The organism is Mycobacterium sp. NGS63, from assembly GCF_059812295.1.
In genome coordinates, this window is the sequence record NZ_JCALCJ010000005.1 from 393,616 (window position 1) to 478,420 (window position 84,805).

The 84,805-nt window shown below is 68.6% G+C and carries 94 protein-coding genes (1 of these 94 cut by a window edge); 60 read left to right on the forward strand and 34 right to left on the reverse strand.

Going from position 1 to position 84,805, the window contains the following annotated elements; all coding sequences use genetic code 11:
* Together AC5Y4Z_RS15900 and AC5Y4Z_RS15905 are read right to left on the reverse strand one after the other, a co-directional pair.
* A protein-coding gene (locus AC5Y4Z_RS15900; protein ID WP_499965411.1) for an elongation factor G-like protein EF-G2 crosses the window boundary here: on the reverse strand, nt 1–142 show its beginning. Its footprint begins 2,012 nt before the window's first position; only the first 142 of its 2,154 coding nucleotides appear in the window; it begins with the start codon at nt 140–142; the stop codon falls past the left edge of the window.
* Nucleotides 143–225: 83 nt separating this feature from the next.
* Nucleotides 226–651: a TIGR03668 family PPOX class F420-dependent oxidoreductase gene (locus AC5Y4Z_RS15905; RefSeq protein WP_499965412.1), complete on the reverse strand. Its 426-nt coding sequence runs from the start codon at nt 649–651 to the stop codon at nt 226–228.
* 114 nt (nt 652–765) lie between these two features.
* Between AC5Y4Z_RS15905 and AC5Y4Z_RS15910 the strand changes: the two genes are divergently transcribed.
* From AC5Y4Z_RS15910 to AC5Y4Z_RS15925, 4 genes are all read left to right on the forward strand, one after another.
* Nucleotides 766–1,800 (forward strand): S1C family serine protease, encoded by a 1,035-nt coding sequence (locus AC5Y4Z_RS15910; RefSeq protein WP_499965413.1) that lies wholly within the window; start codon nt 766–768, stop codon nt 1,798–1,800.
* Nucleotides 1,801–1,920: 120 nt separating this feature from the next.
* The gene (treS, locus tag AC5Y4Z_RS15915; protein WP_499965414.1) at nt 1,921–3,696 is read left to right on the forward strand and encodes a maltose alpha-D-glucosyltransferase; all 1,776 of its coding nucleotides are present in this window, start codon (nt 1,921–1,923) and stop codon (nt 3,694–3,696) included.
* 50 nt (nt 3,697–3,746) lie between these two features.
* Entirely contained in the window at nt 3,747–5,096 is a 1,350-nt protein-coding gene (locus tag AC5Y4Z_RS15920; protein WP_499965415.1) for a maltokinase N-terminal cap-like domain-containing protein, read from the forward strand.
* 13 nt (nt 5,097–5,109) lie between these two features.
* On the forward strand, nt 5,110–5,790 hold the full coding sequence (locus tag AC5Y4Z_RS15925) for a YoaK family protein (RefSeq protein ID WP_499965416.1): 681 nt from the start codon (nt 5,110–5,112) through the stop codon (nt 5,788–5,790).
* A 221-nt stretch (nt 5,791–6,011) separates the two neighbouring features.
* Here AC5Y4Z_RS15925 and ag85C read toward each other — a convergent pair whose 3' ends face one another.
* From ag85C to AC5Y4Z_RS15960, 7 genes are all read right to left on the reverse strand, one after another.
* Nucleotides 6,012–7,052 carry a diacylglycerol acyltransferase/mycolyltransferase Ag85C gene (gene ag85C, locus AC5Y4Z_RS15930; RefSeq protein WP_499965417.1) on the reverse strand — a complete coding sequence of 347 codons (1,041 nt, stop codon included), beginning with the start codon at nt 7,050–7,052 and terminating at the stop codon, nt 6,012–6,014.
* Nucleotides 7,053–7,221: 169 nt separating this feature from the next.
* Nucleotides 7,222–8,040 carry an ABC transporter permease gene (locus AC5Y4Z_RS15935; RefSeq protein ID WP_499965418.1) on the reverse strand — a complete coding sequence of 273 codons (819 nt, stop codon included), beginning with the start codon at nt 8,038–8,040 and terminating at the stop codon, nt 7,222–7,224.
* Nucleotides 8,030–8,851 carry an ATP-binding cassette domain-containing protein gene (locus tag AC5Y4Z_RS15940; RefSeq protein WP_499965419.1) on the reverse strand — a complete coding sequence of 274 codons (822 nt, stop codon included), beginning with the start codon at nt 8,849–8,851 and terminating at the stop codon, nt 8,030–8,032. The genes AC5Y4Z_RS15935 and AC5Y4Z_RS15940 overlap by 11 nt, the downstream gene beginning before the upstream one ends.
* Nucleotides 8,848–9,309, reverse strand: coding sequence for a MarR family winged helix-turn-helix transcriptional regulator (locus AC5Y4Z_RS15945; RefSeq protein ID WP_499965420.1), 462 nt, complete (start codon nt 9,307–9,309; stop codon nt 8,848–8,850). Before AC5Y4Z_RS15945 ends, AC5Y4Z_RS15940 begins: the two co-directional genes overlap by 4 nt.
* 57 nt (nt 9,310–9,366) lie before the next feature.
* On the reverse strand, nt 9,367–9,864 hold the full coding sequence (locus tag AC5Y4Z_RS15950) for a metallophosphoesterase family protein (protein ID WP_499965421.1): 498 nt from the start codon (nt 9,862–9,864) through the stop codon (nt 9,367–9,369).
* A gap of 43 nt (nt 9,865–9,907) precedes the next feature.
* Entirely contained in the window at nt 9,908–12,778 is a 2,871-nt protein-coding gene (locus AC5Y4Z_RS15955) for an MMPL/RND family transporter (RefSeq protein WP_499965514.1), read from the reverse strand.
* Between the two features lie 41 nt (nt 12,779–12,819).
* Entirely contained in the window at nt 12,820–13,251 is a 432-nt protein-coding gene (locus AC5Y4Z_RS15960; protein WP_499965422.1) for an MmpS family transport accessory protein, read from the reverse strand.
* 92 nt (nt 13,252–13,343) lie between these two features.
* On the opposite strand from AC5Y4Z_RS15960, the gene AC5Y4Z_RS15965 reads away from it, so the two are divergent.
* The 3 genes from AC5Y4Z_RS15965 to AC5Y4Z_RS15975 are packed head-to-tail and all read left to right on the forward strand — an operon-like array spanning nt 13,344 to nt 14,727.
* Complete coding sequence (locus tag AC5Y4Z_RS15965) at nt 13,344–13,652, forward strand: metal-sensitive transcriptional regulator (RefSeq protein WP_499965423.1); 309 nt, start codon at nt 13,344–13,346, stop codon at nt 13,650–13,652.
* 32 nt (nt 13,653–13,684) lie between these two features.
* Nucleotides 13,685–14,299 carry a mycothiol-dependent nitroreductase Rv2466c family protein gene (locus AC5Y4Z_RS15970; RefSeq protein WP_499965424.1) on the forward strand — a complete coding sequence of 205 codons (615 nt, stop codon included), beginning with the start codon at nt 13,685–13,687 and terminating at the stop codon, nt 14,297–14,299.
* Between the two features lie 26 nt (nt 14,300–14,325).
* Entirely contained in the window at nt 14,326–14,727 is a 402-nt protein-coding gene (locus tag AC5Y4Z_RS15975; protein ID WP_499965425.1) for a DUF302 domain-containing protein, read from the forward strand.
* Nucleotides 14,728–14,743: 16 nt separating this feature from the next.
* Here AC5Y4Z_RS15975 and AC5Y4Z_RS15980 read toward each other — a convergent pair whose 3' ends face one another.
* Both AC5Y4Z_RS15980 and AC5Y4Z_RS15985 read right to left on the reverse strand, forming a co-directional pair.
* Nucleotides 14,744–14,917 (reverse strand): hypothetical protein, encoded by a 174-nt coding sequence (locus AC5Y4Z_RS15980; RefSeq protein ID WP_499965426.1) that lies wholly within the window; start codon nt 14,915–14,917, stop codon nt 14,744–14,746.
* A 72-nt stretch (nt 14,918–14,989) separates the two neighbouring features.
* Nucleotides 14,990–15,826 (reverse strand): alpha/beta fold hydrolase, encoded by an 837-nt coding sequence (locus tag AC5Y4Z_RS15985; protein ID WP_499965427.1) that lies wholly within the window; start codon nt 15,824–15,826, stop codon nt 14,990–14,992.
* An 80-nt stretch (nt 15,827–15,906) separates the two neighbouring features.
* Here AC5Y4Z_RS15985 and AC5Y4Z_RS15990 point away from each other — a divergent pair, with 80 nt between their 5' ends.
* The gene (locus AC5Y4Z_RS15990) at nt 15,907–16,362 is read left to right on the forward strand and encodes a MaoC family dehydratase (protein WP_499965428.1); all 456 of its coding nucleotides are present in this window, start codon (nt 15,907–15,909) and stop codon (nt 16,360–16,362) included.
* 55 nt (nt 16,363–16,417) lie between these two features.
* On the opposite strand, the gene AC5Y4Z_RS15995 is transcribed toward AC5Y4Z_RS15990, so the two are convergent.
* Nucleotides 16,418–17,110, reverse strand: a complete 693-nt coding sequence (locus AC5Y4Z_RS15995) for an ANTAR domain-containing protein (RefSeq protein WP_499965429.1) — start codon at nt 17,108–17,110, stop codon at nt 16,418–16,420.
* A gap of 102 nt (nt 17,111–17,212) precedes the next feature.
* Between AC5Y4Z_RS15995 and AC5Y4Z_RS16000 the strand changes: the two genes are divergently transcribed.
* Nucleotides 17,213–18,106: a manganese catalase family protein gene (locus AC5Y4Z_RS16000; RefSeq protein ID WP_499965430.1), complete on the forward strand. Its 894-nt coding sequence runs from the start codon at nt 17,213–17,215 to the stop codon at nt 18,104–18,106.
* 83 nt (nt 18,107–18,189) lie between these two features.
* On the opposite strand, the gene AC5Y4Z_RS16005 is transcribed toward AC5Y4Z_RS16000, so the two are convergent.
* Together AC5Y4Z_RS16005 and AC5Y4Z_RS16010 are read right to left on the reverse strand one after the other, a co-directional pair.
* A complete protein-coding gene (locus AC5Y4Z_RS16005; protein WP_499965431.1) occupies nt 18,190–18,771 on the reverse strand; it encodes a hemerythrin domain-containing protein in 582 nt (193 codons plus the stop codon).
* An 83-nt stretch (nt 18,772–18,854) separates the two neighbouring features.
* Nucleotides 18,855–19,946 carry a F420-dependent hydroxymycolic acid dehydrogenase gene (locus tag AC5Y4Z_RS16010; protein WP_499965432.1) on the reverse strand — a complete coding sequence of 364 codons (1,092 nt, stop codon included), beginning with the start codon at nt 19,944–19,946 and terminating at the stop codon, nt 18,855–18,857.
* A 51-nt stretch (nt 19,947–19,997) separates the two neighbouring features.
* Here AC5Y4Z_RS16010 and AC5Y4Z_RS16015 point away from each other — a divergent pair, with 51 nt between their 5' ends.
* Both AC5Y4Z_RS16015 and AC5Y4Z_RS16020 read left to right on the forward strand, forming a co-directional pair.
* On the forward strand, nt 19,998–20,603 hold the full coding sequence (locus tag AC5Y4Z_RS16015; RefSeq protein WP_499965433.1) for a GNAT family N-acetyltransferase: 606 nt from the start codon (nt 19,998–20,000) through the stop codon (nt 20,601–20,603).
* A gap of 36 nt (nt 20,604–20,639) precedes the next feature.
* Nucleotides 20,640–20,975 carry a hypothetical protein gene (locus AC5Y4Z_RS16020; RefSeq protein ID WP_499965434.1) on the forward strand — a complete coding sequence of 112 codons (336 nt, stop codon included), beginning with the start codon at nt 20,640–20,642 and terminating at the stop codon, nt 20,973–20,975.
* Nucleotides 20,976–21,016: 41 nt separating this feature from the next.
* Here the strand turns inward: AC5Y4Z_RS16020 and AC5Y4Z_RS16025 are convergent, their stop codons facing one another.
* Nucleotides 21,017–21,691 (reverse strand): TetR family transcriptional regulator, encoded by a 675-nt coding sequence (locus tag AC5Y4Z_RS16025; RefSeq protein WP_499965435.1) that lies wholly within the window; start codon nt 21,689–21,691, stop codon nt 21,017–21,019.
* Between the two features lie 70 nt (nt 21,692–21,761).
* Here AC5Y4Z_RS16025 and AC5Y4Z_RS16030 point away from each other — a divergent pair, with 70 nt between their 5' ends.
* Complete coding sequence (locus tag AC5Y4Z_RS16030) at nt 21,762–22,844, forward strand: ferredoxin reductase (RefSeq protein ID WP_499965436.1); 1,083 nt, start codon at nt 21,762–21,764, stop codon at nt 22,842–22,844.
* Nucleotides 22,845–22,941: 97 nt separating this feature from the next.
* On the forward strand, nt 22,942–24,033 hold the full coding sequence (locus AC5Y4Z_RS16035; RefSeq protein WP_499965437.1) for a fatty acid desaturase family protein: 1,092 nt from the start codon (nt 22,942–22,944) through the stop codon (nt 24,031–24,033).
* Between the two features lie 113 nt (nt 24,034–24,146).
* Here the strand turns inward: AC5Y4Z_RS16035 and AC5Y4Z_RS16040 are convergent, their stop codons facing one another.
* On the reverse strand, nt 24,147–26,162 hold the full coding sequence (locus tag AC5Y4Z_RS16040) for a fatty acid desaturase (RefSeq protein ID WP_499965438.1): 2,016 nt from the start codon (nt 26,160–26,162) through the stop codon (nt 24,147–24,149).
* Nucleotides 26,163–26,269: 107 nt separating this feature from the next.
* Between AC5Y4Z_RS16040 and AC5Y4Z_RS16045 the strand changes: the two genes are divergently transcribed.
* Nucleotides 26,270–27,541 carry a PucR family transcriptional regulator gene (locus AC5Y4Z_RS16045; RefSeq protein WP_499965439.1) on the forward strand — a complete coding sequence of 424 codons (1,272 nt, stop codon included), beginning with the start codon at nt 26,270–26,272 and terminating at the stop codon, nt 27,539–27,541.
* Nucleotides 27,542–27,549: 8 nt separating this feature from the next.
* Here the strand turns inward: AC5Y4Z_RS16045 and AC5Y4Z_RS16050 are convergent, their stop codons facing one another.
* Entirely contained in the window at nt 27,550–28,653 is a 1,104-nt protein-coding gene (locus tag AC5Y4Z_RS16050) for a DUF1214 domain-containing protein (RefSeq protein ID WP_499965440.1), read from the reverse strand.
* Nucleotides 28,650–29,225 (reverse strand): TetR/AcrR family transcriptional regulator, encoded by a 576-nt coding sequence (locus tag AC5Y4Z_RS16055; protein WP_499965441.1) that lies wholly within the window; start codon nt 29,223–29,225, stop codon nt 28,650–28,652. Before AC5Y4Z_RS16055 ends, AC5Y4Z_RS16050 begins: the two co-directional genes overlap by 4 nt.
* A 27-nt stretch (nt 29,226–29,252) precedes the next feature.
* Here AC5Y4Z_RS16055 and AC5Y4Z_RS16060 point away from each other — a divergent pair, with 27 nt between their 5' ends.
* Nucleotides 29,253–30,494 (forward strand): sulfotransferase family protein, encoded by a 1,242-nt coding sequence (locus AC5Y4Z_RS16060; protein ID WP_499965442.1) that lies wholly within the window; start codon nt 29,253–29,255, stop codon nt 30,492–30,494.
* A 27-nt stretch (nt 30,495–30,521) separates the two neighbouring features.
* Entirely contained in the window at nt 30,522–31,412 is an 891-nt protein-coding gene (locus AC5Y4Z_RS16065) for an alpha/beta fold hydrolase (RefSeq protein WP_499965443.1), read from the forward strand.
* A gap of 90 nt (nt 31,413–31,502) precedes the next feature.
* On the opposite strand, the gene AC5Y4Z_RS16070 is transcribed toward AC5Y4Z_RS16065, so the two are convergent.
* Together AC5Y4Z_RS16070 and AC5Y4Z_RS16075 are read right to left on the reverse strand one after the other, a co-directional pair.
* Nucleotides 31,503–31,715 carry a TOBE domain-containing protein gene (locus tag AC5Y4Z_RS16070; RefSeq protein WP_499965444.1) on the reverse strand — a complete coding sequence of 71 codons (213 nt, stop codon included), beginning with the start codon at nt 31,713–31,715 and terminating at the stop codon, nt 31,503–31,505.
* Between the two features lie 40 nt (nt 31,716–31,755).
* Nucleotides 31,756–32,367: a TetR/AcrR family transcriptional regulator gene (locus AC5Y4Z_RS16075; protein ID WP_499965445.1), complete on the reverse strand. Its 612-nt coding sequence runs from the start codon at nt 32,365–32,367 to the stop codon at nt 31,756–31,758.
* Nucleotides 32,368–32,486: 119 nt separating this feature from the next.
* Between AC5Y4Z_RS16075 and AC5Y4Z_RS16080 the strand changes: the two genes are divergently transcribed.
* Complete coding sequence (locus AC5Y4Z_RS16080; RefSeq protein WP_499965446.1) at nt 32,487–33,803, forward strand: cytochrome P450; 1,317 nt, start codon at nt 32,487–32,489, stop codon at nt 33,801–33,803.
* Nucleotides 33,804–33,818: 15 nt separating this feature from the next.
* Here AC5Y4Z_RS16080 and msrA read toward each other — a convergent pair whose 3' ends face one another.
* On the reverse strand, nt 33,819–34,331 hold the full coding sequence (gene msrA, locus AC5Y4Z_RS16085; protein WP_499965447.1) for a peptide-methionine (S)-S-oxide reductase MsrA: 513 nt from the start codon (nt 34,329–34,331) through the stop codon (nt 33,819–33,821).
* Nucleotides 34,332–34,391: 60 nt separating this feature from the next.
* Here msrA and AC5Y4Z_RS16090 point away from each other — a divergent pair, with 60 nt between their 5' ends.
* The 4 genes from AC5Y4Z_RS16090 to AC5Y4Z_RS16105 are packed head-to-tail and all read left to right on the forward strand — an operon-like array spanning nt 34,392 to nt 37,179.
* Complete coding sequence (locus AC5Y4Z_RS16090) at nt 34,392–34,892, forward strand: nuclear transport factor 2 family protein (protein WP_499965448.1); 501 nt, start codon at nt 34,392–34,394, stop codon at nt 34,890–34,892.
* The gene (locus AC5Y4Z_RS16095) at nt 34,889–35,914 is read left to right on the forward strand and encodes an NAD-dependent epimerase/dehydratase family protein (protein WP_499965449.1); all 1,026 of its coding nucleotides are present in this window, start codon (nt 34,889–34,891) and stop codon (nt 35,912–35,914) included. Before AC5Y4Z_RS16090 ends, AC5Y4Z_RS16095 begins: the two co-directional genes overlap by 4 nt.
* Before the next feature lie 20 nt (nt 35,915–35,934).
* Nucleotides 35,935–36,756, forward strand: a complete 822-nt coding sequence (locus AC5Y4Z_RS16100) for a class I SAM-dependent methyltransferase (protein WP_499965515.1) — start codon at nt 35,935–35,937, stop codon at nt 36,754–36,756.
* A gap of 48 nt (nt 36,757–36,804) precedes the next feature.
* The gene (locus AC5Y4Z_RS16105) at nt 36,805–37,179 is read left to right on the forward strand and encodes a DUF427 domain-containing protein (protein ID WP_499965450.1); all 375 of its coding nucleotides are present in this window, start codon (nt 36,805–36,807) and stop codon (nt 37,177–37,179) included.
* Here AC5Y4Z_RS16105 and AC5Y4Z_RS16110 read toward each other — a convergent pair.
* Nucleotides 37,166–37,579, reverse strand: coding sequence for a nuclear transport factor 2 family protein (locus AC5Y4Z_RS16110; RefSeq protein ID WP_499965516.1), 414 nt, complete (start codon nt 37,577–37,579; stop codon nt 37,166–37,168). The genes AC5Y4Z_RS16105 and AC5Y4Z_RS16110 overlap by 14 nt on opposite strands.
* Nucleotides 37,580–37,644: 65 nt before the next feature.
* Here AC5Y4Z_RS16110 and AC5Y4Z_RS16115 point away from each other — a divergent pair, with 65 nt between their 5' ends.
* From AC5Y4Z_RS16115 to AC5Y4Z_RS16155, 9 genes are all read left to right on the forward strand, one after another.
* Nucleotides 37,645–38,559, forward strand: a complete 915-nt coding sequence (locus AC5Y4Z_RS16115) for a DNA-3-methyladenine glycosylase family protein (RefSeq protein WP_499965451.1) — start codon at nt 37,645–37,647, stop codon at nt 38,557–38,559.
* A 101-nt stretch (nt 38,560–38,660) separates the two neighbouring features.
* On the forward strand, nt 38,661–39,206 hold the full coding sequence (locus tag AC5Y4Z_RS16120; protein WP_499965452.1) for a Dps family protein: 546 nt from the start codon (nt 38,661–38,663) through the stop codon (nt 39,204–39,206).
* 43 nt (nt 39,207–39,249) lie between these two features.
* A complete protein-coding gene (locus AC5Y4Z_RS16125; RefSeq protein WP_499965453.1) occupies nt 39,250–40,215 on the forward strand; it encodes a pirin family protein in 966 nt (321 codons plus the stop codon).
* 2 nt (nt 40,216–40,217) lie between these two features.
* On the forward strand, nt 40,218–40,859 hold the full coding sequence (locus tag AC5Y4Z_RS16130) for a TetR/AcrR family transcriptional regulator (RefSeq protein ID WP_499965454.1): 642 nt from the start codon (nt 40,218–40,220) through the stop codon (nt 40,857–40,859).
* A gap of 54 nt (nt 40,860–40,913) precedes the next feature.
* Entirely contained in the window at nt 40,914–41,855 is a 942-nt protein-coding gene (locus AC5Y4Z_RS16135) for a class I SAM-dependent methyltransferase (RefSeq protein WP_499965455.1), read from the forward strand.
* Nucleotides 41,856–41,898: 43 nt separating this feature from the next.
* Complete coding sequence (locus tag AC5Y4Z_RS16140; protein ID WP_499965517.1) at nt 41,899–42,831, forward strand: class I SAM-dependent methyltransferase; 933 nt, start codon at nt 41,899–41,901, stop codon at nt 42,829–42,831.
* Nucleotides 42,832–42,971: 140 nt separating this feature from the next.
* Entirely contained in the window at nt 42,972–44,402 is a 1,431-nt protein-coding gene (locus AC5Y4Z_RS16145; protein ID WP_499965456.1) for an aldehyde dehydrogenase family protein, read from the forward strand.
* A gap of 61 nt (nt 44,403–44,463) precedes the next feature.
* Nucleotides 44,464–45,327: an SDR family NAD(P)-dependent oxidoreductase gene (locus AC5Y4Z_RS16150; RefSeq protein WP_499965457.1), complete on the forward strand. Its 864-nt coding sequence runs from the start codon at nt 44,464–44,466 to the stop codon at nt 45,325–45,327.
* 10 nt (nt 45,328–45,337) lie between these two features.
* Nucleotides 45,338–46,315, forward strand: a complete 978-nt coding sequence (locus AC5Y4Z_RS16155; RefSeq protein WP_499965458.1) for an NADPH:quinone oxidoreductase family protein — start codon at nt 45,338–45,340, stop codon at nt 46,313–46,315.
* 9 nt (nt 46,316–46,324) lie between these two features.
* Here AC5Y4Z_RS16155 and AC5Y4Z_RS16160 read toward each other — a convergent pair whose 3' ends face one another.
* The 4 genes from AC5Y4Z_RS16160 to AC5Y4Z_RS16175 all read right to left on the reverse strand — a co-directional run bounded on the left by AC5Y4Z_RS16160 (nt 46,325) and on the right by AC5Y4Z_RS16175 (nt 51,976).
* A complete protein-coding gene (locus AC5Y4Z_RS16160) occupies nt 46,325–48,067 on the reverse strand; it encodes a PE family protein (RefSeq protein WP_499965459.1) in 1,743 nt (580 codons plus the stop codon).
* Nucleotides 48,068–48,193: 126 nt separating this feature from the next.
* Nucleotides 48,194–49,858: a PE family protein gene (locus AC5Y4Z_RS16165; RefSeq protein ID WP_499965460.1), complete on the reverse strand. Its 1,665-nt coding sequence runs from the start codon at nt 49,856–49,858 to the stop codon at nt 48,194–48,196.
* Nucleotides 49,859–49,938: 80 nt separating this feature from the next.
* The gene (locus AC5Y4Z_RS16170) at nt 49,939–50,763 is read right to left on the reverse strand and encodes a tyrosine-protein phosphatase (protein ID WP_499965461.1); all 825 of its coding nucleotides are present in this window, start codon (nt 50,761–50,763) and stop codon (nt 49,939–49,941) included.
* Nucleotides 50,756–51,976 carry an acyl-CoA dehydrogenase family protein gene (locus tag AC5Y4Z_RS16175; protein ID WP_499965518.1) on the reverse strand — a complete coding sequence of 407 codons (1,221 nt, stop codon included), beginning with the start codon at nt 51,974–51,976 and terminating at the stop codon, nt 50,756–50,758. Before AC5Y4Z_RS16175 ends, AC5Y4Z_RS16170 begins: the two co-directional genes overlap by 8 nt.
* Before the next feature lie 121 nt (nt 51,977–52,097).
* Between AC5Y4Z_RS16175 and AC5Y4Z_RS16180 the strand changes: the two genes are divergently transcribed.
* Genes AC5Y4Z_RS16180 through AC5Y4Z_RS16195 form a run of 4 tightly spaced genes read left to right on the forward strand, consistent with a single transcriptional unit; the run spans nt 52,098 to nt 55,369 of the window.
* A complete protein-coding gene (locus AC5Y4Z_RS16180; protein WP_499965462.1) occupies nt 52,098–52,532 on the forward strand; it encodes a nuclear transport factor 2 family protein in 435 nt (144 codons plus the stop codon).
* A 19-nt stretch (nt 52,533–52,551) separates the two neighbouring features.
* The gene (locus AC5Y4Z_RS16185; protein ID WP_499965463.1) at nt 52,552–53,643 is read left to right on the forward strand and encodes a Re/Si-specific NAD(P)(+) transhydrogenase subunit alpha; all 1,092 of its coding nucleotides are present in this window, start codon (nt 52,552–52,554) and stop codon (nt 53,641–53,643) included.
* A gap of 2 nt (nt 53,644–53,645) precedes the next feature.
* Complete coding sequence (locus tag AC5Y4Z_RS16190; protein ID WP_499965464.1) at nt 53,646–53,948, forward strand: NAD(P) transhydrogenase subunit alpha part 2; 303 nt, start codon at nt 53,646–53,648, stop codon at nt 53,946–53,948.
* On the forward strand, nt 53,945–55,369 hold the full coding sequence (locus tag AC5Y4Z_RS16195) for an NAD(P)(+) transhydrogenase (Re/Si-specific) subunit beta (protein ID WP_499965465.1): 1,425 nt from the start codon (nt 53,945–53,947) through the stop codon (nt 55,367–55,369). The genes AC5Y4Z_RS16190 and AC5Y4Z_RS16195 overlap by 4 nt, the downstream gene beginning before the upstream one ends.
* A gap of 86 nt (nt 55,370–55,455) precedes the next feature.
* Here AC5Y4Z_RS16195 and AC5Y4Z_RS16200 read toward each other — a convergent pair whose 3' ends face one another.
* On the reverse strand, nt 55,456–55,581 hold the full coding sequence (locus tag AC5Y4Z_RS16200) for a hypothetical protein (protein WP_120313732.1): 126 nt from the start codon (nt 55,579–55,581) through the stop codon (nt 55,456–55,458).
* Between the two features lie 127 nt (nt 55,582–55,708).
* On the opposite strand from AC5Y4Z_RS16200, the gene AC5Y4Z_RS16205 reads away from it, so the two are divergent.
* Nucleotides 55,709–56,332: a TetR/AcrR family transcriptional regulator gene (locus tag AC5Y4Z_RS16205; protein WP_499965466.1), complete on the forward strand. Its 624-nt coding sequence runs from the start codon at nt 55,709–55,711 to the stop codon at nt 56,330–56,332.
* A 3-nt stretch (nt 56,333–56,335) separates the two neighbouring features.
* Here AC5Y4Z_RS16205 and AC5Y4Z_RS16210 read toward each other — a convergent pair whose 3' ends face one another.
* Nucleotides 56,336–57,787 (reverse strand): PE family protein, encoded by a 1,452-nt coding sequence (locus AC5Y4Z_RS16210; protein ID WP_499965467.1) that lies wholly within the window; start codon nt 57,785–57,787, stop codon nt 56,336–56,338.
* 196 nt (nt 57,788–57,983) lie between these two features.
* On the opposite strand from AC5Y4Z_RS16210, the gene AC5Y4Z_RS16215 reads away from it, so the two are divergent.
* The 4 genes from AC5Y4Z_RS16215 to AC5Y4Z_RS16230 all read left to right on the forward strand — a co-directional run bounded on the left by AC5Y4Z_RS16215 (nt 57,984) and on the right by AC5Y4Z_RS16230 (nt 61,671).
* Nucleotides 57,984–59,084, forward strand: a complete 1,101-nt coding sequence (locus AC5Y4Z_RS16215; RefSeq protein ID WP_499965468.1) for an NAD(P)H-dependent amine dehydrogenase family protein — start codon at nt 57,984–57,986, stop codon at nt 59,082–59,084.
* A 15-nt stretch (nt 59,085–59,099) separates the two neighbouring features.
* Nucleotides 59,100–59,849: a glucose 1-dehydrogenase gene (locus tag AC5Y4Z_RS16220; protein ID WP_499965469.1), complete on the forward strand. Its 750-nt coding sequence runs from the start codon at nt 59,100–59,102 to the stop codon at nt 59,847–59,849.
* 102 nt (nt 59,850–59,951) lie between these two features.
* Nucleotides 59,952–60,299, forward strand: coding sequence for a WhiB family transcriptional regulator (locus AC5Y4Z_RS16225; RefSeq protein WP_499965470.1), 348 nt, complete (start codon nt 59,952–59,954; stop codon nt 60,297–60,299).
* A gap of 34 nt (nt 60,300–60,333) precedes the next feature.
* Nucleotides 60,334–61,671, forward strand: coding sequence for an FAD-binding oxidoreductase (locus AC5Y4Z_RS16230; protein WP_499965471.1), 1,338 nt, complete (start codon nt 60,334–60,336; stop codon nt 61,669–61,671).
* Between the two features lie 108 nt (nt 61,672–61,779).
* On the opposite strand, the gene AC5Y4Z_RS16235 is transcribed toward AC5Y4Z_RS16230, so the two are convergent.
* The 3 genes from AC5Y4Z_RS16235 to AC5Y4Z_RS16245 are packed head-to-tail and all read right to left on the reverse strand — an operon-like array spanning nt 61,780 to nt 64,027.
* On the reverse strand, nt 61,780–62,319 hold the full coding sequence (locus tag AC5Y4Z_RS16235) for a TetR/AcrR family transcriptional regulator (RefSeq protein WP_499965472.1): 540 nt from the start codon (nt 62,317–62,319) through the stop codon (nt 61,780–61,782).
* Nucleotides 62,320–62,350: 31 nt separating this feature from the next.
* Entirely contained in the window at nt 62,351–63,190 is an 840-nt protein-coding gene (locus tag AC5Y4Z_RS16240; RefSeq protein WP_499965473.1) for a thioesterase family protein, read from the reverse strand.
* Between the two features lie 18 nt (nt 63,191–63,208).
* A complete protein-coding gene (locus tag AC5Y4Z_RS16245; protein ID WP_499965474.1) occupies nt 63,209–64,027 on the reverse strand; it encodes an SMP-30/gluconolactonase/LRE family protein in 819 nt (272 codons plus the stop codon).
* Nucleotides 64,028–64,188: 161 nt separating this feature from the next.
* Here AC5Y4Z_RS16245 and AC5Y4Z_RS16250 point away from each other — a divergent pair, with 161 nt between their 5' ends.
* From AC5Y4Z_RS16250 to AC5Y4Z_RS16260, 3 genes are read left to right on the forward strand one after another with little or no spacing between them, the layout of a single operon-like run.
* On the forward strand, nt 64,189–65,079 hold the full coding sequence (locus AC5Y4Z_RS16250; RefSeq protein ID WP_499965475.1) for an acyl-CoA thioesterase: 891 nt from the start codon (nt 64,189–64,191) through the stop codon (nt 65,077–65,079).
* Nucleotides 65,080–65,084: 5 nt separating this feature from the next.
* Nucleotides 65,085–65,999: an LLM class F420-dependent oxidoreductase gene (locus AC5Y4Z_RS16255; protein ID WP_499965476.1), complete on the forward strand. Its 915-nt coding sequence runs from the start codon at nt 65,085–65,087 to the stop codon at nt 65,997–65,999.
* Nucleotides 65,999–67,168, forward strand: a complete 1,170-nt coding sequence (locus AC5Y4Z_RS16260) for an acyl-CoA dehydrogenase family protein (RefSeq protein WP_499965477.1) — start codon at nt 65,999–66,001, stop codon at nt 67,166–67,168. Before AC5Y4Z_RS16255 ends, AC5Y4Z_RS16260 begins: the two co-directional genes overlap by 1 nt.
* A gap of 67 nt (nt 67,169–67,235) precedes the next feature.
* Here the strand turns inward: AC5Y4Z_RS16260 and AC5Y4Z_RS16265 are convergent, their stop codons facing one another.
* Nucleotides 67,236–67,913 carry a DUF427 domain-containing protein gene (locus tag AC5Y4Z_RS16265; protein WP_499965478.1) on the reverse strand — a complete coding sequence of 226 codons (678 nt, stop codon included), beginning with the start codon at nt 67,911–67,913 and terminating at the stop codon, nt 67,236–67,238.
* Nucleotides 67,914–68,002: 89 nt separating this feature from the next.
* Between AC5Y4Z_RS16265 and AC5Y4Z_RS16270 the strand changes: the two genes are divergently transcribed.
* The 12 genes from AC5Y4Z_RS16270 to AC5Y4Z_RS16325 all read left to right on the forward strand — a co-directional run bounded on the left by AC5Y4Z_RS16270 (nt 68,003) and on the right by AC5Y4Z_RS16325 (nt 77,866).
* Nucleotides 68,003–68,305 carry a type II toxin-antitoxin system TacA family antitoxin gene (locus tag AC5Y4Z_RS16270; RefSeq protein ID WP_499965479.1) on the forward strand — a complete coding sequence of 101 codons (303 nt, stop codon included), beginning with the start codon at nt 68,003–68,005 and terminating at the stop codon, nt 68,303–68,305.
* Nucleotides 68,306–68,313: 8 nt separating this feature from the next.
* Entirely contained in the window at nt 68,314–68,835 is a 522-nt protein-coding gene (locus tag AC5Y4Z_RS16275; RefSeq protein ID WP_499965480.1) for a GNAT family N-acetyltransferase, read from the forward strand.
* A 52-nt stretch (nt 68,836–68,887) separates the two neighbouring features.
* Entirely contained in the window at nt 68,888–70,072 is a 1,185-nt protein-coding gene (locus AC5Y4Z_RS16280) for a CaiB/BaiF CoA transferase family protein (RefSeq protein WP_499965481.1), read from the forward strand.
* A gap of 113 nt (nt 70,073–70,185) precedes the next feature.
* The gene (locus tag AC5Y4Z_RS16285) at nt 70,186–70,734 is read left to right on the forward strand and encodes a hypothetical protein (protein WP_499965482.1); all 549 of its coding nucleotides are present in this window, start codon (nt 70,186–70,188) and stop codon (nt 70,732–70,734) included.
* 3 nt (nt 70,735–70,737) lie between these two features.
* A complete protein-coding gene (locus tag AC5Y4Z_RS16290; protein WP_499965483.1) occupies nt 70,738–71,442 on the forward strand; it encodes an NIPSNAP family protein in 705 nt (234 codons plus the stop codon).
* 8 nt (nt 71,443–71,450) lie between these two features.
* A complete protein-coding gene (locus tag AC5Y4Z_RS16295; RefSeq protein WP_499965484.1) occupies nt 71,451–72,662 on the forward strand; it encodes a cytochrome P450 in 1,212 nt (403 codons plus the stop codon).
* A 1-nt stretch (nt 72,663) separates the two neighbouring features.
* Nucleotides 72,664–73,632: a zinc-binding dehydrogenase gene (locus AC5Y4Z_RS16300; RefSeq protein ID WP_499965485.1), complete on the forward strand. Its 969-nt coding sequence runs from the start codon at nt 72,664–72,666 to the stop codon at nt 73,630–73,632.
* A complete protein-coding gene (locus tag AC5Y4Z_RS16305) occupies nt 73,629–74,384 on the forward strand; it encodes an HpcH/HpaI aldolase family protein (protein ID WP_499965486.1) in 756 nt (251 codons plus the stop codon). Before AC5Y4Z_RS16300 ends, AC5Y4Z_RS16305 begins: the two co-directional genes overlap by 4 nt.
* Nucleotides 74,381–74,776 (forward strand): nuclear transport factor 2 family protein, encoded by a 396-nt coding sequence (locus AC5Y4Z_RS16310; protein ID WP_499965487.1) that lies wholly within the window; start codon nt 74,381–74,383, stop codon nt 74,774–74,776. The genes AC5Y4Z_RS16305 and AC5Y4Z_RS16310 overlap by 4 nt, the downstream gene beginning before the upstream one ends.
* Nucleotides 74,773–75,501: an SDR family NAD(P)-dependent oxidoreductase gene (locus AC5Y4Z_RS16315; protein WP_499965488.1), complete on the forward strand. Its 729-nt coding sequence runs from the start codon at nt 74,773–74,775 to the stop codon at nt 75,499–75,501. Before AC5Y4Z_RS16310 ends, AC5Y4Z_RS16315 begins: the two co-directional genes overlap by 4 nt.
* Entirely contained in the window at nt 75,483–76,952 is a 1,470-nt protein-coding gene (locus AC5Y4Z_RS16320; RefSeq protein WP_499965489.1) for a flavin-containing monooxygenase, read from the forward strand. The genes AC5Y4Z_RS16315 and AC5Y4Z_RS16320 overlap by 19 nt, the downstream gene beginning before the upstream one ends.
* Nucleotides 76,949–77,866: an alpha/beta hydrolase gene (locus AC5Y4Z_RS16325; RefSeq protein WP_499965490.1), complete on the forward strand. Its 918-nt coding sequence runs from the start codon at nt 76,949–76,951 to the stop codon at nt 77,864–77,866. Before AC5Y4Z_RS16320 ends, AC5Y4Z_RS16325 begins: the two co-directional genes overlap by 4 nt.
* A gap of 80 nt (nt 77,867–77,946) precedes the next feature.
* Here AC5Y4Z_RS16325 and AC5Y4Z_RS16330 read toward each other — a convergent pair whose 3' ends face one another.
* Nucleotides 77,947–79,053, reverse strand: a complete 1,107-nt coding sequence (locus AC5Y4Z_RS16330; RefSeq protein ID WP_499965491.1) for an alcohol dehydrogenase catalytic domain-containing protein — start codon at nt 79,051–79,053, stop codon at nt 77,947–77,949.
* A 14-nt stretch (nt 79,054–79,067) separates the two neighbouring features.
* Between AC5Y4Z_RS16330 and AC5Y4Z_RS16335 the strand changes: the two genes are divergently transcribed.
* Both AC5Y4Z_RS16335 and AC5Y4Z_RS16340 read left to right on the forward strand, forming a co-directional pair.
* Complete coding sequence (locus AC5Y4Z_RS16335; protein WP_499965492.1) at nt 79,068–79,529, forward strand: acyl-CoA thioesterase; 462 nt, start codon at nt 79,068–79,070, stop codon at nt 79,527–79,529.
* 38 nt (nt 79,530–79,567) lie between these two features.
* Nucleotides 79,568–80,008, forward strand: coding sequence for an SRPBCC family protein (locus AC5Y4Z_RS16340; protein ID WP_499965493.1), 441 nt, complete (start codon nt 79,568–79,570; stop codon nt 80,006–80,008).
* On the opposite strand, the gene AC5Y4Z_RS16345 is transcribed toward AC5Y4Z_RS16340, so the two are convergent.
* Nucleotides 80,005–80,697 carry a GntR family transcriptional regulator gene (locus AC5Y4Z_RS16345; RefSeq protein WP_499965494.1) on the reverse strand — a complete coding sequence of 231 codons (693 nt, stop codon included), beginning with the start codon at nt 80,695–80,697 and terminating at the stop codon, nt 80,005–80,007. The two genes, AC5Y4Z_RS16340 and AC5Y4Z_RS16345, sit on opposite strands and share 4 nt — an antisense overlap.
* Before the next feature lie 139 nt (nt 80,698–80,836).
* Between AC5Y4Z_RS16345 and fadD5 the strand changes: the two genes are divergently transcribed.
* The 4 genes from fadD5 to AC5Y4Z_RS16365 all read left to right on the forward strand — a co-directional run.
* On the forward strand, nt 80,837–82,495 hold the full coding sequence (gene fadD5 / locus AC5Y4Z_RS16350) for a fatty-acid--CoA ligase FadD5 (protein ID WP_499965495.1): 1,659 nt from the start codon (nt 80,837–80,839) through the stop codon (nt 82,493–82,495).
* A gap of 374 nt (nt 82,496–82,869) precedes the next feature.
* Entirely contained in the window at nt 82,870–83,586 is a 717-nt protein-coding gene (locus AC5Y4Z_RS16355; RefSeq protein WP_499965519.1) for an MlaE family ABC transporter permease, read from the forward strand.
* Between the two features lies 1 nt (nt 83,587).
* On the forward strand, nt 83,588–84,457 hold the full coding sequence (locus AC5Y4Z_RS16360) for an MlaE family ABC transporter permease (protein WP_499965496.1): 870 nt from the start codon (nt 83,588–83,590) through the stop codon (nt 84,455–84,457).
* 5 nt (nt 84,458–84,462) lie between these two features.
* Nucleotides 84,463–84,805, forward strand: a 343-nt coding sequence (locus AC5Y4Z_RS16365; RefSeq protein WP_499965497.1) for an MlaD family protein, incomplete at its 3' end; no start/stop codon positions are given.

Genomic DNA, 84,805 nt, shown 5'->3' on the forward strand with positions numbered 1-84,805 from the left:
GCACCCCGGCGGCGACCAGCAGCGCCTCGACCAGGGTGGTCTTGCCGCCGCTCGAGGGCCCCACCAGGGCCACATTGCGAACATCGCCCGGGCCGTTCGCGGTGGGAGCGGCCCCCTGGGAAGTGTTCGCCTTGTCCGCCATGACTTGCCTCCAACACTGTGTTCCAGACCACAGGATTCTGTAGGCAACTTTTCCCCCAACCGGGGCGCAGCACAAGGGTGCGGTCAGGCGTGCCAGGCCGACCAGCGGCGCACGGTGATCGCGATCACCGGACCGGGCAACGAAACGGTTTGGTACTGGGGATATTTGGCGCGCAGCAACCGCAACCCGGCCGCGGCCGCCGCGCCGTCGGGGTGAATGGCGGCGACGCCGTCGGCCCGGACCCACCACAGCTGCGTCCAGTCGTCGGCGTAGTGGTCGACGAGCAGGCTGACCTGCGGGTTGCTCTCGATGTTGGCCAGGCGCCGCAGCCGCCGCGTCGACTTGGGCTTGGCATCGACGGCGGTGTAGATCACCTCCTGTTCGCCGCCCGGGCCGTCGCCGACGGCGAAGACCACCGGCACCAGGTGCGGCGTGCCGTCGGGCGTGCTGGTGGCCAGCCGGGCTACCGGGGATTGTGAAAACCACGCTTTCGGGTCGAATCCACCCACGCTGCTCAGCTTATGAATAGCTACCTGCATTACGGTTATACAGACGAAGTCGTGTCGCCCAGACCCCGAGGCTGGGCGAATTCTGATTCTGATCGCGATGCAGGAGGTGACGGGATGGGCAAATGGCACCACCGCTCAGTCTGGTGGTCATGGTTGGTCAGCGTGCTGGCCGTGGTCGGACTGGGCCTGGGCCTGGCCGTGGCTCCGGCGTCGGCCAGACCCTCGCTGCCGCTGGACCCGTCCGCGATCGTCGGCCAGGTCGGGCCGCAGGTCGTCAACATCAACACCAAGTTCGGCTACAACAACGCCGTCGGGGCCGGCACCGGCATCGTGATCGACCCCTCCGGCGTCGTGCTGACCAACAACCACGTGATCTCCGGCGCCACCGACATCAGCGCCTTCGACGTCGGCAACGGCCAGACCTACGCCGTCGACGTCGTCGGCTATGACCGCACCGCCGACGTCGCGGTCCTGCAGCTGCGCGGCGCCGCCGGACTGCCGACGGCCAACATCGGCGGCGGGGTGGCGGTCGGCGAGCCCGTCGTCGCGCTCGGCAACGCCGGCGGCCAGGGCGGAACGCCCAGCGCGGTGGCCGGCAAGGTCGTCGCCCTCAACCAGACGGTCTCGGCCACGGACACCCTGACCGGCGCCGAGGAGACGCTGGGCGGGCTGATCCAGGCCGACACCGCGATCCGGCCCGGCGACTCGGGCGGGCCGCTGGTCAACGGCGGCGGGCAGGTGGTCGGCGTGAACACGGCCGCCTCCGACAACTACAAGCTGTCCGGCGGGCAGGGCTTCGCCATCCCGATCGGCAACGCGATGGGGGTGGCCGGGCAGATCAGGTCCGGGGCCGGATCCAACACCGTGCACATCGGCCCGACGGCCTTCCTCGGCCTGGGCGTTTCCGACAACAACGGCAACGGCGCGCGGGTCGAACGCGTGGTCGGCAGCGGCCCGGCGGCCGGGGCCGGCATCTCCGCCGGCGACGTCATCACCGGCGTCGACAACGTCCCGATCAACGGGGCGACCGCGCTGACCGACGTGCTCGTCCCGCATCACCCCGGGGACACCATCACCCTGCACTTTCGCGCCAAGGCGGGCGGCGACCGCTCCGCGACGGTGACGCTGGCGGACGGGCCGCCGGCCTGATCTTCGCCGGATCGTGCCCCGTCCGACTCCGATTCGGTTGCGGCCCAGCGAGGTTCGCGGCCGGGCGGGCCGCGTGATTCCCGGCGAGGCGCCTCGGGTACCCGTGGCATCGTGGAATTGATGAACGACGCACGAGACGCTGTCGAGCACGATCCAGCCGCGGGAAGTCACGTCGAAGACGGGGTGGTCGAACATCCGGACGCCGAGGATTTCGAGAACGCCGCCGCGCTGCCCGCCGATCCCACGTGGTTCAAGCACGCGGTTTTCTACGAGGTGTTGGTGCGGGCCTTCAGCGACGCCAACGCCGACGGGCAGGGTGACCTGCGCGGCCTGCTGGACCGCCTGGACTACCTGCAGTGGCTGGGCATCGACTGCATCTGGCTGCCCCCGTTCTACGACTCGCCGCTGCGCGACGGCGGCTACGACATCCGGGATTTCTACAAGGTGCTGCCCGAGTTCGGGACCGTCGAGGACTTCGTCGCCCTGCTCGACGCGGCCCACGAGCGCGGCATCCGGGTGATCACCGACCTGGTGATGAACCACACCTCGGAGTCGCACCCGTGGTTTCAGGAGTCGCGCCACGACCCCGACGGGCCCTACGGCGACTACTACGTGTGGAGCGACACCAGCGAGCGCTACACCGACGCCCGCATCATCTTCGTCGACACCGAGGAGTCGAACTGGACCTTCGACCCGGTGCGCCGCCAGTTCTACTGGCACCGGTTCTTCTCCCACCAGCCCGACCTGAACTACGACAACCCGGCCGTGCAGGAGGCGATGATCGACGTCATCCGGTTCTGGCTCGGGCTGGGCATCGACGGGTTCCGCCTGGACGCGGTGCCGTATCTGTTCGAGCGGGAGGGCACCAACTGCGAGAACCTGCCCGAGACGCACGCGTTCCTCAAGCGCGTCCGCAAGGTCGTCGACGACGAGTTCCCCGGCCGGGTGCTGCTGGCCGAGGCCAACCAGTGGCCCGGCGACGTGGTCGAGTACTTCGGGGACGCCAGCACCGGCGGCGACGAATGCCACATGGCGTTCCACTTCCCGCTGATGCCGCGCATCTTCATGGCCGTCCGGCGCGAGTCGCGCATCCCCATTTCGGAGATCCTGGCCCAGACGCCCGAGATCCCCGACATGGCCCAGTGGGGGATCTTCCTGCGCAACCACGACGAGCTGACGCTGGAGATGGTCACCGACGAGGAACGCGACTACATGTACTCCGAGTACGCCAAGGACCCGCGGATGAAGGCCAACGTCGGGATCCGCCGCCGCCTGGCGCCGCTGCTGGACAACGACCGCAACCAGATCGAGCTGTTCACCGCGCTGCTGCTGTCGCTGCCCGGCTCGCCGGTCCTGTACTACGGCGACGAGATCGGCATGGGCGACGTGATCTGGCTGGGGGACCGCGACGGCGTGCGCACCCCGATGCAGTGGACGCCGGACCGCAACGCCGGCTTCTCCAAGGCCAACCCCGGCCGGCTGTACCTGCCGCCCAGCCAGGACCCGGTCTACGGCTACCAGGCCGTCAACGTCGAGGCCCAGCGCGACACCTCGACGTCGCTGCTCAACTTCACCCGCACGATGCTGGCGGTGCGCGGGCGCCACGAAGCCTTTGCCGTCGGGTCGTTCGAGGAACTCGGCGGGTCGAACCCCTCGGTGCTGGCGTTCGTGCGCCAAGCCGCCGATGACGGAGACACCGTGCTGTGCGTCAACAACCTGTCGCGCTTCCCTCAGCCGATCGAGCTGAACCTGCAGCACTGGAGCGGCCGCACGCCGGTGGAGCTGACCGGTCACGTGCAGTTTCCCCGCGTCGGTCACCTGCCCTACCTGCTGACACTGCCGGGACACGGGTTCTACTGGTTCCAGCTATCCCCCGCATCTGAGGAGAACCCATGACTCGCGCCGGTGACGATGCAGAGTGGAGCGATGAGGAGGAACGGCACCATATGACACAGTCGGCCAAGCTGCCTTGGGCCGAGTGGCTGCCACAGCAACGCTGGTACGCCGGACGCAACCGGGAGCTGACGGGCGCCGACGCCACCGTGGTCGTCCCGCTCCGCGACGACCTCGACCTGGTGCTGGTCCACGTCGACTACAGCGACGGTTCCGCGGAGTGCTACCAGGTGATCGTCGGGTGGGACACCGCGCCGGTGTCCGAGTACAGCGCCGTGGCCACGATCGGATCCGCCGACGACCGCACCGGCTTCGACGCCCTCTATGACGAGGAGGCCCCACGGTTTCTGCTGTCCCTGCTCGACTCGTCGGCCGCCCGCGACGCGTCCGGGGTCGACGCGACGTTCACCAAGGAGCCGGACGCCGAGCTGCCGCTGGAGGCGATGCCCTACGTCTCCGACGCCGAGCAGAGCAACACCAGCGTGATCTTCGACCGCAAAGCCATCTTCAAGGTGTTCCGCCGCGTCAGCAGCGGCATCAACCCCGACATCGAGCTGAACCGCGTCCTCGCCCGCGCGGGCAACCCGCACGTGGCCCGGCTGCTGGGCACCTACGAGCTGACCCGGCCCGGCGACGACCCGTGGCCCCTGGGCATGGCGACCGAGTTCGCGTCCAACGCCGCCGAGGGCTGGGCCATGGCCACCGCCAGCATCCGCGACCTGTTCGCGGAGGGCGACCTGTACGCCCACGAGGTCGGCGGCGACTTCGCCGCCGAGTCCAACCGGCTGGGCGAGGCCGTGGCCTCCGTGCACGCCACGCTGGCCGAGCGCCTCGGCACGGCCGAGGCCCCGTTCCCGGTGGACACGGTCCTGGCCCGCCTGGCGTCGACCGTCGCGAAGGTCCCGGAGCTCGAGGAGTACGCGGCAACCATCGAGGAGCGATTCCAGAAGCTCGCCGGCGAGACGATCACCGTGCAGCGCGTGCACGGCGACCTGCACCTGGGTCAGGTGCTGCGGACCCCGGAAAGCTGGCTGCTGATCGACTTCGAGGGCGAGCCGGGCCAGCCGCTCGACGAGCGGCGCGCGCCGGATTCGGTGTTGCGCGATGTGGCCGGTGTCCTGCGCTCGTTCGAGTACGCCGCCTACGGCCCGCTGGTCGACCAGGGCTCGAAGAACCCGGACAAGCAGCTGGCGGCGCGCGCCCGGGAGTGGGTCCAGCGCAACTGCACGGCGTTCTGCGAGGGCTACGCCGCCGCGTCGGGGATCGACCCGCGGGATTCGGCGCAGCTGCTGGCCGCCTACGAACTGGACAAGGCGGTCTACGAAGCCGGCTACGAGGCGCGGCACCGGCCGGGCTGGCTGCCGATCCCGCTGCGTTCGATTGCCCGGTTGACCGCCGCCTGACAGCATGTCGGGCGTGCGGAGGGAGATCTTCAACAGCGAGACGCGGTTGTCGTGGCTGCTGGCCGGGCTGGCCGGTGTGCTGGGAGCGACGGCCTTCACCCACTCGGCCGGGTACTTCGTGACGTTCATGACCGGCAACGCGCAGCGCGCCGCGCTGGGTTTCTTCCGTGGCGACGCGCTGCTGTCGGTGACGGCGGGGCTACTGCTGGTGTGCTTCGTCGCCGGCGTGGTGATCGCGTCGGTATGCCGCCGGCACTTCTGGGTCGCGCACCCGCACGGCCCCACCGTGCTGACGACGGTGAGCCTGCTGGCCGCCACCGCGCTGGACGTCGCCGTGGGCGGATGGAGCGAGACCCAACTCGAGTTCGCGCCAATCCTGTTGGTGGCCTTCGGCATTGGGGCATTAAACACCGCGTTCGTCAAGGACGGCGAGGTGTCGATCCCGCTGAGCTATGTGACCGGCACCCTGGTCAAGATGGGGCAGGGCATCGAACGCCACATCGCCGGCGGCGAAGCGTCGGACTGGCTCGGGTACTTCCTGCTGTTCGCGAGCTTCGTCGTGGGCGCGACGCTGGGCGGATGCCTCAGCCTGGTGCTCGCCGGCTACCAGATGCTCGCGGCCGCCTCGGTCGCGTGCGCGTTGACCACCGGCTACACGTACTTTCACCAGGACCGCCGCGCCCTGCTGGACTGAGTCCGGGCCCCGCCTTGCGTCGAGCGGAGCCACTCGGCTTCGAGTATGAGCCCCGGGCGTTGAGTGTGTACCGGTGGCGGGGTTGAGGCCGATTTTTGCGCCAGCATTCACACCCGAAGCCCACGATTCACAGTCAAACCTGATCCGCACCAAAAAGCATCGGCAGCAGCGCTGACCGGTGCGCTGCTGCCGATGCCGGCTTGGGGTGGGCCTCAGCCCGCTCAGGCCCCGTTGGCCGGGGCCGGAGCCGCGGCCGGGGCCGGAGGCGGAGCGCTGACGGCGTTGATCGTCTGGATGATGTCGGGCTTCATCGCCACCAGCTGCTGGTTCCAGTAGGGCCACGAGTGCGTGCCGTTGGCCGGGAAGTTGAACGTCCCGTTGCGCCCGCCGGCGGCCGCGTAGTTGTTCTGGAACGCCTGGTTGGTGCGCAGCGTCAGGCCCTCCAGGAACTTGGCCGGCATGTTGTCGCCGCCGAGGTCGCTGGGGGTGCCGTTGCCGCAGTAGATCCACACCCGGGTGTTGTTGGCGACCAGCCGCGGGATCTGGATCATCGGGTCGTTGCGCTTCCACGCCGGGTCGGTCGACGGGCCCCACATGCTGTTGGCGTTGTACCCGCCGGAGTCGTTCATGGCCAGCCCGATCAGCGTCGGCCACCAGCCCTCAGACGGGTTGAGGAAGCCCGAAAGCGATGCGGCGTAGGGGAATTGCTGCGGGTAGTAGGCCGCGAGGATCAGCGCCGAGCCACCCGACATCGACAGGCCCACCGCGGCGTTGCCGTACGGCGAGAGCTGCTTGTTGGCCTGCAGCCATGCGGGCATCTCCTGGGTCAAAAACGTCTCCCACTTGTAGGTGTAGTTCTGCCCATTGCCCGACGACGGCTGGTACCAGTTGCTGTAGAAGCTGGACTGGCCGCCGACCGGCATGACCACCGACAGCCCGGACTGGTAGTACTCCTCGAAGGCCGGGGTGTTGATGTCCCAACCGTTGTAGTCGTCCTGGGCCCGCAGGCCGTCGAGCAGGTAGACCGAGTGCGGCCCGCCGCCCTGGAACTGGACTTTGATGTTGCGGCCCATCGACGGCGATGGCACCTGCAGGTATTCCACCGGGAGACCCGGCTTCGAGAAGGCCCCCGCCGTAGCCGAGCCGCCAACGCCGGTGATCAGACCGGACAGCAGGGCCGCCCCCGCGGCCGCGATAGCCAGCCGGCGCGGCGCACTCGCTGCTGCACCGCGCAACTTTCGCACCTCTTCGAAGAACGACATAGCTCTCTACCCATCCCATCTGCCGCTGCACGCGGTCGAATTGTTCGCCAGCGCAGTGAAACACAGGGGGAGGGCGTAATTCGTCCGTCGCGGCCGCGCGGATAGATCGCGGTTGGCTAACGATTGAGAGACGGTGCGGAATCGTCACATTCAGGTAACGATCGGCACCCTATGCCACCAGGCGGCGTAACAGCGTTGAGGCCGTGGCGATCCCGACCACCGCGGCGACCACCAGCACGACGACGTCGACGGGGTTGAACGGGGTGCCGATCAGCAGCGCCCGCAGCGCGTCCACCTCGTAGCTGAGCGGGTTGACCTTGCTCAGCGCGCGCAACCAGGCGGGCATCACGTCGACCGGATACAGCGCGTTGGACGCGAAGAACAACGGCATCGTGATGGCCTGGCCGATGCCCATCAGGCGATCGCGCGACAGCACCAGCCCGGCCAGCGTCATCGACAGGCAGGCGAAAAACGCGGCGCCGAGCATGACCGTGGCCATCGCCGCCAGGACCCGCAGCGGGTTGACCGTCAGGCCGATGTTCATCAGATACGCCAGCACCATCACGCCGACCACCTGCGCCACCGATCGCACGCCGGCCGCGAAGGCCTTGCCGGTGATCAGCGCCGACGCCGGCGCCGGCGTCACCATCAGCTTGGCCAGCACGCCGGCGTCGCGATCCCAAATGATCTGTATCCCATAGAAGATCGAGATGAACAGCGCCGACTGGGCGATGATTCCCGGCGCCAGGAAGGCGAGATAGGACACCGGCCCGGTGTGGATCACGTGCAACTTGCTGAACGTCGTGCCGAAGATCAGCAGCCACAGCGCGGGCTGCACCATTCGGGTGACGAACTCGGTCCGGTCGTGTTGCAGCTTCTGCAGTTCGACGATCGCGAACGCACCGACGCGCGCCAGCGTCGCGCCGACGCGTCGCCAGCCGCGCGGAGCGCGGACCAGGGTGGCTCGGGCGGTGGTGTCAACTGGCACGGCTGGCAACCCTTCTGCTGGAACGGATCTCGCGGAAGGATCCGGAAGTTTCGGGTTGGCCGGACAGGTCGGATGCCGCGTAGTGGCGGAACACGTCCTCGAGCGTGGCGTTCGGCGCGACGGTCGCTTTCAGCTTGGTGGGCGTGCCCACGGCCCGCAGTTGGCCGCGGTGCATCAGTGCGACCCGGTCACACAGGGCGTCGGCCTCCTCCATGTAGTGGGTGGTGAGCAGGACCGTCATGCCGAACTGCGCCTGCATGCCGCGCACCTGCTGCCACACCCCGTCCCGGGCGATCGGGTCCAGCCCGACGGTCGGTTCGTCGAGCACCAGCAGCGACGGCCGGTTGACCAGCGCCTGCGCGACCTCGAGGCGGCGCACCATGCCGCCCGAGTAGGCCCCCGCGCGCCGGTCGGCCACGTCGAGCAGCTCCATGGCGTCCAGCGCCTGTTCCACCCGTTCGGCGCGGCAGTCGCGCGGCACGCCGTAGAGCCGGGCGAACCACTGCACGTTCTGCCGGCCGGTCAGCGCGGGCTCGATCGAAAGCTGTTGCGGCACATAGCCGATGTTGCTTCGGATGTCGACGGTCCGGTCGCGCGCGTCCATGCCGAAAATGCGCAGTTCGCCCCGTTGCACCGGGGTCAGGGTGGTGAGCATCCGGACCAGCGTCGTCTTGCCCGCGCCGTTGGGGCCGAGCAACCCCATGGTCTCTCCGGGCCGCACCTGCAATGTCACGTCGTCGACCGCGGTGAACTGGCCGTACCGGTGGGTGAGGTTCCGGCAGTCGATCGCCATCGGCAGTCGTTCGCTCATGATCGCCGCTCCTGCAGTCGTCGGGTCATCGTGTCCAGGACCTCCAATCCCTTTGCCAGGGAATCGATTTGATCGTCGTCGAGCTCGTCGAGCAGCTCGGACAGCAGAGCCCGCCGGGCGGCCCGAGACGCGTCGACCACCTGCTGGGTGGGCTCGGCGAGCCGCAACTGGCAGGCGCGGCGATCCGACGCGTCCACGGTCCGGACGAGCAGGCCGTTCGCCACCAGCTTGGAGACCAGGGTCGAGGCGGTGTTGGGCACCAGCCCGAGCTCCGCGGCCGCCGCGCGCACTGAGATCCCCGGTCGCCGGCCGACGAGCCACAACAACTCGGCCTGTGACTCGGTCAGCTGCGCGGAGTCCAGCCCGCGACCACCCGACCGGCGCAGTTGCCGGCGGAACCGGCCGACGACGCCGAATACCTCGGCGGCCAGATCGGGGCTTGTCTTCACCGCACCCATATTAGCTCTGCTTACGAGCTAAATATGGGTGCGAGCTGTGTAGGGGCTAGGCCGTGGCTATCTTTCGATGGCGTGCAGCACCACGCCGGTCAGTTCGCCCTTTTCGATGCTGGCCGTCATGTAGCTGCAGAACGGTTGCCGGCGCCGGTCCGTCGGCGAGCCCGGATTGAGCAGGCGCAGCCCGGTTTTCGTGGTCGTGTCCCAGGGGATGTGGCTGTGGCCGAACACCAGCACGTCGCTTTCGGGGTACAGACGCGACATGCGTGCCTCGCGGCCGGCCGTCGCGCCGGTCTCGTGGACGACGGTCAGGCGCAGCCCGCCCAGCACCGCGTCGGCCCGCTCGGGCAGCCGCGACCGCAACTCGGGACCGTCGTTGTTGCCCCAGCAGGCGACCAGCCGCGCGGACCTGGCCTCGAGCTCATCGAGCAATTCGACAGCGACCCAGTCTCCGGCGTGCACCACGACGTCGGCCGCGGCCACCTCGTCCCATACCCGCGCGGGCAGGTCGCGGGCGCGCCGCGGGACGTGGGTGTCGGCGATGAGCAGCAGCCTCACAGCCCCATCTTCCGTCAATCGCCTCCGGTGTTCCCCGGGCCGCTCAGGTCATCGCTTCGCGTCGCGTCGTTGGCGCATCCGCATCCTCACCCAGGAGCAGGGAACGAACCAGGCGGCGCGTTCCGAAGGGGCGGAGCATGTGGCTGGCGGGGCGGGTGCGGACGATGCTCGGCCACCAGAACCAGCGCCCGAGCAGCGCCGCGATGGACGGTGTCATCAGGGAGCGCACGATCAGGGTGTCGAAGAGCAGGCCGAGGCCGATCGTGCTTCCGGCTTGCCCGATGGAACGCAGGTCGCTGGCGACCATGGACATCATGGTGAACGCGAAGACCAGGCCCGCCGCGGTGACGACTCCGCCGGTGCTTCCCATGGAGCGGATGATGCCCGTTTTCAAACCGGCGCCGACCTCCTCCTGGAACCGCGACACCAGCAACAGGTTGTAGTCCGACCCGACGGCGAGCAGGATGATCAATCCGAACACCGGGGCGATCCAGTTCAGCTCGAGGCCAAAGATGTGCTGCCAGAACAGCACTGACAGCCCGAACGCGGCGCCCAGGGACAGCAGTACCGTGCCGACGATCGCCAGAGAAGCGACGAGCGCCCGGGTGATGATCAGCATGACGGCAAAGATCAGTGTCAGTGCCGCCAACCCCACGATCAGCAGGTCGTATTGCGATCCGGCCTGGATGTCGCGGTAAATCGCCGCGGTGCCGGCGAGATAGAACTTGGCGCCAGTCAAATTGGTCCCCTTCACCGCCTGCTGCGCGGCGGCTAGCTCCGGCTTCACCGCTGATATGCCCGCCGGGGTCGCCGGGTCCTTGTCGTGGGTGATGATGAAGCGCGCTGCCTTGCCGTCCGGAGACAGGAACAGTTTCAAGCCGCGCTGAAAGTCCGGATTCTGGAACGCCTCCGGCGGCAGGTAGAAGTAGTCGCCGCTGCGGGAAGCGTCGAAGGCCTGGCCCATCGCGCTCGCCGTGTCGGTCATCTGACTCATCTGTGTGACCAGACCCGAGAAGCTGCTGTGCATGGTCAGCAACGTCCCCTGCATCGACTTCGCGACGGCGATGATCGGCGGGAACTCAGCCAGCATCTCGGGCAAAATGGTGTCGACGTTGCTGAGGTCGTTGATCAGCGTGCTCATGTTCCCGCTGAACTTGTCGACCCCGTCGATCGCCTCGAACACCGACCGGGTTGCCCAGCACACCGGGATGTTGAAACAGTGCGGTTCCCAGTACAAGTAGCCACGCAGCGGCCTGGCGAAATCGTCGAAATCCGCTAGATGGTCCCGCATCTCGTTCAGTGTGGCCTGCATGCCGTGCATGTCACCGACCATGTGGTGGGTCGTGTCACTCATCTGGCCCAGCAGGTCACGCATTCGCTCCATCGAGCCGATCATGGCGCCCAGGTCGTCGCTCATCTTGAGCATGTCGGCCGTCCGGTCTCGCATGAATTGCAGGTTCTGTTGGATCGGAATCGATTGCGCGCTGATCTGGAACGGTATCGACGTGTGCTCGATCGGACCGCCCAACGGGCGCGTGATGCTCTGCACCATAGCGATTCCCGGTGATCGGAAGACATCCTTGGCGAGCCGATCGAGGATGATCATGTCGCCGCTGTTCCGCATGTCGTGGTCGCCTTCGATCATGAGGATGTCGGGATTCATAGTGGCGGCGCTGAAATGACGTTCCGCGGCGGCGTATCCGACGTTCGACGGCAGGTCACGCGGTATGTAGAAGCGATCGTTGTAGCTGATCTTCATGCTGGGCATGACGAGGATGCCGACGATGGCGATGGCGAGCGAGGTGGCAAACACCGCCCCGGGCCAGCGGACGGTGGCGGTACCGACGCGTCGCCAGCCGTGGACTTTGGCGGCGCGTTTGGGATCGAGGAGACCGAAGCGACTGGCCACGGCGACGACGGCGGGCGCCGCCGTCATCGCGCCCGCCACGACGACGAGCAATCCCAGCGCGGACGGAATGCCCAACGCCTTGAAGTACGACAGGCGCGCCAGGTGAAGGCAGAACGTCGCCCCGGCTATTGTGAGGCCGGACCCCAAGATGATGTGCGAGGTACCACGAAACATCGTGTAGTACGCGGTTTCACGATCCTGGCCGGCCTGGCGAGCCTCTTGGTATCGACCGATGAGAAAGATCGCATAATCGGTGCCCGCCGCGATCGCCAGCGACGACAACATCGCGACGACAAATGTGCTGAACCCCAGCAATCCGCTGTTCCCGAGCAGCGCGACGAGCCCTCTTGCCGTGCCCATCTCGAAACCCACCATGACGAGAACCAGGAGCACCGTGCTGATGGAACGATAGGCGATGAAAAGCATGATCATGATGACCACGCCCGTCACGCCCATCATCTTGAACATGCTCTTGTCGGCGGCTTCGTTCATATCGGTTGTCAGCGCGGCCGGACCCGTGACATACGTCTGCAGGCCTTTGGGCGGTGCGGACCTGTCGACGATCTCGCGCACGGCCTTGATCGACTCGTTGCCCAGCGTGCTGCCCTGGTCGCCGGCCAGGTTGAGTTGGACGTAGGCGGCTTTGCCGTCTCGGCTCTGGACGCCGGCGGCGGTGAGGGGGTCTCCCCAGACGTCCTGCACATGCTGAACGTGTTCGGGGTCGGCCCGCAGCCTTTTCACCAGGGTGTCGTAGTAGCGGCGTGCATCATCGCCGAGTGGGTGGTCGCTCTCCAGCACGATCATCGCGATGCTGTCAGAGTCCGACTCCTGAAAAGTCTTGCCGATGCGTTTGGCCGCGATCATCGCCGGTGCGTCCTGGGGCGACATGGTGACCGCGTGGTTCCGCGCGACCGATTCAATCGGTGGCACAAGCACATTCAGGGCGATGGTCAACAGCAGCCATGCCACCAGGATCGGTATGGCGAACGTGCGGACGAATCGCATGAATCTCGGCCGCGCGTCGCTCCGCGGCGCGATGTCGACGTTCATGCCGCCTTCGCCAGACAGGAGGCCTGAGCATGGTGCCCGGTCGAAACGTTTTCGTTCTCCACGTGCCCGTTGACCGAGATTCGGCACCCGATGTTGTCGCCATTGCCCTGCGCAACAACGCTGGCGAGTACGGCCGGCACCATCGTTGCGACCGTGAAGGTCCACGGTAGGCCGGCGAAGCTCGCCTGTTGCGGCTGCGCATTCTTGTCCAAATAGCTCACGCTGCCGGCCGTGTCTGGCGGCCCATAGACCTCGTAGGTGACCCGCTTCACGTGCGAGGCTTCAAGGGGTGCGGCGCCGGCCGCGGTGGCGGAAAAGATTTCGTCGGAGCCGAACACACCCCGCAGTCGTATGACCGCTTCGCCTCCGAGCGCGACCGCCACCACGACGACGAGCGGTACCCAAGCCTTCTTGAGAAACGCGAACATGGGACTGGGACTCCTTTCGTGGCCGGCGGTCGAGCCGACGACGGGCTCGCAACCACGAGCATATACCCTACGGGGTATGGTATAAAGGAGTCATGACGATCGAAGGTAACGGCGGCGGACCGCGCAAGGCAGATGTCCTCGGGCACGACCGGGGCGACATCGAGGGTGTCCTCACCCGCTTGCGGCGGGCGCACGGGCAGCTCGGGGGCGTCATCTCGATGATCGAGCAGGGGCGCAGTTGCAAAGACGTCGTCACGCAGTTGGCCGCGGTGTCGAAGGCCCTGGATCGTGCGGGCTTCAAGATCATCGCCTCCGGCCTGCGTGACTGCATCACGCGCACCGACGGGCAGCCCGCCGTGTCCATCGATGAGCTGGAGAAACTGTTTTTGAGCCTGGCCTGACGGGCCGGCTGCCGAGGAAGGGGAGAGGGCAGATGTCCCCCACTGAAACTGATCGGACCGGGCCGACGGTCACGCTGTGGCTGGACCCGGTGTGCCCGTTCTCGTGGAACACCGCAGGTTGGCTGCGCGGGGTCGCCGAGACGACCGACATGGCGCTCGATTGGCAACTCATGAGCCTCGCGGTCCTCAACGAGGGGCGGGAGCTGCCACCCGCGCAGCAAGCCAGGATGCGTGATTCGCAGCAGATCGGCCGGCTGATGGCCGCCGTCGCGCGCGAGTCCGGCGCTGCCGGATGGACAGCCGCGTATTTCGCCTTCGGCGAGCGATACTTCGACCGTTCGGAACCCGTCGGTGCCGACCTCGTCGCGCACGTCTTGGTGACGGCGGGGGTGCGTGGAGCCACGGCTGCGGCGGTTTCGGACGCATCCTTGGACGACATCATCCGGAACCAACATGAGGCGGGGCAGGCGGCGCTCGGTGAAACAGGGGGCAGTCCGATACTGCGGATCGGCCAACACGCCTTTTTCGGGCCGGTGCTCACCGCATTGCCCGGTGCCGACGCCGCGCCCGCTCTGTTCGATGCGGTCGCGACGTTGGCCGCGACTCCGCAGTTCGCACAGCTGCAACGGCCGCGCACCGCGGCCTAGTACAGCGCTGAGAAGAGGAGGAAAGAATGACATCGGCGTTGAGCATCACGCTGCACACCTCGTTCGAGGATGCGGTGGAGCGGACCACAAAAGCGCTGGCGGATCAGGGTTTTGGCGTGCTGACCACGATCGACGTGAAAGCCACGCTGAAGCAGAAGCTCGGGGAGGACATGGAGAACTACCTCATCCTTGGTGCCTGCAACCCGACGCTGGCACACCGCGCGCTGGGCATCCACCGCCAGATCGGCCAGCTATTGCCGTGCAACGTGGTGGTGCGATCCGACCCCGCCGGCGATGCCGATGCGGTTCTGATCGAGGCGATGGATCCCCAACTCATGGTCAAGGTGACCGGCGACCAAGCGGGTCTGCAGGACGTCGCCGATCAGGCCACCGCCAAGCTGCAAGCCGCAATCGACGCACTCGGTTGATCGGCCGCGGGCGACCCTAGCCGCGTTCGCTGCGCGCCTCGGCGCCGGTCTCGCCGGCGTCGAAGGAATCATCGGAACCGGCCGCCCCCACATAGGAGCCGTCCTCGTCGCCTTTGCCGGCGCGCGATCGCGCCTGGTGCGCCTCGGGTTCGACGTCGGGTTCGGTCTGGTGGCCCTTGGGTTCAGGCATGGCTTCCTTCCGTGCTTCGCGCAGCGTTCGGATAGGGGTTCCCTCGACGGCCGCGGCGAAACCAGCTCGCAACTACCGTGCCAGGAAGTCCAGCAGGGCCTCGTTGAACTCGTCGGGGTGGCTGATCTGGCAAGCGTGCGGGCCGTCGGCGATGACGTGCAGTTCGCTGCCGGGGATCGCGTCGTGGGTGCGACGGGCCGAGCCGTCGAAGGGCACCGACTCGTCGCCGTCGCCGTGGATGATCAACGACGGGACGCAGACCTTGGTGAGGTCGCCGCGGAAGTCGGTGCCGGCCCAGGCGGCCATGCAGGCCAGCGTCGCTTTCTTGCTCGCCCGCGTGCACAGCGCCAGCGCCTCGTCGCGCGTCGCGGGACTCACCCTCAATTCGCCGTTGGCAGAGAAGAATTCCGTCATCTGCTGGTCGTAGAACGCGTCCTGGTCCTCGATGAGGTCTGCGGTCGCGCGCGCGGCATCCTGCTTGGTCAGCGGGCCGTGCGGGTTGTCGGCGGTCCGCAACATGTACGGGGTCACCGAGGAGGCGAACACAACACTGTGCACGCGCGCGGGGCCGTAGGTGGCGAGGTAGCGGGCGATTTCGCCGCCGCCCATGGACGAGCCCACCAGGGTGACGCCGTCGACGTCGAGGGCCTCGATCAGCGTGTGCAGGTCTTCGGTGAGGGTGTCGTAGGTGTAGCCGCTCAGTGGCTTGTCGCTGCGGCCGAAGCCGCGCCGGTCGTAGGTGATGGCCCGGTATCCGGCTTCGTGCAGCACCGGCACCTGCGCCGACCACGCCAGCCCGGACAGCGGCCAGGGGTGCAGGAGCAAGACGGGCCGGCCGGCGCCCCCGGTGTCGTCGACGTGCAGGCGGGTGTCCCGAAAGAGCCCATGGTGTGCGATCACAGCGGGCATGAAATGACCTTTCGTGGTTGGGGCTCTGCATCGGCTACTACCCCCGTCGACCCCGGACAAACGGGCGCTATTGTTGCCGAATGCGCACCTTCGAATCAGTAGCCGACCTTGCCGCCGCCGCGGGTGAGACCATCGGGCAGAGCGACTGGGTGACCATCACCCAGGAAGAGGTCAACCTGTTCGCCGACGCGACCGGCGATCACCAATGGATCCACGTCGACCCCGAGCGTGCGGCCGCGGGCCCGTTCGGCACCACCATCGCGCACGGTTTCATGACGCTGGCGCTGCTGCCGCGGCTGCAGCACGACATGTACACCGTCAAGGGCATCAAGCTCGCAATCAACTACGGGCTCAACAAGGTTCGCTTCCCGGCCCCGGTGCCCGTCGGGTCGCGGGTGCGTGCTCAGAGCTCGTTGGTCAGCGTCGACGACCTGGGTGACGGCGCCGTGCAGGCGACCGTGTCGACCACCGTGGAGATCGACGGCTCCGCCAAGCCGGCGTGCGTGGCCGAGAGCATCGTCCGCTACATCTCGTAACAGCGGATTGCCGCCCGGTCGCGAATACCTTTGACACGGGCCGGTATTCGCCGTGTCAGCTGGCCGAGCGGGTGCTGATCACCTGGTGGGCGATGTCGACCAGCTTGCTCTGGCTCTCCTGGGACAGGTGGCGCAGCAACTCGAACGCGCGCACGTCGTCGACGCCGTAGCGCTCCATGATGATGCCTTTGGCCTGGCCGATGCGGTCTCGCGAGGCCAGCGCCGATTGCATCTGTTCGTCGTGGCGCCCGGCCATGATCGCCGCGGCGGCATGCGCGGCGAAAACGGCTCCGACGGTTTCGGCTTCGGTGTCCCACGCGCCGGCGCGGAGGCTGAACAAGTTCAGCGCGCCGGCCGTCCGTTCCGCGGTGTACAGCTTGAACGACAGGCTGCCCAGCACGCCGTGCTGCGCCGCGGCCGGTGCGTATCGGGGCCAGCGCGGTTCGGCGCGCATGTCGTCCGAGCGCACGACAGTGGCCTTCAATGCGGCGTCGTGGCAGGGCCCTTCGCCGAAGTCCTGCTGCAATCTGTCGAGTTTGCCGACCAGGCTGTCGGTGTCGGCGAGGGATTCGAACTCGCCGCCCTTTTTCACCAGCAGCACTCCCGCGAGATCCGCGCCCGGTATCAGCTCCACCGCGGTCGTGGTCACGTCGGCGAGCAGCTGCTCGAGGCCGCGGGGCGCAGCGATGTCGCGGGCGAGCTCGGCCATCCGCACCGCCAGGTCATGTCGGGAGTCTGAAAGTTCCATAGGTTTGGGTTCTTCATGCGGCTGCCGTCGCAGCGTTTGGTCACAAGACCCTCGGGTACCCGCCGACGATCAGGACTAACTCGACCCCCTAGGACGGCCCCAATGTTCGTGCACAACAAAGATCTCCAATTCGAGGTTCGGGTCAGTGAGCCGGACGCCCGATTCGCCACCCTCTTGCAGGAGCAATTCGGCGGCGCCAACGGTGAACTCAAGGCAGCCATGCAGTACTTCACCCAGGCATTCGTGCTGCGCGAGAAGAACCCCAAGATGTACGACCTGTTCATGGACATCGCCACCGAGGAACTCAGCCACCTGGAAATGGTCGGTGCCATGATCACGATGCTGCTCGACGGGCTCAACGACAACCTCAAGATCGCCAACGAGACGTGCGACTGGATGCCCGCGGTCGCCAGCCGCGACGGCCGCGACCAGTTCATCCACAACGTCGCGGTGAACCCGCTGTATCTCGCGCTGAACGGGGGCAGCCCGGACGTGAGCAACTCGCAGGGCGTGCCCTGGATGGGCTCCTACGTCAACGCCAACGGCGACCCCGCGGTGGACCTGCGGAGCAACCTGGCCGCCGAGTCGCGGGCGAAGATCGTCTACGAGTACCTCAAGCAGTTCACCGACGATCCGGGTGTGCAGGACACCCTGACGTTCTTGATGACGCGCGAGGTGGCCCACTACCAGCAGTTCACCGCGGCGCTCAACGAACTTCCGGTCAACTTCCCGCCGGGACAGCTGCCCGGTGACCCGCGCTTCCAGAACGTGGCGTTCAACATGTCCAACGGCGGGGAGTCGGTGCGCGGCCCGTGGAACCAGGGACAGGGGCCGTGGCCCGAGGGCATGGAATGGGAGTACGTGGAGAAGCCCGAACAGCAGTGGCTCAAGGCCGCCACCCGCCAGAACAAGGGCGCGGAGGAGAATCCGGACGGCTCACCGGCCATCGCGGCCGAAAAGCCGTTCACTCACGAACAGCACACTCCCACAGGCTGATTCGGTGGGTCTGCACCGCCGAGTGTGAATCCCACGACACCGTCGCGGCGTGTCGCGTCGCGAGATTCACACTCGGCGGAGGTTCAGGTTTGCGGGTCCGGCGGGTTGTCCTCGCCGCGGCCCGTAACCGCGTCGCGCACATGGTCGAGGACCGCCGCGCCCATCCCCACGGTCTTGAGCACGGTCGGGTTGGGCGGGGTGGCCGGGTGCGGGCGCGTCGGCGCGATCTTCTTGGCCTGCTCGAGTTTCGCGCCGAGCTTCTCCAGCTCCTCGCGTCCGACCACTGCCTCGACCTGCGGCCACACCACGTCCTGCTCGTAGGCGATGTGCTCGCGGCCGGCCGCGACGAACTCCTGGAGCGCCTCGTGATAGTCGGGGTCGCCGGGTTTGCCGTCCTCGAGCCGCTGCAGCAATTTCTTGCCCGCCTGCTCCTGCTCGATTGCCTTGTCGGCCAGCGCATCACCGTCGTCGAGCGCGTCGCGCACCGCCGGCCAGAAGAACTGCTCTTCGATCGCCTCATGCTGAGATTCGGCGATGACGAGGTTGTTCACCATGGTCTCCAGGCCACTGGTGTGGGCACCCGAACCCGACGGCGCCCCGTCGAGCGTCTCCAACATGCCCAGGACACTCTTGTGGTCCTGACGCAGAAATGTGATCGCGTCCATGCTTTGCCTTCCAGTTGGGCTGGTCACTCGAAGTGGCCTGCGAATACCCGGGGGCAAGGCATCGAAACGACGGCCCCGTCCCGTCAGCGCAGTTTGGGCAGGACGTTGGCGCGGTAGAAGTCGATCGCGGCGACGGGGTCGTCCTGGGGAAAGTGCAGAAACGGAACGGCTCCCGCGTCGAGAATCTTTTGCACGGCATCGACGTGCACGGCGGGGTCGGTGCCCACCGTCCAGTTGGCGAGCACCTTGTCGACGGGGTTGGATTCGGCGGCGCGCTGGATTTCGACGGGGTTGGGCTGGTCGACGGCCCCTGCGGTGAAGCGCCACAGCCCGGCCGCGCGCGTGGCCTGGTTGGCGTCGCCGACGACGGCGAACAGCTCGGCGCGCTTGCCCAGGTTGGCGGCGTCGCGTCCGGCGGCCTGCGCGCCCGCGCCGAAGGCGGCCAGCAGCTTCGGGTTCGTGACGTCGCGCGCCTGGGTGATCCAGCCGTCGCCGTACTGGCCGGCCAGTTTGGCGCTCTTGGGGCCGCCGGCGGCCACGAAGATCGGCGGCGGCATGGGCGGGGTGTCGTAGAGCTTCAGCGAATTCGTGTGAAAATAGCGGCCCGCGAAGGAGATTCGCGAACCGCTCCACAGCTGGCGGATCAGTTTGATCGCCTCGATCAGCCGGTCGTGGCGCTCGGTGTAGCTGCCGTAGGTATTGGTGGTGGCCTGCTCGTTGAGGCGCTCACCGGTGCCCACGCCCAGAAACACCCGACCCGGGCTCAACAGCGCCAGCGAGGCGAACGCCTGGGCCACGACGGCGGGGTGGTAACGGTAGATCGGGCAGGTCACCCCGGTGCCGAACGCGATGCTGCTGGTGCGGTTGCCGACCAGCGCCAGCGTCAGCCACGGGAACATCGCGTGGCCCTCGTCGTCCTGCCACGGCTGGATGTGGTCGCTGGCCCACACGTATTGAAACCCGCCCCGCTCGGCCGCCTGGGCCTGCGCGACGAGCTGATCGGTGCGGAACTGCTCGTGCGAGAGCACCACCCCCACGCCCTTGGCCGCCGGCGGCGGCGGACCGGCGGACTCGCCGCGCTCGCGTCGCGGATCCCCGCAGGCCGCGGAGACTCCGACTGCGCCGAGGGCGCCCGCGCCGGCGGCCATCCGCCCGAACGCTCGCCGCGAGATCACCGGATCGGCATACCCGCCGGGCGGCGCGTCACACGCACTAGCCTGACCTACGTGGCCCCGCAGTCGCGCCCGTCGAGCAAAGGCGATGTCCGCGCCCTGTCACGCACCCTGGCCAGGGCGTTCTATGACGATCCGGTGATGACCTGGCTACTCCCCAACGACAGGGCGCGCACCGCGCACCTCTCCCGGTTGTTCGCCACGATGACCCGCCACCACCATTTGGCCCGCGGTGGCGTGGAGGTGGCCAGCGACGGGCCGGGCATCGGCGCGGCGGCGCTGTGGGATCCGCCGGATCAATGGCGGGAAACGCGCCGCGGGCAGCTCGCGATGACGCCGACCTTCCTCCGGGTTTTCGGCCTGCGGTCCATGCGGGGGCGCGTGGTGCAGGAGCTGATGAAGTGCGCGCACCCCGAGGAACCGCACTGGTATCTGGCGGTGATCGGCAGCGACCCGAGCGTGCGGGGCAAAGGCTTCGGGCAGGCCCTGATGCGCTCGCGGCTGGACCGCTGCGACGCCGAATACTGTCCGGCCTACCTCGAATCGTCCAAGCCCGAAAACGTCCCGTACTACGAGCGTTTCGGCTTCGCGGTCACCCGCGAGATCCGCCTGCCCGACGGCGGCCCGACGATGTGGGCGATGTGGCGGGCGCCGCGTTAGCGTTTCAGGCGCCGCGGGGCCGGGCAACCGTGGCCTATGTCTATCGAAAACGGTCCCGGCGACACTTTGAACGCGAGCGAAAGCACCGACTCCGACGAGGTGCGCAACGACGACGGTGACATCGTCGTCGATCCGCCGGAGGGCTGGAGCGAGGCGAACCGCTTCGGGGTGACGGCGCGCGAAGCGCGCGAAGGCGAGTCACTCGACGAGCGGCTGGCCGAGGAGGAGCCGGACGTGTCCACCGACGCCGTCGTCGGGGCGGACGACGACGGCGGTCCGGGTCGCGCCCATCGGGGCCAGATCGACGGGACGCCCGAGGACGGCGACTCCCTGTACGACGTCATCGACGGGCAAGCCGGGCAAGCGGAATAGTCAGTGTTCGGCTGTTCACTACCGGAACGAAATGGGCGCCCCTAGGGTGTGCTTCGCCAGCCGGCGATGCCGATGGCGATCATCCGCAGCTGCTTGACGGCGATGCGCCGGATGTCCTCGATCGCCTCGGCGCTCTGCGCGTCCTCGATCGCCTCGGCGATGACGATCATGGCGTTGACGAACAGCGTCGCCAGCACGTTGAGGTCCTCGGTGCTCCAGGTGCTCAGCCCCGGGAAGCGGGCCAGGTCGGTGGCCAGCTCGGAGGTGATCAGCCGGATCTCGGTGCGGATGGCGTAGCGCAGCACGCTCACCCCGCTGTTGCGTTCGCGGGCGATGAGGCGCCAGTGCTCGCGCCGGTCGGCGACGCTGGCGACCAGGATCTCCACCGACGACTCGATCACCCGGTTCGGGTCCAGCTTGCCGGCGCGGGCCTCGCGCAGGGTGTCGCGCAGGCTGCGGAACGATTCGTCGATCAAAACCAGCCCGAGGGCCTCCATCGACTCGAAGTGCCGGTAGAAGGCCGCGGGCACGATCCCGACCTCCCGGGTCACCTCGCGCAGGCTCAGCCCGCCGAAGCTGCGGTCCTGCAGCAGCTTGAGCGCGGCGGCGATGATCGCCCGCCGCGTCGCCTCCTTGCGCTGCTCGCGCGACAGGCTCTCGCGCGAGCGCTCGCGGCCAGACCGATGCGGCCGTGAGGTAGGAGTACGGCTGTTCACTGTGTGAACCCTACCACAAACCGGCAGTAAACCCTTGACTACCTGCGGCGTGCGCGCGCACGGTGTACATATGTTCACTCAGACTTTGACTCAGACTTTGAGCAAGCGGGTCCTGGGCTCTCACCTGGTCGACCTGCTCACCGGACCCCACGGCGTCGACCGCTACACCGAACTCGTCGCACCCACCTGGACCGCCGGCGACGCCCGCGCGAAGGTCATCGACGTGCGGCGCACCACGCCGCGCAGCGTCACCCTGACGCTTGCCCCCAACGACGCCTTCCGCTCGCGCTACGCGGTCAAGGCCGGCCAGTACGTCAACCTGACCGTCGACATCGACGGCCGACGGCACACCCGCTGCTATTCACCGGCCAACGCCGAAGGCAGCGCCAACCTCGAGCTGACGATCGGCCACCACGATGGCGGGCTGGTGTCGAGCCACCTCTACGAGCGGGCCCGCCGCGGCATGGTGGTCGGGCTGGCCGGCGCCGGCGGCGACTTCGTGCTGCCTGCGACGCGGCCCCCACGCATCCTGCTCGTCTCCGGCGGCAGCGGCATCACGCCGGTGATGGCGATGCTGCGCACCCTGATCGCCGAGCGCCACCGGGGCGAGATCGCGTTCGTGCACTACGCCCGCACACCCGAGGAGGCGTGCTACCGCGACGAGCTGGCCGCCCACGCGGGTCGCCCCGGCGTGCGGGTGCTACACGGGTTCACCCGTTCGGGTGCGGGTGACCTCGCCGGCCGGTTCGGGCCCGAGCACCTGGCCGCGGCCATGCCCGCACCCGACGTGGTGTTCGCCTGCGGGCCAACGGCTTTGATCGAGGCCGTGCGCGAACACTGCGACAACGTGCACACCGAGAGCTTCGTGCCGCCGGTCCTCGACGCGCCGGCCAATCCGTCCGGCGGGCGAATCACCTTCGCCGACAGCGGGATCGACGTCGTCGACGACGGCCGCTCCCTGCTGGAGCAGGCCGAATCGGCCGGCCTCACCCCGCAGAACGGGTGCCGGATGGGCATCTGCCACACCTGCACGCGGCGCAAGACCGCCGGAACCGTGCGCAACCTGGTCACCGGAGCCGTGTCGACCACCCCGGACGAGGACGTGCAGATTTGCGTGTCCGTCCCGGTCGGCGACGTCGACCTGTCCCTCTAAGGCCCACCATCCCTCCCGACTGTGAATTCTGCGACGGCCGCGCGGCGTGTCGCGTCGTGAGATTCACACTCGCGGACGAATCCGAAGGAGAAGAGCCATGACAGACAACAAGATCACCCTGACCCGCGAACAGGCCGAGGAGTTCGGCCGCGAGCTCGACGCCATCAGGGAACGCGTGCTGGCCGACCTGGGCGAGGTGGACGCCGACTACATCCGCCGCGTCATCAAGGCCCAGCGGGCGCTGGAGGTCGGCGGACGCGCCCTGCTGTTCCTGCCGCCGGCGTGGCCGCTCGGCACCCTGATGCTGGGCGTGTCGAAAATCCTGGACAACATGGAGATCGGCCACAACGTCATGCACGGCCAGTACGACTGGATGCGCGACCCGGCGATCTCCGGGCGCGCGTTCGAGTGGGACACGGCCTGCCCCGCCGACCAATGGCGGCACTCGCACAACTACATGCACCACACCCACACCAACATCGTCGGGATGGACCGCGACATCGGCTACGGCATCCTGCGGATGAGCGAGGACCAGCGCTGGACCCCGTACTTCCTCGGCAACCCGCTCTACGCCTTCCTGCTGATGGTGCTGTTCCAGTACGGCGTCGCGCTGCACGAGCTGGAAACCGAGCGGATCCGCTCGGGGGAGATCCGGCTCGCCGACAAGCGCGAGGTGCTGCGCGCAATCTGGAAGAAGACGCGCCGGCAGACGCTCAAGGACTACGTCGCCTTCCCGCTGCTGGCCGGGCCGTTCGCCCCGTTCGTCTTCGCGGGCAACCTGTCGGCCAACCTGATGCGCAACGTGTGGTCGTACATGATCATCTTCTGCGGCCACTTCCCGGACGGCACCCAGGAGTTCACCGTCGAGGAGACCAAGGACGAGTCCCGCGGCATGTGGTACTTCCGCCAGGTCCTCGGATCGGCAAACCTGACCGGCGGCAAGCTGTTTCACCTGCTGTCGGGCAACCTGTCGCACCAGATCGAGCACCACCTGTTCCCGGACATGCCGGCCCGCCGGTACGCCGAGATCGCGCCCGAGGTGCAAGAGATCTGCCGGCGCTACGGCATCCCCTACAACCGCGGCCCGCTGCTGCGCCAGTTCGGCACCGTCGTCCGCAAGATCGTGAAGCTCACGTTCCCGTCGAAGACGCCCAGCGCCACTCCGGCGCCGGAACTGGTCGCCGCCTGAGCTGAGCCCCCTCCGAATCCCACCGAGCCTGCGTACAGATCGTGTTTCGGCCCTGTCGGGTAGCACTGGACGCAGACTCGATGTGCTGGCAGTGGATTCGCAGCGGCCCAGCGCTACGCGTCGTAGTCGACCCAGACCGTCGGGCTGGTCGGGTGGGCCTGGCACGTCAGCACGTATCCGGCGGCGACTTCGGCCGCGCCGAGGGCGAGGTTCTGGTCCATGTGCACCGTGCCGTCGAGCAGCTTGGCGCGGCAGGTGCCGCACGCCCCGCCCATGCAGGCGTACGGGGTGTCGTCACGAACCCGTAAGGCGCCCTCGAGGATGGTGTCGCCGCCGGCGAGGTCGAACTTCGCATCCCTGCCGGACAGGGTGAACGTTACGGTGGAATGCGCGTAATCCGTTCGTACGGCGCTCTTTTCGTAGCCGGTGAACAGTTCCAGATGGACTCGTTGCGGGTCTACACCGTGGGCAACCAAGGTGTCGCGTGCCGCGGTGCTCATCGCGGGAGGGCCGCACAAGAACCACTCGTCCACGGCGTCGGGCCGCAGGCTCGTGGTCAGCCACCGCTCGAGCTTTTCCGTGTCGATGCGGCCGCGCAGCTCTGCCGGGTGCAGGGGGTCGTCGGACAACACGTCCACGATCTCCAGGCGCTCGGCGAAGCGTGACCGCAGCCGGTCGAGCTCGGCGCGAAACATCGTCGACCGTTTGGTGCGGTTGCCGTAGACCAGCGTGAACCGGCTCTCGGTCTCGGTCTGGAGGGCCGTCGCCAGGATCGACAGCACCGGCGCGATCCCGCTGCCCGCGACCAGACCCACGTAGTGCTTGTGGTGCCGTGGGTGCAGGGGGACGCCGAAATGGCCGGTGGGGGTCATCAGCTCCAGCACGTCGCCGGCCTTGAGGTCGTTGGCGACGAACGTCGAGAACGCCCCACCGGCAATGTGTTTGACCGCGATCCGCAGCTGTGGCTGCGTCGCGGGCCCGCAGATCGAATAGTTGCGCCGCGTCGCCGCGCCGCCGACATCGCCGCACACCGTGACGTGCTGGCCAGCCCGGAAGCGGAACTGGTCGCGCAACCCCTCCGGCACCGCGAACGTCACCAACGTGCTGTCGTCGGTGAGGGAATCGATCGACGCCACCGGGATGCGATGCGCCACCGCATGCGACGCGATCGGCCTCGCCGGCATCCGGACCGGCACCAGCCGCGCGAGTTTACGGTTGAGTCTCTTCCATTCCCGGAATTCGTCCGGGTGCAGCTGGCGGCCGAACACCGTGGCGATCGCCACCCGCCGCTGCAGGTAGGCCTCCTCGTTGCGCCGCCACGTCCGCACGTACCGGTAGAACGGCACCGACGGATGCAGGTGGTGCACCACGTGGTAATTCTGGGACAGCATCATCGGGGTGAACAGCCACTCCATCCCGACGCGCGCCCGGGTCGCGCGGTAGTGGTCGGTGCGCTGGGTGGCCGCCAGGCCATGGTGCGGCAGCCAGTCGAACCACCATGCCAGCACGAAGATCCCGATGCGCTGCGGGATGAGAAAGACGACCGCGAGCGTCCAGAGCTTGCCGGTGACGATCGCCGCGACCAGCCCCGTCACACCCGCCGCGAGCATCAACAGCGTCTCGGAATTCTCGCTCGACGGCCGGCCGCCAAGCCGGCGCAGCAGGTAGTCGGCATAGAACCCTTCGGCCAGCGCCCAGCGAAACGGCGCCTGCCAGGCCGGGGTGTGTGATGCGAAGGTGTCCGGATCGTTGTCGTCGTCGTTGGCGTGCCGGTGGTGCTCGATGTGGATGAACCTAAACGACGGAAAGGAGATGATCGGCACGACGAACACCCACGCCAACCGTCCGATCAGTCCGTTCAGCCAGCGCGCGGTGCTTATCGAATGGTGTACGGCGTCGTGGACCACCGTGAACATCACGAAGGTGACCGCGGCATTGATCGCAATCGTGAGCCAGGCCGGGATCCCGCCGGCCGCATAGCCGATCGTCGACGCCACGAATGCCGCCAACGCGCCCACGAAGATCAAAAGCGTGGGTAGCGCCAGCGCGGGCACCGCCTCGCCAGGATCTGGGAGCGCTCGGTGTGCGGCGGCGCTGGCGGGGCCGTCTATCGCTGCGATGGTCGACATGCCCATGCAACCTACCCAGCGCGCCGCCGCGCGGCGACGTCGTCGACGGACCAACTGCGCCCGGATAGTTGTCCTCGGCGGACAACCCCGCGGATTATTGTCTGGGCATGGTGGACACACCGCGCGGCGCCGACGCGAGGGTCGCCGAGGCCGCGGCGTGCATCGTCAATCGCCTGGGCGAGCGGCTCGACGCGCTGACCGCCTCGGTGCAGCACACCTTGGTCGCTCAGATCCCGGAGCTCGAGGGTGACGCCCAGCTGCGGGAGTTACTGCGAGACAACATCGAGGAGAACATCGACACCGCGTTCTCGACGATCCGGCACAACATTCCCATCGACCACGTCGAGCCGCCGACGACGGCGCTGGAGTACGCGCGGCGGCTGGCCCAACGCGGAGTGTCCGCGAACGCGTTGGTGCGCGCCTATCGACTCGGCCACCAGATCGTGCTGGACCAGGCCCTCGGCGAAACCCGCGTCGCGGAGCTGGATCCGCAACTGGGCCTGGATGTCTACGAGCACATCACCGTGGCGCTGTTCGGCTACGTCGACTGGATCACACAGCAAGTGATCAGCACGTACCAGACCGAGCACGACCGCTGGCTGTCGAATCAAAACAGCGTCCGGGTGCTGAAGGTTCACGAAGTCCTTGGCGAGGGCGAAATCGACGTCGACGCGATGACCGCCGCGATCGGCTACCCGCTCTCGCGGACTCACCTTGCGGCCGTCGTCTGGTATCGACAGCCCGAGGGCGGCGACGAGTTGCTGGCGATGGAACGATTCGTGCGGCAACTGGCGCAATCGATTGGCGCTCAGGAGGGTTCGTTGTTCGTCCCGGTGGACCGCCTGACCGGATGGGCGTGGATCCCGCTGTCCGCGGAGGCGGCGCCCGACGCGGTGGCGCGGGTTCGCGCGTTCGTCGACGCCCGCGCCGACTGCCCGCGGATCGCTCTGGGCCATCCACTGCCCGGCGTCGAGGGCTTTCGGCGTTCGCATCGGCGGGCACTTGACGCGCGCACGGTCGCAATGGCGTCGGGTGCCGGGGCGCGACGGGTCACGGCCGCAGGCGATCCCGGCCTTTCGACCGCGGCGTTGCTCGGTCGCGACCTGGACGCCGCGCGCTCATGGGTGACGGAGCTGCTCGGCCCACTCGCCGCTGAAACGGACAGCGACGAACGGCTCCGCGAGACGCTGCGAGTCTTCCTGCACTGCGGCTCCAGTTACAAGGCGGCCGCAGCAGAGCTGCACCTGCACGTGAACTCGGTGAAGTACCGGGTGCACCGTGCGGTCGAGCGCCGTGGTCGCCCCATTGGGGATGACCGGCTGGATGTCGAAGTCGCACTGCTGCTTTGCCACTGGTATGGCGCGGCGGTCCTGGCCTGACGTCCCGCTCAGTACATGGCCGTCGGGGCGTCCGAAACCTTCACCAGCTTGACTTCGGGGCGGTCCGGCACCCCGTCGGGCAGGAACCAGCGGAAGGCGAGGTTGCCCCGCGGATAGCCCAGCGTGGTCAGCGAATTCGGGTGGGCGGTCGGCCGGTGCGACAGCACGATGGTCACCGAGCCGTCAGCGTTCAGCACGGCGCTGTGGCCGTTGACGGAGCAACGAGCGTCGGCGGCGCCCACTGTGGCCATGAACTGGTTCCACACCACCATGTTCCAGAACCGGCACCGCGGCGGCCGGTGGGTGATGACCAGCGCCTCGTCGTCGGCGAGGATGAAGCTGCCGTACGAGTAGCACGCGTCGCGCGCCGACCAGCCGAAGTTGGCGTCGGGCACCTGGTAGGGATCGGCGAATTGATTTGCGGCATGGGCGGTCTCGTGGCCCAGTGCGTGCTGATCGTCGGCCCGGGTCCCGACGGCCAGCGGCACGATGGCAAACATCGTGCGCAGCCAGGTGGCCGCGGCGCGCAGGCTCGCGGCGGTCTCGGCGTCGCCGTGCCGGATCGGGTCCGGCTCGTCGAGCGCCTCGATGTGCCACGACACCGGCCGGCCGGTCAGCGGGTCGGCCTGGTAGTCGCGCGTCATCAGCACGGCCGCGTCGGGGGTCGGGGGAAATTCGAAGCTGAAGTTGCCCTCGGCGTCGAGGTCGAGGTCGGTGTCGCGGACGATCGCGACCACCCGGTCCGACCACGCGCCGGGTGAGGGTTCGTTGTAGGCCGTCACCGAAAAGTACACGCTGTCACCGCGATTGCCGCTGATGCGGTAGCGCCGCTTCGGGTCGACCGGGCACAGGAGGTAGTACGCGTCGGTGTTGTCGCCACCCCAGCGGCGGTCGCGGCGAAACGGCGTGTTCACGGCGACGAACTGCGGGCGGCCGGGCTCGGGGAACAGGTAGGCGTCCAGCGCCACGCCGAGCGTCGTGGCCAGGGTGCGGTAGCCGTCGGCGACGTGCCGATCGTCGGTGACGGCGCGATCGCCGTCGAGGAAGGACCGGTCCAGGCCGCCCAGGGTTTCCAGCAGCTCCCGCCACGCGGCCGTCGATTCGTGCGTCATGCGCCAATTCCCTTCAGCAGCAACGTCGTTGTCCGGTCGACCCACCCGTCGTCGAGTTCGGTGGGGCGCGTGAGCAGGCCCAGCAGTGTGATACCGGCGATCGCCTCGGTGAGCTCGCCGGCGGTCACGTCGGCCCGGACCTCGCCCCGCGCCGCGGCGCGGGCGAGCAACTCGGCGAGCCCACCGGCGATGATGTCGCCGAACCGTTCCAGCAGCGCCGAATGCAACGACGGGTCCGCGGCCATCTCGCCGACCAGCCCCGGCAGCGCGGCCCGGGCAGCCGGCGTCGTCAGGACGGCCATCGTGCGCCGCACCATCTCGCGCAGGTCCCCGGGCAGCGAGCCGGTGTCGGGGATTTGGGTCGCCGAGCCGATCGGGAAGACCGCCTCGTGCACGAGGTGCGCCTTGCCGGGCCAACGCCGGTAGATCGCGGGCTTGCTGGTGCCGGCCCGCTCGGCGATGGCGGAGACCAACAAACCTGAGTAGCCGGTCTCGGCGAGCAGTTCGACCGTCGCGCGCAGCACCGCATCGTCGATACGCGGGTCACGGGGACGGCCAAAATCAACAACCATTACGAAACTCAGAGTAACATAAGTCGGATGACCGACACCGCCGTCGTTCGTTTGACCGACCTGGCCCAGCCCCGCTTCGGCGAACAGGCCCAACAGCTCCTGGACATGATGGCCACGCTGGCGCCGGACTGTCCGCTGGACGCCGACGCCCTGCACGCCCGGGCCAGCGCCGACACCGGCCTGCACGATTTCGGTCCCGACGACTACCGCGAACGCCTCGACGTCTACCTCGCCGCGCTGCGTGACATCGACGGGCTGCACGCGGCCGGCATCGTCAACTTCTACGGACAGCTGGTGCAGCTGCTCAAGAACCGGCTCCTGCTCACCGATCTGCTGAGCCGGCATCCCGAGATCGACGACATCGAACTGCAACCGCCGGTCGTGATCGCCGGCCTGCCCCGCACCGGCACCACCCACCTGCACAACCTGCTGGCGGCCGCGCCCACCTTCCGCACCATGCCGTACTGGGAAAGCGTCGAACCGTTCCCGCTGCCGGCGGAGGCCGGCCTCGAGCCGGATCCGCGGCGGGCCCGGATGGACATCGGGGTCGGTGCGATCAACATCGTGATGCCCCACTTCCCGTTGATGCACGAGATGACCACCGATCACGTGCACGAAGAAATCCAACTGCTCGCCAACGACTTCTCGACGATGCTCTTCGAGACGCTGGCCGACGTCCCCCGCTGGCGCGACTACTACCAGGCCCACGACCAGACGCCGCACTACGAGTACCTCGCCCGGCAACTCAGGGCCATGCAGTTCCTGCGCGGCGGACGGCGCTGGCTGCTCAAGTCGCCGCAGCACCTCGAGCAGGTGCCGGTGCTGGACCGGGTGTTCCCCGGCGGCATCGTCGTGTTCACCCACCGCGACCCGGTGCCGGTGGCGCTGTCGATGATCGCGATGATCACCTACTCCGCGCGCATGCACCGATCGCCGGTGCCGGTGGGGCAGATCGCGGAGTACTGGATCGACCGCCTCGAGGCGATGTTGACCGCGCTCGTCCGTGACCGCGACACCATCGGCCCCGAGCGCTCGATCGACATCCGCTTCGACGAGTTCATGGCCGACGAACTCGGCGTCGCCGAGCGGGTCTACGCGCTGGCCGGCGAAGCGTTCACCGACGACGCCCGCGCGGCGGTCGCCGGCTACCTGGCCGGCCATCAGCGCGGCCGACTGGGCAACGTCGAAACGTCGGCCGAGATGTTCGGGTTGCGCCAGGACGCCCTGCGGGAGCGCTTCGCGCCATATGTCGACCGGTTCCTGAGCTGAGGCGGCGGTCCGCTACGTTCTGAACACATGGTCGCTATGCCCGCGCTGGACGGAGTCGAACACAGGTACGTGGAGCTCGGGGACGGCGTGACGATCCACGTCGCCGACGCGGGCCCCGCCAGCGGCCAGGCGGTGATGCTGGTGCACGGCTTTCCCCAAAACTGGTGGGAATGGCACGAATTGATCCCGGCGCTGGCCGCCGACGGCTACCGCGTCCTGTGCCCCGACCTGCGCGGCGCGGGCTGGAGTTCGGCGCCGCGGTCGCGATACCTCAAGAACGACATGGCCGACGACCTGGCCGCGGTGCTGGATCGCCTGGGCGTTGCCACGGTCACGCTCGCCGCCCACGACTGGGGCGGGCCGGTGGCGTTCACCATGATGCTGCGCCACCCGGAGAAGGTCACCGGATTCTTCGGCCTGAACACCTCGGCGCCGTACGCCAAGCCCGAACCCCGGCTGCTGCGCAACATCTGGCGGTTCTGGTACCAGATCCCGATCGCACTGCCGGTGATCGGACCGCGGGTGGTCGGCGACCCCAAGGCCCGGTTCTACCGCCTGCTGGCGTCGTGGGTCGGCGGGGGGTTCCTGGTGCCCGAGGACGACGTCCGCTTCTACGTCGAGTGCATGCGCCAGCCCGGGCACGCCTTGGCCGGTTCGCGGTGGTATCGCACGTTCCTGAGCACCGAGGTGTTTCGCTGGCTGCGCGGCGAATATGACGACGTTCGCGTCGACGTCCCGGTCCGCTGGCTCACCGGCACGAAGGACCCCGTGCTCACGCCGGACCTGCTGGACGGATATGGCGAGCACATCAGCGATTTCGGGGTCGAGCTGGTCGACGGCGTCGGCCACTGGATCGTCGAGCAGCGACCCGACCTGGTGCTCGACCGGCTGCGCGCGTTCCTGCGCGCCCAAACTTGAGCTGCCGCGGCCCGTCGAATGCCGCGAAAGTGCAACTGGCAACGCAAAACCCGAGTGACCGCGTCGGTAGCCGCACTCTCGCGGTAGGGGTTATTCGACGCCGATGGTGACTTCGGTGGACTTGATGAACACGGTCGCGGGCTGACCGACCTTCAGCCCGAGTTCCGTTGCGGCGTCCTTGGTGACCGACGACGTGACGACCTGGTCGCCGCCGTCGAGCTTGACCTTCACGATCGCCATCACGGTACCGAGATCGACCTCGGTGATGGTCCCCTTGAGCTGGTTGCGGGTCGAGAGCCGCATCGCGAGTTCCCTCCAAAAAGTTGGGGCGTTTGCGATGAGCCTAGTGTCGCGGGCCCAGCAGGGCTACGGATGCGTCCACGGCCGGTTCGACGATCTGCCGGACGGGGCTGCCGTCCTCGACGGCCAGCGCGGTCAGTTCGCGCAGGCCGCCCAGCAGGATCACGGCCAGCGGCGTGGTCAACGGCGGCAGCTGCGCGCGGCGGAACCCCGGGCTGGCGCTGAGGTCGACCAGCAGGCTGGACAACAACTGCAACCCGCGGCGCTGCACGGGGCGGGCGACGGCGCCCAGCGACGGGAGCTCGCGAATCCAGCTCAGCGTGATGGCCGGGCGGGCCTCGATGTGCCCGACATAGGCCTCGACGGCCTGGCGGATCTGGTGATGCCAGTCGGCTTCGGGATCGACGGCCGCGGCGATGTTTTCGCCGAGCCGTTCGATGTCGGCGCGCAGCAGCTCCAAGAAGCAGTCTTCCTTGCTGGCGAACTGGTCGTAGAACGTGCGCTTCGACGTGCGGGCGTGGCGGACGATGTCGGCGACGGTACTGGCGCGGTAGCCGCGTTCGCCGATCGAGGTGGCGAGGCCGTCGAGCAGCCGAAGCCGAAAGGGATCACCGAGAACCGCGGCGTCGGCCGCTGCTGTCACCGCTGTCGTCACGTCCGGCGCCCCTTTCGCTCGAACACGGCACCTTGTCAGACTTGGTACCACAGAGTACCGTGACGGGAAAGGTTTTGGTACACCGCGGTACCAACCGCGAAAACCGGGAGTGTCACCGGATGAGCGAAGTCATCACCGCCCCGCCGGCCGTCAGGATGCCGCCGGCCGCCCGGATGCCGAAGGCGCTGCAGGGCGTCTTCTTCGCCGCGTCACGGCGGTGGATGATCCAGCGGCTGGCGCGGCGTTACGGCAACGTGTTCACCGTCAACATCCCGATCTACCGGCGGGTGGTCATCGTCGGCGACTGGCGGCTGGCCAAGCAGGTCTTCACCACCAGCCCGGAGGAACTCGGCAACATCCAGCCCAACCTGAGCCGCCTGTTCGGCTCGGGCTCGGTGTTCGCGCTCGACGGCGACGACCACCGCCGGCGGCGACGGCTGCTGGCGCCTCCGTTCCACGGCAAGAGCATGAAGAACTACGAGCGCATCATCGAAGAGGAGACGCTGCGCGAGACGGCGGGCTGGCCCGAGGGCAGGCCGTTCGCCACGTTGCCGTCGATGATGCACATCACGCTCAACGCCATCCTGCGCGCGGTGTTCGGCGCCGAGGGCGCCGAGCTCGACGAGCTGCGCCGCCTGATCCCGCCCTGGGTCACGCTGGGATCGCGCCTGGCGGCGCTGCCCAACCCCAAACGCAACTACGGCCGGTTCAGCCCCTGGGGCCGGCTGGCCGAGTGGCGGCGCGAGTACGACAGGGTCCTCGGCCGACTGATCGACGCCGAACGGGCCGACCCGAAATTCGCCGAGCGCACCGACGTGCTGGCGCTGATGCTGCGCAGCACCTATGAGGACGGTTCGGCGATGTCCCGCAAGGACATTGGCGACGAGCTGCTCACGCTGCTGGCCGCCGGGCACGAGACCACCGCGTCCACCCTGGGGTGGGCGTTCGAGCGGTTGACCCGGCACCCGGACGTGCTGGCCGACCTGGTCGCCGAGGCCGATACCGACGGCAACGAACTGCGCCAGGCGACGATCCTGGAGGTCCAGCGGGCAAGGACCGTCATCGATTTCGCCGCCCGCCGCGTTTACTCGCCGGTGTTCCAGCTCGGTGAGTGGGTCATCCCCCGCGGGGACTCGATCATCATCAGCATCGCGCAGATCCACAACGATGCCGACGTGTTCCCCGACCCCGAGCGCTTCGATCCGCAGCGCTACATCGACAGCAAGCCGTCGTCTTTCGCGTGGATCCCGTTCGGCGGCGGGACCCGTCGCTGCGTCGGCGCGGCGTTCGCCAACATGGAGATGGACGTGGTGCTGCGAACGGTGTTGCGCCACTTCACCATTGAGACCACCACGGAACCCGGAGAGCGCTGGCACAACCGGGGCGTCGCGTTCACCCCCAAGGACGGCGGGCGCGTGGTGGTGCGCCGGCGCTGAGCCCGATGGGCCCTATCAACCGGCGGTGGCTCGCCGCGGCAACTTCCAGCCGGGCCGGATGTAGTGACAGGTGTAGCCGTTGGGGTAGTGCTGCAGGTAGTCCTGGTGCTCGGGCTCGGCCTCCCAGAAATCACCGGCCGGGCTGACCTCCGTCACGACCTTGCCCGGCCACAGGCCCGACGCCTCGACGTCGGCGATGGTGTCCAGCGCGATGCGCTTCTGCTCGTCGTCGAGGTAGAAGATCGCCGAGCGGTAGCTGGCTCCCCGGTCGTTGCCCTGCCGGTCTTTCGTTGTCGGGTCGTGGATTTGGAAGAAGAACTCGAGCAGCGTGCGGTAGTCGGTAACGCTGGGGTCGTAGACGATTTCCACGGCCTCGGCGTGCGTGCCGTGGTTGCGGTAGGTTGCGTTCGGGACGTCGCCGCCGCTGTAGCCGACCCGGGTGGAGACCACCCCGGGCTGCTTGCGGATCAGCTCCTGCATTCCCCAGAAGCAGCCGCCCGCCAGGATCGCTTTTTGGGTGTTCGTCATTCCTTGTCCTCCTTGGGAACCTCGGAACCTGAACGACTCAGCCCAGGCTACACTCCGGCGATGACGTCGTTTTCCCGTAGCGAACTGGCAACAGCCTTCGAGAAATTCGAGCAGACGGTGGCCCGGGCCGCCGAAACCCGGGACTGGGACGCCTGGGTCGAGCAGTACACCCCGGACATCCTCTACATCGAGCACGCCGCGGGCACCATGCGCGGCCGAGACCAAGTGCGCGACTGGATTCGGGGCACGATGACGACCTTTCCCGGCAGCCACATGGTGGCGTTCCCGACGCTGTGGTCGGTGATCGACGAGCCCACCGGGCGCGTCATCCTCGAACTGGACAACCCGATGCGCGACCCCGGCGACGGCAGCGTCATCAGCGCCACCAACATCACCATCATCACCTACGCCGGCGACGGCCTGTGGTGCCGCGAGGAAGACGTCTACAACCCGCTGCGCTTCCTGAAGGCGGGCCTCAAGTGGTGCCAGAAGGCGCAGGAGCTGGGCACGCTCGACGAGGACGCGGCGCGGTGGATGCAGCAATACGGGGGAGCGCAGTGAGCGCCAAGCCCAAGCTCGTCATAGGCGCCAACGGCTTCCTGGGTTCGCACGTCACTCGGCTGCTCGTCGGCGACGGCTGCGAGGTGCGCGCGATGGTGCGCCCGAACGCCAACACCCGCGCCATCGACGACCTTTCGGTCACCCGGTTTCACGGCGACGTCTTCGACACGGACACGCTGCGCGAGGCGATGGACGGCGTCGACGACGTGTACTACTGCGTCGTCGACACCCGCGCATGGCTGCGCGATTCGGCCCCGCTGTTCCGCACCAACGTCGAGGGGCTGCGCAACGTCCTCGACGTCGCCGTCAAGGAACCCGGCCTGCGCCGGTTCGTCTTCACCAGCACCTACGCCACCGTGGGCCGGCGGCGCGGGCGCGTGGCCACCGAGGACGACGTCATCGACCCGCGCGGGCTGACCCCCTACGTGCAGTCCCGGGTGGCCGCCGAGAACCTGGTGATGCAATACGTGGCCGAAGCCGGATTGCCCGCCGTGGCGATGTGCGTCTCGACGACGTACGGCAGCGGGGACTGGGGCCGCACCCCGCACGGCGCGTTCATCGCCGGCGCCGTCTTCGGCAAGCTGCCCTTCCTGATGAACGGCATCCAGCTGGAGGTCGTCGGCGTCGACGACGCCGCCCGGGCCATGATCCTGGCCGCCGAACGCGGGCGCATCGGCGAGCGGTACCTCGTCTCGGAGAAGATGATCCCGTTGAAGGAGGTCGTGCGAGTCGCCGCCGACGAGGCCGGCGTGCCGCCGCCGCAGCGCTCGATCTCGGTGCCGATCCTCTACGCGCTGGGCGCGCTGGGCAGCCTGCGGGCGCGACTGACGGGCAAGGACGCCGAGCTCAGCCTCAAGTCGGTGCGCATGATGCGCGCGGAGGCCGACGTCGACAGCGGCAAGGCGAAACGCGAATTGGGTTGGCAGCCAAGGCCGGTCGAGGAGTCGATCCGCGAGGCCGCCCGGTTCTGGGCCGCACTGAAGTCCGCCCGCAAGGGCGGCGCGCCCGCCGCGTCCGAATAAGCTAGCCGTTCGTGGACCGGATCAGCGTCGACCTGAACGGGCCGCCGCAGACCATGCTGGCCACCCTGTACGCCAAGGCGCTCGACGCCGACGCGCCGCGGCCGATCCTGGGCGACCACTTCGCGAAGGCCGCCGTCGAACGCATCGACTACGACTGGAGCAGGACGACGATCACGCCGCGGCGCGCGCCGTCGGTCGCCGTGCGCACCCTGCACTTCGACAACTGGGCCCGCCAGTTTCTGGCCGCCCACGCCGGCCAGGACGCCACGGTGCTGCATGTCGGCTGCGGCCTGGATGCCCGCGTCTACCGGCTGGATCCGCCGCCGGGGGTGCGGTGGTACGACATCGACTACCCCGACGTCATCGCGCTGCGCGAGCGCGTGTACCCGGGCCGGGCCGACTACCGGATGCTGGCGGCGTCGGTGACAGATCCGTCCTGGCTGGCCGAAATACCGCCGCAGGGCCCCGCGCTGTTCGTCGCCGAGGGGCTGACCATGTACCTGACGAGGGACGACGGGCTGGCCCTGCTGCGCCGCGTCGTCGATCGGTTCGGGTCCGGGGAACTGCAGTTCGACTCCTTCAGCACGTTCGGGATCCGCACGCAGTGGAGCAACGCGGTGGTGCGGCGCTCGGGATCCACGCTGCACTGGGGCGTCGACGGGCCCGGCGACATCGTCGACGCCGTCGCGGGGGTGCGCCTTTTGGCGTGGGAATCGGTGTTCGACAGCGACACCTTCGACCGGGTCTCGCCGGCCGTCCGCTGGCTGGGCCGGGTCATGGCGGCGGTTCCGGCCCTGCGAAACATGGCCCAATACCACCGCTACGCGTTCGGGAAGCTTTGAGCGCGGGCTCGCGTTGCACCCGCTATCCGCGCGTCGAGGAGGAGAACCATGGGCCACCCGGAAATCAAAGAGCCCAGCGCTGGGCACCCGATCACCATCGAGCCGACCCAGGGGCGGGTGCAGGTCCGCGTCAACGGTGAACTCGTCGCGGACACCGCCGCGGCGCTGGAATTGCGCGAGGCGACTTTGCCTGCGGTGCAATACATACCGATCGGCGACGTGGTTGCCGAACGGCTGTCGCGCACCGACACCAGCACCCACTGCCCGTTCAAGGGCGACGCCAGCTACTACAGCGTGACCACCTCGGCCGGCGACACCGTCGAGGACGCCATCTGGACCTACGAGGAGCCCTATCCGGCCGTCGCGGCGATCGCGGGGCACGTCGCCTTCTACCCGAACAAGGCCGAGATCAGCGTTCGGTAGGCGTCGGGGGCCGCCAGTTGGGGAACAGTTTCGCCCCCGAACTGGTGTCGCTGTATTCGCGCATCGACACGATCAACCCGTCGCAGGTCTCGAAAACGCAGATGAACGGGCTGTCGTAGTGCGCGCCGTCGGCGGTCGTGCCCGCGGCCTCGCCCTCGACGACCACCGTGTCGCCTTCGTTGATGCAGCGGAGCAGATCGACGTCGATTTCGACGACCCGTTTGCGCTCGTCGACCACGCGCCGAAAGTTCTGCTTGTCCAGAGACAGACGGGTGTGCAGGCTCCAGTAGGTGAAGTCGTTGCTCAGCAGTGCGAACCCCTCGTCCACGTCGCCGCCCTCGCTGAGGCTCTGCAAGAACATCCAAGCCAATTCGGCGTGCGGCGCGTCGAACGGGGTCATCACATCGCAATAGTGTCGTGGCAATCAGTGAACGGTCAATCGACACACCCCGCAGAAACGAGTGTTTGGTGAGCAGCGCGCGCACGGTCACCTTCCCCGGGGCGGCCAGCTTCGGGCACACCCTGGCGCCGCTGCGCCGCGGTCCGAGGGACCCGTGCTTCCGGCTGGCCGGCGATGGCACCTGCTGGCGCACCAGCCTGCTGCCCAGCGGGCCCGTCACGGCGCGGATCACCCGCACGGCGCCCAACGCCGCCCGGGCCGTGGCGTGGGGTGCCGGCGCGCAGGAGTTCCTGGAGCGGCTGCCCGCGCTGCTCGGTGCCGAGGACGACGCCTCGGATTTCGCGCCGCGCGACCCGACCGTCGCGGCCGCGCACCGGCGCGTTCCGCACCTGCGGTTGGCCCGCACGGGCCTGGTGCTGGAGGCACTGATCCCGGCGATCATCGAGCAGCGCGTGCCCGGCGCCGATGCGTTCCGGTCGTGGCGCCTCCTGGTGTCCAAGTACGGCACGCCCGCACCCGGGCCCGCGCCCGACGGGATGCGGGTGTTGCCGCCGGCCGAGGTGTGGCGGCACATCCCGTCGTGGGAGTTTCACCGCGCCAACGTCGATCCGCGGCGGGCGCAGGCCGTGGTGAGTTGCGCGCGCCGCGCTGCCTCGCTCGAGCGGCTCGTGTCGCGGCCGGCCGAGCAGGCCCGCCGGGCGCTGACGTCGTTGCCGGGGGTGGGCGAGTGGACCGCCGCCGAAACCGCGCAGCGGGCCTTCGGCGACGCCGACGCGGTGTCGGTGGGCGACTACCACGTCCCGAAGATGATCGGCTGGACGCTGCTGGGCCGCCCGGCCGACGACGCCGTCATGCTCGAACTGCTCGAGCCGATGCGACCGCACCGCCACCGGGTGGTGCGTTTGCTCGAAGCCAGCGGACTGGCCTACGAACCGCGCCGCGGGGCGCGGCTGCCGGTGCAGCACATCAGCCGCCTCTAGGCGCGGCCCGACCCCGGCCGGCGCGCGGGTTCCGGTTTCCCGCAACCGCCATCGGGTACCCATGCCCGGAAGTGACCGTGTGCGAAACAGGGGAGAAATCGATGACACAGTTCACCATTCCGGGCCTGACCGACAAGCAGGGGGCGCGGCTCGCCGAGTTGCTGCAAAAGCAACTGAGCACATACAACGACCTGCATCTGACGCTCAAGCACATCCACTGGAACGTGGTGGGCCCCAACTTCATCGGCGTGCACGAGATGATCGACCCGCAGGTCGAGGCGGTCCGCGGTTTCGCCGACGACGTCGCCGAGCGCATCGCCGCCCTGGGCGCGTCGCCCCAGGGCACGCCGGGTGCGATCCTCAAGGACCGCACCTGGGACGACTATTCCGTCGGCCGCGACTGCGTCCAGGCGCACCTGGCCGCGCTCGACCTCGTCTACAACGGCGTCATCGAAGACATCCGCGGCTACATCGAGGAGACCGAGGAGCTCGACAAGGTCACCCAGGACATGTTGATCGACCAGGCGGCCAACCTGGAGAAGTTCCAGTGGTTCGTGCGGGCGCACCTGGAGAGCGCGGGCGGCAAGTTGACCCACGAGGGCTCGTCCACCGAAAAGGACGCCGCGAGCAGCGCCCGCAACAGCTGACGGCACCGCGGGAATAACTGGACCGTAGTCCGGTTATACGGGTATGCCCGCTATCACCGCAGACACCCTGACATTGCCGCGCATCGGCGCGGCCGGTCCCGCCGACACCGAACGGCCGGTCCGATCGATCACCACCGGCCCCCGCGCCTACGAGGGCGAGGGCTTTCCGGTGGTCCGCGCGTTCGCCGGGGTCAGCGCCGCCGCGCTGGATCCGTTCGTGCACATGGACCAGATGGGCGAGGTGGAGTACCAGCCCGGCGAGCCCCGGGGCACCGACTGGCATCCCCACCGCGGCTTCGAAACCGTCACCTACATGATCGACGGCAAATTCGCCCACCAGGATTCGCACGGGGGCGGCGGCCTGATCACCGACGGCGCGACGCAATGGATGACGGCCGGTTCCGGCATCCTGCACATCGAGACCCCGCCGGCCGAACTGGTCGAAAGCGGCGGCGTTTTCCACGGCATCCAGCTGTGGGTGAATTTGCCGAAGAAGGACAAATTCGCACCGCCCCGTTATCAGGCGATCGAGGGCGGGGACGTCGCACTGCTCGCGTCGGACGACGGCGGGGCCCTGGTCCGCATCATCGCCGGCGAGGTCGACGGGCACCGCGGCCCGGGGATCACCCATACCCCGATCACGTTGGCGCACGCGACGATTGAAGGCGGCGCCCGGCTGAACCTCCCGTGGCGCCGGGACTTCAACGCGCTGTTGTACGTGCTGTCCGGCAGCGGGTACGTCGGCCCGGTGGCCCACCCCGTCCGCCAGGGGCAACTGGTCGTGCTCGGTCCCGGCGATCGAATCACCGTCGGCGCGGATCAGGGCCGGCCGGTCGACGTGCTGTTGCTGGGCGGGCAGCCCATCGGCGAGCCGGTATTCCACTACGGGCCTTTCGTGATGAACACCCGCGCGGAATTGGTCGAGGCGCTGCAGGACTACTACGACGGAAAGTTCGGCAGCATTCCGCCGAATGCGCTAATGCCGCACCATGGCGGTGGCACAATTTAGCGATGTCGCCAACGGCGAGTCGCCGACCGGGACGGCCCCCTGCCGCCAGGGCCGACGAAACGCGTCAGCGGATTATCGACGCGGCCCGTCTCGTATTTAGCGAACGCGGGTATGACGGGGCGACTTTCCAGGCGATCGCCGCCCGCGCCGATTTGACCAGGCCGGCGATCAACCACTACTTCTCCACGAAGCGGCTTCTGTACCGGGACGTGCTGGAGCAGGCAAACTCCCTCGTCATCGGGGCCGGCATCCGGCAGGCGGAGCACGAGAGCACGCTGATGGGGCGGCTGACGGCCTTCATCTCCGCCGCGGTGCGCGCCAATTCCGACAATCCCTCCGCGTCGGCGTTTTTGATTAGCGCCGTGCTGGAATCGCAACGCCATCCGGAATTGACCGGGACCGAAAACGATTCGGTGAAAATCAGCCACGAATTTCTGACGCACGCGGTCAATGACGCGATCGAACGCGGGGAGGTCGTCGCGGATATCGACGCATCCGCATTGGTCGAATCGCTGCTGGTCGTGCTCTGCGGAGTCGGGTTCTACGTCGGTTACGTCCGCAGCTACGAAGAGTTGCTGGCCGTCCGCGACGTGCTGCGGCGGCTGCTGGAGGGCGCTTTGTGGCGGCCCGAGGCCGGACAGTGAAGTTGCGCACAAAGCGTATAGGCTAACTAACTTATTCGGTACCATGGTCGGGTCATGACTGATCTGGATGCCTCGGTACCGCCCTCGGTGCGCAGCGCCGGCGACAGTTGGGCCATCACCGAACTGGTCGGCGCCACCGCGTTGGGCGTCGCCGCCTCGCGCGCGGTGGAGACGGCCGGAACCGACCCCCTGATCCGGGACGAGTTCGCCCGCATCCTGGTCTCCTCGGCCGGCCCGGCGTGGGAGCGGCTGACCGATGTCGAGCTGGCCTGGCTCGACGGCGACCCGCACGGCCAGCGGGTGCATCGGCTGGGCGTCGACTACCAGGCGGTGCGGACGCACTACTTCGACGGCTACTTCGCCGACGCGGTCGGCGCCGGGGTTCGGCAGGTCGTCATCCTGGCCGCGGGCCTGGACTCCCGGGCCTACCGGCTGGATTGGCCGGCCGGGACGGCGGTCTACGAGATCGACCAGCCCAAGGTCCTTGAATACAAGACCGAAATTTTGGCGTCGCACGGCGCGAGTCCCGCCGCCGCGCGCCGCGCGGTCCCGGTGGACCTGCGCGACGACTGGCCGGCGGCGCTGGCGGCCGCCGGCTTCGACCGCACCCAACCGACCGCATGGCTCGCCGAAGGGCTGCTGCCCTACCTGCCGAGCGACGCCCAGGACCGGCTCTTCGACATGGTTACGGACCTGAGCGCACCGGCCAGCCGCATCGCCGTCGAGGTCTTCGGCATGAACTCGAAGGGCAACACCGCGCGCTGGCTGCGGATGCGGGAGCGGCTGGGCCTGGACGTCAACGTCCAGGCGCTGACCTATCACGAGCCCGACCGCACCGACGCCGCCGCCTGGCTGACCGACCACGGCTGGCAGGTGGACACGGTGAACAACCGCGACGAGATGGCCCGGCTGGGCCGCCCGGTTCCCGACGACCTCGCCGACGAGGCGGTGCGCAGCACGCTGCTGCGGGCGCGCCTCGGCGGTCCGACCGCCTGACTTCCGCCCCCAAAACGATTCGAGGAGCAACCCAATGAGCTCACTGCGCACGCACGACGACACGTGGGACATCAAGTCCAGCGTCGGCACCACCGCGGTGATGGTGGCTGCCGCCCGGGCCGTCGAAACCGATCAGCCCGACCGGCTGATCAGCGACCCCTACGCCAAGTTGCTGGTCAACAGCGCCGGCGCCAACGTGTTGTGGCAGGCGCTGCTCGACCCGGAGATGGTGGCCAAGGTGGAAAGCCTGGACGCCGAATCGGCGGCCCACATCGCGCACATGCGCGGCTACCAGGCCGTCCGGACGCACTTCTTCGACACCTACTTCAACGACGCCGTTGGCGCCGGGATCCGGCAGGTGGTGATCTTGGCGTCGGGCCTGGACTCGCGCGCCTACCGCCTGGACTGGCCGGCCGGCACCACGGTGTACGAGATCGACCAGCCCCAGGTGCTGGAGTACAAGTCCACGACGCTGGCCGACAACGGCGTGACGCCGTCGGCCAACCGCCGCGAGGTCGCCATCGACCTGCGCCAGGACTGGCCGGCCGCGCTGCGCGCGGCGGGGTTCGACCCGGCGGCGCGGACCGCGTGGCTGGCCGAGGGCCTGCTGATGTACCTGCCCGCCGAGGCGCAGGACCGGTTGTTCACCCAGATCGGCGAGCTGAGCGCGCCGGGTAGCCGGGTGTCGGCCGAGACCGCGCCCGAGCACGCCGACGAGCGCCGCCAGCAGATGCGCGAACGGTTCAAGAAGGTCGCCGAGGAGATCGGCCTCGAGGAGTCCATCGACGTCGGGGAGCTGATGTACCGCGACGAGGACCGCGCGGACGTCACCGACTGGCTCAACGACCACGGCTGGCGCGCGCGGGCGCAGCCCGCGACGGACGAGATGCGCCGGCTCGGCCGCTGGGTCGAGAACGTCCCGCTGGCCGACGACAAGGACGCGTTCTCCGACTTCGTGGTCGCCGAGCGGCTGTAGCGGTGTCTACTCCCGAACTCGAGGGGGTTCGGGAGCAGGATCCTTCCCTACTGCTCTCCCAACCGGATGGTTAGGATCGCGGTTATCACCGATGAGCGGTTACCCGCGCCTGCCGCGGGCGGCTCTGCTCGGGAAGGACCATGATGACCACCGAATCGGTTGCACCGAAGACATCAGAATCCACCAACGGCGTGGCGGCTCAACCGGTCGATGTCGCGGCCACGGTTGCCCGGCTCCGCGCGACCTTCGCCACGGGCCGCACCCGCGACATCGAATGGCGCAAGCGCCAGCTGCTGCAGCTGGAAAAGCTGATGCTGGAGAACGAGGCGGCGATCGCCGCCGCGCTCGCCGAGGACCTGGACCGCAGCCCCTTCGAGGCGTTCATCGCCGACGTCGCCACCACCGCCGGCGAGGCCAAGTACGCGGCCAAGAAGGTGCGGCGCTGGACCCGGCGTAAGTACCAGCTGCTCGAGATGCCGCAGCTGCCCGGCCGCGGCTGGATCGAGTACGAGCCCTACGGCACCGTGCTGATCATCGGCGCCTGGAACTACCCGTTCTACCTGACCCTGGGACCGGCGGTCGGGGCGATCGCCGCCGGCAACGCCGTCGTGCTCAAGCCCTCGGAGATCGCGGCCGCGTCCGCGCACTTGATGGCCGAGCTGGTGCCGCGCTATCTCGACAACGACGCGATCGCGGTCGTCGAGGGCGACGGCGCGGTGAGCCAGGAGCTGATCGCGCAGGGCCTGGACCGGCTGCTGTTCACCGGCGGCACCGAGATCGGCCGCAAAGTCTACGAGGGCGCGGCACCGCACCTGACGCCGTGCACGCTCGAGCTCGGCGGCAAGAGCCCGGTGATCGTGGCCGCCGACGCCGACGTGGAGGTGGCGGCCAAGCGGATCGCCTGGATGAAGCTGCTCAACGCCGGGCAGACCTGCGTCGCCCCCGATTACGTGTTGGCGGACGCCACGATTCGCGACGAGCTGGTGAGCAAGATCGGCGCCGCCATCACCAAGTTCACCGCGGACAAGCCCAGCGGGATGCGCATCGTCAACCAGCGGCAGTTCGACCGGATCAGCGGCTACCTCTCCGGCAGCGACGGCAAGGTCATCGTCGGCGGCGAGTGTGACGCGTCGAGCCTGCGCATCCAGCCGGCCGTCGTCGTCGACCCTGACCCGGACGGCCCGCTGATGCGCAACGAGATCTTCGGGCCGGTGCTGCCGGTGATCACCGTCGGTAACCTCGACGAGGCAATACGTTTCATCAACTCGCGGCCAAAGCCGCTGTCGGCGTACCTGTTCACCAAGACGCGGGAAACCCGCGAGCGGGTGATCAAGGAGGTGCCGGCGGGCGGCATGCTGGTCAACCACCTTGCCTTCCAGGTGTCGACCGCCAAGCTGCCGTTCGGTGGAGTGGGGGCGTCCGGGATGGGCGCCTACCACGGCAAGTTCGGCTTCGAGGAGTTCAGCCACCGCAAGGCGGTGCTGACCAAGCCGACCCGGCCCGACCTGTCGAGCTTCATCTACCCGCCCTACACCGAGCGGGCGATGAAGATGGCCCGCCGCATGTTCTAAAGGTCTCACGCTGCGCCAAAACCCTTGCTAGACCCGAGATTCCACAGCAGAGAGGAAGCTTATGCCCGGAGTGCAGGATCGCGTCGTCGTCGTCACCGGTGCCGGTGGGGGGTTGGGCCGTGAATACGCCCTGACCCTCGCCCGGGAGGGCGCCAGCGTCGTCGTCAACGACCTCGGCGGTGCGCGCGACGGCACCGGGGCCGGCCACAACATGGCCGACGAGGTGGTCAAGGAGATCAAGGACGCGGGCGGTCGCGCGGTGGCCAACTACGACAGCGTCGCCGAACCCGAGGGCGCGGCCAACATCATCAAGACCGCGCTCGACGAGTTCGGCGCAGTGCACGGTGTGGTGAGCAACGCCGGGATCCTGCGTGACGGCACCTTCCACAAGATGTCGTTCGAGAACTGGGACGCCGTCCTCAAGGTGCACCTTTACGGCGGGTACAACGTCATTCGCGCCGCCTGGCCGCATTTTCGCGAGCAGAGCTACGGCCGCGTCGTCGTCGCCACCTCCACCAGCGGGCTGTTCGGCAACTTCGGGCAGGCCAACTACGGCGCGGCCAAGCTCGGCCTGGTCGGCCTGATCAACACGCTGGGCCACGAGGGCGCCAAGTACAACATCAAGACCAACGCGCTGGCGCCGATCGCGGCCACCCGGATGACCGAGGACATCCTGCCGCCCGAGGTGCTGCAGAACCTGACGCCGGACTTCGTGGCGCCGGTGGTTGCCTACCTGTGCACCGAGGAGGTGCCCGACACCGGCTCGATCTTCATCGTCGGCGGCGGCAAGGTGCAACGCGCGGCGCTGTTCCAGAACGAGGGCGTCACGTTCAAGAAGCCGCCGTCGGTGGACGAGGTGGGCGCGCACTGGACCGAGATCGACGACCTGTCCGCGGCAAAACAGGCCAACTTCTCGATCCGGTGATCGAAACCGCATGAAAGCCTGTGTCGTACAGGAGCTTTCGGGTCCGTCCGGGGTGGTCTACACCGACGTCGAAGATCTGGACGATGTCGACGAGGACGGCAACCACGTCGTCATCGACGTCCGCGCCGCCGGGGTGTGCTTTCCGGACCTGCTGCTGGCCAAGGGCGAGTACCAGCTGAAGCTGCCGCCGCCGTTCGTGCCGGGCATGGAGGCCGCGGGCGTGGTGCGTTCGGCGCCCGCGGACTCGGGCTTCGAAGTGGGCGAACGGGTTTCGGCGTTCGGAATCCTGGGCGCCTATGCCGAGCAGGTGGCGGTTCCGGTGCCGAACGTGATGCGCAGCCCCGCCGAGCTCGACGACGCCGAAGCGGTGTCGCTGCTGGTCAACTACAACACCATGTATTTCGCGCTGGCGCGCCGCGCCGCGATGCGCCCGGGCGACACGGTCCTGGTGCTGGGCGCGGCGGGCGGAGTGGGCACGGCGGCGATCCAGGTTGCGCAGGCGATGGGCGCGAAACAGGTGCTGGCCGTTGTGCATCGGGAGGCCGCGGCCGACTATGTCGCATCGCTGGGCGCCGACCTGGTGGTGCCGCTGGCCGACGGCTGGGCGGACCGGGTGCGGGACTTCACCGACGGGCGCGGGGTCGACATCGTCGTCGATCCCATCGGCGGGCCGGCCTTCGACGACGCGGTGCGCGTCCTGGCGATCGACGGCAAGCTGCTGGTGATCGGCTTCGCCGCCGGCAGCATTCCCACGGTCAAGGTCAACCGGTTGTTGTTGCGCAACGTCAGCGTGGTGGGCGTGGCCTGGGGCGAGTACCTGAACAAGGTCCCCGGCTCGGCCGCGTTGTTCTCCTGGGGGCTGAGCCAGTTGGTTTCCCTCGGGCTGAAACCCCCACCGCCGCAGCGCTATCCGCTGTCGGAGGGACAGGCCGCGCTGCAGAGCCTGGCCGACGGCGGTGTGCTCGGCAAGCTCGTGCTCGAGCCGTAGACCGGTCGACTACTGCGGGCCCGGGCTGGGCACGCCGAGGAAGATGGCCTCGCCGGCGTTCAGCAGGGTGATGAGCTCGAAACCGCCCGCGAGCGTGGTCAGCCCGACGTTGGCCGCGATGGGCCGCCCGAACGCATCCATGAGCCCGCCGACCACGTTGCCGTTGATCGCTTCGGTGATGCCGTCCAGGAACAGGTTGACGTCGTAGGACGGCAGCGTGACCGCCACGGCGGTCGCGATGTCCGCGGTCGGGAGCAGGGTCGCGTAGGCGGTCGAGACATCGGCGGTGAAGGTGCCGACGATGTTCGTGTTCGCGGACTCGATGGCCTGGATGATGCCGGTGGGTGTGGTCGGCAGCGTCGCCGACGGGGCCAGGGCCAGCTGGGCGAAGCCCGATGACGCGGCGCCCGGAAGCGAGGCGGCCAGGCTGGACATGTCCGCGGTGAAGGCGCTGATCCCCTGCTGGGTGGCGCCGGGCAGAAGTGCGCCCAGTTCCGTCGTTGCGCTGAGCGGCGGCAGGAAGCCGAACGGAGTCTGGACATTGGACGGACTCGTCGAGAAGCCGTAGTTCGGGTCGCCGTAGCCCCAGTTGACGAGGAGCTTCAGGTCCGGCTGGATCAGGTCCGCGAGCGGGTTGCCGATGAGCGGGAGCGCGCGCAGCGGCGTCAGCAGCGGCAGGTTCTGCGTGGGGATCATGTAGTAATTCGTCATACCGTTCGTCGGGTCGAGGTCGTGCGACCCGGGCAACAAGAATGCGGACGAGAGTTGTGCGTTCGTCAGATGCGGGTAGCTGCCATGCACGAACACGATGCCGGCGAGCGCGTTGAGGTCGGAGAAGACATTGATCGGATAACGCGGGAAATCAGCGAAGCCGTCGTACTCCAGCGTCCAGATGGATGTCGGAAAATCATTGGCGGGCGTCGAGGTGCCGAAGGTGACACCCAGGCTCGGGAAACTCAGGCCGGGGAAGCGCGCCAACAGACCGCCGTTGGGGTTGGCCGGATTGCCGAGCAGAGTGAAGTACGCCTGGACGGGCGACCCTCCGGTTCCGTTGGTGAAGCCCTCGGCGAGGAGCTTCGGCATTTCCAATGTCGCGACAATCGAGCTCTGCGAATAACCCAGAACGGAAACGGCGTTAGCGGTGCCGGGTTGGATCGCCAGGTTGATCGCGTTGTCCAGCGCGGTGACGCCGCGGGCCAGCGATATGTCTAGCGTCAGGTCTTTGACGCCGGTGAACGGATACAAACCCTCGGCCGTGGTCACCGCCCGAAGCGGACCAGTAAACGGCCCCCCGCCGCCGAACACGCCGTTCAGGTACCGGCTGAAGACGTTATTCATGTAGGTCGTGGGAGGGTTCGCGGTGCCGCTGCCGGTCATGATCAGATTGGCTACGACATTGGGATCGGTCGCCCCCTGTGTCACCGCGCCGAATACCGGGTTCGTCGTGCCGGTCAGGCCGAGCGTGCCGGCGATCTGAGCTTCGGCCTGCGCGTAGGTGTTTCCGGCAGTGGCCAGCGTCGCCGTGAACTGATTGTGGAACGCGCCCGCCTGCTGGAGCATCGCCTGGTATTCCTGGCCGAACGCGCCGAAGAACTGCGCGGTGATGGCCGACACCTCGTCTTCGGCCGCTGCCACCACACTCGTCGTGGAACCCGCGGCGGCCGCCCTGGCTTGCTCGATTGCCGAACCGATCGAGGAAGCGTCCTGTGCGGCCGTCGCCAAGATCTCGGGCTGCGCAACTAATGTCGTCATCGACTCTTCCCTTCCGGACACGCCAACCGATAAGCAGCTAGCTTAGGAGCGCTTGACCCGTTGCGTTGGCGTTTTTGCGTCGTTGGTTTGGGTGTGTCCGGACCCGGCCGAGATCAGCCGTGCGCGTTAGGGAATGAGGCTCTGGAGGTCTTTGACGTTCGACGACAACGCCGACAGCAGCACCAGGCCCTCTACCCCGCCGGCCACCGTCCCCAATCCGACGTCGGCCGCGATCGGATAGCCGATCGCGTTGACGAGGTTGCCCTGCGCGAGCTGGCTCAGGAAAAGCTCGCCGTCGTACAGAGGCAGGTCGGTGGCGAAGGAAAGCCCGATGTCGGCGGTGGGAAGCAGGACGCCGTAGTCGGTCGACACGATCGAATTGAAGGTGTTGACCACCTTTGCCGGCGATGGCAGGTTGGCCAGCGTCGCCATCGGGTCCGGCGCGGCCGGCAACGACAACTGCCCGACCGCGGCGGCGGGTTGCGCCACGATCTGCTGCATGTCGAGCGAGAAGTCGTGGATGCCCTGCTGAGTGCCGGCGGCCAGCGCGTTAAAAACGGTGCCCGGGTTGACATTCGGGAACAAGCCGAAGGGCGTCGGAACGTCCGCGTAGCTCGTCGAGTACCCCAGGGTCGGGTCGGGGCCGTAGCCCAGGTTGACGATCACCTTCAGGTCCGGCTGGAGCAGGTCGGCCAACGGGTTACCGAGCACTGGGAGCGCCCGCAGCGGTTGCAGCAGCGGCAGGTTCTGGGTGGGGATCATGTAGTAGGTGGTGTTGCCGTTGTAGGTCGGGGAGGTCGGCAGCTGGATCGCGTTGTTGACCTGGGTCGGGCTGAGATCCAGGTAGGTGGTGTGCACGAAGACGATGCCGGCGACCGCGTTGAGGTCGGAGACGATGTTGATCGGGTAGCGCGGAAAGTCGGCGAAGCCGTCGTACTCGAGCGTGTAGTTAGCCACGTGGTAGGGCGTGTTCGCATTCATCGCGGGATAGAAGTCCAGCCCCAGGGCGGACAGGTTGAGGTTCGGGAAGCGCGACAGCATGCCCCCGTTGGGGTTCACCTCGTTGCCGGTCAACACGAAGTTGAGCTGGTTGACGTTGGGAGGGTTGGCGCCGAACAGCGACGTGCCGTTGGCGAGATTCTGCATCTCCAGCGACGAGATGATGGCGCTCTGCGAAATGCCGAAAACCGTTACCGTTTGCCCCTGGTTGTGGATCGTGTTGTACAGCGTGTTGTCCAGGATGCTCACGCCCTGGGCCACCGAGGTGTTCAGGGTCGAGCTCCGGACACCGGTCAGCGGGTACAGCTGCTCGGGCGTGAACAGCTTCGCGAGGGTGCCGACCGAACGGACGTAGAGATTGTTCGCGTTGATGACGAACTTGTCCGACGGTATGGGAACTCCTGTGCCGCCGATGAAGTAGGACACCTGATTCGCCGGGAACGGGGGGATGGTGGCCGCGGGCACCGCCGCGCTGGGCAACCCGGGCCCACCCAGCCCCAGCGTGCCGGCGATCGCGGCTTCGGTGTCCGCATAGGCGATTCCGGCGGCGGCCAGCGCCTGCCGAAACTGGTTGTGATACGCCTCGAACTGCGCCACGAGGGCCTGGTAATCCTGACCGACGGTGCCGAACACGCCCGCGATGGCCGCCGACACCTCGTCGCCGGCGGCCGCCGCCAGGCCCGATGTCGGAGCCGCGGCGGCGGCGGTGGCGGCGCTGAATGCCGAACCGATCCCGTCGATCTCCGCGGCGGCCGACGCCAACATCTGCGGCTCGGCGATCACATACGTCATCGGACCCGTCCTTTCCCAAGGCGTCTGGGTCCCGTCAGCGTAAAGTGCCCGCGCGGTCCTGTCCGGCGATTGCGTTGACGTCAGCCGCGCAGTTCGGCGCGCAGCCGATCCAGCTCGGCCGCGCCGATACCCGCGTCGCTGAGGTAGCCGTCCAGCGAACCGAATTCCTCGTCGATCGTGCGCCGCGCGGCGGCCAGGTATTCGGGACGCACGCCGAGCACGCCGTCGGACAGCCGGGCCTCGGTGAAGGTGACCACCTCCGGGGTCAGCTCGGTATCCCCGCGCTGCTGGATCATTTCGTAGATGTGTGACCGAAGCTCGGGCACGGCGTCGTTGCTGCGCAGGAAGTCGGCGAGGATGGTGTCGCGGTCGATGCCGACCGCCTCCAGCACCGTCGCGACCACGAACCCGGTCCGGTCCTTGCCCGCGAAGCAGTGCGTGAGCACCGGGCGGCCGGCGGCCAGCAGGGTCACGACCTGACGCACCGCGCGTTGCGCCCCGTTGCGCGTGGGGAATTGGCGGTACTCGTCGGTCATGAAGCGGATGGCCGTCGCGTTCACCGACTCTTCGGAGCCGTCGGATTCACCCCGCATCAACCGCTGAAACGCCTCCTCGTGCGGCGCCGCGGCCTCGGCTTCCTCGTCGGTCAGGTCGGGGACGGGCAGCAGGTGGATCGCGACGCCGTCGGGCACCAGCCCGGGCCCGCGCCGGGCGACCTCCCGCGACGCACGCAGGTCGGCGACGTCGGTGATGGCCAGCCGGCGCAGCGTGGCGCGGCCCTCGTCGTCGAGGCGGCTCAGCTCACTGGAGCGGAACAGCCGCCCGGGCCGCAGCGCCGTCGCGCCGTCGGCGACGTCGCGAAAGTTCCACGCGCCCGGCAGTTCTCGGATGGCGGCCTCAGCCATGCGAGGTGACCGTCGCGGCGAGCGCCGATTGCTCCCGGCCGATCTCGGTGCGCGCGATCGTGCGCATGTGCACCTCGTCGGGCCCGTCGAAGATCCGCATCGCGCGGTGCCAGGCGTACATCCGGGCCAGCGCCGTGTCTTCGCTGACACCGGCCGCCCCGTGCACCTGGATCGCGCGGTCGATCACGTCGCAGGCGATCTGCGGGGCGACGGCCTTGATCTGCGAGACCAGCCGGTGGGCGGCCTTGTTGCCGTGCTGGTCGATGGTCCACGCCGCCTTCTCGCACAGCAGGCGTGCCTGGTCGATCTCGTTGCGGGACTTGGCAATTGCCTGCTGCACCAGACCCTGGTCGGCCAGCGGACGGCCGAACGCGATCCGGTTGTTGGCGCGGTGCACCATCAGGGCCAGCGCGCGTTCGGCCCCGCCCAGCGCGCGCATGCAGTGGTGGATGCGCCCCGGCCCGAGCCGCGCCTGGGCGATCGCGAAGCCCCCGCCCTCCTCGCCGAGCAGGTTGGTGGCCGGCACGCGGACATTGTCGTACACGATCTCGCAGTGCCCGGGCTGGTCCTGGTAGCCGAAGACCGTCGTCGAGCGGACCACCGTCACGCCGGGTGTGTCGATGGGCACCAGGACCATCGACTGCTGCTGGTGGCTGGCCGCCTCGGGGTTGGTGCGGCCCATCACGATGAGGATCTTGCAGCGCGGGTCGGCCGCTCCGGACGTCCACCACTTGCGGCCGTTGATCACGTAGTCGGCGCCGTCGCGCACGATGGAGGTTTCGATGTTGCGGGCGTCGCTGCTGGCGACAGCCGGCTCGGTCATCGAGAAGGCGCTGCGGATCTCTCCGGCCAGCAGCGGCTCCAGCCACCGCTTGCGCTGCTCGTCGGTGGCGAACAGGTGCAGGGTTTCCATGTTGCCGGTGTCGGGCGCCGCGCAGTTGAGCGACTCGGGCGCGATCTCGAGACTCCAGCCCGTCAGCTCGGCCAGCGGCGCGTATTCCAGGTTGGTCAAACCGGACTCGGCCGGCAGGAACAGGTTCCACAGCCCCTGCGCTTTGGCCTTGGCCTTGAGGTCCTCGATGACCGGCGGGACGGTGTGGTCGTTCGGGCCGGCCTCGTGACGGTATTTGTCGTACTCGGCCTCGGCCGGAAAGACGTGCTCGATCATGAAGTCGGACAGTCGCTTGTGGTAGTCGCTGGCTTTGGCCGACATCGCGAAGTCCATGACCGCCACGATAGGACACGTGCGGCAAGGGGGCGCGAGCAGACGCAAAAGCACCGCGACACGCCGTTGAGAAGGTGCTTTAGTGTCTGCTCGCGGTAGACAGAGACTCATGTTCACCCGCGAAGCGGCGCTAGAGAAAGTCCAGGCGGCCGAGGACGCCTGGAACACCCGCGATCCCGAACGCGTCAGCCTGGCCTACACGCCCGACTCGCAATGGCGAAACCGCGACGAACACATCGTTGGCCGCGACGCGATTGTCGCGTTCCTGACCCGCAAGTGGCAGCGCGAACTCGACTACTCGCTGCGCAAGAGCCTGTGGGCCTTCCACGACAACCGCATCGCCGTGCGCTTCCAGTACGAGTGCCACGACCGCACCGGCCAGTGGTACCGCAGCTACGGCAACGAGCTGTGGGAATTCGACCCGTCGGGGTTGATGGTGCGCCGCGAGGCCAGCATCAACGACGTGCCGATCGACGAGTCGCAGCGCCGCTATTTCGGGCCCCGTCCGGCATCCGAGCACGGGCAGGATTTCCCGCTCTGGTAGCCCGGTAGGGTGTCTGGCCATGACTGATCCGCAGACGACGGTCGGCGTCGTCGCCGAGTCGGGCAGCGACGAGCGGCGCGTCGCGCTGGTACCGAAGGCGGTCGCATCGTTGGTCGGCAGCGGTGTGGCGGTCGTGGTCGAGGCGGGTGCCGGCGAAGGTGCGCTGCTGCCCGACGACCTCTACACCGAGGCCGGGGCCGGCATCGGCGACGCCTGGGCCGCCGACGTGGTGGTCAAGGTCGCGCCGCCGACGGCCGACGAGGTGGGCAGGCTGCGCAGCGGCCAGACGCTGATCGGCTTCCTCGCGCCCCGCAACGCCGACAACTCGATCGGTGCGCTCGCCGACGCCGGGGTGCAGGCGTTCGCGCTCGAGGCCATCCCGCGGATCTCGCGCGCACAGGCCATGGACGCGTTGTCGTCGCAGGCCAACGTGGCCGGGTACAAGGCCGTGCTGCTGGCGGCCTCAGAATCCACGCGGTTCTTCCCGATGCTCACCACCGCGGCGGGGACGGTGAAGCCGGCCACCGTGTTGGTGCTCGGCGTCGGGGTGGCCGGGCTGCAAGCGCTGGCGACGGCCAAGCGGCTGGGCGCGCGCACCACCGGCTACGACGTGCGGCCTGAGGTCGCCGATCAGGTGCGCTCGGTGGGCGCGCAGTGGCTGGACGTGGGCATCGACGCCGCGGGTGAGGGCGGCTACGCCCGCGAACTCACCGAGGACGAGCGAGCCCAGCAACAGAAGGCGCTGGAAAAAGCGATCAGCGGATTCGACGTGGTGATCACCACGGCGCTGGTGCCGGGCCGTCCGGCGCCGAAGCTGGTGACAGCGGCGGCGGTGGAGGCGATGAAGCCCGGCAGCGTCGTGGTGGACCTGGCCGGCGAAACCGGCGGCAACTGCGAGCTCACCGAACCCGGGCAGACGGTGGTCCGCCACGACGTCACCATCGCCGCGCCGCTGAACCTGCCGGCGACCATGCCCGAGCATGCCAGCGAGCTCTACAGCAAGAACATCACCGCGCTGCTGGACCTGTTGCTCACCGACGGCAAGCTGGCCCCGGACTTCGACGACGAAGTCATCGCCGAATCCTGCGTCACCCGTAAGAAGGACACATAAGGATGTACGACGAACTTCTCGCCAACCTCGCGATCCTGGTGCTGTCCGGGTTCGTCGGGTTCGCGGTGATCTCCAAGGTGCCCAACACGCTGCACACGCCGCTGATGTCGGGCACCAACGCCATCCACGGCATCGTGGTGCTCGGCGCGCTGGTGGTGTTCGGCGAGGTGCAGCACCCGTCGCTGGCGGTGCAGATCATCCTGTTCGTGGCGGTGGTGTTCGGCACGCTGAACGTCATCGGCGGCTTCATCGTCACCGACCGGATGCTGGGCATGTTCAAGGGCAAAAAGAAGGCCGCCAAATGAACTACCTGGTGATCGGCCTGTACATCATCGCGTTCGCGATGTTCATCTACGGGTTGATGGGCCTGACGGGCCCGAAGACCGCGGTGCGCGGCAACCTGATCGCCGCCGTCGGGATGGCCATCGCCGTGGCGGCGACCCTGGTCAAGATCCGGCACACCGACCAATGGGTGCTGATCATCGCGGGCCTGGTCGTGGGCGTCGCACTCGGTGTCCCGCCGGCGCGGTTCACCAAGATGACCGCCATGCCGCAGCTGGTGGCCTTCTTCAACGGCGTCGGCGGCGGCACCGTCGCGCTCATCGCGCTGTCGGAATTCATTGAGACGGACGGCTTTTCGGCCTTCCGGCACGGCGAGTCGCCGACCGTGCACATCGTGGTGGCGTCGTTGTTCGCCGCGATCATCGGGTCGATCTCGTTCTGGGGTTCGATCATCGCGTTCGGCAAGCTGCAGGAGATCATCTCCGGGTCGCCGATCGGCTTCGGCAGGGCCCAGCAGCCGATCAACCTGCTGCTGCTGGCCGGGGCGGTGGCGGCCGCGGTCGTCATCGGCCTGCACGCGCATCCCGGATCCGGGGGCGCCCCGCTGTGGTGGATGATCGGCCTGCTCGCCGCCGCGGGTGTGCTGGGGCTGATGGTGGTGCTGCCCATCGGCGGCGCCGACATGCCGGTGGTGATCTCGTTGCTCAACGCCATGACCGGGCTGTCGGCCGCAGCGGCCGGGTTGGCGCTCAACAACACCGCGATGATCGTGGCCGGGATGATCGTCGGCGCGTCCGGCTCGATCCTGACCAACTTGATGGCCAAGGCGATGAACCGCTCGATCCCCGCGATCGTCGCCGGCGGCTTCGGCGGCGGCGGCGTGGCTCCCAGTGGCGACGGCGGGGGAGACAAGACGGTCAAGGCCACCTCGGCCGCCGACGCCGCGATCCAGATGGCCTACGCCAACCAGGTGATCGTGGTGCCGGGCTACGGCCTGGCCGTCGCGCAGGCCCAGCACGCGGTGAAGGACATGGCCGCCCTGCTGGAGGACAAGGGCGTGGAGGTCAAGTACGCCATCCACCCGGTCGCCGGCCGGATGCCCGGGCACATGAACGTCTTGCTGGCCGAGGCCGAGGTCGACTACGACGCGATGAAGGACATGGACGACATCAACGACGAGTTCGCGCGCACCGACGTCGCGATCGTCATCGGCGCCAACGACGTCACCAACCCGGCGGCCCGCAACGACGCGTCCAGCCCGATCTACGGCATGCCGATCCTCAACGTCGACAAGGCCAAGTCGGTGATCGTGTTGAAGCGGTCGATGAACTCGGGGTTCGCGGGCATCGACAACCCGCTGTTCTACGGCGAGGGCACCAGCATGCTGTTCGGCGACGCGAAGAAATCGGTGACCGAGGTCGCCGAGGAATTGAAAGCGCTATAACGATTCGCCGAGCAGACGCAAAAGCCCCCGACACGCCGAGGTTTTAGGTACCTTTGCGTCTGCTCGCGAGCGGGAGGTGCCGCGCTCTAGACGGGCGGGTAGGCCGGCGGCGGGTAGCCGTTGCCGTCGACGACGCCGCGCAGGCCCCACGGGACGTACCGAAAGAAGAACTCGATCTCGTCGCTCACGTCATAGTCCGGACTCGGATCCATGTCCCCACCTCTCGACTCGCGACCAGTTCGACACACCATCCTAGTCGCAGACGTGCCGCAACGACAGGGCGGCGATGGCTTTAGACTGTCCAACCAGTTGATTGGTCGGCGACGATAGAGAGTGCGAATGCCATCCGAGAACGGGGTGACCCGCCGCGAGGAGTTGCTGGCGGTCGCCACCAAGCTGTTCGCCGCGCGCGGCTACCACGGCACCCGGATGGACGACGTCGCCGACGTGATCGGGCTGAACAAGGCGACCGTCTACCACTACTACGCCAGCAAGTCGCTGATCCTGTTCGACATCTATCGCCAGGCCGCCGAGGGCACGCTGGCCGCCGTCCACGACGACCCGTCCTGGACGGCCCGCGAGGCGCTCTACCAGTACACCGTCCGGCTGCTCACCGGGATCGCGAGCGACCCCGAGCGGGCCGCGGTGTATTTCCAGGAGGCGCCGTACATCACCGAATGGTTCACCGCCGAGCAGGTCGCCGAGGTCCGCGAGAAGGAGACCCAGGTCTACCACCACGTGCACGGCCTGATCGACCGCGGGATCGCCAGCGGCGAGTTCTACCAGTGCGACTCGCACGTGTTGGCGCTCGGCTACATCGGGATGACGCTGGGCAGCTACCGCTGGCTGCGGCCGAGCGGGCGGCGCACCGCCAAGGAGATCGCCGCCGAATTCAGCACCGCGCTGCTGCGCGGCCTGATCCGCGACGACTCGATCCGGCAGAACTCCCCGCTCGGGCCGTAGCGGTCAGGGGAACACCGGCGCCGGGATGAGGCGCAGCACGTCCCCGGCCCCGCCGCTGAGCAGCGACAGCAGCGTCGTGCTCGACTGGCCCAGCGAGATGTTCAGGCCGGGGTTGATGGACGGCACCCACGGGTAGGTGTTCGGGAACAACGACGGCGACAACAACCCGGCCTCCACCCCGATCTCGATCGCGGCGCCGTAGGGACCCTGCACGGAGCCCAGCGCCAGGTCGGGGATGATCGTGAACGGGTTGGGGATCTCGAACAACCCGGCCGGAGTGGGGATGTTCGCGTAGTTGGCGCCCGGCCCGTAGCCCATGTAGCCCATGTCGACGAGCACCCGCAGGTCGGGCTGGAAGATGTCGGCGATCGGCGGGCCGGCATAGGGGATGGCCCGGATGGGCTGCAGCAGCGGCAGGTTCTGGGTCATGAACATGTAGTAGTGGGTGTCGCCGGTGTAGCCGGGCGACGTCGGCAGCGGCACCGCGCCCTGGACCTGGGTGGCCGTCATGAGCGGATAGGTGTTGTGCACGAAGAAGTAGCCCATGAACGCGTTCAGGTCGGAGACGAGGTTCAGCGGGTACTGCGGCAGGTCGGCGATGCCGTCGTACTGCGCGGTGTAAATCGACGTCGGGTAGGGCGAATTCGGCGGCGTGGCACCGTTGAACAACACGTCCAGGAATGGGATGTAGAAACCGGGGAAGCGCTCGAGGATGCCGCCGACGGGGTTGTTCGGGTTGCCGACGAGGGTGAAGGAGAGCTGACCTTGATAGGGTGAGCCGGCCGCCATGAGGGCGTTGATCTCGTTGGTGGCGATCGTGGCGCTTTGCGAGTAGCCGAAGACGACGGCGCTGTTGTTCACGTTGCTGAGCGTCGAATGGATGGCGTTGTCCAGCAGGGTGACGCCCTGGGCGACGGACTGGCCGAACGTCAGGTTGCCCAAGCCCGGTGTCACCGGCCAGAACTGCTCGGGCGTGAACAGCCCTTGCGGGATGGCGCCGGCGAAGAACGGCCTGATGTAGGCGTTGAAGACGTTGTTGACATAGATCGGGTCGGGCTGCGGGTTGTTGGTGCCGCCCATGATCAGCGCGTAGAGCGGGTCCCCGGAGCCCGGATTCAGCAGCGAGGTCAACACCCGAGGGGCGGGCGCGGCGCCGCCGGAGATCAGCGCCGCGTTGGCGGCCTCGGCCTGCGCGTAGGTGTTCGCCGCGGCCGTCAGGGCCCGGGTGAACTCGGCATGGAACGCCTCGGCCTGCGCGAGGGCCGCCTGGTATTGGCGGCCGTAGGCGCCGAACAGGTCCGCGATCGCCGCCGACACCTCGTCCTCGGCCGCGGCCACCACGCCGGTCGTCTGCCCGGCGGCGCCGGCGCCCGCCGCGTTGATCGTCGAACCGATCCCCTGCACGTCGGCCGCCGTCGACGCCAACGTCTCAGGGACTGTGATCAAACTCGTCATCTCCCCGTCCTTCCCCACAGGCCGGGACCCCTGCCCGGGCAGTTACCCGCGACCGTGGGTATTAGGTATTGACCGAGACTAAAACGGCGCCGACGGGAAGTCTGGCGTTTCGCGCAAGTCGGCCCCCGTGGGCGTCCCATAAATAGTGGACTACTGTCTAGAAACGTTTCGAGCGGTTTCAGGGACGGAGACTCTCATGGCCATCCGCGTCGCGCACGTCGGCACCGGAAACGTCGGAGGACTGGCCTTAGCCCAACTGATCACCAACCCGTTGTTCCACCTGACGGGTGTGTGCGTGTCCACGCCGGAGAAGGTGGGCCGCGACGCCGGCGAGCTGTGCGGCCTCGGCCTGGACGAACCCGTCCAGACCGGAGTCACGGCCGTCAATGACCTCGACGCCTTGCTGGCCACCCGGCCCGACTGCGTCGTCTACTGCGCCATGGGCGACACCCGGCTGCCAGACGCGATGGCCGACGTCATGCGCATCCTGGCCGCCGGCATCGACGTGGTCGGATCCTCCCCGGGCCTGCTGCAGTACCCGTGGGGCGTCCTGCCCGACAAGTACATCGCTCGGGTGGAAGACGCTGCCCGGCAAGGTAATTCGAGCATCTTCATCAGCGGGGTCGACCCGGGTTTCGTCAACGACCTGATCCCGTTCGCGCTCGCCGGAACCTGCCAGCGCATCGAGCAGGTGCGCTGCATGGAGATCCACGACTACGCGAGCTACAACGGCCAGGAAGTCATGAACTACATGGGCTTCGCGCGGCCCCTGGACGAGGTGCCGATGCTGCTGCAGCCCGGCGTGCTCAGCATCGCGTGGGGGACGGCGATCCGGCAACTGGCGGCGGGCCTCGGCATCGAGGTCGACGAGATCACCGAGTCATACCAGCGCGAGCCGGCGCCCGAAGACTTCGACATCGCCGTCGGGCACGTCGCCAAGGGCACGGTGGCCGCCCTGCAGTTCGAGATCCGCGGCATGGTCAAGGGGCACCCCGCCATCGTCATCGAGCACATCACCCGGCTGCGCCCCGACCTGAAACCCGAATGGCGGCAACCGGCTTCGGGTGGCGGCTCGTATCGCGTCGAGATCACCGGCGAGCCGTCCTACGCCGTGGACATCGTTCCCGGCAGCCGCAAGGGCGACCACAACCACGCCGCGATCGCCGGCGCGGCCGGGCGCATCGTCAACGCCATCCCCGACGTCATCGCGTCGCCACCCGGCATCGTGACCACGCTGGGCCTGCCGCTGGTCACCGGCAAGGGGCTTTACGCGCCAACCGATTTGGTGACCACCTAACCGAAGGGAGCACGAGTGGGACGGGTAGACGGCAAGGTCGCGCTGATCAGTGGCGGCGCCCGCGGCATGGGCGCCTCGCACGCGCGCATGCTCGTGGAGGAAGGCGCCAAAGTGGTGATCGGCGACGTCCTCGATGACGAGGGACAAGCGCTTGCCTCCGAAATCAATGCGATCGGAGACGCCGCGCGCTACGTCCACCTCGACGTCACGCAACCCGACCAGTGGGACGCCGCGGTCGCCCTGGCGATCGCCGAGTTCGGCAAGCTCAACGTGTTGGTCAACAACGCCGGCATCGTCGCGCTCGGGCAACTGCGCAATTTCGACCTGGGCAAGTGGCAGAAGGTGATTGACGTCAACCTGACCGGCACCTTCCTGGGCATGCGGGTGGCCGTCGACCCGATGACCGCGGCCGGCGGCGGCTCGATCATCAACGTGTCGTCGATCGAGGGGCTGCGCGGCGCGCCCGCCGTGCACCCGTACGTCGCGTCGAAGTGGGCGGTGCGCGGCCTGGCCAAGTCGGCGGCGCTGGAGTTGGCGCCGTTCAACATCCGGGTCAACTCGATCCACCCCGGCTTCATCCGCACCCCGATGACCGAGAAGCTGCCCGAGGACATGGTCACCGTCCCGCTGGGCCGCCCGGGCGAATCCCGCGAGGTCTCGACCTTCGTGCTGTTCCTCGCCAGCGACGAGTCCTCCTACACGACCGGCAGCGAGTTCGTGATGGACGGCGGGCTGGTCACCGACGTGCCGCACAAGGCGTTCTGAGCCGTCGCTATTTGACTTGTGTTGTTTAAGCCACTCCCTGCCCGGGAATAGGGCTGGGGCGCACCTGCGTGCGGGATTCGGGCCGCGAAAGGGGATTAGCTCATGACGGGGTCAATGCGCGACGGAAGGCCACATCCGACGGTGCTGCGGGGATTGGTCCGCATCCCGGCGCCGGAAGAGCCCGCCGGCTGGGCGTCGAGAGCGCTATGCGCGGCCAGCGACCCCGACGGGCTGTTCGTGACGGGCGCCGCCCAACGCAAGGCCGCGGCGCTGTGCCGGCACTGCCCGGTGATGCAGGAGTGCGCGGCTGAGGCGTTGGACAACCGCGTCGAATTCGGCATCTGGGGCGGCATGACCGAACGCCAGCGCCGGGCCCTGCTCCAGCACCACCCCGAGGTGGTGTCCTGGTCAAATTTCCTGAGCGAGCGAACAAACCGTAGCGCCGGCTGAGTCGCCGGCATCGTCAGTTGGTATAACCGCCAGCATGCTTCGCAGCCTGGCCGACGTGGTGGGTTCGCCGCACGTCGTGACCGACCCCGACGTGCTGGCGGGCCGCAGCGTCGACCACACCGGCCGCTACCGCGGGCGGGCCAGCGCGCTGGTGCGGCCGGCGTCCGCCGAGCAGGTCGCCGAGGTGCTGCGGGTGTGCCGCGACGCCGGGGCGCACGTGACGGTGCAGGGCGGGCGCACCTCGCTGGTGGCCGGCACCGTTCCCGAGCACGACGACGTGCTGCTGTCCACCGAGCGGCTTCGCGCCGTGAGCGACGTCGACACCGTCGAGCGCCGCATCGCGGTGGGCGCCGGAGCGGCCCTGGCCGCCGTGCAAAGCGCCGCTGCCGCAGCGGGTTTGGTGTTCGGGGTGGACCTTGCCGCGCGGGACACCGCGACCGTCGGCGGCATGGCCTCCACCAACGCCGGCGGCCTGCGCACCGTGCGCTACGGCAACATGGGCGAGCAGATCGTCGGCCTGCAGGTGGCGCTGCCCGACGGCTCGCTGCTGCGCCGCCACAGCCTGGTGCGCCGCGACAACACCGGCTACGACCTGCCGGCGCTGTTCGTGGGCGCCGAGGGCACGCTCGGCGTCATCACCGAACTGGACCTGCGGCTGCACCCCGCGCCGTCGCATCGGGTCACTGCGGTGTGCGGGTTCGCCGACCTCGAGGCGCTGATCGACGCCGGCCGCACGTTCCGCGACGTGGACGGCATCGCGGCGCTGGAGCTCATCGACGGCCGCGCCGCGGCGCTGACGGCCGAGCACCTCGGGGTGGGCGCGCCGGTGGCCGGCGAGTGGCTGCTGCTGGTGGAGCTGGCCGCCGACCTCGACCAGACCGAACGGCTGGCCGAGCTGCTCGACGGCGCGCGGCTGTGCGGGGAACCCGCGGTCGGCGTGGATGTGGCTGCGCAGCAACGGTTGTGGCGCGTTCGGGAATCGCTGGCCGAGGTGCTCGGCGTGTACGGGCCGCCGCTGAAGTTCGACCTGTCGTTGCCGCTGGCGGCGATCGGCGGGTTCGCCCGCGACGCGGTCGCGTTGGTCCGCGCGCAGGTCGCCGAGGCGCTGCCGGTGTTGTTCGGCCACGTCGGCGAGGGCAACCTGCACCTCAACGTGCTGCGCTGCCCGGTCGAGCGGGAGCCGACGCTGTACGCGCCGATGATGGAGCTCATCGCGGCGTGCGGCGGCAACGTCAGCTCCGAGCACGGCGTCGGCAGCCGCAAGCGGGCCTACCTGGGCATGTCGCGGGAGCCCGCCGACATCGCCGCGATGCGGGCGGTCAAGGCCGCGCTGGACCCGACCGGCTACCTCAACGCCGCGGTGCTGTTCTGATCGCCCTCGCGCGCCGCGTCACCTGCCGCGAGGGTCCGCAAATGTACGCGAAATACGGCGTGTCACCGTACAAACACGGCCGCTCGCGGGGGCCCCGGGGGGATGGGGCTACCCGCTGCCTTTGATCCCGACGGCGTGGCGCAGCTGCTCGAGGAACTCCTCGGCGTCGTCGCTGCGCACGATGTAGTGCGAAATGGCGATCCGGATCACCGTCGCCGCCTTCACCGCGGCGTTGGGCCCGGAGAGGTGGCGCTGCAGGCCGGCGCGCATCTCGGGAATGACGCGGGCGAACTGCGCGATCGTGTGCTCGGGTTCCACGTCGACCATGCGCACGCCCGAGTACGAATCCTGGTACTCGACGATGAACCGCAGCACGGCGTCGAGCTTGTCGGCGCCCTTCAGCCCCGAGGTGGCCTTGACCAGGCCGCTCTCGAAGTACTGCCGCTCGTATTGCGAGAACGCCGACAGCAGCTCCTCTTTGGACGCGAACCAGCGGTACAGCGTGGGACGGGAGACCCCCGCCTGGGTGGCCACCTCGGACAGGCTGAGCTTGGTCTTGCCGTTGCGGCCGAGCACCTTGGCGGTGGCGTCGAGGATGCGCTGACGCGTCGAGGTGTCGATCTCTGCCGCGGGGGCCGGCTGGCTCATAGGTGAATCTTTACGAAGTATCGCCGATGTGTCACGGTGTTTTCGCTTCCCGGCCCGGCTTGGGCGGGCGCCCGCGCACCAGCACGCACTGCTGGATGGCGCCGACTGCGCCCCGCTCGTCGAACAGCGTGCCGACCGTCGTCCCGACCCCGTCCGGCCCGTAGCTGGTCTCCGCGCGGATGCCGATCCAGTCGCCGTCGGGAACCCGGAACACGTGCACGGCGAGGTCGGTGTTGAGGAACGTCCACTTGCTGATGTCCAGCTTGCTGCCGATGCCGTTGGCGCAGTCGGCCACCGCGAACAGCCGCTCCAGCGGTGTCATGGTCTCGCCGTTGACGAGGTCCACGGTCGGCCTGATCCAGGATTCGCCGGGGCCCGGGGTCAGCGGCTCGGTCAGCCACAGCCACTCCAGGCTGTGCACGTAGTTGCGGTCCCAGTCCTTGGCCTTGAGGTTGCGGTCGAAGGCTTCGCCGCGCGGCCGGGGCAGCGGCGCCGCGGCGTGGGCGACGGCGTGGGTGTCCAGCTGCTGCAGTCGCCAGGCGCTGGCGCGCGCCACCGGCCGGGGTTGGCCGTCGGGACCGGGCGCGAGCATCTCGGCGCCGACCAGTTCGATCTGCTTGCCGCCCCGCTGCACCTGCGAGCTGACCCACAGGTCGCCCTCGGCCGGCACCCCGCCCAACAGGTCGATGACGACGCGCGACAGCCGGGTGTCCTCGCGCTGGTCGCACCGTTCCAGCGCCCGGACCAGCAGCGCCGACACCGGGCCGCCGTGCTGGATCGCGGCCGACCAGGTGCCGCGCGCCAGGTCGGTCGCCCGGAACTTTTCGCCCGGCCCGTCGGAGTCGATGAGCTCGTAATACGCGTCGGTCACTCGTGTACCTCTCGGATGTCAGGGCAGCCCGGCGCCGGGGATGTCGACGGTCACGGCGTCCAGCCGCGAGAGCCGGGTGCCGACCAGCCGCCGCGGATAGGCGTCGGTGCTGGACAGCAGGAACAGCGTGCGCCGCGCCGGACCGCCGAGCGCACACGCGATCGCCACCCGCTCGGCCATGTCGATGCGGTCGGTCACGGCGCCGCCCTCGACGATCCGCTCGAACTGGTGCGCCAGCGTCATCGCCACCCACACCCCGCCCTCGGCGTCCAGCGCGATGCCGTCCGGCGGCCCGTCCAGGCCGTCGGCGAAGACGCGGCGGTCACCCAGCCCGCCGTCCGCGCCGATGGCGAACGCGGTCAGCCGGCGGCCCGTCGATTCGGCCACGATCAGCGTCGTGCCGTCGGGGGTGATCACCATGCCGTTAGGGAAGTCGAGGTCGTCGGCGACGACGGTAGGGGTGTCGTCGGCGTCGAGGCGGATGATCGCGCCGCCGGAGAACGCCTGGCATCCGATATAGGCGCGCCCGGCGCCGTCGACGACCATGTCGCCCAGGTTGGTCGGCGTCAGGTCGGCCAGGTCGGCGGCGGTGACGACCGTTTCGCCGTCGTAGCGCAACACCTGCCGGTCCTCGGTCGAGACGATCAGCAGCGACCCGTCGGGACGAAACCCCAGCCCCGACGGCGAACGCCCGGGCAGCGGCAACGTGGTCAGCGAGCCGCGCATGTCCGCGGTGTGTACGGCCTCGCCCAGCATGTCGGAGAACCACAGCAGCCCTTCGAACCAGCGTGGGCCCTCACCGAAGCAGAATCCCTTGGCCAGGGGCTCGGGGATCATGCGCGGAAGCCTTTACAAAACACCGCAAAAGTGTCATGCACGGCGTGCTGCGGTGTCAATCTCACCCGGTGCGTGCGGGATGTCGTTAGCCAAGCTTTACAAATCTTGCTCAAAGTGTCACGCTGAGCCCCTGAGCTGCGAGCGCGAGAGGTGGAGCGGACTTGACCCAGGCATCGGAGGCATCCGGACAGACCGAGTGGACGGTGCAGGGCCTGCTGGACCTGTTCGACGTGCAGGCCGACGGGCAGGACCGGTTCACGGCCGAAACCGGGTTTGACGCGGGGGACGGCCGCCAGGTGGTGGAGGGCACCCAGGTGCTCGCCCAGGCGATTGTCGCTGTGGCCAAGCGGTTTCCGGACAAGTCGGTGCGCTCGGCGCACGCGGTGTTCTCGCGCGCCGTGGCCGTCGGCCCGCCGATCGAACTCGTCCTCGACGTGGTGGCCGAAGGCCGGTCCACCGCGACCGCCGTCGTCGCCGTGCACCAGAACGGCCGGCGCTGCCTGAGCATCACCGTCCTGGCCGACGTCCCGACCGGGGACGTGATCCGCCACCACCTGCCACGCCCCGACGTGGCGGCGCCGGCCGACGCCAACGTGTCCGAGATGCCGATGGCCGGCCGGCAGCTGCGCCTGGTCGACGTCGTCGACGTCAACAGCCCCGACGAGGTGGGCCCGCCGGAGCTCTACGCGTGGCTGCACTACGACCCGATCCCCACCCGCGACGACCTGGCCAAGGCGCTCGTCGCGTACTTCACCGGGCATCTCGGGATCTCCACCACCATGCGGGCGCACGAGGGCATCGGCACCGCCCAGGCCCACCTCACCGTGTCCACCGCGCCGATGACGATCTCGGTCGCGTTTCACGAGCCGGTGCGCTGGGACGGGTGGCTGCTCTACAGCCACGAGAGCACCCAGGTCGGCGCGGGGATGTCGTACGTGCGCGGCGCCGTGCATTCCGAGGAGGGCGAGCTGCTGGCGTCCTTCGCCCAGGAGGCGCTGATCCGCCCGTTGCGCACCAGCGACACCGCGATCGATTCCCGCGCGCGGTTCTGACCGTCATGCGCTTCACGTTCACCCACCCGATGCACAGCCATCCGTACAACCCGGAATTGGTGGCCGGGGAGGGCATTGCGACGGTGGCGGCGGCGGCCGAGGCGGCGGGGATCGACGGCTTCGGCTTCACCGATCACCCCGCGCCGTCGCAGCGCTGGCTTCAGGCCGGGGGCCACGACGCGGTGGATCCCTTTGTCGCACTGGGCTTCGCGGCGGCCAGGACCAGCACGCTGCGCCTGATCCCCAACATCGTGGTGCTGCCGTACCGAAACCCGTTCGTGGTGGCCAAGTCCGGCGCGACGCTGGATCTGCTGTCGGGTGGCCGGTTCACGCTGGCCGTCGGGGTCGGCTATCTCAAGCGGGAATTCGCGGCGCTCGGGGTCAGCTACGACGAGCGGGCCGAGCTGTTCGAGGAAGCGCTGCGGGTGATCCGCGCGATCTGGGCGGGCGACGACATCTCCTTCGAGGGAAAGCATTTCAGCGCGCGCGGGATCACCGCGCACCCGCGGCCGGCCAGCCCCCCACCGATCTGGATCGGCGGCAACACGGCGGCCTCGCGCCAGCGGGTGGCGCTCTACGGCGACGGCTGGTGCCCGTTTCCCGCGCCGCCGCAACTGGCCCAGACCGCCGGCACGGCCGTCATCGACTCGGTGCAGCGCCTCACCGAGGGCATCGACGATCTGCGGCGCCGGTGTGACGCGGCGGGCCGGGACTCCTCGGCGATCGACATCACCTTCACCAATTTCGACGGCGGCAGCCCCGCGACCGACGAGTTCAACGCCGACGCTTACCTTTCCGGCCTGGAAAAGCTCGCGGCCCTGGGTGTGACGTGGGTCAGCGTGCATCTGCCCGGGGACAGCCTGGCGCATGCGCTGGAAACCCTCGACCGGTTCCGCGCCGACGTGATCGACGCGCTGTAATGGACTTTTCGCACGTCACGCTCTCACCCGAGGATCAGGATTTTTACGATCAGTTCCGGGAGTTCATCACCGAGCATGTCACCGAGGAGGTACGGCGGCGCGATCGTGAGACCGGTGAAAACTTCAGTGAGCCGGTGCATTTGGCTCTGGGCGAAGCGGGTTATTTGGCGTCGGATTGGAAGCTGGAATCCGAGGGCGGCTTCAATCCGGTGCGCCGGCGGATCTTCCACCTCGAGATTGGTCGTGCCCATGCCCCGTGGTTCCACTGGGGCACCACGGCGGCGGTCGCGCGGTTGGTGCGCCAGTTCGGGGCGGCCGAACTCGTCGACGCGGTGCTGCCGGGCGTGCTGTCCGGAGAGATCCGGATATGCCTGGGCTATACCGAACCCGAGGGCGGCTCCGACGTCGCCACCTGCAAGACCCGCGCCGTGCGGGACGGCTCGGGCTGGGTTATCAACGGGTCCAAGATGTTCACCTCGAACGCGCAGAACGCCAGGTACGTCTTCCTGCTCACCAACACCGATCCGCAGGGACCCAAGCACAAAAACCTGACGATGTTTCTGGTGCCGCTCGATTCGCCGGGCATCGAGATCCAGCCGATCCGCACCCTGGACGGCGACCGCACCAACATCGTCTACTACAGCGACGTCCGCGTCGACGACCTCTTCCGCATCGGTGAGGTCAACGGCGGCTGGACGGTGATGCGCTTCGCTCTCGACGCCGAACATGGCATCACCGACATCGAAGACCATGGCCTGCAGAATGTTTCGATGCTCTCGGAGCACGGCCATCTGATGGCCGAGGCGGCCGACGGGGTCGCGGCGATCCTGTCCACGCCCGATGCGGACGGGCGGCGCCCGATCGACGACGAGTCGACGAAATACCGGCTGGGTCGCAGCATGGCCCGCATCGAGGCGGCCATGTCGACTCCGGGCATGTACGGGCGAGTGGCGCTCATTCAGACCATGCGTGAGGTCTCTCAGGAATTGATGGACCTGCTGGCGCCGGCGTCGGCATTGCCCACCGACACAGCGGGTTCCGCGGATGACGGCGCTATCGAATTCATCTTCCGGCACGGCGTTCCCGCCGGCATCTACGGCGGCACCATGGAGGTGTTCCGCAACATGATCGCCCAGCACGAGCTCGGGCTGGGCCGGCCGAGTTACTGACTTTCGCGAGAGTGCAACCAGCGACACGGCTACTCGGGCGATGTGTTGCCAGTTGCACTCTCGCGGATCAGGTGGGCGGCAGTTCGGCCGCCACGTCGCAGCGGGCGGGGTCGAAACTCAGAAAACCCTTGACGGGCAGGCTTTCCGGGGGCGGATCGTCGTAGCTCCACGCGACATCCTCGACATCCCGGCCCCCCACGACGGCCGACCAGTACGTCGCGAAGCCCTTGTAGTTGCAATAGCTCGACGTCTCCGATTCGCGCAGCAGGTCGGTGCGCACGTGTTGTGGGTCGACGTAGAGGCGCGGCTCGAGGGCGGTCTCGAACAGGATCACCGTGTCGTCGGTGTCCACCAACACGGTGCCGGCGATGGAGACGCGCAGGCGGCGTTTCGTCGGCCGGCAGTCGACGCGGTGATACGGGTTGGGCGGGTAGTGGACGAGTTTGCGACCCTCTTCCAGCCAGGTGTCGACGGCGTCCCACGGGACGTGGACGAAGCCCGGCGCCTCCGGTTCGGGTTCGGTCGGCAGGTCGCCGACCACGTCGGCGGGGAAGACGTAGCTCAGCGGGCGGCCCTGCCGGTGCACCAGCAGCGCCCGCTCGGTGTCGATCACCGCGCGCCCGTCCCGCAGCGCCTGCACCCGCCGGGGGTGGGGCTCGATATAGACGAGGCCGTCGGGCACCGGGGGCGAGAACCGCCCCGCGGGATCGCTGCTGAGTGGACCGCGTCCGGCCACAAGAGTCATCGTTTCCAACTTATCGTGAGGGCGAGTGTGTTCTTGACACCCGGACCGTGACGTATGTACGGTGTACATACGTCACTAGCGAGGTAACGATGCGCAATACCGAGGCCGTCACCACCAAGACCGCACGCGACCAGCGCTTGAATATCCGCGCCAGCGCGCGTCAGCAGCAGCTGATACGTCGGGCCGCGGACGCGGCGGACAGCACCGTCACGGACTTCATCCTCAACAGCGCCTTGCAGAGCGCCGAGCGGGTTCTTGCCGATCGCAAGTGGTTCGTCGCGAGCGAACAGCAGTGGACCGAGTTTCAGGCCTTGCTCGACGCTCCATTGGAGCCGATGCCCAAACTCGATCGACTTCTGCGGCGGGACAGTCCATTTGCCGAGCACGACTGACGCGACCGTTGGCCGAAGGCGATCGACCAAGGCCGACCCGGCCCGAAAAGCTCACCAGAGCGCACGATCGGACCGCCTTCGCGTCGGGCGCGACCGAGCTCGATGAGTGGCTTGCGAAATACAGTTGGCAGAACCAGCGGGCCAACAATGCGACCACCTACGTCAGCACTTTCGACGGCCGCGTCGTCGGTTACTACGCAATTACGGTCGCAGGGTACGAACGCGCCGCCGCTCCCGAAGCGGTGGCAAAAAAGGCTCCCGAAACTGTCCCGTGTTTTCTGCTGGCCCGGCTCGCAGTCGATGCCGAGTGGCAGGGACGTGGTCTGGGGTGGGGTCTCTTGCGCGACGCGATGCGGCGAGTCCTCATGCTGTCGAAATCGGTAGCAGCACCAGCCCTTTTGGTCCATGCCCGCGACGACGATGCTCGCGCCTTCTATCTGCATCATGCGGAGTTCCTGGAATCACCGGTCGACCCACTTCACCTTTTTCTGCCGATGAAGGCGATCGCGTCGGCATTTGAAGACCGCTGACCCTGTGACCCGGTGGGAGGACCCCGCCGCGATGCAGGGTAGGAACTTACCCATGGCGGGACCGATGGAAGGCTACAAAGTCGTCGAGCTCGGGGTCTGGGTGGCCGGGCCGGCCACCGGGGGCATCCTGGCCGACTGGGGCGCCGACGTCATCAAGATCGAGCCGCCGACCGGCGACCCGGGCCGCCTGTTCGGCAAGATGCTGGGCTGCGACCTCGGGGTCAACCCGCCGTTCGAAATGGACAACCGCTCCAAGCGCAGCGTCGTTTTGGACCTCACCACCGACGGGGGCCGGGACGCCGCGTTCGAATTGCTCTCCGACGCAGACGTTTTCGTGACCAACGTGCGCCCCGCCGCGCTGCAACGCCTCGGCCTCGACTTCGAGTCGGTAGCGGCGCGCCACCCGCGCCTGGTCTACGGCCTGATCACCGGGTACGGCGAGACCGGGCCCGACGCCGACCGCGCCGCCTACGACGTCGCCGCGTTCTGGTCGCGCGCCGGGGTCGCCCACCTGCTGACCCGACCCGGCGACACGCCGCCGTTTCAGCGGGGCGGCATGGGCGACCACTCGGCGGGGATGACGCTGGCCGCCGCGGTGTGTGCGGCGCTGCTCGCCCGCCAACGCACCGGCGCGGGCCAACTGGTCACCACCTCGCTGTACCGCCAGGGCGCCTACACGGTCAGCTTCGACCTCAACACCTACCTGCTGACCGGCCAGCCGATCGCGATCGGCCAGCGCGAAACGATGGGCAACCCCTGCATGAACAACTACACCGCTGCCGACGGGCGGCGGTTCTGGCTCGTCGGGCTGGAGGCCGAGCGGCACTGGCCCGCGCTGTGCCGGGCGGTGGGGCGCCCCGGCTGGGGCGAGGACGATCCCCGGTTCGGCGACGCCCGCTCCCGCGCGGTCAACGCGGTGCAGCTCATCGCCGAGCTGGACGAGATCTTCGCGACCCGCCCGCTCGATGAGTGGGCGCAGATCTTCGCGGGAGAGCCCGAGCTCTTCTGGTCGCCGGTCAACGCGCTCGAGGACGTCGTGGCCGACGAGCAGTTCCACGCCGCCGGCGGCATCGTCGATGTTCCCGACGGGGAAGCGGGAGTCGCGATGGTGGCCACCCCGGCGGACTTCCACGGCACGCCGTGGGCGCCGCGCTCGGTGGCACCGCAACTGGGTCAGCACACCGACGAGGTCCTTACCGAACTCAAAGCCCGGCGCAACGGGCAATTCGAAGGCTAGGCACCTTTACAAATTTGGCCAGAAGTGTCACGCTGTCGGGTGACAACAAGCCCATGCCAAACCCTGCAGGAAACGCCCACGCACCCCAGAGTGCGGCGGTGAGGAACGGATTGATGGTCACTCCAACGCTCGACATCAGCCACAACAGCCGGGTCACCGCTCCGCGAGCAATCCGCGCGGACGGCGACAATCTGCGATATCGGCTCGATGTCGTCGCCGCCAGCGCCGCCGATGTCGTGCAGTCGGCCGGGGGCTGGCTCTACGACCGGGTGATGGCCGGCTGGCAGGTGAACGTGCTGCTGCCACACAGCTGCGACACCCGCCCGCTGCGGATCCTCGGGGTGCAGGCGTTGGACCCCGAGGCGCGGACGGCCCTGGCGGGGTCGACCGGCCACAGCCTGGCGGTCAGCGCCGAGGCGTTCACCGCCGACACGCGCGTGCGCGAGAAGGTGCTGGAATCCCTGGGCGATCGGCTGACCGAGGTGGCCCTGTGGGGTGACGGCTGGCCGCTGGCGGTCGACCGCGCGACGACCCGGGCGCAGTACGTGCTCAGCGCCGCGGCGCGCAGATTCAAAGGGTATGCGCTCGCGGCGGCCGGGATCGCCTGCGACGCGGTCGATCCCACCGAGACGTTGCTGACGGACTCGGCGCGCCTCGACTAGCCCATGAAGAAGTATTACGGCCACACACTGCTCTACCTGCACGAGACGATCTCGCTGGGCTCCGCGCGAAGCGACGACTTCACCGCGACGTTCGCCGGCACCTACCAGCCGATGATGGAGCAGCTCGGCGCGCGGCTGTTCGCGATCTGGGAAACCACCCCCTACAACGGCCACTGGCCACAGGTGACGATCATCTGGGAGATCGACGGGTTCGCCGACTACGCCAGGATCGGGGCCGCGCAGGCCCGCGGTGGCAGCCACGAGGCCGCGGCCGGCAAGTGGTCGGCGTATCTGGCCGACAGCGGCGCCTCGGGCGAGGGCCGCATCATGTACCCGGGTCCCAGCAACAAGACGCTGGCCCAGCTGCGGGAGTCCAAATTCGCTGCGCCGCTGGTGATCCAGGAGATCATGCAAACCAAGCCCGGTCGCCAAGACGACTACATCCGCGAGCTGGAGCGGCTCTACGTCCCGTGGTCGGAGCGCACCGGCAAGCACTGGCTGGGATCCTTCACCACGACCTTCCGCTACAACGAGGTCATCCACTACTGGGCGCTGGAGGGCGGCTGGGAGTGCTTCGCCAACTACTACCCGTCGTGGAAGGAGAGCCCACCCGCCGAGATCGTCACCTGGATGAGCGTGGCCCCCGCCCTGCGCGACGGATGGGAGGACTCGATCCTGCAGGCCCTACCGCCGTCGCCACTGCAGTGAGCTTCGGCGTGAACTTTCGGTATGACCCGTTCGACGCGGACGTCATGGCAAACCCGTTGCCGTACTATCGAATCCTGCGCGACGACCACCCGGTGTACTACATGCCGCAGTGGGACACCTTCGCGCTGTCGCGCTTCGACGACATCTGGCGCGTGCTGGAGGTCAACGACGGAACCTTCGTCGCCTCGGAGGGCACGCTGCCCGCCGCGTCGGTGCTGGCCGAGCACAACACCGGGCCCGTCGACGACCCGCCGCTGCACCCGCTGCCGTTTCACGCCGTGTTCGACGCCGAGTTGTACGGCGCGATCCGCCGCGCGCATTCGCAGCCGCTGCGCCCCAGGTCCGTCGCCGGGCTGGAGGGCCGAATCCGCGAACTGGCCAACGAACGGCTCGACCTGCTGCTGCCGCAGGGCGCCTTCGACCTCACCCAGGACTACGGCGGCATCGTCGTCGCCTCGGTCGTCTGCGACTTGCTGGGCATCCCAACCGATCTCGCGCCGCAGGTGCTGGCCGCGGTGAACGCCGGCAGCCTCGCCGAGCCGGGTGTGGGCGTGGACACCGCCGAGGCCCGGCCCAACTACTTCGAATACCTGGTGCCCTCGGTGCAGCGCCGCCGGGCCGACGGGTCGGGGAGTGCGCTGCCCGTTGTCGACGGCCTGCTCGGATACCGCCTGCCCGACGGCAGCGCGCTCGACGACGTCGAGATCGCCACCCAGATGCTCTGCATTTTCATCGGCGGGACCGAGACGGTGCCCAAGATCGTCGCCCACGGGCTGTGGGAGCTCAGCCAGCGGCCCGACCAGATGGCCGCGGTGTGCGCCGACCCCGATGGCAACGTTCCGATCGCGCGCGAGGAGATGACCCGCTTCTGCGCGCCGGCACAGTGGTTCGCCCGAACGGCGCGCAAGCCCTTCACAATTCACGACGAAACGATCCGGCCCGGCCAGCGCATCATCACCCTGCTGGCGTCGGCCGCCCGCGACGAGCGGGAGTACGACAACCCCGACGAGTTCGTCTGGAACCGCCCCATCCGCCGCTCGCTGGCCTTCGGCCGCGGCCAGCACTTCTGCATCGGCTACCACCTGGCCCGGCTGGAAATCGACGTGCTGCTGACCGAATGGCTGCGCCGGGTGCCCGACTTCGCGATCCGCGGCGACTCCGCCACCCGGCTGCCGTCCAGCTTCCAGTGGGGCTGGAACAAGATCCCGGTGGAGGTCTGACGTGTGGTCCTACCGGATCATCGCCCCCTACCAGTTCGAGCGGACGTCGATCCCCGACCACACCCCCGAGCGGTTGGCCGAAGGCCAAGTCCTGCTGCGGTTTTCGGCCGCCGGCGTGTGCGGCAGTGACCTGCCGGCCTTCCGTGGCAGCCGCGGCCGGCTGCCCGGGGACGACGGCGCCAGCGCCGCCGAAAAGGACGGGTTCCCGATCCACGAGGTCGCCGGGGAGGTGATCGCCAGCCGCCACCCCGAACACCGCGCCGGCGACCGCGTGGTGGGCTGGGCATCCGGGTTCGACGGCCTGATGGAGCGCGTCGTCAGCGACGGCAACATGCTGGCGCCGTACGACCCGGCGCTGACCCCGGCGCAGGCGATCGGCCTGCAACCGCTGGCCTGCGTTCTTTACGCGTGTGAGCAATTGCCGGACCTGTCCGGCCGCCACGTCGCGATCATCGGCCAGGGCTCGATCGGCCTGCTGTTCTCCTATGTCGCCAAGGCGGCCGGCGCCCGGCGTGTCACCGGCGTCGATCCCGTCGACCGCGCCAGCCACGCAACGGCATTCGGGGTCGACGATCGCGTGCGCGCCACCAGCGACCGGTGGGTGAGCCGGCTGGCCCCCGGCGACCGCGCCGACGTCGTCATCGAGGCCGTCGGGCACCAGGTGGCCACGTTGGGGCACGCCATCGAAGCCGCCGCCCCCGGCGGCACGGTCTTCTATTTCGGGGTCGCCGACGACGAGGCCTACCCGATCAGCATGCGCCACATGCTGCGTAACAACCTGACACTGAAATCCGGTGTGACGCTGGACCGCCGGCGCGTCCTGGACCTCGCCGGCAAGTTCGCCGACGAGCACCCCGGCCTGCTGGGCACCTACCTCACCCACACGTTCGGCATCGACGACGTCCAGGCCGCCTTCGACCTGGCCTGCCGCCCCGATCCCGGGCGCGTGAAGATCGCGATCGCGGGGTGACGGTGGAAAGTAACCTGCAGCGGGCGCTGGGCCGGACCGCCCCGATCTGGGGGGGCTGGATCACCGGGCCGAGCTGGCTGGGGCCCGAGGAATTCGCCAGGGCCGGTTACGATTACGTGGGCTTCGACGCCCAGCACGGCTACCTCGACGACGCCGGCATCGCCCGCGCGCTGCGGCGCATCGAGCACCTGCCCCTCGGCACCGTGGTGCGCCTGCCCAACGCCGACGCGGCACCGATCGGGCGGGTGCTGGACGCCGGCGCCGACGCAGTCGTCATCGCGATGATCGAGTCGGCCGACCAGGCCGCCGCCGCGGTGGCCGCCACCCGCCACCAGCCCGCCGGCGTCCGCAGCTTCGGCCCGCTGCGCGCCGGCCTGGGCCACGACACCGCCGCACTGGAATCCCGGGTGAGCGTCTTCGCGATGATCGAGACCGCGGCGGCGCTGTCGGGCCTCAGCGAGATCTGCGCGGTCGAAGGGCTCACCGGGCTCTACGTCGGGCCCGCCGATCTGGCCCTGTCGATGGGCGTGGATGCGGTTGGCGCGACCAAACATCCGGAGGCGCTGGACGCCATCGTCGCCATCCAGCGGGCCGCCACGGACGCGGGGCTGGTCACCGGCATTCACGCCGGAGACGGCAAGACCGGCCACGCCATGGCGAAACTCGGGCTGCGGATGATCACCCTGGCCGCCGAATCGCAGGCGCTGCGCCGGGGCGCGGCCGAGCATCTGCGGGAGGCGACCGGGCAATGACCGACGAAGAAGCCATCCGCCGGCTCATCGCCGACTACGCGCTGGCCCTCGACAGCGGGGACGTCGCGGCGTGCGTGGCGCTGTTCGCCGCCGACGGGGAATTCCTGGTCTACGGGCGGACTTTCGCCGGCCCCGACGGCATCGGTCAGATGTTCCGCGACGCGCCGCGGGGGCTGCACCTGACCGGCGTCTCGCGCATCGACGTGCGCGGCGACGCGGCGACGGCCCGGTCGCAGGTGCTGTTCGTCCGGGCCGGGGACCTGCACCTGCGGCCCGCCCTGTACGACGACGTACTGGCCCGTGTGGACGGGCAGTGGCGCTTCCGGCGGCGGCGCTGCCAATTCGTCACCAGCCGCGGCCTGTGCGACAGCCCGGAGGTGCCGTCATCGTGAGACGCCGGGTCGCGCTGGTGACCGGCGCCGCCGGCGGGCAGGGCTGGGCCATCGCCAAACGGCTACGCGCGCTGGGCCATTCGGTGGCCGCCTGCGACCGGCGCGCCGAGGAGCTTGCCGCCGAGGTCGACGGGCTGGGCGACGACGAGGTGATCGGCATCCCGCTCGACGTCACCTCCCAGGACCAGTGGGAGGCCGCCGTCCGCGCCGTCGTCGAGCGGTTCGGGGCACTGACCGCGCTCGTCAACGGCGCCGGCGTGCTGCACCGGGCAGCCCTGTCCGACGAGACAGCCGACGGCTTTGAAACCGCCTGGCGGGTCAACTGTTTCGGGGCCTTCCTCGGTATCCAGGCGGCCCTCGAGCAGCTGCGCGCGGCGCAGGGTGGCGCCATCGTCAACATCTGCAGCACCGGCGCGGTCCGGCCCTTCCCACACCACAGCGCCTACGGGTCGTCGAAGTGGGCGCTGCGGGGCCTGAGCCAAACCGTTGCCGCCGAACTGGCCCCGCTCGGCATCCGGGTCAACGCGGTGCTCCCCGGGCCCGTCGCCACCCCGATGCTCGACGACGCCACCCAGCTGCGGCTCGCCGCGTCGTCGGCCTTCGGGCGGATCGGCCAACCCGCCGAGATCGCCGACGCCGTCGCGTTTCTGGTCTCCGACGAGGCGTCCTTCGTCACCGGCGCGGAGCTGGTCGTCGACGGCGGGCAATGCCTGCAGATCCGATGAATATCGGCATCATCGGTGCCGGGCCGGGCGGCCTGGCCCTGGGAATCCTGCTTTCGCGGGCCGGGTTTCGCGACTTCACCATCTTCGACCGCGAAGACGACGTCGGCGGCACCTGGCGGATCAACACCTATCCGGGGCTGGCGTGCGACGTGAAGTCGCACCTGTACTCCTACTCGTTCGACCTGAACGCGAACTGGTCGCGGCTGTGGTCCGCGCAGCCCGAGATCCTGCGGTACTTCGAGCGCTGCGCCGACAAGTACGGCCTGCGCCCGCACCTGCGGCTGCGCACCGAAATCCGCTCCGCCCGTTGGGACCAAAACACCCAGCAATGGTGTCTGACCACCACCGACGGCGAGCGGCACCGCTTCGAGATCGTGGTGTCCGCCGTCGGTTTGTTCACCCGCCCGCTGTTCCCGGATCTGGTGGAAGAGGAGCCGTTCACCGGCACGGTGATGCACTCCTCGCGCTGGGATCACTCCGTTGCCCTCGACGGCGCGCGGGTCGCGGTGCTGGGCACCGGGTCGACGGCCTCACAGCTCATCCCGGAACTCGCGAAGGTGGCGGGCACGGTGTATTCGGTGCAGCGGTCGCCGACGTGGATCCTGCCCAAGCCCGACCGGCACTACACGCAATGGGAGCGCTGGGTCTTCGCCCACGTCCCGTTCGCCAAGAAGCTGTACCGCACCCGGCTGTGGTTGCGCAGCGAGGCCAACATCTCGGTGATCGAGCACGGCAGCGACAAGACCGACGAGTTCACAGAGGTCGCCCTGGCGATGCTCGAAAAGAGCGTCGCCGACCAGGAATTGCGCCGCAAGCTCACCCCCGACCACCCGATGGGTTGCAAGCGACTGGTGTTCTCCTCGGATTATCTGCCCGCGTTGACCCGGCCGAACGTCGAGGTGCTGGGCAGCCCGGCGCGCTGCCTGCGCGCGCGCAGCCTGGTCACCGAGGACGGCACCGAACGCGAGGTCGACGTCGTGGTGTGCGCCACCGGCTACGCCGCCGCCGACTACCTCGGCCAGCTCGACGTGTGCGGGGAGGGAGGGATGACCCTGCGCGAGGCGTGGCGCGACGGGGCGCACGCGTATCTCGGCATGGCCGTCCCCGGGTTCCCGAACTTCTTCATGCTCTACGGGCCGAACACCAACGTCGGGTCCAACAGCGTGATCTTCATGCTCGAGGCCCAGGCGCGCTACATCGTGCGCGCGCTCAAGCACATGCGGCGCCGGGGCACGACGTACGTCGCGGTGCGGCCCGCCGCGCTGGCGAAGTTCGTCGCCGACGTCGACCGGTGGATGGTCGGCACCGTGTGGACCACCCAGTGCAGCAATTACTTTCGCGCCGCCAACGGGCGGGTGGTGACGCAGTGGCCGCGCAGCGCCCGTAGCTTCTGGGGGATGACGCGCAGGTTCAGGGCCGCGGACTACAGTTTCGAGGCCCCATCCCGATGACGGAACTTGACGGCTGGGACCGCCTGGATCCCGCCCTGCGCGCGGTGGCCACGACGCGCACCGACTTCTCGCCCGACGCGATCCGCCTCATGCGCGAGCCGTTCAACCTGCGCCGCCGCGAGTCGGCCGCACAGGCGGACGGGCACGGCGTGCGGATCGACGACGACACCGCGGGCGACGTCGCGGTGCGCATCTACCGTGGCGCGCAGGCGAATCCGGCGCCGGCGCTCGTCTACTGCCACGCCGGCGGCTTCGCGCTGGGCAACCTGGACACCGATCACCGGCAGTGCGTGGAACTCGCGCGGCGCGGCGGGTGCACGGTGGTGTCGGTCGACTACCGGCTGGCGCCGGAGCATCCGTATCCGGCCGCCCTCGACGACGCGATCGCGGTGCTGCGCTGGGTGGCGGACAACGCGACCGACCTGGGCGTCGACCCCGCGCGGCTCGCGGTCGGGGGCAGCAGCGCGGGCGCCGCGCTGGCGGCGTGCCTGGCGCACGGAGCCGCCGACGGGACGCTGCCGGCGGTCGCGTTCCAGCTGCTGCACCAGCCGGTGCTGGACGATCGGGAGACCGCGTCCAAGGCCGAGTTCTGCACCAGCCCGGCCTTCGACAGCGAGGCCGCGGCGCACATGTGGCGCCACTACCTGCGCCCCGATCGGCCCGCGTCCGCCGTCCCGGCGCTCCGGGCCGAATTGCGCGGCCTGCCACCGGCGTTGATCACCTGCGCGGAGGTCGATCCCTTCCGCGACGAGGCGATCGACTACGCGGTGGCGCTGCTGCGCGCCGGGGTCTCGGCCGAGCTGCACGTGTTCCCGCGCGCCTGTCACGGGTTCGACTCGCTGCTGCCGGACTGGCCGGGCTCCCAGCGCCTGTTCGAACTGCAGGGACGCGCGCTGTCCAGCGCGTTGCGCTAATGGCGCCGAAACTGCACACAGATCGCGATGCGCTCGCTGGAAGGCGCTCTGAGCGCAGTTTCGGCGCAAGGGAATGCAATCTACAACCTGATGAGCTGCCGGACGGCGGTGCCGTCGGCCAGACGATCCATCGCCGCGTTGATGTCGTCCAGTCGGATCGTCGAGGACACCAGCGACTCCACCGGCAGCCGGCCCGCCTGCCACAGCGACACGAACCGCGGGATGTCGCGGCTGGGCACCGACGAACCCAGGTAGCTGCCGATCAACGACCGGCCCTCGGCGACAAAACCCAACGGGGACAAGCTGATCCGGGCCGTGGGCGGGGGTAACCCGACGGTGACGGTGCGACCGCCCGGCGCGGTCAGCCCGATCGCGGTCTCCAGCGCGGCGGGATGCCCGACGGCCTCGACCACCACCGCGGCCTTCACGCCGGCCTCGGTCGCCTGCTGCGGTGTGTAGGCCTCGTGCGCGCCCAATTGCCGTGCGGCCGCGAGCTTCTCGGGCAACTGGTCGACGGCGACGACGCGGACGTCGTCGTAGGTGAGCGCGGTGATCATCGCGGCCATGCCCACACCCCCCATGCCGACGACGGCCACCGTCTGGCCCGGGCGGGGATCGCCGACGTTGAGCACCGCGCCGCCCCCAGTCAGCACCGCGCACCCCAGCAGCGCGGCGACCTCGGGCGGCACGTCGGGCGGCACCGGGACGGCGCTAGCCCGGTTGACGACCGCGTGCGTCGCAAACCCCGACACCCCCAGGTGGTGATACACCGGCCCGCCGGCGCGGCCCAGCCGGATCGCGCCGCCCAGCAACGTCCCTGCGGCGTTGGCCGCGCTGCCCGGTTCGCACGGCGTCAGGCCCTCGGTCGCGCAGGCCGCGCAGTGCCCGCACCGCGGCAGGAACACCAGCACCACCCGCTGGCCGACGGACAGGTCCCCGATCCCGTCGCCGATGCGCTCGACGATCCCGGCCGCCTCGTGACCGAGCAACATCGGCACCGGGCGCACCCGGTTGCCGTCGACGACCGACAGGTCGGAGTGGCACACGCCGGCCGCCTCGATGCGCACCAAGACCTCGCCGGGCCCGGGCTCGTCGAGGGCGAGGCCGGCCACGCTGATCGGCGCGGAATCCGCGTAGGGCCGGGGCGCACCGATCCGCTCCAGCACGGCGCCCCGGATCTCAATCATGCTGGAATACAACCATGCCCCCAGCCGCCGAACCCCAGAGCTTCACCAGCGACGACTTCCCCGTGCTGTGGCCGGTGGGCACCCGGTGGGCCGACAACGACATGTTCGGCCACCTCAACAACGCCGTCTACTACCAGCTGTTCGACACCGCGATCAACGCCTGGATCAACACCGGCACCGGGCTCGACCCGCTGAGCACGCCCGCGCTGGGCATCGTCGCCGAGTCGGGCTGCCGCTACTTCTCCGAGCTGCACTTCCCCGAGGGCCTCGTGGTGGGTCTGGCGGTCACCCGGCTGGGACGCAGCAGCGTCACCTACCGGCTCGGCGTCTTCCGGGACGCCACCGGCGCCCAGCCCGTCACCGCGCTGGGGCACTGGGTGCACGTCTACGTCGACCGGGCCAGCCGCAAGCCGGTGCCCATCCCCGATGCCATCCGGTCGCTGCTGGCGACGGCGTGCGTGGGCGAGATGGCATAGGCGCCGGGCGCTTTCGCGCACCCCGCTATGCTTCGCCAATGCCAGTTTTGAGCAAGACCGTCGAGGTCAGCGCCAGCGCCGCGGCGATCATGGGCATCGTCGCCGATTTCGAGCGCTACCCGGAGTGGAACGAGGGGATCAAGGGCCTGTGGATCCTGGCCCGCTACGACGACGGGCGTCCCAGCCAGGTGCGGCTCGACACCGACATCAACGGCCTGCAGGGCACCTTCATCCAGGCGGTGTACTACCCGGGGGAAAACCAGATTCAGACCGTCCTGCAGCAGGGCGACCTGTTCTCCAAGCAGGAGCAGCTGTTCTCCGCGGTGGAGACCGGCGCGTCGACCCTGCTGACGGTCGACATGGACGTCGAGACCACGATGCCGGTGCCCGCGCCGATGGTGAAGCAGCTCCTCAACAACGTCCTCGACCACCTCGCCGACAACCTCAAGCAGCGCGCCGAGCAACTGGGCGCCGGCTAGTCGAAGATTCCCGTCCGGTCGCGCATCTCGGTCAGCCGCGCCGCCGCGTCGGTGAACTGCCATACCGTGTGCTCGATCACCGCGGCGGCGTCGCGCCGGCGCAGCGCGGCGATCAGCTGCCGGTGGTTGTCGACGGCGGCCGCTCCCCAGTGCGGGTCGGCGGCGTACACCAGCACCGGCATGTAGCGCGCCGCGTTCAGCAGGAACCACGCCAACTTGATCCGCCCGCTGGCCTGGTTGAAGACGCGGTGGAACCCGAACTCGATGCCCGCGATGGCCTCGGCATCGCTGGACCCGACGGCCGCCGCCAGCGAATCGTTGATGCGCTCCAGCTCGTCGATCTCGGCGTCGGTGATGTGATCGGTGGCCGCGGCCGCCAGCTCCCTGGCGATCGAGGCCTGCAGCCAAAAGATGTCCTCGATGTCCTGGCGGGTCAGCGGCAGCACGACGTGACCGCGGTGCGGTTCCAGCTGCACCATGCCCTCGCCGCGCAGCTTCAGCAGCGCCTCGCGCACCGGCGTGACGCTGACCCCGAGCTCGGCGGCGGTCTCGTCCAGGCGGATGAACGTCCCCGGCCGCAAGGACCCGGACATGATCGCCGCGCGCAGGTGGCCCGCGACCTCATCGGACAGCTGCGCCCGACGGACTGGCCGCCGGGCCCTGTGCTGCGTAGATGTCGGTGCGTTCACGCGGGCTTCCAGGGGTTTCGCCGTCTGGCTGGGGCTTGTCTTTGCGGCACTAAAGCCATAATGTGACCCACACAACACCATGTTTTATCAAATATCAACCTGGCGCAAGCGGTGCGCGAGGTGAAGGGGAGGCAACTAGGTGACCGCCCAATTGGCCAGCCAGCTGGCCCAGGTTCCGTCGCCCACCGAGCAGCCCTACCTGGCCCGCCGGCAGAACTGGGTGACCCAACTCGAGCGGCACGCGCTGATGCAGCCGGACGCGCCGGCGCTGCGGTTCCTGGGCAACACGATCACCTGGGGCGGCCTGCGCGGCCGGGTGGTGGCGCTGGCCGACGCGCTGAGTCGCCGCGGAGTCGGCTTCGGCGACCGGGTCATGATCCTGATGCTCAACCGCCCCGAATTCGTCGAGGCGGTGCTGGCCGTCAACTCCCTCGGGGCCATCGCGGTCCCCCTGAACTTCCGCCTCACCTCGGCCGAAATCGTCTTCCTGGTCGAGGACTGCGAGGCGCGCGTGCTGGTCACCGAAGCGGTGCTCGCCCCGGTGGCCACGGGAGTGCGCGACATCCAGCCGCTGCTCGACACGATCGTGGTCGCCGGGGGGTCGAGCGACGACAACGTGCTCGGCTACGAAGACCTCATTAACGAGCCCGGCGCTGAGCCTGGGCTCAGGAACATCACAGACATCCCGAACGACTCGCCGGCGCTGATCATGTACACGTCGGGCACCACCGGCCGGCCCAAGGGCGCGGTGCTGACCCACACCAACCTGACCGGCCAGACGATGACCGGGCTGTACACCAACGGCGCCGATATAAATAGTGACGTCGGATTCATCGGGGTGCCGTTCTTCCACATCGCCGGCATCGGCAACCTGCTGCCGGGCATGCTGCTGGGCATCCCCACGGTGATCTATCCGCTGGGCGCCTTCGAGCCCGGCCAGCTGCTCGACGTGCTGGCGGCCGAGAAGGTCACCGGCATCTTCCTGGTCCCCGCGCAGTGGCAGGCGGTGTGCGCCGAGCAGCAGGCGCGGCCCCGCGACTTGCGGCTGCGGGTCATGTCGTGGGGCGCGGCCCCGGCGCCGGACGCGTTGCTGCGCGAGATGTCGGCAACCTTCCCCGGCACCCAGATCCTGGCGGCGTTCGGCCAGACCGAGATGTCGCCGGTCACCTGCATGCTGCTCGGCGACGACGCGATCCGTAAGCGCGGCTCGGTCGGGAAGGTGATTCCCACCGTCGCCGCCCGCGTCGTCGACGAGAACATGAACGACGTCCCCGTCGGCGAGGTGGGCGAGATCGTCTACCGCGCACCGACGTTGATGAGCGGCTACTGGAACAACCCGCAAGCCACGGCGGAAGCCTTCGCGGGCGGCTGGTTCCATTCCGGCGACCTCGTCCGCATGGACTCCGACGGCTACGTCTGGGTCGTCGACCGCAAGAAGGACATGATCATCTCCGGCGGCGAGAACATCTACTGCGCCGAGGTCGAGAACGTCCTCGCCGGCCACCCCCAGATCGTCGAGGTCGCCGTCATCGGCCGCGCCCACGACAAGTGGGGCGAGGTGCCGATCGCGGTGGCCGCCGTCGCGGGCGAGGCGCTGCGGCTCGATGATCTGGACGAGTACCTCACCGAGCGGCTGGCGCGCTACAAGCATCCGAAGGCGCTCGAGATCGTCGACGCGCTGCCCCGCAACCCCGCCGGCAAGGTGCTCAAAACTGAGCTGCGGGTGCGCTACGGGTCCGCGGTTGCTACCGAAAGCGACTCTGCCGCAACGGATTCAACGGCCCGAGAGGAAGGTTGACCGAAACTGTAACGTTTGCCCGCTGTTGACGAAGGGTTAATTGTGTGGATGCGGTTCACAGGCTCACGGCCATCGGGTACATTCCTGTGGTCTCCGTTACTACTTGCGAGTAGGGAGCCGATGGTCACACACGTAGGGACGTGGCTAGGTGGGGGCACCCCCGGCCGCGGGACAGCGAGGTGGGGGTACCCCCAGCCGCGGAGCAGCGAGGGGGAGCGAGGCGTGCGACACGTTCGGCCGCGGCGTCAGGTGGCACGTGGCGCCGGCGCGAGGGGGTCGCGGTGACGTCGACGTCGACGGATCGTCCACACCTGATCGGCTACCTGCGCGACCAGCTGGACACGCCGCTGACCCTCGTCGGCGGGTTCTTCCGGATGTGTGTGCTGACCGGTAAAGCGCTGTTCCGCTGGCCTTTCCAGTACCGCGAGTTCATCCTGCAGTGCTGGTTCATCATGCGGGTGGCGTTCCTGCCGACCATCATGGTCTCGATCCCGCTGACCGTTCTCCTGATCTTCACCCTCAACGTGCTGCTGGCCCAGTTCGGCGCGGCCGACCTGTCCGGCGCGGGCGCCGCCATTGGCGCGGTCACCCAGCTGGGCCCGCTGACCACCGTGCTGGTGGTCGCCGGCGCCGGGTCGACGGCGATCTGCGCGGACCTGGGCGCGCGCACCATCCGCGAGGAGATCGACGCGATGGAGGTGCTCGGCATCGACCCGATCCACCGGCTGGTGGTGCCCCGGGTGATCGCCGCGACGCTGGTCGCCACGCTGCTCAACGGGCTGGTGATCACCGTGGGCCTGGTGGGCGGCTACCTGTTCGGCGTGTACCTGCAGAACGTGTCGGGCGGCGCGTATTTGGCGACCCTGACCACCATCACCGGCCTGCCCGAGGTGGTCATCGCCACCGTCAAGGCCGCGATCTTCGGCCTCATTGCCGGCCTGGTCGGCTGCTACCGCGGGCTGACCGTGCGCGGCGGCTCGAAGGGCCTGGGCACCGCCGTCAACGAGACCGTGGTGCTGTGCGTGGTCGCGCTGTATGCGGTCAACGTGGTGCTGACCACCATCGGTGTCCGGTTCGGGACGGGGCGCTGACATGTCGACCGGTACCGTGCTGCGCTCCCGCTTCCCGCGGGCGGCCGAGAACCTCAATAAGTACGGCGGCGCGGCGGGGCGCGCGCTCGACGACGTCGGGCAGATGGCGTGGTTCGGGGTGGTGGCCCTCGGGCACATCCCGCACGCGCTGGCCAACTACCGCAAGGAGACCCTGCGGCTGATCGCCCAGATCGGCATGGGCACCGGCGCCATGGCCGTCATCGGCGGCACCGTGGCGATCGTCGGCTTCGTGACGCTGTCCGGTAGTTCGCTGGTCGCCATCCAGGGCTTCGCCTCCCTGGGCAACATCGGCGTCGAGGCGTTCACCGGCTTCTTCGCCGCGCTGATCAACGTGCGCATCGCCGCCCCGGTCGTCACCGGCATCGCGATGGCGGCGACCGTCGGCGCGGGAGCCACCGCCGAGCTCGGGGCCATGCGGATCAGCGAAGAGGTCGACGCCCTGGAAGTGATGGGCATCAAGTCGATTTCGTTCCTGGCGACCACACGGATCATGGCCGGGCTGGTGGTGATCATCCCGATCTACTCCATGGCGATCATCATGACGTTCCTGTCCCCGCAGATCACCACGACGGTGATCTACGGGCAGTCCAACGGCACCTACGAGCACTACTTCCGGACGTTCCTGCGCCCCGAAGACGTGTTCTGGTCCTTCGTGGAAGCCATCCTCATCACGGCCGTCGTCATGATCACCCACTGCTTCTACGGGTACAACGCCGGCGGCGGGCCCGTCGGCGTCGGCGAGGCCGTCGGCCGCTCGATGCGCTTCTCGCTGGTGTCGGTGCAGGTCGTCGTTCTGTCCGCCGCGTTGGCGCTCTACGGTGTCAACCCGAACTTCGCGCTAACGGTGTAGCTGCCATGACGTCTCCCGCCGCGAAGTTCAACGCCCCCCGAAAACCGCCGTACAAGTGGGCCGGGATCGCGACGCTGGTGGTCGCGGCGCTGGTCTTCTTCTGCGTGTTCTGGCAGTTCCGCGGCAACTTCACGCCGAAGACTGCGTTGACGATGGTGGCTTCCCGTGCCGGGTTGGTGATGGATCCGGGGTCGAAGGTGACCTATAACGGGGTGGAGATCGGCCGGGTGGCCCATATTTCGGAGTGCGATCGCTCGGACCCGGTGTGCGCCAAGGTCATTCATGACGGCAAGCCGGCGGCCAAGTTCAGCCTGGACGTGTACCCGCGGTATCTGAAGCTGATCCCGA

Bases quoted from the DNA above. Each gene is read 5' to 3' on its own strand.
- msrA (WP_499965447.1), bottom strand. From the start codon at position 34,331: ATGACGAACACCCAAAAAGCGATCCTGGCGGGCGGCTGCTTCTGGGGA.
- AC5Y4Z_RS16360 (WP_499965496.1), top strand. From the start codon at position 83,588: ATGTCGACCGGTACCGTGCTGCGCTCCCGCTTCCCGCGGGCGGCCGAG.
- AC5Y4Z_RS16175 (WP_499965518.1), bottom strand. From the start codon at position 51,976: ATGTCGGCCAAAGCCAGCGACTACCACAAGCGACTGTCCGACTTCATG.
- AC5Y4Z_RS16020 (WP_499965434.1), top strand. From the start codon at position 20,640: ATGTCTATCGAAAACGGTCCCGGCGACACTTTGAACGCGAGCGAAAGC.
- AC5Y4Z_RS16065 (WP_499965443.1), top strand. From the start codon at position 30,522: ATGGTCGCTATGCCCGCGCTGGACGGAGTCGAACACAGGTACGTGGAG.
- AC5Y4Z_RS15965 (WP_499965423.1), top strand. From the start codon at position 13,344: ATGACGATCGAAGGTAACGGCGGCGGACCGCGCAAGGCAGATGTCCTC.
- AC5Y4Z_RS16245 (WP_499965474.1), bottom strand. From the start codon at position 64,027: ATGATCCCCGAGCCCCTGGCCAAGGGATTCTGCTTCGGTGAGGGCCCA.
- AC5Y4Z_RS16105 (WP_499965450.1), top strand. From the start codon at position 36,805: ATGGGCCACCCGGAAATCAAAGAGCCCAGCGCTGGGCACCCGATCACC.
- AC5Y4Z_RS16150 (WP_499965457.1), top strand. From the start codon at position 44,464: ATGCCCGGAGTGCAGGATCGCGTCGTCGTCGTCACCGGTGCCGGTGGG.
- AC5Y4Z_RS16210 (WP_499965467.1), bottom strand. From the start codon at position 57,787: ATGACGAGTTTGATCACAGTCCCTGAGACGTTGGCGTCGACGGCGGCC.
- AC5Y4Z_RS16135 (WP_499965455.1), top strand. From the start codon at position 40,914: ATGACTGATCTGGATGCCTCGGTACCGCCCTCGGTGCGCAGCGCCGGC.
- AC5Y4Z_RS16310 (WP_499965487.1), top strand. From the start codon at position 74,381: ATGACCGACGAAGAAGCCATCCGCCGGCTCATCGCCGACTACGCGCTG.
- AC5Y4Z_RS15960 (WP_499965422.1), bottom strand. From the start codon at position 13,251: ATGTTCGCGTTTCTCAAGAAGGCTTGGGTACCGCTCGTCGTCGTGGTG.
- AC5Y4Z_RS16225 (WP_499965470.1), top strand. From the start codon at position 59,952: ATGACGGGGTCAATGCGCGACGGAAGGCCACATCCGACGGTGCTGCGG.
- AC5Y4Z_RS16230 (WP_499965471.1), top strand. From the start codon at position 60,334: ATGCTTCGCAGCCTGGCCGACGTGGTGGGTTCGCCGCACGTCGTGACC.
- AC5Y4Z_RS15970 (WP_499965424.1), top strand. From the start codon at position 13,685: ATGTCCCCCACTGAAACTGATCGGACCGGGCCGACGGTCACGCTGTGG.
- AC5Y4Z_RS16110 (WP_499965516.1), bottom strand. From the start codon at position 37,579: ATGACCCCGTTCGACGCGCCGCACGCCGAATTGGCTTGGATGTTCTTG.
- AC5Y4Z_RS16055 (WP_499965441.1), bottom strand. From the start codon at position 29,225: ATGGTTGTTGATTTTGGCCGTCCCCGTGACCCGCGTATCGACGATGCG.
- AC5Y4Z_RS16165 (WP_499965460.1), bottom strand. From the start codon at position 49,858: ATGACGTATGTGATCGCCGAGCCGCAGATGTTGGCGTCGGCCGCCGCG.
- AC5Y4Z_RS16355 (WP_499965519.1), top strand. From the start codon at position 82,870: ATGTGTGTGCTGACCGGTAAAGCGCTGTTCCGCTGGCCTTTCCAGTAC.
- AC5Y4Z_RS16000 (WP_499965430.1), top strand. From the start codon at position 17,213: ATGTTCGTGCACAACAAAGATCTCCAATTCGAGGTTCGGGTCAGTGAG.
- AC5Y4Z_RS15910 (WP_499965413.1), top strand. From the start codon at position 766: ATGGGCAAATGGCACCACCGCTCAGTCTGGTGGTCATGGTTGGTCAGC.
- AC5Y4Z_RS16255 (WP_499965476.1), top strand. From the start codon at position 65,085: ATGCGCTTCACGTTCACCCACCCGATGCACAGCCATCCGTACAACCCG.
- AC5Y4Z_RS16155 (WP_499965458.1), top strand. From the start codon at position 45,338: ATGAAAGCCTGTGTCGTACAGGAGCTTTCGGGTCCGTCCGGGGTGGTC.
- AC5Y4Z_RS16125 (WP_499965453.1), top strand. From the start codon at position 39,250: ATGCCCGCTATCACCGCAGACACCCTGACATTGCCGCGCATCGGCGCG.
- AC5Y4Z_RS15940 (WP_499965419.1), bottom strand. From the start codon at position 8,851: ATGAGCGAACGACTGCCGATGGCGATCGACTGCCGGAACCTCACCCAC.
- AC5Y4Z_RS15945 (WP_499965420.1), bottom strand. From the start codon at position 9,309: ATGGGTGCGGTGAAGACAAGCCCCGATCTGGCCGCCGAGGTATTCGGC.
- AC5Y4Z_RS15975 (WP_499965425.1), top strand. From the start codon at position 14,326: ATGACATCGGCGTTGAGCATCACGCTGCACACCTCGTTCGAGGATGCG.
- AC5Y4Z_RS16260 (WP_499965477.1), top strand. From the start codon at position 65,999: ATGGACTTTTCGCACGTCACGCTCTCACCCGAGGATCAGGATTTTTAC.
- AC5Y4Z_RS16235 (WP_499965472.1), bottom strand. From the start codon at position 62,319: ATGAGCCAGCCGGCCCCCGCGGCAGAGATCGACACCTCGACGCGTCAG.
- AC5Y4Z_RS16205 (WP_499965466.1), top strand. From the start codon at position 55,709: ATGCCATCCGAGAACGGGGTGACCCGCCGCGAGGAGTTGCTGGCGGTC.
- AC5Y4Z_RS16160 (WP_499965459.1), bottom strand. From the start codon at position 48,067: ATGACGACATTAGTTGCGCAGCCCGAGATCTTGGCGACGGCCGCACAG.
- AC5Y4Z_RS16320 (WP_499965489.1), top strand. From the start codon at position 75,483: ATGCCTGCAGATCCGATGAATATCGGCATCATCGGTGCCGGGCCGGGC.
- AC5Y4Z_RS16090 (WP_499965448.1), top strand. From the start codon at position 34,392: ATGACGTCGTTTTCCCGTAGCGAACTGGCAACAGCCTTCGAGAAATTC.
- AC5Y4Z_RS16070 (WP_499965444.1), bottom strand. From the start codon at position 31,715: ATGCGGCTCTCGACCCGCAACCAGCTCAAGGGGACCATCACCGAGGTC.
- AC5Y4Z_RS16290 (WP_499965483.1), top strand. From the start codon at position 70,738: ATGAAGAAGTATTACGGCCACACACTGCTCTACCTGCACGAGACGATC.
- AC5Y4Z_RS16145 (WP_499965456.1), top strand. From the start codon at position 42,972: ATGATGACCACCGAATCGGTTGCACCGAAGACATCAGAATCCACCAAC.
- ag85C (WP_499965417.1), bottom strand. From the start codon at position 7,052: ATGTCGTTCTTCGAAGAGGTGCGAAAGTTGCGCGGTGCAGCAGCGAGT.
- AC5Y4Z_RS16330 (WP_499965491.1), bottom strand. From the start codon at position 79,053: ATGATTGAGATCCGGGGCGCCGTGCTGGAGCGGATCGGTGCGCCCCGG.
- AC5Y4Z_RS15985 (WP_499965427.1), bottom strand. From the start codon at position 15,826: ATGCCCGCTGTGATCGCACACCATGGGCTCTTTCGGGACACCCGCCTG.
- AC5Y4Z_RS16130 (WP_499965454.1), top strand. From the start codon at position 40,218: ATGTCGCCAACGGCGAGTCGCCGACCGGGACGGCCCCCTGCCGCCAGG.
- AC5Y4Z_RS16045 (WP_499965439.1), top strand. From the start codon at position 26,270: ATGGTGGACACACCGCGCGGCGCCGACGCGAGGGTCGCCGAGGCCGCG.
- AC5Y4Z_RS15920 (WP_499965415.1), top strand. From the start codon at position 3,747: ATGACACAGTCGGCCAAGCTGCCTTGGGCCGAGTGGCTGCCACAGCAA.
- AC5Y4Z_RS16215 (WP_499965468.1), top strand. From the start codon at position 57,984: ATGGCCATCCGCGTCGCGCACGTCGGCACCGGAAACGTCGGAGGACTG.
- AC5Y4Z_RS15955 (WP_499965514.1), bottom strand. From the start codon at position 12,778: ATGCGATTCGTCCGCACGTTCGCCATACCGATCCTGGTGGCATGGCTG.
- AC5Y4Z_RS16185 (WP_499965463.1), top strand. From the start codon at position 52,552: ATGACTGATCCGCAGACGACGGTCGGCGTCGTCGCCGAGTCGGGCAGC.
- AC5Y4Z_RS15990 (WP_499965428.1), top strand. From the start codon at position 15,907: ATGCGCACCTTCGAATCAGTAGCCGACCTTGCCGCCGCCGCGGGTGAG.
- AC5Y4Z_RS16120 (WP_499965452.1), top strand. From the start codon at position 38,661: ATGACACAGTTCACCATTCCGGGCCTGACCGACAAGCAGGGGGCGCGG.
- AC5Y4Z_RS16005 (WP_499965431.1), bottom strand. From the start codon at position 18,771: ATGGACGCGATCACATTTCTGCGTCAGGACCACAAGAGTGTCCTGGGC.
- AC5Y4Z_RS16050 (WP_499965440.1), bottom strand. From the start codon at position 28,653: ATGACGCACGAATCGACGGCCGCGTGGCGGGAGCTGCTGGAAACCCTG.
- AC5Y4Z_RS16335 (WP_499965492.1), top strand. From the start codon at position 79,068: ATGCCCCCAGCCGCCGAACCCCAGAGCTTCACCAGCGACGACTTCCCC.
- AC5Y4Z_RS16060 (WP_499965442.1), top strand. From the start codon at position 29,253: ATGACCGACACCGCCGTCGTTCGTTTGACCGACCTGGCCCAGCCCCGC.
- AC5Y4Z_RS16200 (WP_120313732.1), bottom strand. From the start codon at position 55,581: ATGGATCCGAGTCCGGACTATGACGTGAGCGACGAGATCGAGTTCTTC.
- AC5Y4Z_RS16285 (WP_499965482.1), top strand. From the start codon at position 70,186: ATGGTCACTCCAACGCTCGACATCAGCCACAACAGCCGGGTCACCGCT.
- AC5Y4Z_RS16040 (WP_499965438.1), bottom strand. From the start codon at position 26,162: ATGTCGACCATCGCAGCGATAGACGGCCCCGCCAGCGCCGCCGCACAC.
- AC5Y4Z_RS15995 (WP_499965429.1), bottom strand. From the start codon at position 17,110: ATGGAACTTTCAGACTCCCGACATGACCTGGCGGTGCGGATGGCCGAG.
- AC5Y4Z_RS16265 (WP_499965478.1), bottom strand. From the start codon at position 67,913: ATGACTCTTGTGGCCGGACGCGGTCCACTCAGCAGCGATCCCGCGGGG.
- AC5Y4Z_RS16280 (WP_499965481.1), top strand. From the start codon at position 68,888: ATGGCGGGACCGATGGAAGGCTACAAAGTCGTCGAGCTCGGGGTCTGG.
- AC5Y4Z_RS16340 (WP_499965493.1), top strand. From the start codon at position 79,568: ATGCCAGTTTTGAGCAAGACCGTCGAGGTCAGCGCCAGCGCCGCGGCG.
- AC5Y4Z_RS16035 (WP_499965437.1), top strand. From the start codon at position 22,942: ATGACAGACAACAAGATCACCCTGACCCGCGAACAGGCCGAGGAGTTC.
- AC5Y4Z_RS16190 (WP_499965464.1), top strand. From the start codon at position 53,646: ATGTACGACGAACTTCTCGCCAACCTCGCGATCCTGGTGCTGTCCGGG.
- AC5Y4Z_RS16170 (WP_499965461.1), bottom strand. From the start codon at position 50,763: ATGGCTGAGGCCGCCATCCGAGAACTGCCGGGCGCGTGGAACTTTCGC.
- AC5Y4Z_RS15980 (WP_499965426.1), bottom strand. From the start codon at position 14,917: ATGCCTGAACCCAAGGGCCACCAGACCGAACCCGACGTCGAACCCGAG.
- AC5Y4Z_RS16325 (WP_499965490.1), top strand. From the start codon at position 76,949: ATGACGGAACTTGACGGCTGGGACCGCCTGGATCCCGCCCTGCGCGCG.
- AC5Y4Z_RS16030 (WP_499965436.1), top strand. From the start codon at position 21,762: ATGTTCACTCAGACTTTGACTCAGACTTTGAGCAAGCGGGTCCTGGGC.
- treS (WP_499965414.1), top strand. From the start codon at position 1,921: ATGAACGACGCACGAGACGCTGTCGAGCACGATCCAGCCGCGGGAAGT.
- AC5Y4Z_RS16270 (WP_499965479.1), top strand. From the start codon at position 68,003: ATGCGCAATACCGAGGCCGTCACCACCAAGACCGCACGCGACCAGCGC.
- AC5Y4Z_RS16180 (WP_499965462.1), top strand. From the start codon at position 52,098: ATGTTCACCCGCGAAGCGGCGCTAGAGAAAGTCCAGGCGGCCGAGGAC.
- AC5Y4Z_RS16080 (WP_499965446.1), top strand. From the start codon at position 32,487: ATGAGCGAAGTCATCACCGCCCCGCCGGCCGTCAGGATGCCGCCGGCC.
- AC5Y4Z_RS16195 (WP_499965465.1), top strand. From the start codon at position 53,945: ATGAACTACCTGGTGATCGGCCTGTACATCATCGCGTTCGCGATGTTC.